Source organism: Thermodesulfobacteriota bacterium, assembly GCA_035559815.1.
Classification (GTDB): domain Bacteria; phylum Desulfobacterota_D; class UBA1144; order Nemesobacterales; family CSP1-2; genus DATMAT01.
In genome coordinates this window covers 1-115,343 of the sequence record DATMAT010000047.1, presented here as the reverse complement: position 1 = coordinate 115,343, position 115,343 = coordinate 1, and the positions used below count along the sequence as shown (strand labels likewise).

Annotated in this window: 110 protein-coding genes (1 of these 110 running past the window's edge); 60 read left to right on the top strand and 50 right to left on the bottom strand. The window is 45.5% G+C overall.

The features are described 5' to 3' along the window. The 4 genes in view from pheT to tilS are tightly spaced (at most 16 nt apart) and all read left to right on the top strand, a layout consistent with a single transcriptional unit that may run on beyond the window. On the top strand, positions 1–1,803 hold the 3' portion of the coding sequence (gene pheT / locus VNN20_12595; protein ID HWP93024.1) for a phenylalanine--tRNA ligase subunit beta. 615 nt of this gene lie to the left of the window's left edge; only the last 1,803 of its 2,418 coding nucleotides appear in the window; its start codon lies off the left edge, out of view; its stop codon occupies positions 1,801–1,803. Positions 1,804–1,819: 16 nt separating this feature from the next. Next, complete coding sequence (locus VNN20_12590) at positions 1,820–2,110, top strand: integration host factor subunit alpha (GenBank protein ID HWP93023.1); 291 nt, start codon at positions 1,820–1,822, stop codon at positions 2,108–2,110. Next, positions 2,107–2,769 carry a DUF502 domain-containing protein gene (locus VNN20_12585; protein HWP93022.1) on the top strand — a complete coding sequence of 221 codons (663 nt, stop codon included), beginning with the start codon at positions 2,107–2,109 and terminating at the stop codon, positions 2,767–2,769. Before VNN20_12590 ends, VNN20_12585 begins: the two co-directional genes overlap by 4 nt. 1 nt (position 2,770) lies before the next feature. Further along, positions 2,771–4,099, top strand: a complete 1,329-nt coding sequence (gene tilS, locus VNN20_12580) for a tRNA lysidine(34) synthetase TilS (protein ID HWP93021.1) — start codon at positions 2,771–2,773, stop codon at positions 4,097–4,099. A gap of 380 nt (positions 4,100–4,479) precedes the next feature. On the opposite strand, the gene VNN20_12575 is transcribed toward tilS, so the two are convergent. After that, positions 4,480–5,166 carry a methyltransferase domain-containing protein gene (locus tag VNN20_12575; protein HWP93020.1) on the bottom strand — a complete coding sequence of 229 codons (687 nt, stop codon included), beginning with the start codon at positions 5,164–5,166 and terminating at the stop codon, positions 4,480–4,482. 552 nt (positions 5,167–5,718) lie between these two features. On the opposite strand from VNN20_12575, the gene VNN20_12570 reads away from it, so the two are divergent. After that, positions 5,719–7,650, top strand: a complete 1,932-nt coding sequence (locus VNN20_12570) for a response regulator (protein HWP93019.1) — start codon at positions 5,719–5,721, stop codon at positions 7,648–7,650. 125 nt (positions 7,651–7,775) lie between these two features. Here the strand turns inward: VNN20_12570 and VNN20_12565 are convergent, their stop codons facing one another. The 5 genes from VNN20_12565 to VNN20_12545 form a co-directional block, all read right to left on the bottom strand. Next, complete coding sequence (locus VNN20_12565) at positions 7,776–8,033, bottom strand: GIY-YIG nuclease family protein (GenBank protein ID HWP93018.1); 258 nt, start codon at positions 8,031–8,033, stop codon at positions 7,776–7,778. Positions 8,034–8,239: 206 nt separating this feature from the next. Then, positions 8,240–9,208 (bottom strand): ROK family protein, encoded by a 969-nt coding sequence (locus VNN20_12560; protein HWP93017.1) that lies wholly within the window; start codon positions 9,206–9,208, stop codon positions 8,240–8,242. Between the two features lie 200 nt (positions 9,209–9,408). Then, positions 9,409–10,398, bottom strand: coding sequence for a glycosyltransferase (locus VNN20_12555; GenBank protein HWP93016.1), 990 nt, complete (start codon positions 10,396–10,398; stop codon positions 9,409–9,411). A gap of 40 nt (positions 10,399–10,438) precedes the next feature. Beyond that, entirely contained in the window at positions 10,439–11,062 is a 624-nt protein-coding gene (locus tag VNN20_12550; GenBank protein HWP93015.1) for a phosphatase PAP2 family protein, read from the bottom strand. Then, positions 11,049–11,798: a glycosyltransferase gene (locus VNN20_12545; GenBank protein HWP93014.1), complete on the bottom strand. Its 750-nt coding sequence runs from the start codon at positions 11,796–11,798 to the stop codon at positions 11,049–11,051. The genes VNN20_12550 and VNN20_12545 overlap by 14 nt, the downstream gene beginning before the upstream one ends. Before the next feature lie 1,211 nt (positions 11,799–13,009). On the opposite strand from VNN20_12545, the gene VNN20_12540 reads away from it, so the two are divergent. Continuing rightward, on the top strand, positions 13,010–13,612 hold the full coding sequence (locus tag VNN20_12540) for a LuxR C-terminal-related transcriptional regulator (protein ID HWP93013.1): 603 nt from the start codon (positions 13,010–13,012) through the stop codon (positions 13,610–13,612). A gap of 109 nt (positions 13,613–13,721) precedes the next feature. Here the strand turns inward: VNN20_12540 and VNN20_12535 are convergent, their stop codons facing one another. Then, positions 13,722–14,267: a hypothetical protein gene (locus VNN20_12535; protein HWP93012.1), complete on the bottom strand. Its 546-nt coding sequence runs from the start codon at positions 14,265–14,267 to the stop codon at positions 13,722–13,724. A 283-nt stretch (positions 14,268–14,550) separates the two neighbouring features. Here VNN20_12535 and VNN20_12530 point away from each other — a divergent pair, with 283 nt between their 5' ends. Further along, positions 14,551–14,769, top strand: coding sequence for a hypothetical protein (locus VNN20_12530; GenBank protein ID HWP93011.1), 219 nt, complete (start codon positions 14,551–14,553; stop codon positions 14,767–14,769). An 83-nt stretch (positions 14,770–14,852) separates the two neighbouring features. Here VNN20_12530 and VNN20_12525 read toward each other — a convergent pair whose 3' ends face one another. Genes VNN20_12525 through VNN20_12490 form a run of 8 tightly spaced genes read right to left on the bottom strand, consistent with a single transcriptional unit; the run spans position 14,853 to position 19,975 of the window. Then, positions 14,853–15,113 (bottom strand): hypothetical protein, encoded by a 261-nt coding sequence (locus VNN20_12525; protein HWP93010.1) that lies wholly within the window; start codon positions 15,111–15,113, stop codon positions 14,853–14,855. Then, on the bottom strand, positions 15,114–15,941 hold the full coding sequence (locus VNN20_12520; GenBank protein HWP93009.1) for a cation diffusion facilitator family transporter: 828 nt from the start codon (positions 15,939–15,941) through the stop codon (positions 15,114–15,116). It abuts the gene before it with no gap. A 49-nt stretch (positions 15,942–15,990) separates the two neighbouring features. Then, the gene (locus VNN20_12515) at positions 15,991–16,296 is read right to left on the bottom strand and encodes a hypothetical protein (GenBank protein ID HWP93008.1); all 306 of its coding nucleotides are present in this window, start codon (positions 16,294–16,296) and stop codon (positions 15,991–15,993) included. Between the two features lie 29 nt (positions 16,297–16,325). After that, a complete protein-coding gene (locus VNN20_12510) occupies positions 16,326–18,449 on the bottom strand; it encodes a heavy metal translocating P-type ATPase (GenBank protein ID HWP93007.1) in 2,124 nt (707 codons plus the stop codon). Between the two features lie 10 nt (positions 18,450–18,459). Next, the gene (locus VNN20_12505; protein HWP93006.1) at positions 18,460–18,672 is read right to left on the bottom strand and encodes a hypothetical protein; all 213 of its coding nucleotides are present in this window, start codon (positions 18,670–18,672) and stop codon (positions 18,460–18,462) included. A gap of 15 nt (positions 18,673–18,687) precedes the next feature. Beyond that, a complete protein-coding gene (locus VNN20_12500; GenBank protein ID HWP93005.1) occupies positions 18,688–19,011 on the bottom strand; it encodes a hypothetical protein in 324 nt (107 codons plus the stop codon). 20 nt (positions 19,012–19,031) lie between these two features. Continuing rightward, entirely contained in the window at positions 19,032–19,409 is a 378-nt protein-coding gene (locus VNN20_12495; protein ID HWP93004.1) for a hypothetical protein, read from the bottom strand. Next, positions 19,406–19,975, bottom strand: coding sequence for a hypothetical protein (locus tag VNN20_12490; protein ID HWP93003.1), 570 nt, complete (start codon positions 19,973–19,975; stop codon positions 19,406–19,408). The genes VNN20_12495 and VNN20_12490 overlap by 4 nt, the downstream gene beginning before the upstream one ends. 325 nt (positions 19,976–20,300) lie before the next feature. Here VNN20_12490 and VNN20_12485 point away from each other — a divergent pair, with 325 nt between their 5' ends. After that, complete coding sequence (locus tag VNN20_12485) at positions 20,301–20,564, top strand: DUF883 domain-containing protein (GenBank protein HWP93002.1); 264 nt, start codon at positions 20,301–20,303, stop codon at positions 20,562–20,564. A gap of 26 nt (positions 20,565–20,590) precedes the next feature. Next, positions 20,591–21,037 (top strand): hypothetical protein, encoded by a 447-nt coding sequence (locus VNN20_12480; GenBank protein HWP93001.1) that lies wholly within the window; start codon positions 20,591–20,593, stop codon positions 21,035–21,037. A gap of 21 nt (positions 21,038–21,058) precedes the next feature. Here VNN20_12480 and VNN20_12475 read toward each other — a convergent pair whose 3' ends face one another. Then, the gene (locus tag VNN20_12475; GenBank protein ID HWP93000.1) at positions 21,059–21,244 is read right to left on the bottom strand and encodes a hypothetical protein; all 186 of its coding nucleotides are present in this window, start codon (positions 21,242–21,244) and stop codon (positions 21,059–21,061) included. 97 nt (positions 21,245–21,341) lie between these two features. Here VNN20_12475 and VNN20_12470 point away from each other — a divergent pair, with 97 nt between their 5' ends. Both VNN20_12470 and VNN20_12465 read left to right on the top strand, forming a co-directional pair. Beyond that, entirely contained in the window at positions 21,342–21,950 is a 609-nt protein-coding gene (locus VNN20_12470; protein ID HWP92999.1) for a sigma-70 family RNA polymerase sigma factor, read from the top strand. Then, positions 21,951–22,619 (top strand): DUF2275 domain-containing protein, encoded by a 669-nt coding sequence (locus tag VNN20_12465; GenBank protein ID HWP92998.1) that lies wholly within the window; start codon positions 21,951–21,953, stop codon positions 22,617–22,619. A gap of 52 nt (positions 22,620–22,671) precedes the next feature. Here the strand turns inward: VNN20_12465 and VNN20_12460 are convergent, their stop codons facing one another. Further along, positions 22,672–23,349: a nucleotidyl transferase AbiEii/AbiGii toxin family protein gene (locus tag VNN20_12460; protein ID HWP92997.1), complete on the bottom strand. Its 678-nt coding sequence runs from the start codon at positions 23,347–23,349 to the stop codon at positions 22,672–22,674. Beyond that, positions 23,336–23,551 (bottom strand): hypothetical protein, encoded by a 216-nt coding sequence (locus VNN20_12455; protein HWP92996.1) that lies wholly within the window; start codon positions 23,549–23,551, stop codon positions 23,336–23,338. Before VNN20_12455 ends, VNN20_12460 begins: the two co-directional genes overlap by 14 nt. A 365-nt stretch (positions 23,552–23,916) precedes the next feature. Here VNN20_12455 and VNN20_12450 point away from each other — a divergent pair, with 365 nt between their 5' ends. From VNN20_12450 to VNN20_12410, 9 genes are all read left to right on the top strand, one after another. Beyond that, the gene (locus VNN20_12450) at positions 23,917–24,135 is read left to right on the top strand and encodes a hypothetical protein (protein HWP92995.1); all 219 of its coding nucleotides are present in this window, start codon (positions 23,917–23,919) and stop codon (positions 24,133–24,135) included. A gap of 85 nt (positions 24,136–24,220) precedes the next feature. Further along, positions 24,221–24,445, top strand: coding sequence for a hypothetical protein (locus tag VNN20_12445; GenBank protein HWP92994.1), 225 nt, complete (start codon positions 24,221–24,223; stop codon positions 24,443–24,445). Positions 24,446–24,545: 100 nt separating this feature from the next. Further along, positions 24,546–25,211 (top strand): hypothetical protein, encoded by a 666-nt coding sequence (locus tag VNN20_12440; protein ID HWP92993.1) that lies wholly within the window; start codon positions 24,546–24,548, stop codon positions 25,209–25,211. A gap of 156 nt (positions 25,212–25,367) precedes the next feature. Beyond that, positions 25,368–26,129 (top strand): hypothetical protein, encoded by a 762-nt coding sequence (locus VNN20_12435; GenBank protein ID HWP92992.1) that lies wholly within the window; start codon positions 25,368–25,370, stop codon positions 26,127–26,129. 376 nt (positions 26,130–26,505) lie between these two features. Next, positions 26,506–29,277 (top strand): SBBP repeat-containing protein, encoded by a 2,772-nt coding sequence (locus VNN20_12430; GenBank protein HWP92991.1) that lies wholly within the window; start codon positions 26,506–26,508, stop codon positions 29,275–29,277. 494 nt (positions 29,278–29,771) lie between these two features. Beyond that, positions 29,772–31,118 carry a hypothetical protein gene (locus VNN20_12425; protein ID HWP92990.1) on the top strand — a complete coding sequence of 449 codons (1,347 nt, stop codon included), beginning with the start codon at positions 29,772–29,774 and terminating at the stop codon, positions 31,116–31,118. Between the two features lie 85 nt (positions 31,119–31,203). Beyond that, complete coding sequence (locus VNN20_12420; protein HWP92989.1) at positions 31,204–32,448, top strand: hypothetical protein; 1,245 nt, start codon at positions 31,204–31,206, stop codon at positions 32,446–32,448. A gap of 307 nt (positions 32,449–32,755) precedes the next feature. Continuing rightward, on the top strand, positions 32,756–33,874 hold the full coding sequence (locus VNN20_12415) for a beta-propeller fold lactonase family protein (GenBank protein HWP92988.1): 1,119 nt from the start codon (positions 32,756–32,758) through the stop codon (positions 33,872–33,874). A gap of 26 nt (positions 33,875–33,900) precedes the next feature. Continuing rightward, positions 33,901–36,702, top strand: a complete 2,802-nt coding sequence (locus tag VNN20_12410) for a CHAT domain-containing tetratricopeptide repeat protein (GenBank protein HWP92987.1) — start codon at positions 33,901–33,903, stop codon at positions 36,700–36,702. 82 nt (positions 36,703–36,784) lie between these two features. Here VNN20_12410 and VNN20_12405 read toward each other — a convergent pair whose 3' ends face one another. Further along, positions 36,785–37,945: an SAM-dependent methyltransferase gene (locus tag VNN20_12405; GenBank protein ID HWP92986.1), complete on the bottom strand. Its 1,161-nt coding sequence runs from the start codon at positions 37,943–37,945 to the stop codon at positions 36,785–36,787. Positions 37,946–38,052: 107 nt separating this feature from the next. Here VNN20_12405 and VNN20_12400 point away from each other — a divergent pair, with 107 nt between their 5' ends. Both VNN20_12400 and VNN20_12395 read left to right on the top strand, forming a co-directional pair. Beyond that, entirely contained in the window at positions 38,053–39,018 is a 966-nt protein-coding gene (locus VNN20_12400; protein HWP92985.1) for an MBL fold metallo-hydrolase, read from the top strand. Positions 39,019–39,402: 384 nt separating this feature from the next. Beyond that, on the top strand, positions 39,403–39,822 hold the full coding sequence (locus tag VNN20_12395) for a secondary thiamine-phosphate synthase enzyme YjbQ (GenBank protein HWP92984.1): 420 nt from the start codon (positions 39,403–39,405) through the stop codon (positions 39,820–39,822). Here the strand turns inward: VNN20_12395 and VNN20_12390 are convergent. From VNN20_12390 to VNN20_12365, 6 genes are all read right to left on the bottom strand, one after another. Beyond that, entirely contained in the window at positions 39,804–40,886 is a 1,083-nt protein-coding gene (locus VNN20_12390) for an HD domain-containing phosphohydrolase (GenBank protein ID HWP92983.1), read from the bottom strand. The two genes, VNN20_12395 and VNN20_12390, sit on opposite strands and share 19 nt — an antisense overlap. Continuing rightward, the gene (locus VNN20_12385) at positions 40,868–44,272 is read right to left on the bottom strand and encodes a GAF domain-containing protein (protein HWP92982.1); all 3,405 of its coding nucleotides are present in this window, start codon (positions 44,270–44,272) and stop codon (positions 40,868–40,870) included. Before VNN20_12385 ends, VNN20_12390 begins: the two co-directional genes overlap by 19 nt. Positions 44,273–45,146: 874 nt before the next feature. Next, entirely contained in the window at positions 45,147–45,806 is a 660-nt protein-coding gene (gene npdG, locus VNN20_12380; protein ID HWP92981.1) for an NADPH-dependent F420 reductase, read from the bottom strand. 188 nt (positions 45,807–45,994) lie between these two features. Then, the gene (locus VNN20_12375; GenBank protein ID HWP92980.1) at positions 45,995–46,375 is read right to left on the bottom strand and encodes a hypothetical protein; all 381 of its coding nucleotides are present in this window, start codon (positions 46,373–46,375) and stop codon (positions 45,995–45,997) included. Positions 46,376–46,476: 101 nt separating this feature from the next. After that, on the bottom strand, positions 46,477–47,394 hold the full coding sequence (locus VNN20_12370) for an ATP-binding cassette domain-containing protein (protein HWP92979.1): 918 nt from the start codon (positions 47,392–47,394) through the stop codon (positions 46,477–46,479). A gap of 133 nt (positions 47,395–47,527) precedes the next feature. Continuing rightward, positions 47,528–48,397: a hypothetical protein gene (locus VNN20_12365; protein ID HWP92978.1), complete on the bottom strand. Its 870-nt coding sequence runs from the start codon at positions 48,395–48,397 to the stop codon at positions 47,528–47,530. A 137-nt stretch (positions 48,398–48,534) separates the two neighbouring features. Here VNN20_12365 and thiE point away from each other — a divergent pair, with 137 nt between their 5' ends. Continuing rightward, a complete protein-coding gene (gene thiE / locus VNN20_12360) occupies positions 48,535–49,170 on the top strand; it encodes a thiamine phosphate synthase (protein HWP92977.1) in 636 nt (211 codons plus the stop codon). A gap of 772 nt (positions 49,171–49,942) precedes the next feature. Here the strand turns inward: thiE and VNN20_12355 are convergent. After that, positions 49,943–51,061: an amidohydrolase family protein gene (locus VNN20_12355; protein ID HWP92976.1), complete on the bottom strand. Its 1,119-nt coding sequence runs from the start codon at positions 51,059–51,061 to the stop codon at positions 49,943–49,945. 99 nt (positions 51,062–51,160) lie between these two features. Between VNN20_12355 and leuB the strand changes: the two genes are divergently transcribed. The 4 genes from leuB to VNN20_12335 all read left to right on the top strand — a co-directional run bounded on the left by leuB (position 51,161) and on the right by VNN20_12335 (position 55,003). Then, positions 51,161–52,240: a 3-isopropylmalate dehydrogenase gene (leuB, locus tag VNN20_12350; GenBank protein HWP92975.1), complete on the top strand. Its 1,080-nt coding sequence runs from the start codon at positions 51,161–51,163 to the stop codon at positions 52,238–52,240. A 324-nt stretch (positions 52,241–52,564) separates the two neighbouring features. Beyond that, the gene (locus VNN20_12345) at positions 52,565–53,083 is read left to right on the top strand and encodes a nucleoside deaminase (protein ID HWP92974.1); all 519 of its coding nucleotides are present in this window, start codon (positions 52,565–52,567) and stop codon (positions 53,081–53,083) included. Positions 53,084–53,677: 594 nt separating this feature from the next. Further along, positions 53,678–54,136, top strand: a complete 459-nt coding sequence (locus VNN20_12340) for a hypothetical protein (protein ID HWP92973.1) — start codon at positions 53,678–53,680, stop codon at positions 54,134–54,136. 630 nt (positions 54,137–54,766) lie between these two features. Beyond that, positions 54,767–55,003 carry a DUF433 domain-containing protein gene (locus VNN20_12335; protein ID HWP92972.1) on the top strand — a complete coding sequence of 79 codons (237 nt, stop codon included), beginning with the start codon at positions 54,767–54,769 and terminating at the stop codon, positions 55,001–55,003. A 37-nt stretch (positions 55,004–55,040) separates the two neighbouring features. On the opposite strand, the gene VNN20_12330 is transcribed toward VNN20_12335, so the two are convergent. The 5 genes from VNN20_12330 to VNN20_12310 all read right to left on the bottom strand — a co-directional run bounded on the left by VNN20_12330 (position 55,041) and on the right by VNN20_12310 (position 60,519). After that, the gene (locus VNN20_12330) at positions 55,041–56,309 is read right to left on the bottom strand and encodes an aminotransferase class V-fold PLP-dependent enzyme (protein ID HWP92971.1); all 1,269 of its coding nucleotides are present in this window, start codon (positions 56,307–56,309) and stop codon (positions 55,041–55,043) included. Positions 56,310–56,848: 539 nt separating this feature from the next. Then, the gene (locus tag VNN20_12325; GenBank protein HWP92970.1) at positions 56,849–58,321 is read right to left on the bottom strand and encodes a DegQ family serine endoprotease; all 1,473 of its coding nucleotides are present in this window, start codon (positions 58,319–58,321) and stop codon (positions 56,849–56,851) included. A 377-nt stretch (positions 58,322–58,698) separates the two neighbouring features. After that, entirely contained in the window at positions 58,699–59,328 is a 630-nt protein-coding gene (locus VNN20_12320) for a hypothetical protein (GenBank protein HWP92969.1), read from the bottom strand. Positions 59,329–59,460: 132 nt separating this feature from the next. After that, positions 59,461–59,862, bottom strand: coding sequence for a hypothetical protein (locus VNN20_12315; GenBank protein HWP92968.1), 402 nt, complete (start codon positions 59,860–59,862; stop codon positions 59,461–59,463). 195 nt (positions 59,863–60,057) lie between these two features. Beyond that, complete coding sequence (locus VNN20_12310) at positions 60,058–60,519, bottom strand: GNAT family N-acetyltransferase (GenBank protein ID HWP92967.1); 462 nt, start codon at positions 60,517–60,519, stop codon at positions 60,058–60,060. Between the two features lie 231 nt (positions 60,520–60,750). On the opposite strand from VNN20_12310, the gene VNN20_12305 reads away from it, so the two are divergent. After that, positions 60,751–61,836 (top strand): M20/M25/M40 family metallo-hydrolase, encoded by a 1,086-nt coding sequence (locus VNN20_12305; GenBank protein ID HWP92966.1) that lies wholly within the window; start codon positions 60,751–60,753, stop codon positions 61,834–61,836. A gap of 365 nt (positions 61,837–62,201) precedes the next feature. Here VNN20_12305 and hisG read toward each other — a convergent pair whose 3' ends face one another. From hisG to prmC, 3 genes are read right to left on the bottom strand one after another with little or no spacing between them, the layout of a single operon-like run. Next, positions 62,202–62,825, bottom strand: coding sequence for an ATP phosphoribosyltransferase (hisG, locus tag VNN20_12300; GenBank protein HWP92965.1), 624 nt, complete (start codon positions 62,823–62,825; stop codon positions 62,202–62,204). Next, a complete protein-coding gene (gene murA, locus VNN20_12295; protein ID HWP92964.1) occupies positions 62,822–64,078 on the bottom strand; it encodes a UDP-N-acetylglucosamine 1-carboxyvinyltransferase in 1,257 nt (418 codons plus the stop codon). The genes hisG and murA overlap by 4 nt, the downstream gene beginning before the upstream one ends. Continuing rightward, the gene (gene prmC, locus VNN20_12290; protein HWP92963.1) at positions 64,066–64,908 is read right to left on the bottom strand and encodes a peptide chain release factor N(5)-glutamine methyltransferase; all 843 of its coding nucleotides are present in this window, start codon (positions 64,906–64,908) and stop codon (positions 64,066–64,068) included. Before prmC ends, murA begins: the two co-directional genes overlap by 13 nt. Before the next feature lie 249 nt (positions 64,909–65,157). Here prmC and VNN20_12285 point away from each other — a divergent pair, with 249 nt between their 5' ends. The 7 genes from VNN20_12285 (at position 65,158) to VNN20_12255 (ending at position 68,976) form a co-directional block, all read left to right on the top strand. Then, complete coding sequence (locus VNN20_12285; protein ID HWP92962.1) at positions 65,158–65,388, top strand: Maf family protein; 231 nt, start codon at positions 65,158–65,160, stop codon at positions 65,386–65,388. Continuing rightward, positions 65,357–65,791, top strand: coding sequence for a Maf family protein (locus VNN20_12280; protein HWP92961.1), 435 nt, complete (start codon positions 65,357–65,359; stop codon positions 65,789–65,791). The genes VNN20_12285 and VNN20_12280 overlap by 32 nt, the downstream gene beginning before the upstream one ends. Then, positions 65,748–66,455, top strand: a complete 708-nt coding sequence (locus tag VNN20_12275) for a YggS family pyridoxal phosphate-dependent enzyme (protein HWP92960.1) — start codon at positions 65,748–65,750, stop codon at positions 66,453–66,455. The genes VNN20_12280 and VNN20_12275 overlap by 44 nt, the downstream gene beginning before the upstream one ends. A gap of 215 nt (positions 66,456–66,670) precedes the next feature. Then, entirely contained in the window at positions 66,671–67,489 is an 819-nt protein-coding gene (gene proC, locus VNN20_12270) for a pyrroline-5-carboxylate reductase (GenBank protein ID HWP92959.1), read from the top strand. Further along, positions 67,489–67,797: a YggT family protein gene (locus VNN20_12265; GenBank protein HWP92958.1), complete on the top strand. Its 309-nt coding sequence runs from the start codon at positions 67,489–67,491 to the stop codon at positions 67,795–67,797. The genes proC and VNN20_12265 overlap by 1 nt, the downstream gene beginning before the upstream one ends. A 54-nt stretch (positions 67,798–67,851) precedes the next feature. Beyond that, the gene (locus VNN20_12260; GenBank protein ID HWP92957.1) at positions 67,852–68,145 is read left to right on the top strand and encodes a DUF167 domain-containing protein; all 294 of its coding nucleotides are present in this window, start codon (positions 67,852–67,854) and stop codon (positions 68,143–68,145) included. Between the two features lie 57 nt (positions 68,146–68,202). Next, complete coding sequence (locus VNN20_12255; GenBank protein HWP92956.1) at positions 68,203–68,976, top strand: alpha/beta hydrolase; 774 nt, start codon at positions 68,203–68,205, stop codon at positions 68,974–68,976. Here the strand turns inward: VNN20_12255 and thrC are convergent, their stop codons facing one another. After that, positions 68,977–70,317, bottom strand: coding sequence for a threonine synthase (gene thrC, locus VNN20_12250; GenBank protein ID HWP92955.1), 1,341 nt, complete (start codon positions 70,315–70,317; stop codon positions 68,977–68,979). Between the two features lie 361 nt (positions 70,318–70,678). Here thrC and VNN20_12245 point away from each other — a divergent pair, with 361 nt between their 5' ends. The 4 genes from VNN20_12245 (at position 70,679) to tmk (ending at position 73,792) form a co-directional block, all read left to right on the top strand. Beyond that, positions 70,679–71,260, top strand: a complete 582-nt coding sequence (locus VNN20_12245; protein ID HWP92954.1) for a TetR/AcrR family transcriptional regulator — start codon at positions 70,679–70,681, stop codon at positions 71,258–71,260. Between the two features lie 62 nt (positions 71,261–71,322). Continuing rightward, positions 71,323–72,045 carry a carboxymuconolactone decarboxylase family protein gene (locus tag VNN20_12240; protein ID HWP92953.1) on the top strand — a complete coding sequence of 241 codons (723 nt, stop codon included), beginning with the start codon at positions 71,323–71,325 and terminating at the stop codon, positions 72,043–72,045. A gap of 276 nt (positions 72,046–72,321) precedes the next feature. Next, positions 72,322–73,050, top strand: a complete 729-nt coding sequence (locus tag VNN20_12235; protein ID HWP92952.1) for a pseudouridine synthase — start codon at positions 72,322–72,324, stop codon at positions 73,048–73,050. 109 nt (positions 73,051–73,159) lie between these two features. Continuing rightward, on the top strand, positions 73,160–73,792 hold the full coding sequence (gene tmk, locus VNN20_12230) for a dTMP kinase (protein HWP92951.1): 633 nt from the start codon (positions 73,160–73,162) through the stop codon (positions 73,790–73,792). 30 nt (positions 73,793–73,822) lie between these two features. On the opposite strand, the gene VNN20_12225 is transcribed toward tmk, so the two are convergent. Then, the gene (locus VNN20_12225) at positions 73,823–75,217 is read right to left on the bottom strand and encodes a sigma-54 dependent transcriptional regulator (GenBank protein ID HWP92950.1); all 1,395 of its coding nucleotides are present in this window, start codon (positions 75,215–75,217) and stop codon (positions 73,823–73,825) included. Between the two features lie 184 nt (positions 75,218–75,401). Between VNN20_12225 and VNN20_12220 the strand changes: the two genes are divergently transcribed. From VNN20_12220 to VNN20_12210, 3 genes are read left to right on the top strand one after another with little or no spacing between them, the layout of a single operon-like run. After that, positions 75,402–76,409, top strand: a complete 1,008-nt coding sequence (locus VNN20_12220) for an inorganic phosphate transporter (protein ID HWP92949.1) — start codon at positions 75,402–75,404, stop codon at positions 76,407–76,409. Positions 76,410–76,431: 22 nt separating this feature from the next. Beyond that, positions 76,432–77,589, top strand: coding sequence for a sulfate adenylyltransferase (sat, locus tag VNN20_12215; protein HWP92948.1), 1,158 nt, complete (start codon positions 76,432–76,434; stop codon positions 77,587–77,589). A 43-nt stretch (positions 77,590–77,632) separates the two neighbouring features. Then, positions 77,633–78,382 carry a phosphoadenylyl-sulfate reductase gene (locus tag VNN20_12210; protein HWP92947.1) on the top strand — a complete coding sequence of 250 codons (750 nt, stop codon included), beginning with the start codon at positions 77,633–77,635 and terminating at the stop codon, positions 78,380–78,382. 165 nt (positions 78,383–78,547) lie between these two features. Here the strand turns inward: VNN20_12210 and VNN20_12205 are convergent, their stop codons facing one another. After that, positions 78,548–79,885 (bottom strand): cytochrome P450, encoded by a 1,338-nt coding sequence (locus tag VNN20_12205; protein ID HWP92946.1) that lies wholly within the window; start codon positions 79,883–79,885, stop codon positions 78,548–78,550. A gap of 203 nt (positions 79,886–80,088) precedes the next feature. On the opposite strand from VNN20_12205, the gene VNN20_12200 reads away from it, so the two are divergent. Together VNN20_12200 and VNN20_12195 are read left to right on the top strand one after the other, a co-directional pair. Next, on the top strand, positions 80,089–80,976 hold the full coding sequence (locus VNN20_12200; GenBank protein HWP92945.1) for a carbon-nitrogen hydrolase family protein: 888 nt from the start codon (positions 80,089–80,091) through the stop codon (positions 80,974–80,976). Further along, positions 80,973–81,668 (top strand): GNAT family N-acetyltransferase, encoded by a 696-nt coding sequence (locus VNN20_12195; GenBank protein HWP92944.1) that lies wholly within the window; start codon positions 80,973–80,975, stop codon positions 81,666–81,668. Before VNN20_12200 ends, VNN20_12195 begins: the two co-directional genes overlap by 4 nt. Before the next feature lie 25 nt (positions 81,669–81,693). Here VNN20_12195 and VNN20_12190 read toward each other — a convergent pair whose 3' ends face one another. After that, on the bottom strand, positions 81,694–82,596 hold the full coding sequence (locus VNN20_12190; GenBank protein ID HWP92943.1) for a hypothetical protein: 903 nt from the start codon (positions 82,594–82,596) through the stop codon (positions 81,694–81,696). Between the two features lie 235 nt (positions 82,597–82,831). Here VNN20_12190 and VNN20_12185 point away from each other — a divergent pair, with 235 nt between their 5' ends. The 4 genes from VNN20_12185 to VNN20_12170 all read left to right on the top strand — a co-directional run bounded on the left by VNN20_12185 (position 82,832) and on the right by VNN20_12170 (position 87,104). After that, positions 82,832–83,305, top strand: a complete 474-nt coding sequence (locus VNN20_12185) for a CoA-binding protein (GenBank protein ID HWP92942.1) — start codon at positions 82,832–82,834, stop codon at positions 83,303–83,305. An 89-nt stretch (positions 83,306–83,394) separates the two neighbouring features. Continuing rightward, the gene (locus VNN20_12180; GenBank protein HWP92941.1) at positions 83,395–84,696 is read left to right on the top strand and encodes an O-acetylhomoserine aminocarboxypropyltransferase/cysteine synthase family protein; all 1,302 of its coding nucleotides are present in this window, start codon (positions 83,395–83,397) and stop codon (positions 84,694–84,696) included. Between the two features lie 173 nt (positions 84,697–84,869). After that, the gene (locus VNN20_12175; protein ID HWP92940.1) at positions 84,870–86,039 is read left to right on the top strand and encodes a homoserine O-acetyltransferase; all 1,170 of its coding nucleotides are present in this window, start codon (positions 84,870–84,872) and stop codon (positions 86,037–86,039) included. A 123-nt stretch (positions 86,040–86,162) separates the two neighbouring features. Then, positions 86,163–87,104, top strand: a complete 942-nt coding sequence (locus VNN20_12170; protein HWP92939.1) for a patatin-like phospholipase family protein — start codon at positions 86,163–86,165, stop codon at positions 87,102–87,104. Between the two features lie 67 nt (positions 87,105–87,171). Here VNN20_12170 and VNN20_12165 read toward each other — a convergent pair whose 3' ends face one another. The 3 genes from VNN20_12165 to VNN20_12155 form a co-directional block, all read right to left on the bottom strand. Beyond that, positions 87,172–87,546 (bottom strand): hypothetical protein, encoded by a 375-nt coding sequence (locus VNN20_12165; GenBank protein ID HWP92938.1) that lies wholly within the window; start codon positions 87,544–87,546, stop codon positions 87,172–87,174. Positions 87,547–87,616: 70 nt separating this feature from the next. After that, positions 87,617–87,970, bottom strand: coding sequence for a hypothetical protein (locus tag VNN20_12160; GenBank protein ID HWP92937.1), 354 nt, complete (start codon positions 87,968–87,970; stop codon positions 87,617–87,619). Then, positions 87,955–88,590: a hypothetical protein gene (locus VNN20_12155; protein HWP92936.1), complete on the bottom strand. Its 636-nt coding sequence runs from the start codon at positions 88,588–88,590 to the stop codon at positions 87,955–87,957. The genes VNN20_12160 and VNN20_12155 overlap by 16 nt, the downstream gene beginning before the upstream one ends. 213 nt (positions 88,591–88,803) lie before the next feature. On the opposite strand from VNN20_12155, the gene VNN20_12150 reads away from it, so the two are divergent. The 3 genes from VNN20_12150 to VNN20_12140 all read left to right on the top strand — a co-directional run bounded on the left by VNN20_12150 (position 88,804) and on the right by VNN20_12140 (position 92,933). Then, positions 88,804–89,886: an IS630 family transposase gene (locus VNN20_12150; protein HWP92935.1), complete on the top strand. Its 1,083-nt coding sequence runs from the start codon at positions 88,804–88,806 to the stop codon at positions 89,884–89,886. After that, a complete protein-coding gene (locus VNN20_12145) occupies positions 89,883–91,166 on the top strand; it encodes a restriction endonuclease subunit S (protein HWP92934.1) in 1,284 nt (427 codons plus the stop codon). The genes VNN20_12150 and VNN20_12145 overlap by 4 nt, the downstream gene beginning before the upstream one ends. 219 nt (positions 91,167–91,385) lie before the next feature. Further along, complete coding sequence (locus VNN20_12140; GenBank protein HWP92933.1) at positions 91,386–92,933, top strand: N-6 DNA methylase; 1,548 nt, start codon at positions 91,386–91,388, stop codon at positions 92,931–92,933. A gap of 91 nt (positions 92,934–93,024) precedes the next feature. On the opposite strand, the gene ruvB is transcribed toward VNN20_12140, so the two are convergent. After that, positions 93,025–94,041 (bottom strand): Holliday junction branch migration DNA helicase RuvB, encoded by a 1,017-nt coding sequence (gene ruvB, locus VNN20_12135; GenBank protein HWP92932.1) that lies wholly within the window; start codon positions 94,039–94,041, stop codon positions 93,025–93,027. A gap of 158 nt (positions 94,042–94,199) precedes the next feature. Between ruvB and VNN20_12130 the strand changes: the two genes are divergently transcribed. Then, a complete protein-coding gene (locus VNN20_12130) occupies positions 94,200–95,417 on the top strand; it encodes an acyl-CoA dehydrogenase family protein (GenBank protein HWP92931.1) in 1,218 nt (405 codons plus the stop codon). A 139-nt stretch (positions 95,418–95,556) separates the two neighbouring features. Here the strand turns inward: VNN20_12130 and ruvA are convergent, their stop codons facing one another. From ruvA to VNN20_12110, 4 genes are all read right to left on the bottom strand, one after another. Next, positions 95,557–96,144, bottom strand: a complete 588-nt coding sequence (gene ruvA / locus VNN20_12125; GenBank protein ID HWP92930.1) for a Holliday junction branch migration protein RuvA — start codon at positions 96,142–96,144, stop codon at positions 95,557–95,559. Further along, positions 96,122–96,676: a crossover junction endodeoxyribonuclease RuvC gene (gene ruvC, locus VNN20_12120; GenBank protein ID HWP92929.1), complete on the bottom strand. Its 555-nt coding sequence runs from the start codon at positions 96,674–96,676 to the stop codon at positions 96,122–96,124. The genes ruvA and ruvC overlap by 23 nt, the downstream gene beginning before the upstream one ends. Further along, positions 96,673–97,416, bottom strand: a complete 744-nt coding sequence (locus tag VNN20_12115; protein ID HWP92928.1) for a YebC/PmpR family DNA-binding transcriptional regulator — start codon at positions 97,414–97,416, stop codon at positions 96,673–96,675. The genes ruvC and VNN20_12115 overlap by 4 nt, the downstream gene beginning before the upstream one ends. A gap of 87 nt (positions 97,417–97,503) precedes the next feature. Next, a complete protein-coding gene (locus VNN20_12110) occupies positions 97,504–98,508 on the bottom strand; it encodes a hypothetical protein (GenBank protein ID HWP92927.1) in 1,005 nt (334 codons plus the stop codon). 292 nt (positions 98,509–98,800) lie between these two features. Between VNN20_12110 and rho the strand changes: the two genes are divergently transcribed. After that, complete coding sequence (gene rho, locus VNN20_12105) at positions 98,801–100,117, top strand: transcription termination factor Rho (protein HWP92926.1); 1,317 nt, start codon at positions 98,801–98,803, stop codon at positions 100,115–100,117. Between the two features lie 765 nt (positions 100,118–100,882). Here the strand turns inward: rho and nadB are convergent. Then, complete coding sequence (gene nadB, locus VNN20_12100; protein HWP92925.1) at positions 100,883–102,487, bottom strand: L-aspartate oxidase; 1,605 nt, start codon at positions 102,485–102,487, stop codon at positions 100,883–100,885. A gap of 418 nt (positions 102,488–102,905) precedes the next feature. Here nadB and VNN20_12095 point away from each other — a divergent pair, with 418 nt between their 5' ends. From VNN20_12095 to VNN20_12085, 3 genes are all read left to right on the top strand, one after another. Continuing rightward, positions 102,906–105,065, top strand: coding sequence for a PAS domain S-box protein (locus VNN20_12095; GenBank protein ID HWP92924.1), 2,160 nt, complete (start codon positions 102,906–102,908; stop codon positions 105,063–105,065). Further along, the gene (locus VNN20_12090) at positions 105,062–106,540 is read left to right on the top strand and encodes a response regulator (GenBank protein ID HWP92923.1); all 1,479 of its coding nucleotides are present in this window, start codon (positions 105,062–105,064) and stop codon (positions 106,538–106,540) included. Before VNN20_12095 ends, VNN20_12090 begins: the two co-directional genes overlap by 4 nt. Positions 106,541–106,850: 310 nt before the next feature. Next, positions 106,851–107,462, top strand: a complete 612-nt coding sequence (locus VNN20_12085) for a response regulator transcription factor (GenBank protein ID HWP92922.1) — start codon at positions 106,851–106,853, stop codon at positions 107,460–107,462. A gap of 18 nt (positions 107,463–107,480) precedes the next feature. Here VNN20_12085 and glnD read toward each other — a convergent pair whose 3' ends face one another. From glnD to VNN20_12070, 3 genes are all read right to left on the bottom strand, one after another. Further along, positions 107,481–110,108, bottom strand: coding sequence for a [protein-PII] uridylyltransferase (glnD, locus tag VNN20_12080; protein HWP92921.1), 2,628 nt, complete (start codon positions 110,106–110,108; stop codon positions 107,481–107,483). A 51-nt stretch (positions 110,109–110,159) separates the two neighbouring features. Next, complete coding sequence (locus VNN20_12075) at positions 110,160–110,807, bottom strand: O-methyltransferase (protein HWP92920.1); 648 nt, start codon at positions 110,805–110,807, stop codon at positions 110,160–110,162. 132 nt (positions 110,808–110,939) lie between these two features. Next, the gene (locus VNN20_12070) at positions 110,940–111,497 is read right to left on the bottom strand and encodes a cob(I)yrinic acid a,c-diamide adenosyltransferase (GenBank protein HWP92919.1); all 558 of its coding nucleotides are present in this window, start codon (positions 111,495–111,497) and stop codon (positions 110,940–110,942) included. A gap of 100 nt (positions 111,498–111,597) precedes the next feature. Here VNN20_12070 and mutS point away from each other — a divergent pair, with 100 nt between their 5' ends. The 4 genes from mutS to VNN20_12050 all read left to right on the top strand — a co-directional run. Continuing rightward, the gene (mutS, locus tag VNN20_12065) at positions 111,598–114,201 is read left to right on the top strand and encodes a DNA mismatch repair protein MutS (protein HWP92918.1); all 2,604 of its coding nucleotides are present in this window, start codon (positions 111,598–111,600) and stop codon (positions 114,199–114,201) included. Positions 114,202–114,235: 34 nt separating this feature from the next. Then, the gene (locus VNN20_12060) at positions 114,236–114,652 is read left to right on the top strand and encodes a YraN family protein (protein ID HWP92917.1); all 417 of its coding nucleotides are present in this window, start codon (positions 114,236–114,238) and stop codon (positions 114,650–114,652) included. Between the two features lie 169 nt (positions 114,653–114,821). Then, positions 114,822–115,109, top strand: a complete 288-nt coding sequence (gene groES, locus VNN20_12055; GenBank protein ID HWP92916.1) for a co-chaperone GroES — start codon at positions 114,822–114,824, stop codon at positions 115,107–115,109. 27 nt (positions 115,110–115,136) lie between these two features. Further along, positions 115,137–115,343, top strand: a 207-nt coding sequence (locus VNN20_12050; GenBank protein HWP92915.1) for a TCP-1/cpn60 chaperonin family protein, incomplete at its 3' end; no start/stop codon positions are given.

Below are 115,343 nucleotides of genomic sequence, written 5' to 3'. Positions count from 1 at the left end.
ATCGTAAGATTAGCCCAGGTGGAAGTGTATGACCGAGAAGGCTGCCCCAGATATTCCTGCCGAATAGTCAAGGACGTTAAAATTGGCCCTGCCCCCGACTGGCTAAAAAAGCGCCTGGAGGCATCGGGCATCAGGTCCATCAACAACGTAGTGGATATTACCAATTACGTACTACTCGAATTGGGACAGCCCCTTCATGCTTTTGACTATGACTTAATCGAGGGAAGGAAAATCGTGGTGAGACCGGCCAAAGATGGAGAGGTTATACAAACCCTCGACGGCGTGGAGAGACATCTGACCAGCGAAGATTTACTCATATGTGATGCGCAGAAACCGGTGGCAATCGCCGGGGTGATGGGTGGAGGTAATACCGAGGTTTCAGAGAGCACTAGGAGCATCCTCCTTGAGAGTGCTTTTTTTAATCCGGTCAGGGTTAGAAGAACCTCCAAGAGGACCGGCCTCCGTTCGGAGTCCTCATACCGGTTTGAAAGGGGAGTCGACCCTAACGGAGTCGTAAAGGCCCTGGACAGGGCTACCGAGCTTATAAGAGGGCTGGCTGGTGGGGAGGTGTCAAAAGGAAGAATAGATATCTATCCGAACCCGATCGAGCCCAGAGAAGTAAAACTCTCTTTAAAAAGGGTTGACTCTATTCTAGGTACTCACATCGAAGCGGACAAAATTAAGAAGATAACCGAAGGGCTGGGGATCGAGACGCTTGCCGTTAAAGACAGCGATATGTTTCTCCGGATCCCAACCTTCAGGACAGACCTTACCCGGGAGATAGACCTCATAGAAGAACTGGCCAGGCATTACGGATATAATCGTATTCCGGCAACCCTTCCGGTCATTCCTATGATGACGGCCGGTTTACAAAGACAAAAATTTCTTGAGAACAGAGTAAAGGAGATTCTCATATCCTCCGGTTTTCTCGAGGTAATTAACTACAGCTTTGAAGACCCGTCTTTACTCGGTTTATTCAACGGAACAGCACCGCTACGTATACTCAACCCGCTCAGCAACGAAGGCTCGGTCATGAGGACAAATCTATTGACCGGAATAATAAAAAACGTGATTCTTAACCTGAACCGCCAGGCCCAGGACATCAGGTTATTCGAAACAGGGAAGGTGTACATCCCACGAGAATACGGGCTTCCAAAAGAAATCACCACGATAGCCGCGGCGGCGACCGGAAGACGACAGCCGGAGCTATGGGACAAGGAAGAATTTGATTTCTTCGATTTAAAGGGGATATTGGAAAGGATATTCGAGGCTTTCTCTATTTCAGACAAGATAAGGTTGATGGATTCAGCCTCCTCAACCGGAATAAATTTCCTACATCCGGGCAAATCGGCAAGGATTTTGGTCGAAGACGAAGAGGCGGGATACCTGGGAGAGATTCATCCCGACTACCGAGAAAAACTGGAAATCTCCAAAAGGATTTATCTCTTCGAGCTCGACCTGGAAAAACTGTATGCGGCAAGCGACGATGCCAAAAAGCAATTTACCCATTTACCCAAATTCCCTTCCGTTAGAAGGGATATCGCTTTGGTCGTGGATGAAGATATACCGGTCGGGAGGATTTTGGTTGAACTTCGGAAAGTAGAATCCGATTTGATCGAGGAGGTAAACGTTTTCGACGTGTTCAAGGGCGGTACCGTAGATAAGGGGAAAAAGAGCGTGGCCATATCTATGATTCTCCGCTCGGCTGACCGGACCTTAACCGACGAGGAAGTTGAAGACGTCCAAATAAAAGGTTTGAATAGGCTTCAATCGGTATTTGGAGCTCAATTACGTAAGAGCTAAAAAAGGGGGGAAAGAGATGACAAAAAAAGAGCTTGCGGATGTAATCCATACCAGGATCGGGCTATCAAAGAGAGAATCCGCAGAGATCGTAGAATTCTTCTTTGAGATTGCCAAGGAAAAACTCACCAACGGGGAGGGTATAAAGATACCCCGCTTCGGCACTTTCCGTGTTCAAAGAAGGAAGTCGAGGAAGGGAAGAAACCCGGCTACCGGAATGACCATAGAAATATCAGAGAGAAAAGCGGTAGTATTCAAACCGAGCAGATTCCTCCGCGATGCCATTAATAAAGAACCGCTTCATGAATGAAAGGATTTACTGGTTCACTTAGGCGCAGTTTACTCGCCGGACTTCTCGTCACCGTTCCCTTCGGGCTCACGCTATACATATTGTTTATATTGGGTAAATGGATAATCGAATTGGTAAGTGCGGCCCCGGCTAAGGTTTTGATCGGCCCTCTTTCCGAGCTTCCTCCACCCTTATTTCAAGCCGTCACTTTCGCCATAGGAATTATCGGAACAATACTCATAGTTCTCGTAGTAGGCGCAGTAACCAGAAATTTTGTGGGGCGAAAGCTACTCGATATTGGAGAAGGACTTATCTCCAAAATTCCTTTTGCTAGGACCATATACAAAGCCACAAAGCAGATAATCGAGGCGGTTTTCGGCGACGGGCTAAAGGGGATTAAGCGCGTGGTAATGTTCGAATATCCAAGAAAAGGGATATTCTCGATAGGATTTGTTACCGGCGTTTCAAAGTACACGGAGTCCGGGAAAAGGCTATTAGGTATATTTCTTCCTACCGCCTTCAACCCGACAGGGGGTTTTTACCTACTAATTCCTGAGGATGAGGTTAAAGAGCTTCCCATAAGCGTTGAAGACGCGTTCAGAATAATAGTATCGGGAGGACTCTCCTCTGAGCAGCTTGAGGATTTTAGGACAAGTAAGGAAAACGATAAAAAAATTTAACATGCTCACTCCCGGTGATACGGTCGTAGTGGGGGTCTCGGGCGGAGCAGATTCATTGGCTCTGCTATACGCACTCAGGGAGCTTAAAGAATACAGATTAAAGCTGATTGTTTCCCACCTGAACCATGGCATTAGACCTAAAGAAGGCAAAAGGGATGCACTATTCGTAGAGGGAATAGCAAAGAAGCTCGACCTCCCCTTCGAAACTCGGGAAGTAAGCACCCCTGAATTCAAGAAAAGGTCGAAGCTCTCCCTGGAAGAGGCCGCCAGGACATTGAGATATGAATTCTTAAGAGAGGTCTTGGCAAAGCACGACGCCCAAAAAATAGCCACAGCCCACACGCTTGATGACCAAGCTGAAACCGTACTCATGCGCTTTATCAAGGGGAGCGGCCCCTTAGGGCTTTCGGGCATACCGCCGGTGTCTCAAGGCCAGATAATCAGGCCGTTAATCGAAGTACCCCGGTCGGAAGTGGAAAGATACCTGCAGGGGAAAAAGGTGAAGTGGGTCGATGATTCCTCAAATAGGGAGAAAATCTTCCTCAGAAACAGGATAAGACATGATTTGATCCCGGTACTCCAGAAATACAATCCCCGGATAAAAGAGACACTGGCCAAGACGGCTAATATCTTCAGGACCGAGGAGGACTTCATAAGAAGTAGGGCGGGAAACTGGCTTGAGTATGTGTTCCAGCACCGGGATGAAGACGAGCTTCTTGGGACACTCTCCCGCTACAAGGCCATTCCCGAAGCGCTAAGGCCGACCTTTCTGAGGATAGCGATAGAGCAAATAAAAGGTAGCTTAAGACAGGTCTCTTTTACACACGTAGCCTCGGCTGACGAACTCCTCTTCTCCGAATCGTCGTCGGGTGAAATTGTACTCCCCGGTGGAATCGTGGTGGCAAAAGGATATGACTCATTCTTAATTACCCGAAAATCCAGGCTCGAACCCGAATTCTCATACCGGATAGCTTCCCCGGGAAAGTGGAGCTTCCCTAATGCCGAGCTTGAAATCGACATCGTGGAAGCAGAATCTTGGGGTGAAGACCCGTATATTCAGTTCTTCGACAGAGACTCGGTTGAATTTCCTATAGAGATAAGAAACTTCCATCCGGGGGACAGGTTTGTCCCACTGGGCATGAAAACAAGAAAAAAGATAAAGGACCTTTTTATCGACGAAAAGATACCCAGGTTCCTGAGAAGCAGGATTCCCATATTTCTCAGCAAGGGACAAATTATGTGGGTCGGGGGGTTGAGGATGGACGAGAGATTCAAGGTGAGGAAGAAGAAGGCGGTAAGAATCAGCCTGATCAAGCCAAGATGGAAATAAGGTGGCGGGGAGGCGGGCGAAGAATTAAAAGTTGAATTTAGTCTCTAACACTTACAATAACAGTTCTTAGAGTGAAAACACATAATTGTTCATCACCAACATGACAAATTTCACCGTTAGCCCTTTGAGCATCGCTAACTATCGAAGGGTGAACTCCACTTGCTTCAAATCATCCTTCGATTGACCCTTCGATAAACTCAGGGCAGTATTCAGGATGAGCGGATTATCATCCGCTGGTAAAAAGGAATAAAAAAACCCATTCATCCTGAGCGGAGTAGAAGGATGAACACCTTAAAAACAAATACTACAATTGATCTTCAAAACATTCCTCGGGGCAGGACGAGCAATTAGCTAAACACACGACTCTTAACCATTAACCCTCAACCCACCAAGGGTGGCAGGACTTCCAGTCGTGGATTTCCTTCCTTTATAAATTCGACCATTACCAGCTCCGCTTTCTCCCGAGGACCGGGATAAACAAACTGTATCCGGCCGGGCTCCAGTCTTCTTCTTTTGGCCTCTGTGACCAGCTCGGCAAACCGCGCCGCTGGGTAGATGCACGCCCCGCACCGGAGCGACTTGAGCAGGTATCTCATCACCTCGAGGACATCACCCATATTGCAAAGAACCTCATGCCGGGCGACAGTCCTATGCGAGCCAGCCTTTATAAAGCCGGTTCTCGTTTCAATATAGGGGGGGTTGGTTATAACGTAATCAAAGCAATTTGGTGGGAAAAGAGAGCCGATGCTTCTTATATCGCCCTCTACGATTTCTATTTTTTCTTCAAAGCCGTTTAACCGTATGTTCCTCCTCGAAACCTCTACCAGCTCTTTTTGTATTTCGACGCCGACGATTCTATTGCCTAATCCCCTTTTGGCCAGTATCAGGGTTATGATTCCACAACCGGTTCCCAGGTCTATTATTTCATCGTTTTTCCTTATTCCGGCAAAATCCGCGAGGAGTAGAGAATCCTGCGAATACCGGTAGTAGCCCTTCTTCTGTATGACCTTAAGGCCGTATGGGCCGTCCAACGTTTCGTCTTCTCTTAGTTCTGCTTCTAGCTCCATATAGCCCTGTATATGGTTCTCTGCTTAATTGTCCATTATTTTACATACTTTCCGGTTAATATAACAAATGGGGATGACGCCTCTCCAGCTCGTATGTGCATTTCGATTTCGATTCCGATTCAGACCCTTATTAAAATAAGTTGAAATAAAATTGAGAGTATAATAAAATAGGAATAATAAAAGAACGTTATGGCAAGAGATTATTGCTTTTTTGAGCGTGTAATTAGATTAACCACGAGGATGGTCTTTTGAAAATGAGCTCATTTCGGGCGGAGGCGTTCCAAACACATAAAACCCTTGTTCCTGAGTTTATTCAGGCCTGGTCAAATTACCTTTCCTTATGTTCCCTCCCTAAAGCTCAATATCAATGATTAAAAAATTAACAGCAGTATAAAGCCGCGAAAAAAGATGGAGGCTCTATAAAAGCAAGTTGCGGCAAATGTACTACCGAGGGACTGGTCAAGCGGAGTGATTAGGAGCCAAACGCCGACGAATTAATGGCTCTTAAGCCTATTATGTTGCTGTCGGCAGAGACGCACTTAAGGAGATGCCATGGCCGACCGGGGTGGGTTGTCAATTGATGAAGACCTCCGGATTCTCATATTCAAGGGCAGCGCAACAGATGTTGAACTTATTGGACGGGAGCTGCAAAAATTAAGCGTAAGGTTCTCCACAAAGATAGCGGATACTAAAGAAGCCTTCCTCAAGAACCTAGAAGAATTCAAACCCGGTCTCATCCTCTCGGATTATTCGCCTCCGTATGTAGAGGGTATGTCAGTATTATCAATAGCTAAAGTAAATTGCCCAGATACGCCATTTATTTTCGTTGCCGAGTCGCTGGCGGAGGAGACGGCTATCGACACCTTAAGAAACGGCGCCACCGATTATGTGCCCAAGGATAAACTGTCCCGGCTGGCCCCGGCGGTGGCCCGGGCATTAGGCGAGGCCAAGGAGAAAAAAAGGAGCAAGGAACTCCAGGAAAGACTCGATTCTGAGCGAGAAAGGCTTTCGGTTATTTTGAGGGGTATCAGCGACGGAGTCGTTCTGATAGATAGTAATAAACGGATAGTGCTGACAAACCCTGCCGGAGAGGAATACCTGAAGCTATTGGCCAACGTGGGGTTAGGAGATGTCATCCTAGACCTGGCCGGACAACCTATCGAGAGTATCCTGGAATCGCCTTCTGACGGCCAGTCATATCACGAATTAATATTGGAGAAGCCAAACCAGCGGGTATTCGAAATATCGGCCCGAAGCATAAAATCAGAATTCGGAGCTGACGGTGCAGTAATACTGATTAGGGATGTTACCGTGGAAAGGATAAAGAGACAGCGCATAGAGAGGAAGGAGCGTCTGTCGGCAGTAGCACAGCTCGCCGCCGGTATCGCCCATAATTTTAACAACACCTTAACTGTCATAATCGGCTTCTCCGAGCTTTTGCAAAGGGACCCTTCCCTCAACGATAAGGCCCGGAGCCACCTGGAGTACATCATACAGCAGGGGCATCGTGCCAGCCAATTCGTCCGTCAAATCCTGGACTTCACCCGTCAATCCGTGTCCGAATGGCAGCCTCTTGACCTTTCACTTCTTCTGAGAGAGGTCTCAAAACAATGGACCCGGACCCTGCCCGGACACATAAGGGTCATATACGATTCCTCTCCCGGTAAATATTGGGTCTTAGGCGATGCCTCTAAGATGCACCAGGTTTTGAATAACCTGGTGCAGAACGCCGTCGATGCTATGCCTCTGGGGGGTGAGCTACGAGTCGAGCTTGGCCGTTTGTTCCTTAGGCCGGAAATGACCAAGCCGTTTCCGGAGATGCAACCGGGCCAGTGGGTCGTTCTTTCGCTATCAGACACCGGCACGGGCATTGCGCCTGAGCATATAACCCGTATTTTCGAGCCTTTTTTCTCCACCAAGGAAGTAGGCAAGGGAGCCGGACTGGGCCTGGCGCAGGTTCACGGAATAATCCGGCAGCACGAGGGGGTTATCGATGTTATCAGCAGTGTGGGAAAAGGAACGACATTCCGCATATACCTTCCGGCTATGGAGGCAAAAGATATAGATCAATTAAAATCGCCGGTGTATGGCGCAGATAAGCTAATCAGGGGTGATGGAGAGAAAATACTACTGGTGGAGGATGAAAAAATGGTCCTGGAGACCACCAAAACCATGCTCGAAGACCTAGGGTATCAGGTTTTAACAGCTATAGACGGGCGCCGGGCATTAAAACTCTATGAGCTAGCCAGGGACGAAATCGCTTTGGTCATCACCGATATGATCATGCCGGAAATGGACGGCGCCGCATTGTTTATCGCACTTAAGGAGATAAACCCGAACATCCGGGTGCTGGTATCGACCGGTTATCCCCAGGGGGAAAAGACCAGTGCGCTTTTAGCCATGGGGGTTTTAGACTGTGTAGAAAAGCCTACCGATTTCGTAGAGCTATCCCGGGTGATCGGCCGAGCTCTTGGGAAGATATAACACGTTAAGGTTTGTTTAATTAGTTTGATCAAGCTGTCTTGCAATAAATATCCTAGATGATTTAAAGTAATTCAACGAGAAATTAAGCGTTTAGTTTATACTTTGCGAACGATAACTAAATCGTTTCACAAATCGAAATCCCCTCTAATAAGGGCTTCTTTCTTAGCTCGGGAACAACCTTTAATCTGTCTTTCGGCCCGGATCGCTTGTTCATAGGTCGGAAAGCATTCTGCAAAGACTAATTCGACCGGAAGGCGTTTTGAGGTATACTCGCCAAATGTGCCGTCCTTATGTTGAGCAATTCCTTGCTCAAGGTTCTGTGACTTGCCCGTGTAATAACTTCCGTCAGAACATCTGAGTATGCGAACCCAAGCCTTTTCCATTTCTTTCCCTTCATACCGAGCGGAGTCGAGGTATGAGTGATTTTCTCCATGCTCACGCTTCACCGTTCGTCAAGACCACCACAGGGCAGGTTTCCCACACAAGGGTCAAGGGATAATTGTTTTTATGCCGTCGTTGTTGAGCCGCCCTCTTTTAGCGACAACCATTTTCTTATTTTGGACAAGCTTGCTCTAAACTAAAACCTGATTTATACAGAAATCAAATGCTTTAAAGCTAAGTACGCTGCGCCAATTATGCCAGCGTCATCCCCGAGAGCTGTCCGTTTGACCTCCACTCGCCTCATTGGCGCACGGAGCCCCCTTTTCCTGGCCTCGGTCATAGACCTATCTATGAACAACTCCCAGGCATTAGAAAGCCCGCCCCCTATAACTACCATCTCCACATTGAGGAGATTTACCACGTTTGCAATCCCGATTCCCAACGCTTTCCCCACCTCATCCCATATCCACAGGGCAAACTTATCGCCTTCTACGGCCGCCTCCATCACGATTTCAGGAAGCTTCTCCCCGGATACCCCTCTAGATTTTTTTCTTAAGATAGTCTTGAGCTTATTATCGCTCAAGCCCTCTTTTACCATGCGTCTTATTGCGCTAGCTGAAGCATAGCTCTCCAGGCATCCAAAATTTCCGCAGTTACATCTTGCACCATTAGGGAAAATAGTGATATGCCCGATTTCCCCGGCCATCCCGTCTGCTCCCGACCATAGCTCCCCCTTAAGTATTATGCCCCCGCCTACCCCGGTTCCCAGTGTGATGATTACGAGAGAATCTACGCTACTGCCTGCACCTACCCACCATTCGCCGACCGCAGCGCAGTTAGCATCGTTCTCTATGAACACCGGGATGCCGCTGCCCATCTTTTCAATGAGTACATCTCTAATCGGATAATCGTCCACGTTGGAGATGTTGGGAGCCTGGGTCAAGATACCCCTTTCTGAATCGATTATTCCCGGAATGCCGATCCCTACCCCGGCTACATTTTCACCGGTTATATTCTCTCCTATTAGCTTAGCCAGATTTGTCATAACATAATCAATCCCCTTACCCGCCCCGGAGGGGATGCTTCGGCGTTCCATAATATCCCCGTTCTCATCTACCAGAGCGCTCCTCATGTTCGTACCGCCGATGTCTATGCCTACCGCAATCTTACCCGCCATAGTCAGCTAATTATAAACAAAAAGGAACTACTAGAAAAAATATTCTTAGTGGAATCTTATCTTAATATCATTTACATTCGTGGTAGTGAATGCACCGTGTACTTAGTCCCAGTTTATACCGGCGTTTTTATCTGCCTAAAACTTTGTTTTACAAGTATGGATTTTTGATTTCTGATTATTTTGGAAAGCGGTGGCAAACTCTATTCATTCAAGTGCCTTAGAAACTGCTCGGCTATAGAATTCCAGCTTTGAGACTGGGCGTATTTCAGAGCGTTCGATGAAAGGTATTCAAGATTGTCGAAAGCTTTGGCTATATTCTCCTCCAGATTATCTCCCAAGATACCGGTAACTCCATCCTGTATAATGTCCTTAGGGCTCGGAACATCGTAAGCCACTACCGGCAGCCCGCAAGCCATTGCTTCCAAGATAACCAAACCAAAGGTATCAAATTTGCTGGGAAAAACAAAAAGGTCTGCCTCATTGTACCAGAGCTTTAACCTGTCGTGCGGGACATGGCCGGTGAAGAAGACGTCCGGATATTTTAACTTCAGGGTTTTCAGGTACGGCCCATCTCCTACCAGTATTTTGCGGTAACCGGGTATCTTGCAAAAATCATCCAAATTCTTATCCTTGCTTACTCGACCGACACAAATAATAGTTTTTTGAAATGCCCCTTTTTTTCTATCGACATCGCAGTTGAATAATTCGGTATTAACTCCCCTCGCCCAAACGGTGCTGTTCCTTAGCCCCAGTTTTTTTGCCAGGCTCTTCGTGGTGACCAATACCTTGCGACTGTATTTATGAAACCATCTTATGTAAAGCTTCGTCACAAACCGGGGTATTCTGTAGTATATCCATCCATACTCATCAAGGCGGGTATGATAGGAAGTGTTGTAGCTTATCCCTTTATTGAGACAGTATTGTCTCACGGCCAAACCCAAGCTTCCTTCCGTGGCAATATGAATCTTGTCCGGATTAAACTTCTCGAAATATTCCCGGGCCAGGTTGGATGAATTTTTGACAAAGGGAATGTCATAATAAATCGTGAAAAGTTTTTGAGCGCCTTCTATGTATGGATGAAGCACCAGAACTTGATGATCCTTTTTTATGATGTTAATTATGTTATTCCAGGTGAATACTACACCGTTAACCTGAGGAAACCATGCATCGGTGACCAGGAGTAATCTCATTATTTTATTTCCATTATGAGGGCGATTTATCCATTAATGCCTATTTAACCATGTAGAAGGTCAAGGCAAATATGACATCGCCTAAGATAGCGCCAGCCACGGTCTGAGACAGGGTATGCGAGCGAAGTCGTAGGCGAGACCAGGCTACAATCGGAATGATAATAGATAGGACCATGGCTTCTTGACCAAATAACATGCAGGTAAGTGCAGTAAGACCCCCCGCAGCAGCACAATGCCCGCTAATCTTCCAGTAAAGGGTGACAAGATACATCAAAGCGCCCAGCACCAATCCGGCAGTAGCTATCATCAAAAACACATTCGACGCCCCAGCGATAATTAAAACAGCCCATACCAAGACTATGTTGAATAGAAGAAAGAGTAGGGGTCTTTTCCGTTCCTCTCGAACATCCAGATGGAAGCTCTTGACTTTGCCGGCACGCAGTAGCCATGACACGTAAAGAAGAGGCAGTATTACCGAGAGCAGCAGAATAAATGCCGCCCAGGCCCATGCCGTGCTCTTTGCTACAGTCTGGGTAGCTATGACGACTCCGGCTATGGCTAGGATGGGAGGACTGGTTAAAGCGGATACCAATCTCGCCAGTCCTTCCACCCATCCGAAACCCGGGAATAAAGTATAGGGGTTAAGCTCCTTATCTAACTCCATCTTTTGATTGGTTGCCCCAGGTATTTTGTTTAGGGTATTGCGACCAGTATCCCCAGTCATGCGTTCTCCATTTTCCCGGCATGAGGTCCGTATACAGCAAAGCGCATCTGGTCAAAGAATGTAAAGTTTTGCGGATAAGGCCTTGCTTCAGACGACGATGATCCCGAGCATAGACAACGAGATCCTTGGCGAAAGCGATACGTAGGCCGCTCCACTTGGCCCTCCAGGCCAGTTCGGAGTCCTCATTGCAGTTAAGCCTCAGGTCAAACCCGTCCAATGCAGATAGGGCCTGACGTCTTATCAGCATGTTCGAGCCGGAAGCGGCAGGAATACCCATTGAATGAAGCAAACGCTGGCCTGCCGTGAACCACTCATAGTAAAGAGTGAATTTGCCGGTGGAAAGCTTCGGTCCATATACCAGGTCAAAATCATCATATCTTGCTAGACGGTCGAAATATTCAGCAGCGAAAACAACGTCGGCGTCGGTGAAGAGGAGCCAGGGAGTTTTTGCAACTTCGGCACCAAGCTGTCTAGCCTCGGTAACCGACCCCGGATGTTTCATCACCGATGTTTTTTCTGGCCTATGTGAGGTTATCAAATCCGGTGTGGAATCCTCGCTCGCATCTATAACTATCAGCATTATGGAATGGGGAATCGAATTGAGAAAGGCTAGAATATTATGTGACTCGTTTCGCGTCGGTAAGACTATGGTGATGTCATCCAGTTTTATCGGCATTTATCTTATATTTTAAAAAGGAATAATTAATCCTTATTTAAGCATTGGTTAAAGCAGGGTTAAATTAGATAACCTCTAACTCATTTTACACCTGTAAATTTCCAAGAAATCAAACTAAGAGATTGCTTCACTGAAAAAAGAAAGCGGCTTGCAATTCCGAACGAATGTGAGGAATCTTGTTCGGTTTTGGGGATTCTCCCCTTCTTGTCATTCCCATGAAGCTTGTCCTCGCGTATGGGGGGAGTGGGAATCCAGTCTTTAATTATGGATCCCCGACTGATCCCCCGGTTAAACCGGGAGAAGGGTGAGCACCTTTAGCCCCCATACTTCGATTAAACTCAGTATGAGCGGATGCATGCATCCGCTGGGAATAAAAAGTAAAAAAACCGTTCACACTGAGCGGAGTCGAAGTGTGAACACTTCAAGAAAGCCATCCTTCGATAAACAGATTTAACTTGTAGTGTCATTGTACATCGGGTCGAATACGGACTGTCGAACATATAAAAGTGAAGGGAGTGCTTGTGGATGACTCCCTTCACTGAACCTGTTGGAGGGAAGGAAAGGTACTTGGAGGTACCAGTATAGACCATCATATCAACCAATTATTAATGCCTTATTAAAGGAGAGTAAAAATAGCGTTAAGGCAAATTGACCTTACGTTTACTCCCCACAGCTAGACTCAAAAAATGGGAGTGATAGCCATGTCCGGCTATCACTCACCATGCGCCCACTAAAGGAGAGAAATAGGTAGAATGGAAAATAACAAAATAATTATAAGGGAGAAGCATTAATATCCGATTAAATCTTGATTCAGGCCGGGTTAAGACAAAATATCCTTGATAAACTCGAGGGCAAGTAAGTTTTCACCAAATAAGACTACAAGTTTGTATGTCTTTTTACAAAATTGTTTGTTTTTTGACAAGAATATACCTTCCGATCCGTAATCATTCCTCTGCTCTGCCAGTCCTGCCTTGATAAAATAAGGGCTTTTCTTTTAATTAACTACTATGGCACTAGCATTGCTATCTATCTCCCAAAAATCAAAGGGAATAGGGCATTCCAGTTTGTGTGCGGCATTATTCTCGTGGATAAAGCCCGGTGTGTTTTTTAACAGGAAATTCTTCTCCCGTTTATCCGAAATTAACATTGGGCAGGGATCCTGTATAGTTGTTCAATCAATATAGACTGGTACAAAGAAAGTGGGCTATGTCATGAGTTCCGGCAAAATTCCACGAATGGTGCTGGCCTCAGGTTCAAGGCTATTAACACAAGGAATGCGCAAAATCATCGAGAGCGGAACCAGTCTGGAAGTGGCAGCCGAGGTTTTCAACTCCCGGGAAGTTAAAAGAAGTCTAGACACAATGAGGCCTGAGTTTCTTTTTCTCGACAACAGGACGCCTAATTTGGACATTAATAAGCTACTAGATTTTATGAGCAAAAAAGGTCTCGAGACCAAGGTTATTCTATTTGGCGATGAACATTCGCCGGCATCTAGCCTCTCTAATGTGATATGCATAAACAAGGAAACGGATTCCTCGGAGCTAATAAGGATAATAAATAGCACCGACAAAATTGCGCTAACCAAGACAGCTATCGACCACAACGGAGAAAAACACAATATCACCAGGATGGAAAGGAGAGTGGCAGAGTTGATCGAGGAAGGTTTAACCAATAGAGAAATATCTTATAGACTCTCGATAAGAGAAAAAACGGTAAAAGCCCACATCACCAGCATATTCAAGAAATTAGGTTTTCGTAGTCGATACCAGCTTATGGTGATGAACGGAAGGCAATTGAGACGCATTGCCCGGTGAAAGCCAACACCGGCTGGGTAATTTGATTGCATGGAACATCCCGGGATTGCCCCGATACCGGTGGCATCATTCACGATGAGGTGGCGTTATAATCCGCTAGATAAAGCTATCAAACTAACGCCTCCCATTCTTTCCAGGCCTCTTCCACATTGTGGAAATGGTTAAGGTCACTCCCGTAGGTCTCGGGATTATCCTGCCAACCCCGGAATCTTTCGTACACCATTTTCAGTTTTTTCTTGACTAAATTAGGGTTGATATCCCAATCCGGATTCACCCCAAAGGGATAGAACATCCTATAGAAGATGACTGGTCTGGGCTCCGCCGTGTAGCCAGAGAGTAAACCAGTCCGGACAAGCCCATAGCCCATACCGAAGGCTAAGGCCAGGTCTTCTTCGAGGCCGAGCCTCTCCCCAGCCTTCGAGGCCAGCACGGTTAGAACATCCATGGCTTCGGGCGTTGCATACTCACACTGTGGAAGATTCTTCTGCATGTTAATAATGTCAGAGATAAACCCTTCATGGTAATTCCGCTCGTTAAACCATTTGCAATCTCTCAGGTCATCGAAGTCAAAATCCCCTATGTCCCCGCACATCTCCAAGTAAAACCTTAGATTTTCCCACTCCCTCCCGGCCAGTTGAACGGCTTTATCTATCATAATTACCTCCCACTTTCCAACCACTAAATCGCGTAGCTGGTTTTTTATCTGAACTATAAGAATAGTAAAGCCAGAATGTTAATTTGTGGTGAAAGTGATGTTAGGGTTTAGCTAATTTTTGAGAGATACAAAAAGGTTAACAAAAAATAATACTTCAGCTTCATATTTAGCTGAAACTCTCGGCAATTCTTTCAGTTTTAATAATTTCTTAACACCTTCTTAACATCTCTAATATACAATATTAATTATGAGCAATAACAAACCACAATTAGGAGAAAAATGGATGAATGGAAACGGTATGAAAAGTATCACCGATTTAGAAGAAAGGATTGTTGACTCAAAGAAGAGATATTCCAAATTCCTTGAAGAGAGGGAGAGAAGAAGAAAAAGGGAACACGACGTGCACTTTTCGAAGAAGGATCAACAAATCCTGATAAAATCGTTTGTCATAGCCGGGGTCATAGAGAACGGCTTGAGAAAAATTTTTGTAAACATACTTTGAACTTAGCTTTAGCACCTTGAGAAATTACTAAAATTAAGGGTGACCATCTCGGTCGCCCCTAACTTTAGGGAAGCTAGATAAAATCATACTTGAGTTTCTAGCCCGATTATCCCTCTTTCCAGTTTTACAAGCCTTTCCATGAACATTTCCAGTTCTTTTTCCGCGCTCTCCTCTTCATAGCAAATCGATAATATGGCCGGATAAAGCGGCTGGGGTAAATAGGCAATTATGTTAAAAACCCTCATCCTTTGCCCCTCCATCTCCGTGTTCTGCTCCTCTATGGCAAATCCGATTATATGACTCAAAGATAGGTATCTTCCGCTTCTAGTCCTGACAAATATCATTTAATCCTCCTCATAAACCTCGACATATACATCATAGATGCCGAATTTCTCCTTTAAAACTGTCTTGAACGACCTTATTTTCTCCCGGTCATAAAACCTCCCGTCTGTCCTTATCTTGACCGCCATTATGGTTTTCTCCGGGACGAGCGCCCAAAGGTGTAACTCCTTTACCTTTTTGGCATGGTCAAAGTTTTCATATATAAACCTCTCCACCTTTTCCACATCCACGCCGGTGGGAATGCCCTCCATCAATATATGAATGCTGTCCTTCAGCAAATAATAGGTAGGGTATGCTACCAGAAGCCCTATTACAATGCTGGCTACGGCATCTGCCACGTATAAACCGGTGAACTTGATTACGAGACAAGATGCGATTACTCCGACCGAGCCCAGTGCATCGTTCAGGATGAATAAGAAAGCTCCCCTTACGCTGATATCCTTCGAATGTTCGTAGAGCTTGAATACCCCGTACCCGTTTACCAAGAGTCCAACTAATGCAATAATAAGAACCTTATCGAAATCTAAAACCTCTGGATGGGTGATTCTACGATACGCATCGGTCAGGACATAAAACAACATGAACCCGACCAGGATTCCGTTGAATAGGCCGGAAATAACCTTAGCCCGCTCATAACCGAACGTTTTGTTCTTATCTGGAGGCCTCTGGCTTAGTCTTTTAGCGTATATGGCGATCAACTGGCCTACCAGGTTGATGGCCATAAAGGCGGCATCGGTAACCAGGGCCAGGCTGTTGTAGTAAAGCCCGCCTATCAGCTCTATAAAGAAATAGAAAAGGGTGATTATAAAAACAAGGCCTGAACTGCTCAACTCTTATGTTATGTATAAGCTTTAATTATTCACAAGTTTATACGGAATGTTACTTGGTAGACTTTTTCTTCTGCTTAGTTTCCTCTGTTAATGCTTTTTTTGCACCCTCGACTGCCCCGAGCGCGGTGTATTGGGCCACCTTTAGAGCCTTTTCTACGACATCTGAAGCGGCCTTTATGATCTCCGAAGAGGTATCGCTTATTCTCTTTGCCGCCTCCATGGGTAGCTTGGAAAAATCTCCTTTCCGAGCCATCCCCAATTTCGCTCGGAGCTCCTCGAGGTCTTTCTTTATTTCATCAAGATGCTCCTGTACTTTATTTTCTCCAGCCGAATCCTTCTTAGATTTTCTAGGCATTATAATTACCTCCCCGATTCTTTGGTCTACTATATTTCTTTTATATGCTCCCCGGTGTTATTCCAAAGCGGTTTTATCGCGTTCACCCCCATCAAAACGGTTACCCCGTTATTGATTACCGTCGACACAACCGGGGAAAATACGCCCCCGACCGCTCCGATCATACCGATAGTGTTTGCCACCTTATTAATTCCGTAGTTCTGTTTTATATTCCGAAGGGCGATGTCCGATATCTTTATAGCCTCTATCAGGTAGCGCAAATCGTTGTTTATGACCACATCCGCCACCTCTATGGCTATATCTGCCCCGCTGTTTATGGAGATTCCAATATCCGATACCGATAAGGCAGGAGAATCGTTAACCCCGTCTCCCAGGAATCCCACGGTTCTTCCTTCCTTCTTGAGAGTCTTAATTATCTTGGCTTTTTCGTCTGGAAAGGCCCGGGCATGATATTTTTGGATCCCCAATTTCCTGGCCACTATTTCAGCGGCGCCTTCGTTATCTCCGGTGCACAAAATAACCTCCCTTCCCAGCTTATGGAGTGTTTCGACCACCTTTTTAGATTCGGGGCGGAGCGGATCGGCAAATCCAATCAGGGCAATAATCCTTCCATCCTCTACCAGGTAGAGCACGGACTCACCCCTTTCGTGAAGCTTGTTGACGTCCGAGGCAATTTCTCTCTGAATCTTCATTTTCTCTTTTTCCATGAACTTGGTGCTGCCGATGAGGAAGTTATTTCCATTAAGATGGGCCTCAACGCCAAGCCCCCGGTGATACTTGGATTCCCTCCTGGGAAGAAGCTCAAGACCGCGCTCAATAGCCCTCTGAACTATAGATTTAGCAACAGGGTGGGTGAGTCTTTGCTCGAGGGATGCTGCATACCTCAAAGCCTCTTCTTCGGAAACAGAGTAGGGTATTATTTCGGTTATCTCCGGCAGCCCGACGGTGAGCGTGCCGGTTTTGTCGAACACGATGGTGTCGACGTTATGGAGGATTTCCAGGTGTCTTCCGCTTTTAAATAGTATTCCTCTTTTTGCGGCCAGGGCCATGTGGGACATTATCGCCGCCGGGGTCGATACATGGATTCCGGTGTGGTAATCGAAGGTCAGGGTAGATACGGTTCTATTCAGGTTCCTGGTTAATGCATAAAGGCCCCCCGAGGTTATGAGTGTGGGGATTACGAACTTATTGGCCAGCTCCTCCGCGGTTTTTTGAGTCTCTATAGGTTCGTTGATGCTTTCCTGTATTATGCTCACGATCCTGGCGATAGCCGTTTCGTCGCCCAATTTATCGGCGATGATGTATAGCTTCCCGTCCTCTATGAAAGTCCCGGCGTATACCCTATCCCCCTTTGTCTTTAGTGCCGGGTTAGACTCTCCGGTCAAGGATGCCTGGTTTACCAGCGCCTCTCCATCATACACTTCCCCGTCTATAGAGATTTTTTCCCCGGTGTAGGCCACCACCCTATCGCCCCTCTTTATCTCATCTATGGGCACTTCCACTGCATTGCCATCTTCCCTAACCAGCCAGGCCTTTTCATCCTCGTAGCTTAACAGCTTCTCGATCTCTTTACGTGCCGCCCCCTGGGTCTTTTCTTCTATCAGGTCGCCCAGGGATAGAAGCCATACCATCAGCATCGAGGGTAACGAGCTGCCCCTCAAAGTAGCCAGGGCCAGTGCGGAGGAATCGAGGAGGTGAACGTCTATTTTCTTATTCTTGATCGAATTAATCGCCTTCTTGAAAACCGGCATGGCCAACAGCAACGTCAAGCCGGTAAGAAAAAAAGACGGAAGCGGAATGCGTAAAAGAAAAGGCAGGAGACCCAGTGTGCTGGAGACGAACCAGCCTTTGGTGCTTCCTTCTTCCTTCACCCTTTTTCCGTTCCCGTTCTCCACCAGGGACAATACCTGCATGATGAGATCGGGTGATGCATTGTTAAGCTCCTCGAAGAACTCTTCGAGGCTAAACTTTTTACTGTCAAACTCCAGGGTCAGACTGCCCGTTTTCTTGTTGACCTTAACCCTCTCCACGCCCTCTCTCCGGAGGAAAAAGGCTCTTACCGTGTCCTCGGAGACATCTACGTATTTTAAAAAAAGGCTTTTGACCTGAAGCCTTCCTGGTAATAAGCTCTTTATGCTGTAAGGAATTGGCATTTGGCCCTGCTTATTTTTTACCTTTTTTCTCTTCTTCGGTCTCTACCAGAGCCAGTTTTCTGCTTTCTATAGCCTTCACCGCCGCCTCTATCTCCTTCTGCATGCTTTCCAGTTTTCTCTCTTCCTCGACCTTGTGCACGATATAAAAGCCGACCAGTCCTACGCCAAAGCCCAAAACAAAGGAAAAAGGATTAGAGCAAAATATTCTTCCTAACATGTTCATGGCAATTTCCCCCTTTTATAATGCAGCCTTGATTTTTTGAAGCACTTCCTGTTGTCTTTGGAGAATCTCCAGCTTCTTTTCCACGTCGAGCTTGTACAGGTGTTTTGCCTCTGCGGTGACATCCTGCCAAAACTCCTGGCCCTCGGCTATGGAAGTACCTAGCCAGTCCTTGAAGGATATTACCTCCTTGGTAACCCCTACCAAAATAGGCTTATTCTGCTTGAGAAGCTTGCTCAACAACATAACCCCGGCTACCGCTCCGATTCCGGCAAGGAAATACCTTGAGGCTATGCATTCCCCCACCGCCTCGCTTATTGCCTCGAGTCCCAAAATCTTCATGCCAGCACCTCCTTGTTTTATTAACGAAACTTTGCCTTTATATATTTATTCACGATCATAGAACTTATACCGAATTGTAAGAACCCAACCTTGGTCCCGAGTACACCCATGAGCCATAAAGCCTTTGTTATAGGGTTGGTTAAAAGCGGAGCTACATAAGAAGAAATATCATCCTTTGATAATTTAGGTTCGGGCTCCTTAGATATCATATTTCCTATTATGTACCCAAAAGGAGAATCGGGTGCGTATTTAACCAAAACAGTTAAGCTATTACCGTTAGACTCCAGGTCCTTCAACCCGGAAATATTCCGCATATTTTTTATGAAAGAATTTTTCTCATGTAAATCCGAGAATTTTAGCCTTGTCCTCCCCTCTATGTGTGATACCAGGTACATCATGCCCGCTCCTCCAGCGTGTCAATCAGTAAAAATACATGGAAGAGCTCCTCGGCGATGTTTTTATATATCTCGCCGACCTTCATCAGGCTCAGGACCTCTTTTAAGTTATCCCAATCCTGCATCAAAAACGTCAGGAGTACCCTTTTATGCTGCTCTTCCAGTAATTCAATGGTTCTCAAATCCGATTCCAGCCTATCCATGCCGGTCGATTTTTCGTTGTAATAAATGAGAGATTTGATGTTGTCGAGCAATATATCCACCATGCTGGGAATGTCGAGCTCCCGATAGCAGGGTCTATAGCTCTTTATTTCTTCGAGAAGCTGGACGGTGGCTTGTAGCTTGGCAGTGATTTTTTTGAGCGATTTTAGGACAGCCAGATTTCTTGAATCTCCGCTCTCTTTAGAGCGCTGTATGGCTTTATCCAATTTTTGATTCAAGCTGTATATGTTGCTCCTCATGTATAAAATTTCTTCTTCTGCTCTTTTGTTCACATAACTTTTCGAAGCCAGAATCAAGCTTTCCATATCTCTTTCTATGGAGGATATGTCTAGTGAAAGGTCTTCCATGTCCCAATCTCCTTGTTTATTTTCTATATGGCGGCGGCCCTTGGAAGGATTTTCTATGGTAAATGTCTATTGTTAAGAAATTATTAAGATAATGTTAAGGGCATATTTACGAGAAATTCTAAACTGAATTAAATCTCACAAAGAGCAGTATTCACATAGTTACTCGGACAGGAAGATGTCTTAACTTGACTGCATTTCATTGTTTATGGGATAATATTTGTAAGTAAGCTAAATAAAGTGGGCCAATGCCTTACTAATTAGAAAGTGATTCTAATTAGTAATAATTCTTTCATTTATTTATAACGATTGAGAGGGGGTGAAAACAATGAGGGAAGAACTCGACCTAAGGGAAGACTTGAATATGTTGAGACAGGACGTCTCCAAGCTAGGCTCAGACCTAACGGAACTGGCTCATAAGCTATTGGATGTGGGAAGGTCCGAAACAATAGACGCCAAGGAAAAGTTCTTAGAGCAGGGAAGAAAAACCAGGGAGGCCGTGGAAAAAAAGATAGAAGAAAGACCAATCATAGTAATACTAGCCGCTTTCATACTGGGGTTTGTCCTGGGCAAGCTTTTAGAGCGTAAATAGTCTCGATTGATTTGTTTAAGTTATTTATGAGTTCACTCAAAGGGGTACTCTACGTGAGGCTTGTTAGTTTGGGAACAGCTATCGTGATTATAGTTCTGGTCTTTGCCCTGACACTGGTTGGACTAGGATTTCTCATTTGGTCTCTTTATCTTTATCTGGCCACCATCCTGAGCCCGCCATCTGCCGCCTTGGTCAGCGGACTGCTAATTATAGTCGTCTCGCTGTGCCTGGTGTTGTGCGTAAAAATTATGATGACACGCACGATAAGTCGGAAAAGTGCCAGTGCTGACCTACTATCATCCTGGTTGCATAATTATCCCATGGAAACCCTGTTAGCTACAATCGCCGCCGGGCTTTTGGTCGGTGTTTCCTCCGACGTGCGCCGGTCGATAGCAGAGAGCGCCCTATGGCTTCTAAAACAAAACACCTCCTTAAAAGACTCGACGGATAAAGCAAAGGAAACTCCCTTTTAGTATGATTTGTCGAGCTTCTTATTATTCGCTAAACCTCTCCGAAGGCTTTAGATAACTCAACTTGAGCGGCGATTCAGGATAAAAAGCCTTAGCTCGATCGCCCAGGTTTTTCGCTTGAATTAAAACCTTAAACCTATCCCCCATCAGTCCGGGGAGAAATAGGTTCTTTATAGCTATTCTGGTTTTCTCAAGGTTGAAAAAGCTCAAACAGACTAGAAATGCTAACCTTGAGCTAGTCTTTAATTCTTTAAACCAAGAATCTTAAAAATCGGGAACAAATCATGTAAATTGACTGTCTAAGTACATGAGGGAAAGTGACCAGATAACTACAGACGAAGATCTGAGACTAGTATCTCTATGTCAAAAAGGCGATTTGGGCGCTTTTGAGGAATTGGTGCGGAAGCATGAAAGGAAAATGCTGAATATCGCCTTCAGGATGATTGGGAGCTATGAAGAAGCCTGTGACATTGTTCAAGATGCCTTTATTTCTGCTTATAAAAATATAAGGAGCTTTAAGGGAATGTCTAAATTTTCTACGTGGCTTTCCACCATAGTGATTAATCTTTCAAAAAAACGCCTAGAACAGCTAAGGACTCAGCGTCGTCGGGAACCCGTGTCAATTGATGAGCCTATTAATGCAGAAGCTAACCGGACGAGAGTCGAATCTCCGTCGGATAATTTTGCTGCCGATGAGGTTCTCCAGAAAAAGGAAATTCAGGAAAAGGTACAATTATGTTTAGACCGTCTTGATAACGAATTTAGAGAAGTAGTTATTCTGAGAGACGTGCAGGGATTCTCATATGAAGATATATGCAGTACTCTTAAAATCGCAGAAGGCACGGTTAAATCCAGGCTTTTCCGGGGAAGAGTGCTTTTGAAGAACTGTTTAAAGAGATTCGTGGGAGTTTTATAGATGAAAGATCGTCTTAGCAAGGAAGAAAAGCTTGCAGCTTACATAGAAGGCACTCTTTCTAAAGAAGAAAGGTTGTATATTGAAGAACAACTAAAAGAATCTGAGGAAATGAGGGAATCTCTTTCCGACCTAAGAAAAACCATCCATCTTTTAAATAGCCTCGAGGAAGTAGAAACGCCTAACTGGTTTACAGAGAAGATAATTTCAAAGGTAAGAGAGGAGGCAGAACAAAAAAAGGGAATACTTGAACGATTATTCTTCCCACTTCATATAAAACTACCAATTGAGGTTTTAGCCACAGTTTTTTTAGTAGTTGTCTCTATTTTTATATACAAAGCCTATCAGCCAGAACCCGATAGAATCCGCTCTACTCAGCCCGGTGAACAGCCTCAGATTGAGCAGGTTTGGGGGGATATTAGAATAAGCATTAATACCAAGGATATTGATAGTGCCAATGCTGAGGTTCAGACGGCTATAACAGATATTGGAGGGGTAGTGTTAAGAAAGCAATCTTTTGAGAACAAAAATGTCCTTTTTGTGCTGCTTGATTTAAAAAAACTAAACGAGTTACGTGAAAGATTAAAGCCAATTGGAGAAGTTGAGGAAGAAGGAGATTTAAGCACAGTTAAAGGACACATAAAAGTGAAAATACAGATTGTGAAAGAATAGTCTTTAGATTTGTAATTATTTTCCTGTAATAACCATATAATAATATGCTTCCTTACGATTTTAACTCTTTTATTTTATCCATTACTTCTTTTGAAAGGTTTAAAAACATACCTTTTAGTTCTTCAACTTTTACCTCAATTAGCATCTCAACTGGCCATCTATTTATATCATCTGGGAAATCTCTCGTCTTTTCTAATGCGATGGCAAGCCAATATAAATCAAACCCAGGATCTTTCTTAGGAGCTAATCTAGTCAGTGCCCAAAAGTCCTCTCTTTTCAATATAAAGAACAAGTCTACTGCATCTCTCGGCTCTACCCTACCGAAAAAAGCAAGGAATTTGTCTACTATCAGGTCTTTATAATCGTTCACCCTGACCCCAAGATTTGAATCTACTGGGTTTTCGAACCTAAATGGCGAATCGTAGGCTAGTTGCACTTTAATTATTGTCTCTATTTTACCAACCTCAAATTCTGCAAATGTCTCAAATCTGCGAACTAGATTCACAGAAAATTTCTTTTTCAATTCCTCCTCAACAACTCGAGAAAATGGTAGGATGAGCCCTTTTTCTGCGGTAAAAAGATCTAGGTCAAATGATTTCCTATGCCCTATATAGAACTCAGACAAAGCGGTGCCGCCGGTGAGATAAAAATGTTGAGAATCCGTGATATTAGAAAAAAAAAGTAAAACCTCTTTTTGGAGATCGCTTATAATTCCTTTACCTTCTAGCATTAAGATAATCGTTCCATAACCTTTTTATGTGCAAGGGCAAATCTAGTTCGGGAAGTAATCTCTCTATTTCCTCCCAGTCAAGCGAGGCGACATCCTCTGCTCTTCCATAAGTCAGGACCTGCTTGATATACCACTTCCTTTGGAATGGATCATTCGAATCAATCTCATTTTTTGACCAGACAATATATTTTTTGGGACGCATTTTTACCTTGATTTATTATAAGGTATTATGCATCTTCCGCAATTAGCTGTAGTAATCTACTGTAGATATCTACCAGCCCAATGGATTACTAACTGCTCGGGGTGACGTTTATTATATGCGAGCTAGTTAAGTACGATGTCGTTTCCATTCCAACAAGTCCGTGTCGAATCTCTACACCTTCATGACAGTGTTGACACTTCGCATTTCGCTCTTTCCCAACAAAAGTTAACTCCTTAGCATTACTAAGGTGTTAACTTTCTTGTTTTGTTCAGTAATTCTGCGCCACTTTGCCTTAAAAAATTCGGGAACATTTCTGGAGCTAGCCATGTCTAATACACTAAAACGATTTAAAAGGAGGCAATAAAATGACAATAACAATTGCTCCTTTCAAAGTTAACCCAAGCTGTAACTACTTAGCTTCTCGGGTCAGACACGAAGAAGAAGCACACCTTGAAAATAATCATCCACCTATTACCTATTGGGGAATCTATCTTGACGATAAGTACATATCCTACACCTCAAGCAAAGACCTGGCTGAGAAAACAAAGATATGGATGGAGAAATGGTTGGGTGACATATATTAAAGTCGTTGGCCATTAGTCTCTAGCCGTTCGACTAATCTAAAAACGCATGACTAACGAATATGGACTTCAACTATGGAGGATAAAAATGAAGGCTTTTGAATTTGTAGCATTCGATTCCTCAGGCAAGAAGAAATTGGGGGCGGTAAGGGCTAGTAGCCTATCGGGAGCCAAGAGGAAAATACAACGGAAAGGATTTTATTTAGCTTCTATAAAAATCCAGGATCCTTCGGTCTCTCCTGAGCAAAACTCTTTCTCATTTTTTAAAGATTTAAAAAAATTCTTATTTTCTAAAGAGAAAATCAATCTTTGATGAAAAAGAGGTGATGTTCTTTGATTGTATTGAGCCATCTTCAGTAACGCACAAGGCAACTTAATCCAGGCTAAAAATACAAGAAAAGGAGGAAATTAAGATGTTAGGAATATCAAATTTAATGTCATGGCTAAAGCTAAGTGAGAAAAAGGTAAGGAAGCTTGCAGCAATTGCTATCGCTCTAGCGCTGGTGGTCTTTGCCCTTCCTACAGCCACTCAAGCCGGAGCAGATGTTTACCATTACAGCTTTAAGGGTCAGACCGCTGTAGCCTATTTCTATAGTGGGGACGAGTGTAGCTTTACCGCTGCTTATGTCTTCATGAGCGACGGTCGGATCAAAGCTAAAGGTAAGCCAGAAGTACAATCTGCGGCTTATATTACTGTAGTACAGTATGACTACTGTGCGGGAACATATCTATACGCCGACGGCTATTCTGAGTTGGCAGGAAAGGATTTTCAGATCAATAAAAAGCTTATCTCAGCAACGGTGGATACGACGATTGAGGTCTATGATTACTACACCGGAAATTCTTTCCCAGTAAACGTCAGCATCAACTGGACAGGTTCTGGTGATATCTACTCCGGTAAATACCATAGTCACTTCCAAGGCTTCGGCTATAGTAGCAACTACCGCTCAAATGGCAGCTCCCGTTACGCTGAGGCATCGGGCACAGTGTCTGACGGTACAACTAATTTCACGCCAGAACCTTCCTCTTACGCCTATATGGATTCTGCTAGCTATGGCTCCGTGGACATATACAAATAACTGAGAAAGTATGTTTGGGAGCATAGAGTCAGTAAAGATACAGTGCTCCCATCTAGGTTTTGGGCGGGGCTTCCATGCGCCGTCCTTCTGAGCTAAAACCCCTTGCAAAGTTGGTGGCTTTGTAAGAGGAAAATAAATACCACTAGGAGGAATGTCATGATAAGTAGTATGAATTATCGACAAAACATAATTGCAGTATTGGTTGGAGTTGCTTTAGGAGTCATGATGCTGGCAACAACGGCGTGTGACAATGCTAGTGGCAAACAAAGCGTGGAAGTCTTTCCCCCTAACTCCAACCCATTCGGAAAGAAGTATAGTGAGTGGAGCACTGAATGGTGGCAGTACGTACTTTCCATACCTCCATCTGAAAACCCACTCCTCGATGAAACTGGTGAGAAATGCGTCGTGGGACAGCACGGTCCGGTGTGGTTCCTTGCAGGTACATTTTTCGGAGGTGAGACCATGCGCGCATGTTCTATACCAGAAGGAACGGCTCTTTTTTTTCCGGTCATAAACAGCGCCTTTATTGACACACCCAATGTGTGCGGGCAGGGTCCGGAAAGAACTCCATTAGATGAGATGCGTGCTCTCACCGCTGAATTTATAGACGGTGCGACCAACTTGCTAGTTGAAGTCGACGGTAACCCTATACCGAGTTTAGGGAAAAGATTTCGTATTAAGTCCGAGGTCTTCAATGTTGCACTTCCAGAGGACAATCTGTTTGACCCGTTTTGTGAAGACTTTGGAGGAGTTCCAGCCGGTATATACTCTCCTTCAGTAGATGATGGATTTTACGTTATGCTCAAGCCTCTGGATGCAGGAGAACATACTCTTCGCATTCATGCAGAAAACCCAGACCAGGATTTCTTTTTAGACGTTACATATAATCTCACTGTAGTACCGGTGGAACTAGAATGAAGGGATGTTGGCAGAATGAAAACCTTTGATGGGTCAAACTTTGAGAGCAAGGTTTTAGCGCTACAAAGAATATCACTATTACACCTGAGTATTAATGATTTCGGACCAGGGGAATCCCAAAAGTCCCCTGGTTCTCAAACCCGTTCAACTCAAATAGTTAATAGGTTTCGTAATCTTGATTGCACTCTTTTCAGATTACATTTGCCCCGCAGTCCAAAACTGAAGTGATATCGTTTGATTGTATGGAAGATTTTTTAAGAATCTCGAGGCCAAATTGACTCAAACTAAAAGACAAGGTAGATCAAAGCCATGGTCAAAAATAAAAATTAACAAAAAAGTGGACTAACAGACAGTATAACGAAAGGAGGAAAGAGCAATGAACAAGGTCAGAGATAAAATAAGGGAAATCAAGTTCAAAAAAATTATACCGGGATGCATTCTCAGCCTTATTATGATGGTAGCCATTTGTAGTTTGGACACTACAGAGATAATCAGCCGTATTTGGCTTGCCAACAACTACTGGCAACAGCATATTCAACCCGTCACTCTGAGTAATAGCAGAGCGGCTGAGAATCAATCTGCTGACTCCGAATTCAGGCAGAAAATAAACAAGCTAAACATTCCTTTCATTGCCAATCAGGGTCAGACTGATGAAAGGATAAAATTCTATACTACTACATTCTGGGGAACAGTATTTGTCACAAATGACGGACAGATTATTCATTCCCTCCTAAAAGTTAAGGGAAAGAAATCCGCAAAGGGATTGTCTCTAAAAGAAGAGTTTATAGGCGGAATGGTTCATGAGGTAAAAGGAGAGAAGCAAGCGGTAACAAGGGTTAATTACTTTAAGGGGAGAGACAAATCAAAATGGGAAAACAATATTCCGGCATTCGACCTTATCAGTCTTGGAGAGGTGTATAATGGAGTGGAGATAAAGCTAAAGGCTTATGGGAATAATGTTGAGAAGCTCTTTTTTGTCGAGTCAGGAGCGGATCCAGAGATGATAAAAGTAAAGCTCAGCGGCGGGAAATTAAATGTGAACAACAACGGGGAGCTTGAGGTAGAGACCGATCTTGGGACAGTTAAATTCACGAAGCCTGTGGCATATCAGGAAGATGATTCGACTGGACACACCACGAACAGCAAAAAGAAGGAATTTGTTGAAGTTGCCTATGTTGTTAATGGAGATGAGTACGGTTTTAGTTTAGGAAAATATGACAGGGGAAAAGTGCTAGTGATAGACCCAATCCTTGCCGCCACATTCCTAGGAGGAGAGGCTGGTGATTTTGGTAACGCCATTGCCCTTGACGGTGAGGGTAATGTATACATAGCGGGTTCGACGGCAGGAGAGTTCTCGGGTGTAGATGAGGGATCCGCCGATAGCATAGTTGAATCCACCGAAGGCTTTGTAGCGAAGCTGGATTCAGATCTTAGTACAATCCTGGCAGCGACATTTTTGGGAGGAAGTAGTTTTGATAGCGCTTCTGCCATGGTGCTCGACGACGAAGGTAATGTATATGTGGCTGGTGATACATTCTCATCAGATTTTCCGGGCATAAATGAAGAATCTGCCGATAGCGAATTTGGCGGATCACTTGAAGCCTTTGTAGTCAAGCTGGATTCAGACCTAAGTACAATTCTTTCAGCTACATTCCTAGGAGGGAGTGATTTTGAAGAATTGGAGAATGCCCTCACCATTGATGACATGAATAATGTATATGTGGCCGGTCGTACGGGATCACCAGATTTTCCAGGTGTAAGTGAAGGGTCATCTGACAATACATTTGAATTTGCTGAAGACTTTATAGTGAAGCTGAATTCGGACCTGGGCACAATCATTGCAGCCACTTTCCTGGGTGGGAGTTCCGACGAAGTCATCTTTGCCGTCGCCCTCGACGATACCGGTAATATATATGTGGCCGGTCAGACAGACTCTTCGGATTTCCCAGGTATCAACGCTGGATCTGCCGATAGCATATTTGAATCCCGTGAAGCCTTTATATCGAAACTAGATCCAGACCTAAGCGAAATCATTTCAGCTACATTTCTTGGCGGAAGTAATGGTATCGAGGGTGCTTCTGCCATCAGCCCTGACGGAATGGGTAACGTGTATGTAGCCGGTTTTACAAACTCTTCGGACTTCCCAGGTATAGATGACGAGTCTGCCGATGATGAATTTGGGGGAGCGACGGAAGCCTTTGTAGCAAAACTAGATTCTGACCTAAGTGAAATCCTTTCAGCTACATTCCTGGGAGGGAGTGGAGGAAACGGTGGCGAAACCGATGACGTCGCTAATGCGCTCGTCCTTGATGGGATGAGTAATATATACGTGGCTGGTCAAACAGAATCATCAGATTTTCCAGGTGTTAACACTGGGTCTGCAGATAGCGCATTTACAGGAGATAGAGAGGCCTTTGTAGCCAAGCTGGATTCGGACCTCGGTATGGTTCTTGCAGCCACCTTTCTGGGAGGGACAGACGAGGATTTAGAGTCGGTCACTTCTATTGCGCTTGACGACACCGGTAACGTATACGTCGCAGGCAATACAAACTCATCAGACTTTCCGGGCATAGATGAGGAATCTGCCGATAGTATCCGTGAAGACTCGGAAGCTTTTGTAGCAAAGCTTGACCCCAATCTTTCTCAAGGAGTGGCTAACGCGGACTTATCTGTTACCAAATCTGACTCTCCCGATCCAGTGACACAGGGAAATGATTTGATCTATACGATCACTGTCACCAATAACGGGCCGGATACAGCTACAGACGTAATTCTCATCGATACCCTGCCCTCGGGTGTAACTGTGGTCTCGGCTTCAGCAGGCTGCACGGAAGATAACAGTACTATCACCTGCCGCTTGACTCCTCAGATGGCTAAAGATGATAGTGCTACGGTGACAATTGTTGTAACCCCCATAGATGCAGGGGAGATAACTAATACAGCAAGCGTGACTGGTAATGAATCTGACCCCGATATCACCAATAACATGGCCACAACTACGACAACTGTCGAAGGAGAAGGTGGTGATAATGGCAATGGATGTGCAATCGGAGGACCTTACCAAGCTGGAACAGCCATGGCCAATGTTCTTATTGCCCTAATTCCTACGTTTGTAATCGGCATCAGGATGCTAAGAAGAAGAAAGTAAAGTAGAGGATTTATGATTTGGCACCAGGGGTCTTTTATAAGCTCCTGGTTGCCATACCTTGATTGAGTCAGTTAATTAATTGGAATTTTTGAAATTTTTGCTTATACCTTTTTATAGAAGATAACGTTTTACTGGCAGTTTGGATCATCGACTATAAAAGGACGAAGTTAATGGAACAGTCCCGTTTTGTGAGTGTAGCTGGTTTTCAAAATTTAGGCAGTCTTTAAAATTTTCTATTGAATTTGTTCTTTGATTTGCCCTATAATCGTCATAGACGGTCAAAAAAAGAAGGAGGGTAAGCTGGGGAAGACCACTTCATCGAGAGCCTGGATCTATTATCCGCATACTCATTAAGAAATCTTCTAATTCTCTCCCTGCCAATGTCTTTCCAATAATAAAGGCCAAATATAGAGAAAAAAAGGGAAGCTGGGTCTTACGTAAAAATTCCTTCTGCTTTCTATGCGTAGGTTACCGCAGAAAAAAGGAGGATTCAGATGAAATATCCTTTGGCTAAAATTAAAGCCAGGTTTCACAAAACTAAGTTAGCCCTTTTATGTTTTATAGTCACCTCTTGTGCCGCGGGAGGGCTCCTGGCATTGCTTTTATCCGGGGGGTCCGGTGGGTTGCCCATCGTCCCAGCACTCATTCTACCGGGCGGTAGACAATTGGTAGTAACATCCAGTCACCCACTAGTGAGGTTCTTTTCTGAGCCCCAGGTAGCCGCGGCAACACCGGATAATTCTAAGGTTTACGTTACTAATCTAAGGAGAGACACAGTATCTGTGATAGACGTCTTAACAGATAGGGTTATCACTGAGTTACCGGTGGGGAGAGCACCTTCGGCTATCGCTATAACACCAGATGGCTCTAAAGCCTATATAAGTAATGTTGGGGCCCTTCCGTCCGAGCCAGGAAAAACTGTGTCGGTGATAGATATAAAAACAGACACAGTTATTGCTACTGTCACTGTTGGGCTTCTTCCAGCAACTGTGGCAATAACCCCAGACAGCTCTAAGGTTTATGTGGCCAACACAAGCAGTTTTTCGGTGTCAGTGATAGATGTGGCACTTGATGAAGTTATTGCTACGATAACCGTTGGATTTGACCCTGTTGATATAGCAATAACGCCAGATGGCTCTAAGGCTTATGTGACTAATCTATTAAGTAATTCAGTCTCGGTGATAGATGTATCAAAGGACGCCGTTATCGAAACAATCGCTGTTGGCAACATACCAATAGCTATAGGAATAACGCCTGATAGTTCTAAGGTATACATAGGTAATTGCAGTTGCGGTGTAGCTGTGCTGGACAAACCCGACACTCTATCAGTAATAAACGTATCAACGGATGAAGTTATCGCCACAATTCCTGTTGGATTTGGACCTCTTGGTCTGGCAATAACACCAGACGGTTCTAAGGTTTATGTTCCTAATTCTAATAGCAGTACTATATCAGTAATAAACATCGTAACGGACAAAGTTATTGCTACAGTCCCTATCGGGGCCGGGCCTGTGGCCGTGGCAATAACTCCGGATGACTCTAAGGTTTACGTAGGTAATCTGGACAGCATTAACGAGGTTTTCGGTGGTTTGGGTGCTCTTAGTGACCCAAGCAAGACAGTATCAGTAATAGATGCAGCGGCAAACAAAGTTATTGCAACAATCACTGTTGGAAATAGACCCTTTGGAATCGCAGTAAGACATGATGGAACCAAGGCCTATGTGGCTAATTATTTGAGCGGAACGGTATCAGTAATAGATGTATCAACAGACTCGGTTATCGCTACGATACCCATTAAAGTCGAAAGTGAAGTTTTAAGCAGCGAGTTGGGGATTGATTAAAGTTTTGTTGAAAGATATTTAGCAATTTGAGTTGGAACATGCCAACGGAAAGGCCAAAACGTTATAAAGCAAGGGGGGAGGAGTTATGAAAAAATCAAATTTGTTAAACATAAGGTATAAGAGAGCTTTCATTATAGTTTCTGTCTTATTGCTTCTTCTCTTTGGGTTAGGTTGTAGTGGAGGTGGTGGAAACAAAGAGGCATCACCCCCCACAACAACACCTACACCACCTGCTACTTCTAGCGATCGTAAAATATTTGTTGCCCATGTTTTCGGAAACAAAATCACTGTTTTTGATGCTGATGATAGCGGGAATGTCGCTCCGATAAGAAGCATTGGGTCAAATACAGAGCTGTTTACCCCATCAGGAATCTTTGTAGATACAGAAAATAATGAGATATTCGTAACTAACTTTGAAAATGACACAATCACCGTATATAGGAGAACAGATACGGGGGATGTTTCTCCTTTAAGATTCATAGGAGGGCCAAATACTGGGCTTTTTGGACCAGTGAGAATATTTGTCGACACAAAAAATGATGAGATATTTGTAGTCAATTTGGTCATTGTACCGGGTGAGGACCTGATCGAAGTCCTTAGTTCAATAACAGTATACGGAATGACAGATGAAGGTAATGTCTCTCCTAGAAGAATCATAGCAGGTCCAAACACTGGGTACGTTATACCGGTTGGAATATTTGTAGACTTAATAAATGAAGAAATACTGGTAGCTAACCAAGCGATTAATAATGGAATCCTGGTATACCCGAGAACTGCTAATGGGGATGTTCCCCCTTTAATGATTTTAAATATATCAGACCTAACTGATGAAGGGATTCCTTTTCTCCCGACATCAATTTATTTAGATACAGTGAATAATGAGATATTTGTAGCTAACGGAGATGATATTAACATCCCAGGAGAAATCACAGTATATGAAAGAACAGATTCAGGAGACGTTCCACCTTTAAGGATTATATCAGGAGAAAATACAGGACTTTTCCGTCCTCTTGGAATCTTCACGGATGCACAACATGATGAGATATTTGTAACTAACCCTTTCGATGACACAGTCACAATATACGGAAGAACGGACAACGGAAATATTACTCCCAAAAGAACCATAGAAGGACCGAATACCGAGCTTTTTGCTCCGATAGGAATATTTGTAGATATAGAGAACGATGAAATATTCGTAGCTAACGGTGCTGCTAGAATCACGGTTTATAGAAGAACAGATGAAGGAAATGTTAACCCCCTAAGAACTATAGAAGGACCGAATACCGAACTGGCTATACCATGGGGGATATTTGTAGCTGAATCACCATAAAGGATATATATTCACAACAATGACATATATACGTCCTCGGATTAAAGCTAGGTCTTTTAGAATTAAGCTAGTCCTTTTATGCTTTATTATTACCCTTTGTACAGTAGTTTCTTTATTTAAGTTATTCGGCAGTTCAAATTTATCTCACGTTGTACCTATAGCTTCTACTTTGCTCGGTGCTTCTTGTGCAGCAGTTTCATTGCTGGGGCTATCAAGTGTGGCAAATTTACTGCCCCTTATCCCACCACTCCCCCTCCCGACCCCGTCACCTACTCCTTCTTCCTTAGCATTGTTACGTGAGGCCGTTATGCTTCCTTTCGATTCCGACTTGAAAGCTATCGCCGTATCTCCAGATGGCTCCAAGCTCTATGCGGCTGATGGTCTTAACAACGCAGTATCAGTAATTGATTTATCGATTAATGAGGTTGTTGCTATTGTTGGCGTTGGGTCTAACCCCTCCAATATAGCTATAGCCCCGGATAGTTCAAGAGTGTATGTGGCTAATCTAGGCACTCCCGATTCCCCTGACAACACAGTATCAGTAATCTCATTAATAGAGGATAAAAACGAGGATGGAGAACTCTTTTTTAACATTACCGAAGTAAAGGTAGGCGTTGGGCCTAGTGGCCTAGCCATAACCCCAGACGGTTCCAAGGTTTATGTAACTAATTCTGGAAGTGATACTATATCCGTAATAGATACATCAGCTAATGAGGTTAAAACTATTCCCGTGGGATTAGGGCCCGGCGGTATAGCAATAACCTCCAATGATTGTGAGTCCTCTAAGGTATATGTAGCTAATTCCGCTGATGGCACAGTTTCGGTAATAGACGTACAAAATGACACTGTAATCGGTGATCCGATAATCGTAGGAATCGAACCAAGGGGCATAGCCATAACCCTGGATTGCTCTAAGGTTTATGTGGCTAATTCTGCTAGCAACACGGTGTCAGCAATAACAACATCGACTAATGAAGTTAAGACCATTCCTGTAGGGTCTAACCCGGGAGTTGTGGTTGTCAGCCCGTCGGGCTCTCGGGTTTATATAGCCAATTCTGGTAGCAATACTGTATCGGTAATAAATATAGAGGACGATACGGTTATTGGTGAGCCGATAGAGGTAGGACCCAATCCAACTGGTATAGCTATAACCGGGAAAGGCTCTAAACTCTATGTAGCTAATTCCGGTACCGACGACGAACCCGGCAACATCGTATCGGTAATAGAGGTAAAAACCGGGGATGGAGAATTATCTTTTAATGTTAGTGAGATTCAGGTAACTGAAAGCGAGAAGGCCAGTCCCGTCGCTATAACCATTAAACCAGACAGTTCTAGAGTGTACGTTGCTAATGTGGAAAACATCTCGGAGATAGATGTATCAACTGATAAGGTTATTGATACAATTGCTGTCAGCGCTAGCAATTAATTAAACTTGAGAAATAAGGATTTCATATGCTTGGTCGGAGAATGTTTAAATATTTTCTGATCATACTCTCCATTACCTTACTTCTAGGTGCTTGTGTATCAGTAAAACAGCCAGATCTTAAAATTCAGGAGGAAAATATAGTCCGGTTAGTGAAGGAAGGAGCAAAGCTATATGATAATGGAAGGTATGAGGAAGCTTTATCGAAGCTCTCTCAGGCAGAGAAACAGGCTAGGTTACCAGAAGACAAAATAGAGATTGCAGACTTATTATCCAAAGCCGCTTTTGCTCTTCTTGAGAAGAAACTGTTTAAAATGGCGCTTTCATACTACGAGCGCTCCCTAGATATAAACAGAACTTTGGATCATAAACCCGGACTAATTAATAACTATAGCTACATAGGAAAGACATACACCGATATTGGAAAATACGAAGAGGGGATTCGGTCTCTTGAAGAAGCCCTTAAGATACAGAAAGAATTAGGCGATAAAGCCGGAATAGCCCATAACTTGAATAATGTCGCTAATCTCTTTAGCTATCTGGGCAACTACCAGGATTCGATAAAACTTTTAAACCAAGCCCTTGGGATAAGCGAGGAGATCAAAGACTCAACCCAAACAGCAAAGACTTTAATAAATCTAGGCACTATTCATCTTCGCTTAAGAAATTATCAGCAGTCTATCGAATACTTAAATCGCGCCTTCGAGATTGCCGATGATGCAAATGAGGAAAACCTAAAGGCCTATGCTCTTAATATAATGGGAGTAGTTTATAGAGAGCAGGACAACTATGAAAAGGCTTTAGGTTATTATCAGAGGGCATTAAGGATAAATAAGAAGTTGGGTTCTAAGACCGAGATCGCTACCAATCTAGGCACCATAGGAGAGCTGTATAAAGAGCTTGGTCATTATGACCAAGCCCTTCAGTACCTTGAACAGTCCCTTAATATGGCTAAAGAACTAAAGAACCAATTAATAGCCGCCATAATCATGAGTTACATAGGAGAGGTCAGATTTAAACAGGGTAATTATGAGAAAGCTCTAAGCCTTTATGATCAATCCTTAAAAATGTTTGAGGAGCTTGGGGCCAAGGATAGAATAGCCAGGAGCTTTAATCATATCGGTTACGTAGAAGGAGAAACTGAAGACTACGATGTTGCAATTAAAAACTTTGACAAGGCCATAGGAATATATAAAGACCTCGGAGATAGAGAGTGGATTCGTATTGCTCTCTTCGGGAAAGGGGTTTATCTAGAGGAAAAGGGCGATCTTGTCTCAGCCGAAAAAAACTATAAAGAAGCCGTGGATGTTTTTGAGTCTATAAGAGAGGATGTTGTGGGAGGAGAGGAAGGCCAGCAAATATTCAGCAACGTGAACGTAAAGATTTATGAAAAGCTTGTATCCTTACTTATAAGACAGGGAAAAACAGAGGAGGCTCTTGAATACATTCAAAGAAGCAGGTCAAAATCCCTGCGTGATAATCTCCTAAAAAGCGGTATAAGCTCTTTTGAAGATAAAATTAGAGGGCAATTAGTAAAATACGACGAGCTTTCAAGAAGAGAAGCCTCTATAAATTATGAGCTTGTCAGGGAGAAATCAAGATTATCACCAAATCAGGAGAAAATAGAAAACCTGTCACGGACACTGGCAAAGACGAGGGAAGAGTTTAATCAGGTAGCATTTCGGCTAAAAGAAGAGTACCCAAGGATATACAGTTTACTCAGAGTATCTCCTCAGAATTTGTCCGATTTAAGAGAACGGGTGAAACTTCCATCAAACCTTTCCATCCTCCAATATTTCATTGCAGAAAATGAAACTTATATATTTACAGTCAGCAATTCGGGTCTAACAGTTAAAAGTTCCTCTATAAAAAAAGAAGATTTGAATAGAATGGTGTCTGATTTTAGAAGATTGACTTTCGAGAGTAGTTCTTTCGGAGCAGATAAGTTAAAGCTCAGCATTGATACTATTGCTAAGAATAAAAAACTCTTGGACGAACTTTCAATAATCTTATACAACTACCTTATAAAGCCGGTCAAAGGTGACATAGAAGATGCTGAGGTAGTTGGGATTATTCCTTTCGGCATACTCAACTATCTTCCCTTTCAGGCTTTGGCTGAGAAGGGAGCAGGTGATGGATTAGAGTTTTTTCTAGAACAGAAGAACCTGGCTTACCTGATAAACCTTGATCAACTTGACTATGCATCGGCGAATGGAAAGGCAAAGAGTTTTGAAAGTATAGTCGCTTTTGGTAATCCTGACCTTGGGGAACCGGAACTTGTCCTTCCACATTCCAAGAAAGAGGTGCTGGCTATAAAAGATATATTTCCCAATGCCCTGGTATTTTTAGAAGACAAAGCCACAAAAGAGAATTTCAAAAATAATTGGGGAAAATACCGAATAGTGCATTTATCTGCTCATGGGATTCTTAACGAAGAAGGACAGTTTATTCTACTGGCCCCGGTCGGCTCAGGTACGCTCTCAATAACTGATATAATGGAGCTACCGCCGGCAGAAAAAATAAATTTTGTTACACTCTCGGCGTGCAGCACTGCTATAGACCCTTTTCAAAAAAACCCAACTGGTACACAACTAGCCACCTTAGCGTTTGCTTTTGCGTGGGTAGAAGTGCCGTCTACTATTGCAACCCTTTGGGACATAAGCGACCAGGGTACTGCTGATCTGATGAAGGCTTTTTATAAAAACCTTAAGGATGGAAAAACTCTATATACGGCCTTTCGTGAAGCACAAGTTTACCTGATCAAGAGAAATGACAAATACTCTCACCCTTATTACTGGGCCCCATTTATCTTATTCGGCAATTGGAATTAGTCTTAAAACCTTAGTTTCAGCGTCTTTCCAGCTGTCCAAAATCTCCAAATAAATGCGGTACTTGGCATAGGAAGTAAACTATTCATACACTATTAAACCTGTCGAGTGGTTTTTGGAAACTTATCCTGAATGAAGATTCAGGATAGAAGTTTTTTACTGTTTCTTTGAGATTTTTCTCCTGAATTAAAACCTTAAACCTATCCCCCATCAGTCCGGGGAGAAATAGGTTCTTTATAGCCATCCTGCTTTTTTCGGAAGAAATATCCGATGAAGAATATGTTTCTAAGACGTCCAATATCCCCCAGTCCACCAGGAACTGCCCCTGAGTGGTGTACTTAACGGTATTTAATCCGACGCGGTTCCCAACTCGGACCAGGTTGCTGAAATCCACGTCGGCGGTGATGTCCTGCTCGCCTATATTAATGTAGGGGTTTTCATTCAATCTGTGTTGATGAAAACACCTGAACGTCCCTTTCATTCTTACAAAGCTGTAAAGCTCCGGCGCCATGAAGCCATAATCGATCGTGAGAGCAAACCCCCGAGACAGAGCAGAAGCTACATCAGACAACCATTCTCCGGCTCTTAGGCTTACTTCGACTTCCTGACCGTCTTCAAACTGTAAATCGTAATTCTGGAAATATGTACTCAGGTCAGTGCTGCTCGGCTCTTCTAAGCTTTCCACGAAATCCTCGCCGGCCAAACCAACAAATATTTCGAGCAACTTTCCATCTTTAAATTTACAGCGGTGAAAAGGAAAGGAATCAACAAGTTCGTTCGAGATGAAAACACCGTTCATGCTTTCTTTCTCGAGAGAAGCGAGGAAATCAACCCATCTAATTTTATGCGAATGTGCTTTTAAAACTACTTTCCCCTCGTCCCGGAGGTGTGGGCTCTGCTCGATAATAATAAAGTTAAGACGGTCGTAGAATTCAGAATAGTTCCGTTTCAAGGAATCAAGAATATCTAAAGCTAGAAAGCCCTTACCCGCTCCCATTTCTACCACGGTGAAATCGGGAGCATCAACGACCTCGCTCGCTCGATATATAAACCGGCCCAGGATTTCTCCGAACGCCGGATGAACACAAGGGCTGGTATAATAATCACCTGCCTTCCCCAGCTTCGCTTTTCCAGAGGAGTAATAACCATGCTCAGGATGATAAAGAGCAAGCTCCATGAACTTAGCAAAAGTAATAGGGCCAGATTGGCGAATTAGAGCCCCTATTATCTCACTTATTTGATTCATTCTTGAAGTTTCTTTAATTTAATCCGGCGTAGTCTGACCCTTTAAGGATAACACGGAATTTCATTTGCAAATTCCCCTTCTCAAAGTACACTACAATTTAAAAAATAATGATCGAATACGACGGGGGAGTTCATCTTAGAGGAACAGACATATGGTTTGATTCGACTAAAAAAGCCCATTTCTCTTTTCTATCCAATGCTAATGTTCCCGGTTTTATACCTCATGAAAAGATCATCGCCACCTCCGAGACAATAAGGCTATCCGGGGAAAAGGTTAAAAATTCCATCGTGCTTCCCTGCCCCTTCAATCACCCTTTCATCCTGGGCAAGGTTAAGGTTGAACTCATACCGGCAGGATATATACTCGGTTCATCCCAGGTGGTTGTCGACAAGGACGGGAAGAGAATCATTTATGCGGGCGACTTTAAGCTCAGGCGGAGCATAACGGCACAGCCGATAGAGATAAAACGTTGCGATATATTAATTATGAAATGCATATACGGTCTTCCCAAATATATGTTCCCTTCGACCGAAAACGTGATGGAGTCAGTAGCGGATTTCATTGATAACTCTATTTCCACCGGTCTTACTCCCATACTCCTCGTCGATGTTATAGGCAAGGCGCAAGACCTTACCAAACTTTTGGGAGATATGGGATACAAAGTCAGTCTCCACCGGTCTATTTACAAAGCCGTTAAAATCTACGAGGAATTCGGCATTAGCTTTTCCAATTACGAAAGCTTTAGACCCAAAGATATCGAGGGTAAGGTCGTCCTAGTACCCTCCTACCTGAGAGGCTCGGAAGTCATCGAAGGGATAAGAAGAAAAAGAACCGGCGTTGTTATGGGTTGGGCTTTGGATACGGAGTTTGCTAAATCCGCTTACAGAGCGGACGAGGCTTTTCCTCTAAGTAACCATGCCGGTTATGACGAGCTTATCCAATTCGTAGAAATGACCAGGCCTAAAGAGTTATATTTGATTCAGGGACTCTGCACGGAGTTTGCAAGCGCGCTTAAAAAAAGAGGATATAATGCCAAGCCCTTGCAAAAGCCTTCGCAGCTCAAACTTCTGTAAGGAATGCAGGTATTCAAACACTAAGGCACAAAGACACAAAGAAAGAATGTGGGTTTCAACAAGAATACGGAAGTCTGTCAACTTGATTTCGATTAACTGGTAGGGATTATTCGAGTCCGCCGTTCATGGTTCGACAAGCTCACCACGAACGGCTTATACCGCTCGTCCTGAGGTTGGTCCAGAGTAGTTTAGATAGGAGATACAGGAGAGTGAAAAAAGCAGAAGGGATTTGTTTGTTCAAAGCTGTGGTTTTTCTTGAAATACCCCTTGACTTTTTACATAACAGCTTGTCGAAGGGCGCATTTATTTGCCAAGTCACATCAAATTTAGCGTGACTAAGCACTAGTGTCTTTGTGGTTATCATAATTAAAAGGAGAAAACAAGATGCCCGTAAAAACCATAAGCCTGAAGCTGGAAACGAAAGGGGAAACGGACCTCATTGATATAACGCAGAGTGTAGGAAAAGCAGTGAGAGATTCGGGAGTTTCTTCCGGAATAATTACGGTATTCGTCCCCGGTTCTACCGCCGGGGTCACTACCATCGAGTATGAAAGTGGAGCCATAAGCGATTTCAGAAAAGCAATCGAAAGACTGGTGCCAAAAGGGATTCATTACGACCATGATGCCAGATGGGGAGATGGAAACGGATATTCCCATATCCGGGCAGCATTTCTTGGCCCTTCCGTAACCGTTCCATTCTCATCATCCCGGCTTCTCCTGGGCACCTGGCAGCAGATTGTAGTCGTCGATTTTGACAATAGGCCGAGGAAGAGGGAGATAATTCTTCAGATTGTGGGAGAGTGAATCAAGCCCTGCAGTTTTTCCTGATGGACAACGTGCTCTTCATCCACGACAACTTCTAAGAATGCCTCTACCACCCGAGGGTCAAACTGAATCCCGCTCTTTTTCTTTATCTCCGCAATAGCCTCTTCCTCCGTCCAGGCCTTCTTATACGGTCGTTCCTGGGTAAGGGCGTCAAATGCGTCAGCAACGGCTACAATGCGTCCGGCCAACGGTATTTCCTCTTCCCGGAGCCCCAGGTAACCACTACCGTCCCAATGTTCATGATGGGTAAGCGCAATTTCTTCGGCCATCTGAAGGAGAGCCGACCTGCTTCCGGAAAGAATCTTGCTCCCGATGGTTATATGGCTCTTTATCACCTTAAACTCTTCCGCAGTGAGCCTGTCCGGCTTGAACAAGATATTGTCGGGAATACCGATTTTCCCTATGTCGTGCAATGTGGCGGCCAAACCGAGTAGGTTGGCCTGAGCTTCGGGAAGTCCCATTGCCCGGGCAATGAGAGATGAGAGTCTGCCCACTCTTTGTGTGTGCTCTCCGGTGTTATCATCTCGATATTCACCAGCTAGTGCCAACCGTTCGAGGATTTCAACCTGTGCCGCCTCCAGCTCCATGGTGCGCTTACGAACCTTTTCCTCAAGAATCTGGTTTTGGTTCTGAAGCTGTAGGTGGAGAAAGCGCGTCTCCAGGAGGTTTTTTATACGAAGGAGTGCTTCAACACTGTCGAATGGTTTGGTAAGAAAGTCCTTAGCCCCCATCGAGAGTGCTTTTTGCTTGGTCTTAGCCGTAGCATCGGCTGTCAGTACCAGTATTGGGAAGTAAACATCTTCCGAAATGCGCCCCTTCAACTGCTTCATTATCTCAAACCCGTCCAGATAGGGCATCATCAGGTCTAAAATCATCAAGTCGGGCTGAAACTCATTGTAAAGAGGAAGAGCTAGACGAGAGTCGTTAACGCTCTTGATGTTAACATACCCGGCTTCCTGTAATATTAGACCGAGCATGAAAGTGTTTTCTTCCAGGTCATCTACGATCATGATTTTTGCTTTTTTCAATGTTTCTTCCCACATAATACACCTTCCTCGCCGAAAACTTCGTCTAAAACATTAAAGAATGTCTTCAAATCAAGAGGCTTGGTCAGATAAGCCCGGGCTCCAGCATTCAATAGTTTCTTAACTCGGTCTGGTATAGCATCGGCGCTGATTATCACTACCGGAATCCGGTCCGTCTTTGGGTCTTCTTTTATACGGCGCAGTATTTCTTCGCCGGGTATATCCGGTAGGTTGAGGTCTAAGAGTACCAGGTCGGGATGGTGCTCACGTATTAAATCCAGGCCTAAACTTCCTTGCATAGCCGTGAGAAGCCTAACTCCGGGCCGATGAACCAACGCATGCCCGATGAGGTTGAGGTTTAAAAGATTGTCCTCTATGTAGAGCACAGTATGAGTTCGTCCGTTCCCTCCTGCGTCATGCGGCGACGGTACATTTTCATATAAGTTCTCCGGTGCATTATCCAAGGCTTCCACCACGGACAGCTCCGCCCAGAATGTACTTCCCTGACCTACGGTGCTTTCCATTCCTATAGTCCCGCCCATTGCTTCCATTAGTTGCTTGGAAAGTGCCAGGCCTAGCCCTGCACCATCAGAGTCGGATTGCTCCGCCCCTAGGCGGTCAAAAGGACTAAAAAGCCGATTTATCTTTTCCGTGGGGATTCCAAAGCCGGTATCGCTTATATTGATTCGTAGTCTTCTCTCCGCGACCTTTTCAAAGGAGTAGGTTACTATTCCATATTGGCGATTGTATTTAATCGCATTCGAGAAGAGGTTCAAGAGAACCTGTTTGAAACGTTGTTTATCGGCCATAACGGACCAACCATTATCCTGTCCGTAGACTGATTGAAGTCTTATTCCCCTTTGTGTAGCAATAGGCTGAATTAGGCTCAATGTCTCCTGGATAACCTCTTCCACACTGACCGGTTCCAGTGATAGTTTGAGACGACCGGACTCGATGCGGCTGATGTCTAGCAGTTCATCAATGAGATGGAGCAGATGCCTTCCCGCTTGCAGTACGTGCTTTACGCTTTCCCTTTGTTTATGAGCGAGAGATGAATCCATCTCCAAAAGCTGTGCGAATCCCATAATCGAATTCATTGGAGTACGCAATTCATGGCTCACCCGTGAGAGGAATTCGCTTTTTGCCCTATTGGCTTCCTCTGCCTCTTCCTTTGCCTGCCGCAGCTCTTGGTTCGCTTTATTGAGTTGTGAAGTACGCTCTATGACCCGTTGTTCCAATTCCTCGTTGATTCTGCGGATTTCTTCCTCCGCTTGCTTGCGGTCGGTAATGTCCTCCATTACCCCCATACCGCCAATAACATTCGCATCAACGTCAAGCAATGGAGATAGACGAATCGATAACCATAGCTTTGCTGTGCTGGTGGTAGCTTCATATAAACCCTCATAATAGTTAGGCTTTCCTTCAATTACTTTTAACAGTGCGGATAGGTAGCTTCGATCTTTAAGATTGTGCATATCAAACCCCATGATTTTGTCGTATGACGATTTTAAGATTCGAACTAGGCGTTCGTTGCACTGCGATATTACCAGTTCCTTGTCGAATATAAATACTCCAACGGGCGATTGATCGAAAAGGGTGCGATATCGCTCCTCTGATTGGCGCAGCGCCTCCGCTTGTCTGGCATTATTGATTGCTACCTCGATTTGCCGTGCAACGATGTCAAGCAGTTTTAATTCTTCCTCATTAAAAGCATCTTCCCGTAAAGAGTTTATGCTTATAGTTCCTAAGACCTTTTCTTGGAGGCGGATGGGTACAATTACATAACTCTTTATTCCGATGCTCCGTCCGGCAGGGCCAAGAAACTGGTCATGCTCCACGTCCGGGCAGTATCTAGGCTTCCCCTCCATTATTGTCTTCCAGGTAACACCCTTGGGATATGGTATTCTTTCCGCTCGGTTTAGGTATTGATCAGGAAACCCTCTCTGTGCTCTCAGTACTGCTTCTTCTCCCTCGACCAGATAAATCCCAACGTGCTCAGACCCATTTACATTTTGCTTCACCGCTTCTACAGCATTTTCCAGGACCTCTTGGAGATTAATTGACCGATGAACGCTCTGGGTGATGGTGCTGATTATGGTTTCGTAACGATTCTTTTTGGTTAATTGAGCAACGTTTTCCTTTAGGGTTTCCTCCGATTGCCTTAAAGCTTCGGCCTGTCCTGCATTATTAATGGCTGTTTCAATCTGATGGGCGACTATTTCGAGTAACCTTAATTCATCTTCATCAAAAGCATTCTTGGCCAAGGAATTTATATTAATGACTCCAACAGTCGCACCCTTGGAGTGTATAGGCATGGAAGCATAGCTTTTTGTCCCAAGTTTTCTTCCAGCCGGGCCCATGATTGTATCTTGGTCTGTATCACTGCAATATACCGGCTTTCTTTCTATTATCGTCTTCCACGTAAATCCTTTGGGATAGGGAATTCTTCCTACTTGCTCAATAAACCAATCAGGATAGCCCTTGTAAGCTTTTAAGACAGCGTCTTCTCCTTCGACTATATAAATTGAAACGTTGTCTGTCCCATTTATGTTCTCGCTCATTGCTTCAACCGCGTTTTCCAGCACATCCTGAAGATCAATTGAACGATGAACGCTCTGAGTAACTTTGCTAATAATGCCCTCGTAGCGATTCTTTTTTTCTAGCTTGGCCAGATTCTCTTTTAAAGCCTCCTCTGCCCTCTTGCGATCGGTAATGTCATGCATAATGCCCATTAGTCTAACCACGTTACCATTGCTATCTTTAATTGGTATAAAAGATGATTGAAAAACGCGATTATTTATTGCAGTGAATTCAAACTCGGAAGACTCACCGTTCAGGGCAGCTTGTAACAAACGTTCAATCCTATCTCGATCTTCTTCGGAGACTACTTCTAAATACGGAACCCGGACAATCTCGCACTCATCCTTGAGTCCCATCATATGCAAGCCAGCTTTGTTCATGGACATCAATTGCCCTTCCAAGTTGATCTGATGAATGCAATAGGGGGAATTTTCGATGAGTAAACGATAATTGGTCTCACTTTCTCGTAATGCTTCTTCAACACACTTACGCTCAGTAATCTCCGCCTGCAACTGCTCATTCGCTTTCATCAAATCTTTTGTGCGTTTCTCGACTTTAATCTCCAGTTCATCTTTGGCCTTTTTCAGGTCTGCTTTTGCGATTTCCAGCTCTTTGCTTCTGGAGGAAAGCTCTCGATTTCTCTCCAGGAGTTCCTGAGAAGTTAATTCCAACGACCTCTCGAGCATCAGGCGATCGGAGTCAAATTGCCAATAGGTATCATTGACTGCATCGAGAAAAGACCTCCATTCTTCCGAAGTGGAATAAGGATCTCCATTGAAATGCTGCTTAAGCTGATGTTTAAGCAAATTATTCATTCTTTCCATAAGGTAATTCTCCAAGCGCGTTCCTATAGAACGTAACTTTGAAACGTCTTGCCCCTCAACCTGACTTTACAATGCCATGAAATGATAGGGGATTAACCTATATATCTCTCAATATGCAAAAAATATGCCTTGACTGTTGTTCTTACTTAACTTATTAAAGTCACTGATTTTATTGTGAAGAACTAATTCCCCAGCCTAGCAATATAACAAATTTTGTTAATAGATAGCCGTAATTGTAAAAACGGACACGAGTTAGACGTTAGACGGTAGCTCCAAAGCTACCAATTTTGTCATAATGTCTAGACAGAATGGAATAAATAACCGGATTCCACGGTTAATTAGAGATAAATACTGCATAATTGGCAAGTAAAAATGGTTAAGTGTCACTGCTGTCCAAAATAATCAGGAATCAAAAATCCCTACCTGTAAAATAAGGCTCTTAGAGAGGTAAAAAGAGTGGTCAAGTCAGGTCACCCTACTTTTATGTTTCCTATGTAAGTGCTGTCTAAATCATATGGTTTGAAATAGCCTATGAAAGGACTAATAACATAAACATTTTTTCAACGGATTGCTTCGTCGCTTTGCTCCTCGCAATGACCTGCAAAAGCATCCGTATTCTCAACCTCGCTCTCCGCCAGTATCCATCCTCCCCGTCATTGCGAAGCGAAGCAATCTCTTATCTTGGACAGGTTTGGTTAAGTGTAATAAGTGTAAGCAGGGTTGATCTCAACACACAGTACGCCAGCATACTCTAAGGCTAATTTAACAATTAATGGCAGCTCTGTTATTAGACAGCAATAGGGCTTTAGGGCTAGCTAAGAATCGGCTCAAAGTCATAGCCTGTAATGCACTCGCTTAAATACTAACCGTACACCTAAACAAACTTCACCGAAAAATGCTGGGGTTTATAGCGCATGTTCAGATTAACTATAAGCGGTGTGATGGCTTCAATCATCATAGAAACCTCTAATGGCCCGGCATCAAGCACCCTAAGGTTGGGCATCTCTTCGGTAAGCCTTTTGACTACGGCCTTTGCCTCATCGTCATCTCCACATATCACGACGTCATAATCCAGGTCTTCGTCTATTTTGCTGAGCTCTTTTGCCGGAAGGTTGTGATAGGCTGAAACAAGCTTTACGCTCTCCGGCAACGCCTCTTTTATTTCTAATGCGCAAGACCCCTGGGGTGGCGGCGAATACATGAAAACCTTGCCCTTCTTAACCATAGAAACCACCGGGGTAACCACAATTTGATTGGTAAAACTATCTCTAATTTGAGCCACCGTTGATGCCGCGTACTCTGGCGGAATGCTTATTATAATCACCTCCGCAGCACGGGCGGCGTCGGCATTGGGCATACCTTGAATCTTTGGACTAATGCCCAGTTTAGAGAGTGTCTCTATGTACTCTGCGGCGATTCCCTTTGCCTTTTCATCGCTTCTTGAACCTATAAAGATTTCGTGACCTACCTTGGACCAGCGAAGGACCAATCCCTCGGCAATATCTCCAGTACCTCCTAAAAGAGCGATCTTCATTTTTCCTCTCCTCTATCAGAATTTGCATTTATTTTAACCAAAGATTGGGTGGAGTAAAGCAATACGGGAATAGTTGATAACGAACTAAAACTTTTTTTTAGAAAACAGAATAATCCTTTAGGAGAAAGATCTTCTTTTATCGAGAATAATTCTACTAGAAGGTTTATGCGGGCTAGCCCAAAATGGCCTCAGAACTTCTTCTTAAAGTACCAAAAGAACGAAACGCTATCTTTAGAAAGGAACCCGGGATTATCCCCGTTATCTTGTGCATCGGGTATGGCGATAAAAGGAAAAATACCACCCCAAAATACCGTAGACTCTCTTGATTTATCCCCGGGCTTGAAACCGGCCCAGTCTTCGTTTTCATACCCATCGGATAAAGTGCCCCTGCCCGAATCTTGACTCAATTCCAAATAATAAAGGTCAAGATTGGAATTGCTGAATGCATCTTCATTCAAATTTGAGGTCGAATCCCCATCTCTGCGATTAATGTTTAAATCCTCACAGAGCGCCAAAGGAGCACCAGATATCAAGAAAGCTATTAGCAGAACTATGAGCCGCTTCACCATCCCCACCTCATAATTTTTACATACGCACAAACAACGTATACGTCCTACGGATAACTCAATATAATCAATGCTATCAAAATATCAATAGAAATATGGAAAAATTAATCCCTTAATTCTTTACCGGTTAATCGTAGAAAAACATCCTCCAAGTTTGCGCGGCGGTGTAAAATTTCAGAATCCTTCAAGGGGAGAAGCCTTTTTCCTATTTCATCGCCGTCTTTCGAGAATATGTAGATAGTATCACCGGCTTGTTCAATACTGTACTCCAACCCCTCCAATTTTCTTAGAAGTCCGTTGTCTTCCGCATGCCTTATCTCGAAAACGTGCTCTCCTGCATATCTTTTTATAAGCTGATCAGGCGAGCCTTCGGCCAGTATTTTCCCGGAATCCATGACCGCAACCCTGTCGCAGAGCTTTTCCGCTTCCTCCATATAATGGGTGGTTAGAATCATGGTGACCCCTTTTCCCTTTAGTTCCCGAAGCCTCTGCCATATGAGATGCCTGGCCTGGGGGTCGAGTCCAGTGGTGGGCTCGTCAAGTATGAGCAGTCTCGGGTTATTGATGAGCGCCCTGGCAATGACCAGACGTCTCTGCATGCCGCCTGAAAGCTTGGTTACTTCTTCCTTTCGCCTCTCGTCTATGCTTAAAAATCGAAGGAGTTCCTTTCCTCGTTCCTCCGCCTCGCTCCTGGGAATATCGTAGTACCGGGAATAGACGATGAGGTTCTCGATAACGTTCAAATCCGGGTCTAAATTATTCTCCTGTGGCGCCAGGCCTATCAAAGCCTTGATTTCTCTGGCGTGATCCCTAACATCCAAACCAAAAACGTTAAGAACCCCGGAGGTGGGTAGAGTTCGACAGTAAATCATCCTGATAGCCGTTGTTTTTCCGGCGCCATTCGGACCTAAAAACCCGTAGCATTCGCCGGCCAAAACCTCAAAAGAGATTCCGTCCACGGCCCAAATAGGGCCGTAGTTTTTGGATAATCCCCTGGCCAGTACTATAGCCTCGGAAGCCATTCTGATTAATGATACCTAAGAAAAGATAAGAGATGGGGCAAGGGCCATGAAATTTTCCTGCCCCTTGCCCATCACCGAGTTTGCTTAAGATGAAATTTGGGCGATTAGGATATAGCCACTTTGACGGCAAAATCTAGCTACCGAATCTTACTACTAAATCAAGAAGAAAACCCACATTCGCAAAATCTGTTATTTCGTCGCTGCCAAATGGAATTTGAACGCCCGCTCCTAGACTCAATATCTGACCGCCGAACCTGACTCCCGGAGTAAGGTAAGCGCCGGTGATATTGCTGTCAAAAGACGTGGATGATGCCATGAACAACTCCAGTAAGAATGAAGTGGAAAATGGCAGAGGAAGATTAGGCGTCACACTCGCCGTAGCTCCGTATTCCAGTATGAATTCTGTGTCATCGCCCTCGAAATCATCGGCATTGGTAATAATGTCACCACTTATGTTAGCCTGGAAGCCAAAAATACCCCTACCATATCCAAACACCGCATAGGGTTTGAAAGTCCAAGCATCCTCGAGAAAATATGGAAATTGTAAGAAATAAGCGAGAGCGGCAGCCGCGCCCAAATCCCCGCTAGTAGTAGGCGTAATAAGCTCAAAACCCCCTGTTAAAACTGCGGAATCGGTGTTTAGTATAGCTACTTTTCCACCGAGACCTATGTTTCCAAAATCATAATCGTCCTCATCAGTAGGACCAAAGTTAGTTACGCCAGCAAAGGGAAACTTGGCGTATATACCGAATAAGTTTTGATATATATTCACATCCGCCCTAAACTCATTCATAAAAAGCCACCCGGAGTCATCCAAATCTACCGCCATACCATTAGCTCTAACGCCGGTGATAGAGTAGGGATGTTCCAGGAAGAATGAATAAGGCATCGTTGGCCCGGCGGCGTTAACCCCTTTTGCTTGAACGAAGAGTACAGAGGATAAAACGAATAAAGCTAATACCAAGGTTTTCAAATAGACAATAAACCTTTTATCTTTTTCCATGCCAAACCTCCTTAAATTGTTGAATTTTAACGTATTACCACATACCAAAATCTGATTCTATACAATATCGATTAATATTTCAAGCAGTTTATAAAAAATTTGTAGAAATCCATTGATTTTGTTATGTTTAATTACAAATGAGGTATGCTCTAAGAGGTCTCTACATAATAACCGATAAAAATCTCATACCCAGGGGTATGTTTTTAGAAACGGTGGAGAAGGCCCTGAGAGGGGGAGCAAGAATAGTACAACTTAGGGAGAAGAATTCCAGCCATGATGAAATTATAAGGCTGGGGAAAGGGCTTCTTCAGATTACAAGAAAGTACGATGTCCCTCTGATCATTAACGATTCTCCCTTCCTTACTAAAGAAATAGGCGCTGACGGTGTCCATCTGGGTAGGGATGACCCAGGCATACAGGAGGCCAGGAAGATCCTCGGCAGTGAGGCCATTATCGGTGCTTCCTGTTACGGTGAGATTGAGAGGGGCATCCAGGCGGAGAAAGAAGGCGCCGACTATGTCGCCTTTGGCACGCCTTTTTTCACCCCGACCAAACCGGAGAGAAAGGGTACTCCTTTTGAAGTACTCAGGGATGCAAGAGAAAAAATAACAAAGATTCCCATTTTTGCCATCGGCGGGATTAACTGGGAAAACGCCCCATCCGTGCTTGAGACCGGTGTTGACGGAATTGCGGTCATCACTGGCGTCTTTGGCTCACCCGACCCGGAGAGAGCAGCCAGACACCTGTCCAGTCTATTTGAAGCCATAAAGTAGGGGCGACATTTGGATCCCGGAACCTCCCTCTTGATCGCTACCCCCGATCCCGCCGGGTCGCCCCTACAACAATCGCATTTACTTCGAACTCCCGTCGCAAAAGTGGAAAGTGAAATCTAGCTCTTATTTCTTTGATTTTTATTGGAACACCTATGACCAGTTTTCCGAACGGCAGAAGGATTTATGAAGATTAGTCGCTCGTAGTTCAACCCTGAATAAACAGCGAGTTTATCAGGAAGGCCCTTAGCACATGTTCGAGAACTTTGCGTTATAAACACCGTATACACTGAGATTCTCAGAGACTGCATTATGTTCTTAAACTCGGTCAAAAATCAATCAAATGTCAAACCTGTCCAAAATAAGAGATTGATTCGCTGGGAACAGTTTATTATTTCATTAATCATTATCAGCGGATGTACATCCGCTCATTCCTTCCCCGATTTAATCGGGGATCGACTCAGGACAGGCTCTTAGTCTCATCGAAGGATGGGGTTTCTTGAGGAGTTCGCCCTTTATCGGCTTATCCGAGCATGTCTAAGCAGGGGGAAACAGAAGGGGTTGTTCATTTTCATTTACTCTCATCAAGGGCAAAGGAATTTACGCCAAAAATTCTCCTCTCCCCTTGCCGGAGAGGATTAAAGGTTGTCAGGACGGGAACCTGTTTTTAAAAAGCTGTTTTTATCTATCCAAAGTCCTTGTTTTACGAGTGTGAACAGTTGGTTTCTAATTATTTTGGACAGCAATGATCAAATGTTTAATATAAATATGCTCATCACGTAAAACCCATTTTATCCCTCCATCCCCCATAGTAAAATAGGGCTTTCTCTCTTCCTAATATCTGCGAGGCATAGGTTAGTCCAATTTCCGGGTCAAAGGGCATCATGTCTGAGCCAAAGACCATAGTGACACCTAACTGATCGAGCATCTTAATAGGATTCATCCTCTTCGCCCTTTCCTCCCCAAGCGCCTTTATGTAAGTCTCCATGAAAATCACGTTGAAATTAGGCTGGACACAAAGTGTGACATTCAAATCTTTGGCTCTTTTTGCCTGCTCTAAATCTATCATCTCCGCGTGCTCGATCCTGTGCCCCTTAAGTTTTATATCCGCTCTCTCGAAAGCGTCCAGGCAAACGTCGATTGCAGCATCTCCAATAGCATGAAGTGCAATTCTTAAATCTCTGCCCTCTAGCTCCTTTATTATGGATCCCAACTGCTCTTCCGTTTTTAGAAGAATCCCGTTTGAAGGCTTATCAATATACGGTTCCCTCAAGTAAGCGGTCCCGGCCCCGATCGAGCCGTCGACAAATGCTTTAACCCAGCCGAGCTTCAAACACTCGTCTTCAGCAAACTTATCGAAAAGGCTAAGTACATCTTCATAGTGATCGTAGTAGGGCATCAAGTTTACTTTGAGTTTTAGATTCCCCTCTTCCCTCAGTTTAAAATAGGTCTCGGCGATGTTAGCATCGACAAAGTCATGAACCTCTATAACACCTTTGGATATGGCTTCATGCTGAGCCCTTAATAGGGATGCCCCTATATCCCTTGGCTTTAAAATCGACGCAATGTTCCATAACACTTCCTCATAAACATAGCCCCTTTCCTGGTCAAATTTCCCCGAGGGCTCTATATCCAACTCATCCATGACTCTTTTATTTATCACCCCGACATGCGCATCTACTCTTATGAGAAGAATGGGAAAGGGGAATCTGTCTATGTCCGCCCTGGTTATCGATTCTCCAAGAGCCTCCTCGCTCCACCCCCAGGCAACTAGCGGCCTTACCGAAGAGCTTTCAATCATTTCCACGACATCCTTTTTATTCGCCGCTTTATCCAAGGGGATTCCTTTAAGCGCAAAAAACTCCAGATGGGTATGGGCATCTATAAACCTCATGACATAGATTATAGCTTATAAGAAAATCCGTTAGCGAAACCCTCGATAATTATTCATTCAGGTAAAATATCAGGCAAAAAATTCAAGGAGAAAAACAAAGTGCCTAAAATCCTGGTCCTTCCCGGAGACGGGATAGGTGTCGAAGTAACCAATGTCAGCCTGGATGTCCTCAACACCTTAGGGAAAAAATACAAAATTGAGTTTGTATTCGAGAGCGAGCTATTTGGCGGGGCCTCCATCGATGCACACGGTGTCCCGGTAACGAAAGAGGTACTCGAAAAAGCAAAAGCAGCAGATGCCGTACTTATGGGCGCTGTCGGCGGACCCCAGTGGGATAACCTTGAATACGGAATTAGACCGGAAAGAGGGCTTCTGGCCATAAGGAAAGAGCTAGACGCCTTTGCCAACCTGAGGCCGGCCGTAGTTTATTCGGCGCTTGCCGATGCATCATCACTCAAAAGGGAGATCGTCGACGGTGTGGACATCATGGTGGTGAGGGAGCTTACCGGAGGAATATACTTCGGTACTCCCCGCGGTGTCACGAAATTAGAAGACGGCCAGGAACAGGGTGTAAACACCCTTGTCTATACCACATCCGAGATCGAGAGGGTAGCCCGGGTAGCTTTTGATATAGCCAGGAAGAGGAGAAAGAGGCTGACTTCGATAGATAAAGCAAACGTGCTTGACTGTATGGAACTCTGGAGAAGAACCGTAGCCAGGGTGGGGAAAGAAGAATTTCCGGATGTCGAGCTTGAGCATCTATACGTGGATAACGCCGCCATGCAGCTCATTCGTAGGCCCAAGAGCTTTGACGTGATATTGGCTGACAATATGTTTGGAGACATATTGAGCGATGAAGCCGCACAACTAACCGGTTCACTGGGAATGTTACCTTCTGCCAGCATCGGACATAGAGGTGCAATTTACGAACCGGTTCACGGCAGCGCCCCGGATATTGCCGGGAAAGACATCGCCAATCCCATAGCTTCCGTTCTTACCTCGGCAATGATGCTCAAGTACACGCTTAATCTTGACCGAGCGGCAGAGGAGGTAGAAAATGCCGTCAAAAGGGTACTGGAAAAGGGCTACCGGACATCGGATATATACGAGGAAGGAACAAAAAAAGTAGGCTGTAAGGAGATGGGGACTTTGATAGTGGAGGAGATTGGGAAACTTTAGAGATTTAGTATTTATCGGATTGGATTCTTAGTATTTGAATTTTTATTTTGCCTTGTTTATCTTGGTATAACTGTCCTTCGACAGGCCTGTCCTGAAGTCGAAGGGCTCAGGGCGAACGGTATATAAATTAAGCCGTTCGTGGTGAGCCTGTCGAACCATGAACGGCGAGATTATACTGAGCAATAATGAATCAAAACTAAATTGGCCTAGGAGTAGTTATGCAGCCTTTTGCATAGATAAACTTGTATATATTTGGGAATTTTAGTTCGTATAATTAAGAGTTATGTGTGATTAGTATATCTGGTGACCGGTATATCGACGACAATGACTACGAACGATCAACACAGTGTGCGGATGAAAGAGCTCGTGCAATTTACTGCTTCATCATTGGAGACCGATTTTCCCTCACCGTTCGGGTGCGCAATTTACGATGAACGAAATGGCGTTCTTCTAGCACAAGCCTATGACACGGTGATGGAAATGTGCGACCCGACGAACCATGCGGAAATAAACGCCATCCGTGAGTCCACTCGAAAACTAAAACTGCTATCTCTTCGCGGCTGCACACTATATAGTACATGCGAGCCATGCCCGATGTGTATGTCGGCGTGTATTTGGGCTGAAGTTGACACGGTAGTATATGGAGCATCAACAATGGAGGATGCAAATCGGTACTGGCCGCAAGCGTCCGACATGTCGCCGCAAGAACTTCTATCTCGCATGCGCATCGAACCGAGGTGTAAACTAATACCCCATGTCGAGCGCTCCCTTTGCCAAGAACTGTTCATGCGATGCGATGAAGTGCGAAGGCAACGTGGCCTGAAGTTGCCCCCACACCGTTGAGTTAGAGGAGGTGTGGATAACCCAAAAACAAAAAAGCAAAAGCCTGACCCCGAGCCCACTAACCCTATAACCTCCGTTCTTACCTCAGTAATGATGCTCAAGTACCGCTCAATCTCCACCAGACAGTAGACGAAGTCAAGAATGTCGTCAAAAGGGTACTGGAAAAAGGCCACCGGACATCTGATATATACGTGGAAGGTACGAAGAAAGTAGGCTGCCGGGAGACGGGAGCATTGATTGTGGAGGAGGTAAGAAAGCAGTTCAGGTTTTCCATACCTTCCTATTGACTTGTAATTACATTCATATCTATGTATCAGTTAGAATGATAATTTGCGGTTTAACACCCTATATTTGGGAATTATGTTGCATTTTTTTGTAATCTAATTATTAGATAGGTGCCAGGTTCAAAATGGAGGTGAGAAGCTAGTGAGTACAAAAGATCCCTATGCAAGATGGAGTCTCCTACTTTCCAGCATAGCAATTCTTGTTTCTATCTTGAGCGCGTTTTTCGCTTGGCAACAGACTCGTTTGAGCGCTCGTGCTCTCAAGACTCATATCGATCCCCAGATTTCCTGCATACTACAGGGGGGACCTATGCGGGGCTTTTTCAATTTCATTCTAAAGAACGATGGCGATATTTCCGCGCATAATGTATCTGTCGATCATATTGAACTCCGATACGAAAAGCTAGAGAAGCGTGTTAGATTTTCCGGAGGTGACCTTAGCGATTTTAATCCCATAGGTAAGAGATGGATGTATGAACTTGAACTCTTACCCAATGACACGATGTCTGATGTGGTGGGAGAATTTATAGCACCAGTTGCAAATGATCCAAATCAGGTTGGCATCCTATATTTCGACGTATCGTATTATCGCGATACCGACGGCAGAAACTACCGAAAACGTTGTACTTATTATTATGATGATGGAAACATACTTACTGAGCCCCAGTTAAGACAAAAGGAATACTACCGCATACTAGCTGCTGAAGTTTCTCGACATCTCAGAGAAACTAAATCCTTGAACGATTGGTATTGGTATCAGCGACAATAACCCGGGAATAAAGAAAGTGAGAGGGTCAGACTTACATTATTGGCCCAACAGGGAATTGAAAAATATCGACTTTGCTCCCATTTAGAGACCAGGTTTAAGGAACTGAAAAAGTGAAGCTCATATGCAACTTTGCAGACATTAAAAATAAGTTTGATATTACTTCTAAAATGTGCTGGGGGGACTTCCGCTCTCCACTTACACCTTGTTATATACGGTAACCCGAAGATTAGTGTTACTGCCAAGCCCAGGTTATTCCCGTGGAAACTGGAATCTAACTCTTATATAGTAATATGGATACCCGATTAATACATTCGGGTATGACAGGATAGAAAGTGAGCAACTGTCAACCTGTAGAGACACATTGTGATTCGTTTTTACAATAGAACGCTGTTTTTCATTATTATCAATCACATTCAAGACCAGCAACCCGTATATCGGACTTTATTTCAAATCAAATGAAATGAACTGCTCGAACCTTGAATTTGATTCAAGGAAAGCGTTTGTGTTATATTGATCAGCAAGAGCGAATATAAAAATATCTTTGCATATTTCTCCGTATTAGGGTGATTATAAGAGAAAAACTTCGTATAATTATTAAGCGTTGTCACAATCACATACAAGGAAGAAGAAATGAGGGAAGAACTCATTCAGTCAGATCCATCAATCATGATGGGTAAACCGGTCATTGCTGGCACCCGCATTACCGTAGAACTCATTCTCGAGAAGTTGGCAGCCGGGGAGACAATTGAACAACTTCTAGAGGCACATCCCCGTTTGACCCGTGAAGCTATCCAGGCCGCGTTGGCCTTTGCCGCACATGCTTTACGTGCCGATGTCGTCTATCCCATAAAGCAGACCGGCACATGAATTTCTTAGCGGATGAGAGTGTTGATCAGTTTCGTTCTCACAACTCTCTTATCGCCGCCAGGGTTCTTTCGACTTCCGAAGGATTATTCAATAAGCCCGGGGCTAATCTAACATATCTTTCCTTGTATGTGCGGGGTGTGGTGGTGGCGATAATATGTCTATCTTCCAGCCGTCTCACCACCTCATACGGAGTGAACCCATTTACTTCAAAACAAACGATGCCTGCGGATAATTCTTCGGACATGGGAGTGTGTAAATTAACATTTCTGATGCTTCTCAACCCCTCTTTTAGCTGAGTGTTGAGTTGATGGATGCGTTTCTCAACCCGCTCTTTCCCGATTCTACTATGAAAATCAAAGGCCTCGTTGAGAGCCCAACGATGCTCGAATGAATGAAAGCCTCCCGGGGTCATTGTTTGACCGGGCGTGTCATTTCCGGAAAACGTGGGGATCGTAGCAACCACATTATTCCACGCGTCTTTTCTTCCCCATAATATCCCGGTCCCTCTCGGCCCAAAGAGCCATTTATGCGTGCCGGCGGCGAAAAAGTCGCAACCAAGCTCCTCTATATTTATGTCTTCGACTCCTAATCCGTGAACCCCGTCGATACAAAGAAGGATTCTATCATCATCCAATCTAGACCTATTGATGTCTGATATCATCTCTCCAATCTCTCTCACCGGTATCTTGAGCCCGGTGCTGGAATGAACCCAGGTGAGGGCAACAACCCTGGTCCGGGGGTTGATGGAACGGTAGATATTGTCCACTATCTCGTCTTTAGATGTGTTAAAGCTCCCGTTATGCAATCGTATTTTCCGAAATGACGCGCCGGTCCTGAGCGCCCTCAAACGAAGAGACTCAAGTGTAGAATAGTACTCGTGCTCGGTCGTCAGGATCTCCTGGTCCGCTCTGACCTTTATCCCCGTGTATAAAAGGCCAAGCCCCATGGTGGTGCTGTCTGTCAGCGCAATCTGAGAATAATCGGTGTCAAGATAAGAAGCCGCAGAGAGCCTTACCCTTTCTTCGGCTACCCCGGCATTCTGGCGATAATATCGAACCGGGTTTTCGTCCAAATCCCGCCGGTACCTTTCAATCGCTTCCCTTACCGGTTTTGGATGGGAAGCTAAGAGAAAACAAGACATGTGCACATAGTCCCAATCAAGGTCAAACTGCCTCCTGACTTGCTCCCAGTCATCTTCGTAAACGGCCGGGCCAAGGGGTCTCTTTGCGCAGGAAAAATGGGCCAGCAAAACTGCTCCACCGGCTATTCCGATTGAATTAATAAACTTTCTACGGCTTATAATCATGTAATTCTCCCCCAAAGAAGATTTGCCTTGTTTCTAATAGTAATAGTTTAAAAAATATTTGAAATTGTTCGAAAGGTTAGTGGTCAGGCTTGATTGCATTTCTGACTTATCCATGTTTTGTAAGAACGCATATATGCGTTCCCTACAACTACAATAATCGGCAAATTACATGTGGCATACTAAGCATAACTGCCAAGCCTGAGTCATTCCCGTGGAAACGGGAATCCAGTTTTAAAAAAAATGGATCCCCGATCGATCCTCCTGTTTAACCGGAAGACGGGGATGACATGCGAAGTGGATACCCGACTGATCCCCCGGTTTAACCGGGGACGGGTATAGCAATATAAGATAGAGAGTTGGCAACTAGCAACAAGTAAAGACGCATTTACTTGGGCAAACCATCAGCCTTAATGATAAGTTATATTGTAAGGAACGCAGATCTGCGTTCCTTACATTTCTTACTTAAACCGGGGAGTTAAAAGATATCGGCTTCGTTCACGTAATGAATCAGGTTACAAGGAACTAAAAAAATCAACTCCTCATTCTACCTTCATTGCCAAATACAACGTATTGTCCCCCCTTTTTACCAGAAAAAGAGCGGGTTGTCCCTTCTGTAACTCATCCATTACATTTTTATAATCATTCAAGCCCTGAATTGTCTGTCTATTTATCTCCAAAACTATATCGCCAGCCCTGAAGCCCGATTCAAATGCTATGCTCCCCGGCGAAACGCTGGTGACGATAACACCCTTCTGCTCGCCTAGATTAAAACGCCTGGCAATAAGGGGATTAATTTCCTCGACCGACAACCCCAGTTTTTCCTCCGCTCCCCCTTCTTCAGTTTGTTCACGCTGAGCACCGATGTTCTCGGGAAGCTCTCCGATCGTCACTGTAATCTCCTTTTCCTCTCCGTCTCTTATCAACTTTATTTTCTCTTCCGTACCCGGCGCAGTGAGCGCTATCCTGCCGGTAAGCTCGGAAATGCTCTCCACCTTATTCCCGTTTATCTCGGTTATAACGTCCCCTCTTTGTATCCCGGCCTTTTCTGCAGGACTGTTCGGAGTTACATCGGAGACCAGCGCCCCCTTAACCCCTTTTAGTTTCATGCTTTCGGCAATCTCGGGCGTCACTTGCTGGACCAATACACCCAGCCATCCGCGCACCACTTTACCCTTGTCCTTTATCTGCTCGACGATTTGACGGGCCATGTTGATGGGTATGGCAAACCCTATCCCCTGGCCTCCCGCCGCTACCGCCGTGTTTACGCCGACCACCTGCCCCTCCAGGTTGAAAAGGGGCCCGCCGCTATTCCCGGGATTGATTGGGGCGTCTGTTTGAATGAAATCATCATAGTTGCCGAAGCCGAGCACCCTTCCCTTCGCGCTGACTATACCCGCCGTAACTGTGTGGCCCAGTCCAAACGGGTTCCCTATGGCTATGACCCAATCGCCGATCGCCAGCTTATCCGAATTCCCGAATGTGACCGCCGGAAGCTTCCCCTTGGGCTCAATCTTAAGAAGGGCCATGTCGGTCTTTGGGTCCTTTCCTATTACTTTGGCTTGATATTTATCGCCGCCCTCGAGGACTACCTGTATATCTTCCGCCTTATCGACAACGTGATTATTGGTCACTACGTATCCGTCCTCGCTTATTATAAAACCCGACCCCAGTCCTCGTTGTCTGAACTCCTGCTGGGGAAGCTCTCCTCCAAAGAATTTCTCAAAGAATTCTCCAAAAGGATCATTTTCCCCAAAAGGAGACCTGAACGAAAAACCCCTTCGTTGAACCACATTCGTCGTGCTGATATTAACGACCGAAGGCTTGAGCCTATCAACCAGCGCCGCAAACGAGGGAAGCCCTTCTACTTTGCTCTCCTTCGGTATCTCCTTTGTTGCTTCCGCACTTTCTTTCCTTTGCTTGGTTATGGGTTTTTCCTGAATTCTCTCGCACGCTGTCAATGCTAAAGAGAGAAGTAAGACAACGATAATAACCGAAGATAAAAGGCGTTTCATGACTACCTCCTTGAACTCTTCCATACTTAGTAGAACAAGGTCGAAACCTCGACCAAACCACGTCAAGTTTTAAGTTAAACCCTTTTCCTTTTCTTTCAAGTCCTTAATTATTTTAGGCTTAAGCCCTTAGCCTAGCAATAGAAAGACCTTTTGTACTTCCTATTTTAAGCGAACACCCAACACAAGAAGATAGCCACTTCAGTTTTAGGCCCATTTCCTATATATGGTTTATTTTACACTACTGCTCAGAACCTCTCCCCCCACGCCATGTTTACCGTATTCCATGAGTGATCCTAACACTAACACATTAATAGAGGGAGTCCCCTGTATGGTCCTGGAGGTAAAAGTTAGGGGACTCCCTGGAGGTACGTAGAGCTCTAAATCTCATTTATTATCGAGTCCCTATAGGTTTCATAAGCCCCAATCCAGTCGATAGTAGGAAACCCCAAGGCTAATAGCAATCCATGCCAAAGGGGCTCTAATTGCTCCCGGCAATCCCTGACGTCCTGAATGTAACTATCCGGATTGTCCTGCCATGACCTAAACTTACAGTATACGAGCCCCAGCTTTCTCTTCACTATCGGTGAACTAAAATCCCAGTTGTAAAACCCGCCCACCGGGAAAAACAGCTTGAAGAAGAACAACTGCTTTATAATCTCCTTATGTCCTTCCCGGCCGTTAAGAGCAAGGGAGCCCGTCCTCACCCAGCTATATCCGCTACCGAAGGTCTGGGCAAGGCCATCCTCAAGCCCCAATCTCTCTCCGGCCTTCGACGCTAGCACGGTGAAAACAAAAGCCGCTTCCTGGGTGAAGTAGCCATGCCTGGGTAATTTCTTCTCCATCTCCATCAAATTCCGGAAAAGTGGCAAATCCTGGTGCAGCGGAGTGGAAGCGCCCTCCATGTATTTTTTTGAATCGAATTCGCCGATATCGCCGCATTCTTGGAGAGAAGTCCTGATGTTTTCCCATTCTCTTTGCTCAATTTTAAGTATTTTTAGTATTTCCATCTGATTTTCCTCCTTTTACTAATTGACCAAACCTGAGCCTTAGTATTAAGCCTCAAACATAGTAAATAGACTTCAGATTTGCGTGCATATCATGAAAACAGACTAGGTTGGAACCTATATGCCCGCGTGGGCCTATAAAGTGAAAGGGGGAGACCTCAAAGGGAATGAAGCATAGAATGAAAGAAGAGAGGGATTTACCGAGTCAAAAAACGTAAATTTATTTGGATTATTGAAATAGGTTTTTCCTATACCGGCAGTGGTCGTCGTGGAGCGTTCGTGAAAAACCTTGGTGCTAACCGAGGCACGGCTGTAATTCTCGTATACCGGGTATTGTTCTTCTGTAGAATCATCTAAAATTTGGTAAGCATCTATCGCAAGGTTTAGAGGGGCTTCCTGGAAATTCCAGGACGAAAGGGTCAAGTCTAAGGCTCCAAGACCCATTACCGCGGTCAGGATGCAAATACCCTTTCTGACCGCTTTAAATCTCCCTAACCCGAAAATCCTTTGCTTTACGCTCTTTGCTTTAACATCCATCCCATCTAATCAATAAACGGCAAGCCTGAATTGCTAAGTGTTAAAGTTAAATTTATTGATAAAAGTAAAGTATATTACTTAAATGTCAAGGGATATTTTTTGCATAATCACATTTGTAGTGAGACAGGGAATACAACTACCCGTATATACGACGATTAGGATTGAAAAGCGTCAGAATTTTAGTTTTTTTAGGTACTAGCGAGAATACCTATTATACAGCACCAGAAATACCGCATCCCCCTGTTCCTTGCTCCTGTAAAAATCCTGGACGTACCCGTTTACTTCAAAGCCGTGTTTCAGGTAAAGAATGATGGCATTCGTGTTTCCGGCCTCGACATCGATAAAAACCTTTTTGGATTTTATCTCTCTCGACCTCCTGATCATTCGTTTCAAAAGCTGAGAACCGTATCCCCGGTGCCTATGGTTCTCGTCTATGTATAAACTGTCGATGTAGAGGGAGTTATTCCACCTCTGCCATTCCGCCGAGATGAAACCGACAACCTCTCCGCCTTCCTCGGCGACGTAAATGAAGTGATCCTCCTCGTCGATCTGCTTCTCTATCTCGTCTTCGATTATTTCTATGCTTTCAGCCGATTCCTGTTTCTCTATCCTAGCGCATGTTTTGACATCCCTTTTATTGGCCTCTCTTACTATCATTAACCGTGCCTCTATAATCAACAAACAAAGCTAATTTAACATCCTGAGTTGGATTATCAACCTTTTTTCCGGGGGGTGGATTAGGCTGTAGTGTAGGGGCACGCTGCAGCGTGCCCCTACACTCACATAATATGCAGGCTTTTTTCAACACCGTCCCGAGTTTCAAAGCATTGACAGTAGGTTCCATTTTTAGTACCTTTCTAAAACTCTAAACAAGGGCGGGGTGTTGAAGTGGAGAAGAAGGTAGGCGAGGAGCTTTACCGGCTTGTGGCAATCAGGAGTGAAAGCGGCCAGGAGCAAGAAATCCTCACTTACTTGGAGCACCGCCTTAAAGCGATTGGATTCACCCCTTTTCGGCAGAAGGTCCTAGACAACAGATATAACCTAATCTGGACCGCCGGTCCGTACCCCAAGGTACTCTTTTCAGCCCACGTTGACACCGTTCCGGCATTCGGGCACCTCGAGCTCTACTCCCCAAAAATACAGGACGGGCGGCTTTACGGACGGGGAAGCGTGGACACCAAGGCCGGTATAGCCGCACTTATCTTGGCTTTGGAAACTGCCCATGAAAGCGGTATTAAGGTGAACGACTGTGCCTTTGCCCTCACCGTAGACGAGGAACAGGAGGGTCTGGGGTCAAAGCTGCTCCCGGAAGTAATTAAGGCCGAAGGGGCCATAGTTTTCGAGCCCACCGAGCTTATCATCTGCCCGATAGAAGCTGGCTCGATCGAGGTGAGGATAGAGCTAACCGGAACCCCGGCGCACGGGGGCGACTTTGAGTCGGGGGATAACCCGATCATGAATGCCATTTCCCTGGTCGATTCCTTCAAAGGGCTCAGCTTCGTCAAAGATTACCATCCGTTAATAGGCGAAGGCGGCTTTAACATCATGGAAATCAGGGGAGGGGGAAATGCTCTCATTGTCCCTCACAAATGCGAGCTTTTTGTTGATTTCAGGGTTCTCCCCGGACGGGATGTGGAAGATGCCAAGAGGGAACTTATACAACTATTGGATGAAAACAGAGCGAGCTGGCAACTGGTGGACATAGACCCACCATTTGAATTGGAAAAAGACGAGCCGATAGTTCGGGTCGTGGAGCAGTCTTATAAAAAGGCGCTGGGTAAAAGCCCGGAATTTGGCGCTATCAAGAGTTGGACCGATGCCGGGAATCTTGTTTCCGGCGGCATTCCCAGCGTCGTTTTCGGGCCAGGAAAACTCGCCGTTGCACATACCCCTTATGAGCATGTAGATTTAAACGAGGTGGTGGCCATGACAAAAGTTTTATTTGAAATTATCAGGCTGGTATCGAATAGATGATTTATTTGTATTTTGTAGTTATCAAACTTGTCTATAATAGAGATTGCTTCGCTACGCTCGCAATGACATGCAAAGAAGGCAGTATTTAGCGAGAAACTGCACCCACTTCGGTCATTGCCAGGGAGTGAAAAGACCGAAGCAATCTCGTTTGTAGAAGCTGTGTTATCAAGACTTTCATACGTAAAAGATCAGGACAGAATTTCCCTAACAAACATAAATAAGGCGACCCGATTTTAAAAAGGCATTTTTAACGTTTAAAGGCCTTGTTTGGTGAGGGTTATCTATTAGTTTCTAATTATTTTGGACAGCAGGATATATATATCAAAATTGAAAACCTCTAAGGGTAGTCTCGACCGGTTTAAACCTTAAACCTCTCTAACCTCTTTCAGCTTTCTTATAAACTCTTTTATCTCGCTTGCTTTCACCTTCATGCTCACCCGATTCACAACCAGTCGGGCTGTAATATCGGCGATTGTCTCTATCACCACCAGCTTGTTTTTCTTGAGCGTCTCACCGGTCGCAGTTAAGTCCACTATAACATCCGAAAGCCCAACCAGGGGAGCGAGCTCCACTGACCCATACAGCTTCACTACCTCGGCGCTAATCCCCTTTCTGGCAAAGTGCTCGTGCGCGATTCTTGGGTATTTGGTCGCTACCCGGAGTATCCTGGTCGAGTAAAAATCAAACCCCTTTCTTGCGGCGACGACTAATTTACATTTACCAATATGGAGGTTCAAAGGCTCGTATAAATCATGTTTCTCCTCGATAAGTGTATCCTTACCCACGATCCCGCAATCGGCAGCCCCGTATTCAACGTATGCGGGCACGTCGGTGGGACGTATGATGAGAGCCTTGATTCCGTCCTCCGGATACTCGAAGATGAGTCTCCTCGAATCGTTCAATATTTCGCCGACGGAAAAGCCCGCTTTTTTCAGAAGCAAGGAAGCTTCGTTTAGAAGCCTCCCCCGCGCTATTGCCACAGTTATCACTCTTCTTCCCTCCAAATACTTGCACCGGCCATCTCCAGTTTTTTATCGAGTTTATCATATCCCCTATCCAGGTGATAAACCCTGGATATCTGTGTTTTCCCCTGGGCCGCCAGTCCGGCCAAGACCAATGAAGCGCTCGCCCGGAGGTCGCTGGCCATTATCGGGGCTCCGCTGAGATAGGGAACCCCTCTTACCACCGCGCTGTTGCCCACCAGTTTTATATCCGCTCCCATTCTCCTTAGCTCTCCGGCGTGCATGAACCTCTGCTGGAATATGTTTTCAGATATAACACTCAGACCCTCCGCTATACTCATAAGGGTCATCATCTGTGCCTGCATATCCGTAGGAAATCCGGGGTAGGGAAGTGTGGTTATATCGACGCTCCTTATTCTATCACTGCCCCTGACCCTTATGCCTCCGTTCACTCTCGAAACCTCCGCCCCTACTTCGAGCAATTTCCCGATTACAGCGCCGACATTTTCAAACCGGCAATTTTTTATCAACAGGTCGCCCTGAGTGATGGCCGAGGCTACCATGAACGTCCCAGTTTCGATTCTGTCGGGCATGACCTCGTGTCCCTCCACCGGACGAAGCCTCTCCACCCCTCGAATGGTGATGATATCCGTACCGGCCCCCTGGATTTGTGCACCCATCTTGTTGAGCACGTTGGCAAGTTCGGTAACCTCAGGCTCACAGGCGGCGTTGAGCAACACCGTTTCACCCTCAGCCAGCACCGCAGCAAGCATTATGTTCTCTGTGCCGGTAACTGTGGAGATGTCGAAGGGAACGATGTTCCCACGGAGTTTACCGACGCTGGTTTCTACATATCCCTCGTCAATTTGAATATTTGCTCCAAGTATGCCCAGGCCCTTCAAGTGCTGGTCGATAGGCCTCTCTCCGATTGCGCATCCCCCGGGAAGGGATACCCTGGAGCGGCCAAACCGGGCCGTAAGAGGGCCCAGAACAAGCACGGAAGCGCGCATCGTTTTTACCAGTTCATAAGGGGCGACCAGATTATCGAGACGGGTTGTATCGATGGAAAGTACACCGTTTTCATATTCCACCTCTGCCCCTAAGATTTTGAGAAGCTTGGACATCGTCCTGACGTCGGCCAGGTCCGGTACGTTCGTAAAGGTATTCCTACCTTCCGTAAGAATGCATGCGGCCATTAGCGGAAGTACGGCGTTCTTTGCGCCGCTCACGGTTACTTCCCCTACAAGCCTCCTTCCGCCCTCGACTATTATCTTATCCATTTTCCTTTTATAACCCTCTCTATGCCTGACAGGTCTTTTGTCAAAGAAATGTCCTTGAATCCAGCCTCAGCGAACATCTCTATTACTCTATCAGATTGGTTTACCCCAACCTCGATGATACACCAGCCATCCTTCTTCAATGCTCTTTTTGACTGAAGGATGATTTCCTTTATGTACTCTATCCCCTCCTCACCGCCGAGAAGAGAGAGCTTAGGCTCATAATCCCTCACGTCCCGGTCAAGGCTATCGTAATCAGTTCTCTTAACATAGGGCGGATTGGAGACAACCAAATCAAAGGACTCGTCCTTAAAGCAGCCTAAAAGGTGAGCACAAATAAACGAAATCCATTCAGAAACGCCATGCCTTTTTGCGTTTTTCCTGGCGATCAAAATTGCTTCATAAGAAATATCGGTAGCAAATATACTGGCGTCCTGGCGCTCGGACCCTAGGGTTACCGCAATACAGCCGCTTCCGGTACCTACATCGATTATCGAAGGGGAAGTAAAATTCTCTAGAATTTTTAACGCCTCTTCCACCAGAACCTCCGTTTCCGGCCTAGGAATTAACACATCGGGTGTCACCAAAAAAGACCTTGAATAAAATTCCTTTTCACCCAGTATATAGGCCATCGGTTCCCTTTTTATCCTTCTTTCCAGCAATCGGTTGAATTCCTCGACCTCTTCCGGCCCGAATTCTCTTTCCGGATGGGAATAGATGTCTTTTACTTCAATGCTCAAAGCCTTAGCCAGAAGTAAAAACGCCTCCAGTTCCGGATTCTCTATACCCGATTGTCTAATTACCTCTTTTCCCTGATTATATAACTCCCTCAAAGACACACCCTTTCTATATTTCATAAACTTAATTTGAAGTAGGAATGATTTTATTCAGTCTCCCGGCGGTTTTCAAGTTTCCGTATGAGCATGAATAGCTAGGGGCGGCCCGGCGGGGCGCCCCTACTACATAATCGTTGTGAAGAAGCCAAACAGGAGCTTGTCATTCCCGCGGAAGCGGGAATCCAGAACTAGATAGGGCCCGCAATACAGCATAATTCATGACTATGCTATATTTATAGGCCAACAATGTATAAGAAGATAATCCTCGCATCATCATCTCCCAGAAGAAAGGAACTCCTCGCGAAACTGGGAATAGAATTTGAGGTTATTCCCCCCTTCGTGGACGAAGTTCCGCTCAAGGACGAATCACCGGCCGATTTTGCGCTCAGAGTTTCAACGGAAAAAACCTCTGTCCGTGGCCCAGGGTCTAGAGAGCAATTGCGTAGTGATTGGCGCAGATACAATTGTAGTTGTTGATGAAGAAATACTGGGCAAGCCCAGGAATAAAGAAGAGGCTAAATATATGCTTGAGAGGATTTCGGGGAGGGAGCACCAGGTCATTACCGCCTTCTCCATCGTAAAGCCAAAAAGGGAGATTCTGCACAGGGAGACTGCAGAGAGCAGGGTCAGGATTAAAACCCTTGCACCATGGGAAATAGAAGGTTACATTAAAACCGGCGAACCGATGGATAAAGCGGGAGCCTATGGCGCTCAGGGTGTGGGAGCGTTCATGATAGAGGAAATAAAAGGCTCTTACACCAATGTCGTAGGGCTTCCTCTTTCCCAGCTAGTCGACGCACTCACAAAACTGGGAATTCTAAAGTTGTTTGAAGAAGATGGAAATAGCCGAAAATCTGAAAATCATACGAGAGAGAATTGAAAGGGCCGCTAAAAGGGCTGGAAGGAACCCGGAGGAGATAAGGCTTCTCGCCGTCACCAAGGAGGTTGACCCGGAGAGGATAATAGAGGCCACTAGATGCGGAGTTGATATATTTGGAGAAAACTACGCACAGGAGCTTAGGGATAAGCACGATATAGTCGAAAAAGCCCTCGAAAAAAAAATCAAATGGCACTTCATAGGCCGTCTCCAGAAGAATAAAGTTAAATACATTTTGGGTAGAGTGGAGCTTATTCATTCTCTGGATAGCCTTTCGGTTGCTGAAGAGATAAACAAGAGGGCCGAAAAATTGGGAATAAAAGTACCGGTTCTCCTCGAAGTAAACATCGGAGGAGAAGAGGCAAAGGGTGGAATCAGGCCGGAGCAGGTGGAGAGCTTTCTGTTAGAGCTGAGGAGGTTTTCTCATATCACCGTGGAAGGACTCATGACCATGCCTCCCTATTTTGACAAACCGGAGATGGCAAGGCCCTATTTTATACAGCTTAGAAAACTTAGAGAGAGGCTTATCTCCGGATTCCCAAGCCTCAAAGAACTTTCCATGGGGATGAGCGGGGATTTTGAGGTGGCCGTCGAAGAAGGGGCCACAATCGTCAGGATTGGAACGGCAATTTTTGGGCCGAGGAAAGAAACATTGGCCGCGAATTAACACGAGCAGTATTTAATCCGCAGTGTGGATGAAATGGAAATAAATAGACACGAATGAAAAAAAGCAGGATACACGATGAAAGATGCAGGATTCAAGATAAAGGACAGGTCTATCGTGCATCATGCATCGTTCGACTGAGCTCACGACGAAGTCTTGTATCACTTTATTCGTGGCAATCCGTGTTTATTAGTGTCTGAATTATTCGGAGAAAATATATGCAGATGAAGATCGGTTTCATAGGCGCGGGTAATATGGCTGAGGCTCTGGTGAAAGGACTTTTGTCGTCGGATGTGTTCAAGAATGACCAAATCATCATGAGTGATGTAGTAACTGAAAGACTAAACTTCATATCGTCTCAATACCACGTTAGAACCACATCGAATAATAATGAAGTTGCTAAATCATCGGACCTCGTAGTACTCGCCGTGAAGCCGAATCTGATCGGTGTAGTCCTCGACGAGATAAAAACACTTCTAACTTCCAGAAAGATTCTCATCTCCATTGCTGCCGGCATTACCACTTCTTTTATCTCTCGGTTTATAAAAAAGAAAACAAAGATAGCTCGAGTGATGCCCAACACGCCAGCCTTGGTGCTCGCCGGGGCTTCGGTAGTCTATTGTAATTCTCTAATAACCAGAGAGGAAAGGGAGAAGATTAAGCACATCTTCCAATCCATAGGGGTCGTCCACATTATAGAGAATGAGGAACTATTAGACGCAGTTACCGGTCTTAGCGGCAGCGGCCCGGCCTATGTGGCTATGTTCATAGAGGCGCTTTCCGACGGCGGCGTCAAAATGGGGCTTTCCAGAGATATGGCCCTTAACCTGGCTGCCCAGACTGTCTACGGAACCGCCAAAATGGTGCTCGAAAGCGGCATTCATCCCGCCGAGCTTAAGGACAAGGTTTCATCCCCCGGAGGGACGACCATAGAAGGGATAAAAGAACTAGAAGTACATGGATTAAGAGGTAGCGTAATCTCCGCTGTCGAGTCCGCTACCCGACGCTCAAAAGAACTATCCAAGGGAGGAAAATAATGTTCATTCTTGGGAATTTCGTTATGGCCATAGCACTAGCACTGCATTACATACTGTACATCTACATGTGGATTATAATCATAAGGGTAGTTATTTCCTGGGTAAACCCGGACCCTTATAACCCCATAGTGAGTTTTCTTTATAAAGCCACGGAACCAGTGCTTAGACATGCAAGGAGGGTCATACCGCCACTAGGTGGAATAGACCTCTCTCCTATTTTGGTTTTCGTAGCAATATATTTTCTGGATACGTTTCTGGTGGGAAGCCTATCGGAGTTGGGAGCCAGGATAAAATCGGGAAACTTTTAGTAATGTAAAGCCGCATGGCCATACGTCTTTACATTACTAAAGCAAGGGATATTAATGGCAGGTTCAAAAGAAGGACCCACTATCATCATCGAAGTCCAGGTTCAACCGAAGTCATCTCGTGACGAGATAACCGCTTATCAGAGCGGAAGAATAAAAATAAGGGTTACTGCCCCTCCTGAAGGAGGAAAAGCAAACGAGAGACTTAAAGAAATCATTGCTGAGGAATTCGGTGTTTCAAAATCAGGGGTGGAGATAGTGAAGGGACAGAAGTCGAGATTAAAGATTATTAAAATATCGGGAATCAGCCAGGGAGAATATGATTCGTTTGTGAAAAGATTGACAGATTAATTTGTCCGCAGAGACGCATGGCCATGCGTCTCTACATTAATAATTCATGGAACAACAATGCCATCAATCACAGTTCGAGGATTAAACACTCATTACATTTCAGGAGACGATTTCACGAAATCCCGCCCTACCGTTTTAATGATTCACGGGGCCGGGCAGAGCACTGCCACGTGGGAATATCAGGTTGATATCCTTAGAAGCCATCCCCGGTTTAATATTCTCATAATAGACCTTCCCGGACACGGCAAATCCGAGGGTAACGGCTACAGAAGCATCACCGAATACACGGACTTTGTGAAAGACTTCACCGATACCTTGAGCTTGGAGAAACTCATCCTGGTAGGCCATTCCATGGGTGGAGGCATAGCACAGGTTTTTGCGGTTGACTATCCGGAGAGCGTCTTAGCATGTGTTCTCGTGGCTACAGGGGCAAGGCTTCGAGTGGCCAAAGAGACCCTATCGGCCGTAAAGAACAATTACGACTTATTTTGCGAGGTCGCACCCACGCGTGCCTTTGCCGTTTCCTCTTCCGAAGAACTAAAGACAAGGTTTAGAGAGGGTCTTCACCGTACCAACCAAGAAGTCTCCTACTGGGACCTGATGGCCTGTGACGAATTCGACATCATTAACGAGCTTGGAGAAATTAAAGTCCCTACGCTCATAATTTCTGGAGAAGAGGACATACTAACTCCTGTAAAATATGGAGAATATCTGAGCCAGAATATTTCTAATTCAAAGCTTCACGTGATAAACGGCGTGGGGCACTTTATGATGCAGGAAAAACCGGACGATTTTAATCGGGTCTTACTCGAATTCCTTAATTCGCTTTAACTAAGCGACTTCTCTAATATTCTCGAATATAGCCTCTTTCACCGCACTCAGGTCAGGAGGGAGTTCAACCGGAATATTGGCATATTTCGATGAGACGTCGTCGAGAGTACCTTGATGGTATCCGATTTTAAATTCGACAAATTTGAGTCCATGCGCGGTAGAAATTATAACAACTCGGTCCGTAGGATTAAAAACTCTTCTCTCCAGAAGCTTCAAGAAAACCGCAATCGCCACCCCGGTATGGGGACAGTTGAAGGTTCCGGTCCTGTCCACGAGCGCGGCGGCGTTGGAGAGCTCCTCCTCGCTCGCCTGCTCCACTATACCGTCAAACATCTTCAGTATCTTTATGGCCTTGTTTACGCTCACCGGGTTTCCTATTTGTATGGCACTGGCCAGTGTTTTCTCCGCTTTTACCGGGTGAAACTCCTGAAAGCCCCTCAGATAGCTGAGATAAAGCGGATTTGCCCTCTGGGCTTGAGCGCACACTATTCGGGGAAGTCTGTCAATCAACCCAAGCTCGTACATTATTAGAAAGCCCTTCCCCAGTGCCGACACGTTCCCCAGATTGCCCCCGGGGATGATCACCCAGTCAGGCACTTCCCAGTCAAACTGCTGGCATAGCTCTATGCTTACCGTTTTCTGGCCCTCGATACGTAGAGAATTCATCGAATTTGCCAGATATATATCGTGCTCTGTACAAATTCTTTGCACCATTTCCATGCAGCCGTCGAAATCGGTATCGAGCGATAGCACCAGGGCGCCGTTGGAGATAGGCTGAACCAGTTGAGCGACCGATACCTTGTTTCTGGGAAGAAAAACGATAGCCCTTATACCGGCAGCGGCGCAGTAGGCAGCAAGTGCAGCCGACGTGTCTCCGGTAGAGGCGCAGGCAACTGCCGGAATGTCTACACCATCCGCAATCATCTGCTTTACGACCGACACCAGCACGGTCATGCCCAAATCCTTGAAGGACCCGGTGTGGCTGTTCCCGCACATCTTAATCCAAAGGTCTTCAATACCGACCTGCTTTCCGAATCTCTCTGCCCAGAAGAGATTGGTTGCCCCCTCGTACATCGACACGACGTTCTCATCCTCTACATACGGGCACACCCATTCCTTCTTCCCCCAGACCGAGCTTCCGTAAGGCCAGATTTGGCGCCGGTAGCGGTTGTCAAAAAGCTCTTTCCATTCCTCGGCCGTTTTCTCCCGGAGAGGCCCTAGGTCGTGCATTACCTCGAGCAGGTTTCCACATTTCCTACAGCGATAGATTATCTCGTTTAACTGATAAGTTTCCCCGCACTCCTCATTTATACACTGAAACCAAGATTTATATTCACTCATGTCCTCAAAACACAATACATCTTAGCATTTTGACTGTCAACGCTGAATACGGTTTGACCCAAAGATATATTTAGACTAATTGATCTGTATGTAAGCTCCAGGGATTCGATTTTATCCGCCATTTGCGAAAACCAGTAATGTAGTCCAGTAGAGACTGACGATGGCCTGTCTCCACAACATCCGTACGTGCTCGATTAAATCATTCGGCTACCATTATTAATCAGCATAGAGTATTGATCATTCTCTTAAATCCTCCAACTTATATGGGTCAAAAACATAGAATGCTCCCCCTTGACAACTTTTAGCGAATTTAGCTATAATTAGGACTAACTAGTCAGTACTAATTGGGAGATTGGTACAAGTGAAAAAAAGCAAGGAGAAAATAATAAAAGTCGCCTCGGATTTGTTCCATAAGAAGGGATACCAGCGGACCTCCGTGGATGAGATACTGGAACGGAGTGGAGTAAAAAAAAGTAACTTCTATTATCACTTTAAAAGTAAAGAGGAACTGGCTCTCAAGGTCCTGGATCTTAGAATAGAAGAGTTTGAATCGAACGTAATCTACACGACTCTCCGAGATGCTTCTCTTTCTCCCAAGAAAAGGCTTCATAAATTCTACGAGCGGGTGAAGGCTTTTCATCAAAGTCTTAAGTGTAGGGCCGGGTGTCCGTTTGGGAACCTGGCTATAGAGATGAGCGATGTAAACGAAAAATTCAGAAAAAGGCTGGGCCTCTTCTTCGAGAGGTGGGAGAGAACGATAGAAAATTGTATAAGAGAGGGGGTTGAGAATGGTGATTTTAGGAGTGACCTAAACCCTGCCCTTGCCGCAGGATTGATTCTCTCCCAACTGGAAGGGGCAATTATGATGGTTAAAACCTATAAGACACTCGACCCCCTGGCCAAAGGAGCCCAGTCTGTACTGAAGTTATTAGAAGCGGCATAGAATAATAAGCAATATATGTCCATGACGTGTATAAAAAAATACCACATAGGAGGTTTTAAAAGATGACGGAATATCTATTCAAGAAAGACATATCCCAGGACATAGGCCTTCTCAAAAAGATCAATCCGGAGCTCAATCAGGCATGGATGGATTTTCATAACAGCGTTTTTGCGGACGGTGCGTTAAGCAAAAAAGAGAAGGAGACCATAGCCGTTGCCTGCGCCCATATCACTAGATGCCCATATTGCATAAGGGGCCGGGTAATGACATCCAAGAAGAACGGGGCAACCGACGAAGAGATTGTAGAAGCAATTTACGTGGCGATGCGTTTTGCCATGGGCGCCCCCTACGCCTTCTCCAGCATAGCCTTCGAAGCGGTGGACGCGATTGAAGACGGCATTCCTCTTACCGAGGGACATTTCTTCAAAAAGGACATCACCCATGAGATCAATCACTTCAAGGACTCCAGTGGAGAAAATTTGTCAAAGCCGTTCTTGGAATTCCACAAGAAGGTTTTCGCCGACGGGGCGCTCAGCAAGGAGATGAAAAGAGGCCTCATCGGGCTTGCCTGTGCCCATCTGACCAGATGCCCATACTGCATAAGGGGTTGCGTGAAAGATGCCCTCAGCTTCGGTGTATCGAAAGCGAAGATGGCCGAGGCTATAAACGTGGCCATGGTCATGGGGGCCGGGGCATGTTACGCCCATACCGGAATTGCCATGGATACATTAGCCACTATTAATGCTAGAGAAGCGGAAAGGGTTAAGACCGCGGCCGGTAAGTAGGAAATCAAAAATTTCCTCTAACTTGTCTGGCAGTTTTATCACCGAATTTATTTTTGAGGGAACGATCCGTCCTGAGCACTTCGACTCCTCAGTGTAAACTCCGTCGAAGTACCTGCGTTCCCTACATTAACCTTTGGATCGTTCCTAAAAACCATACTTTTAGCCGTTATCTCATAAGCTTTACTCCGGCAAATTGCCGCTTTTTAGAGACGCATTGCAACGCCTCTCTACTCTTATTAACATGATTACCGTCTTAGTCTTAGCATAGGTCAAAATATGATGGTCAGGCTAAATCGATATCTTTCTATGTGTGGCATTTCCTCGAGAAGGAAGGCGGATGAACTCATAAGGAAAGGAATGGTAAAAATAAATGGTCTCGTAGTAAATCAACTTGGGCAAGAGGTCGATACGGAAAGAGACGAAATTGAAGTCCTTGGTAAGGTGGTAATACCAGAGAAAAAAAGGTATGTGATTCTTAATAAGCCCCGTCTTTATCTAACCGCACTGGGAAAGGACGAGGGCGGGAAGAAAACCATCGAAGAACTAATCAAGGATATCCCGGAAAGGGTTTATCCCGTGGGAAGGCTGGACTACGATACCGAAGGGCTTTTGATTCTCACAAACGACGGAGAGCTGGCCAACAGAATACTTCATCCCCGATACAAACTGCCTAAAATTTATATCGCCCTAGTCAGAGGGACGGTCAGTAGGGATACACTCGAAAAAATGATTAGCGGAACCCGTCTCCAAGACGGCAGTGCAATTCCGGACTCCGTGAGAATAATAAAACAGGAGAATGAGAACAGCGTCCTGGAGATAACATTCCACGAGGGAAGGAAGCATCTAGTCAAGAGATTTCTTTCAAATTTTGGCCACCCGATCCTGAGGTTAAAGAGGATTGCAGAGGGGCCGATAAAGCTGGGCAAACTCCCTATGGGCCGGTGGAGATATATTAAAGAGAGAGAATTAATCGCTCTCCGAAAATCAATGGGTATGAATCTATGATTTTAATTAGTATCAACTTACCTTTACTACTCGTTAACTCTTATGGTAGGATTTCAGCAGCGGGGCAATAAAGTTTTAACCTTCGAATCATTTTAAGGAGTAGGGAGCAGTGTTCATCACATTTGAGGGTGTAGAGGGAAGCGGGAAAACCACCCAAGCCGAACTTCTTCGAGATTTTCTCCTAGAAAAAGGGTATAGGGTAACGCTCACCCGAGAGCCGGGCTGGGGCGCATTGGGAAGACTTATTCGCCGGATGCTGCTTGAGGAAAAAGACCTGGATTTAGACCCGATGGCCGAGTTATGTCTTTTCTGTGCTGACCGGGCACAGCACGTAAGGGATTTGATAAAACCAAAACTCAAAGAGGGCGAGATCGTAATTTGCGACCGATTTGCAGACTCGACGGTGGTGTATCAAGGTTACGGAAGAAGGCTGGACCTAGACCTGGTCAAGAGGCTGGCAAAGGCTTCCGCACTCGATCTACAGCCGCGTCTTACTTTACTTTTTAATCTTCCGGTGAGACTTGGTCTATCCCGACTGGAGAAGAGAGAAGGAAAAACCAAAATGGACCTGGAACCGCTCGAATTCCACGAGCGAATAAGGCAGGGCTACATGTACATAGCCCAAAAGGAGCCGGATAGGGTAAAGGTAGTGAACGCCGCAAGGGACATTAACGAGATTCAGGAAGAAATAAAGGGCATCGTGGTCGAGTACTTACCCAAACGCAACTCCGTCATCGCCTGAGCCTTCTATAAAAACAGGTCCTTTGAAGAGCTAAGTTAGGCTTTTGGGAAAGGTCAAACCATACTCTTCTAGCTTTCTTCGAAGTGTGAGTCGGTTTATGCCGAGGAGCCTGGCCGCTTTAGACCGGTTCCATCCACTCGCGTTAAGCGCCTCTTCCAGGAGAATCCGTTCGGCTTCCTTGAGTATATGGCTATACACGTTTCCATTCGTCCTTCTTGAGTTAAGAAGGTTTCTCACCGAGTTTCGAAGCGGGTCCGTGAATGAAATGTCTTTTGGCCCGGAAAAGGAAGGCGGGGCATTATGCAGGTCCAGGTCGTACGAGGTAAGGTAAGGGGTCTTGGCGAAAGCAATCGCCTTTCGCACCGTGTTTTCGAGCTCCCTCACGTTACCGGGCCAGTCGTATTCGATGAGCTTATTAAGGAATTCCTTTGTCGCTCCCTTTATGTCTTTTCCGACTTGAGTGCTGTATCGTCGGGTAAAACACTCCATCAAAAGTGGGATATCCTCCTTTCTCTCGCTGAGTGCGGGTAGGTGTATCCTCACCACGTTGATGCGGAAGTAAAGATCATCCCTGAATTTTCCCTCGCGAACTAGCTCCTCCAGGTCCTTGTTGGTTGCGGCTATTACCCGTATGTTTACTTTAACCTCTTTGTTGTCCCCAAGCCGGGTGAAAGTCCCATTTTGAAGAACACGGAGTACCTTTGCCTGGAGGGGAAGGGACATATCTCCGATTTCATCGAGGAATATTATGCCCCCGTCCGCTTCTTCAAACTTTCCCATCCGGGAAACGTTTGCCCCGGTGAATGCCCCCCTCTCATGTCCAAACAGCTCTGCTTCCAGTAGGGTCTCCGGTATTGCCGCACAGTTAATTACCACAAAAGGCTTCTCCCATCTGGTGCTGACCTTCCAGATTGATTCCGCCACCAGGTCCTTACCCGTTCCGCTCTCTCCGGTTATGAGCACCGGCACATCGACTCTCCCGATCTGGCCTATCACCTTGCATACCTCCTGGAGCATCGGCGAGTTTCCAACTATTGCGCAAGTTACACCGCTTCCCTCTATTTCCCCGGGAAATTGAATCAGCTTACCCTTTATTTCGGATTTCAGGCCCAAGGCACGGTCGAGTGAGTCCAGAACCTTTGATTGCTCAAGGGGTCTGATAATACAGTCAAAAGCCCCGAAGGTCATGGACTCGATTAGGTATCTGGAGCTCTTTTGAGAGGTGAGTATTATCACAAATGATTCGTTCTTTAGCTTGTTGAGCCCGCTGATGCTTAAGCTATCCACGTCTAAGAATACGACATCCCCGACGGGGACATTATCCAAATCCCCATGCGGGATAAGTTCGGCTTTGCCCGAAAGTATGCGTTCGAGTTCCCTCACCAGTCTCGAATCTTTGGTTAAAAGTATAACCTTTCCCTTCATCTCTATAATCTCCAAATTGTCACAGAAATATACAGTTTGTTTAGTATATAATCAAGAAAATGCCTAGTCCATAGTTGTAACTGTCCAAAAGAAAACGATTTTTACACCTGGCATTTCCCTTGCCAAAGTATTTAGGCTAATTTGGAGGCCGGTGAGTTGTCATGCGTTCAAGGAGACCTAGTACGTGGAGATTATTGTCCCCATTGCCATTGTTCTTTCTACCTTCTTAGCCCTGAACATAGGGGCAAATAATTCTGCAGCATCCATGGCGACGGCTTATGGAGCCGGGGCGCGTTCAAAAAGAGAGGCTGTGGTATTAATAGCTATCTTTGCCCTTCTCGGTGCTTTTCTAGCCGGAGCACCGGTGGTAAAGACACTTGGAAATGGCCTCGTTCCCCAATCGGTACTTTCCTCCCACCTTGGGCTTGTGCTAATAATCCTGCTAATCGCGATATTCTTTATTTCCTGGGCGAATATTGTGAGGGTGCCAGTGGCCACGACCCACGCAATAGTATGCGCCGTAGCCGGCGTAGGTTTATATGCAAGTTCATTAAATGGCAGGAAGTTTTTCGAGATCGTCACCTGGTGGGTGGTTACCCCGTTTGCAGCCTGGTTTTTGAATTATCTTATAGGCAGGTACTTATATTTTAAGACGCTAAGGCTTCTTACCAATCGTTTCTCCGAGGAGAGTATAAGGAGGATATTAACCCTGCTACTTACCTTATCCGGGTGTTATGTTGCTTTTTCTGCCGGTGCCAATAATGCAGCCAATTCCGTCGGCCCGCTTGTGGGCATGGGGCTTTTAAGCCCATCTGTCGGCGCGGTGCTGGCTGGCCTGGGCATGGGAGTGGGGGCTATACTTCTGGGGGGGAGGGTTCTTGAAACCGTAGGCAAAGAGATTACCGAGATATGTGTGTTGAGGGCAATATCAGTCGAGTTTACCGCTGCTACCCTTATACTGATCGCTTCCATCTTCGGAATACCGGTCTCATTAGCAGAAATCGTAACCTCAGGTATAATAGGTTTTTCATGCGCAAATCAAGGCTTCTCGATAACGGCCCAAAATAAGCATGTGCTCAGGATTGCGTTTTTTTGGTTTGTAGTACCATTTTTCGCCGTGGCCATAAGTTATGGGCTATCCTCGCTTTATTTTAACTACAACGTATCAGCAATGATTGGCAAAAACTTTTAGTCAATAAGGAGAATCGGTCGACATGGTAGGAACTATATCCCCACATGGGGGGAAACTGGTGGATAGGATACTAAAAGGGGAAGAAAGGGAAGAATGGATAAAAAAATCTAAGAGCTTTAAAAAGATCATTGTCTCTCCACGGGTGGTCTCAGACCTGGAACTCATCTCAAACGGAGCGATGAGCCCGAATGAAGGGTTCATGGGAAAGGATGATTACGAAAGCGTAGTGGATAATATGAGGCTGAAAAACGGGCTTGCCTGGAGCATACCCATTACGCTCCCGGTAACCTCTGAGCAGTCGAAAGAACTCCGGGAAGGAGAAGACGTATCGCTTTATGATGAGTCCGAAAACCTTTTAGCCGTCTTGCATCTTCAGGAAATGTATTCTTATGACAAGAAAAATGAGGCGGAGAAGGTCTATAGGACTACGGACGAGGCGCATCCCGGTGTCAACGTGATTTATAGACAGGGAGATGTGCTCCTTGGCGGAAAGATTAGCCTCATAAATAGGCCGCCGGACGTTGAATTCCCGAAGTACAGATTTGACCCGGCTCAAACCAGGATGCTTTTCAGAGAGAGGGGATGGAGAAGGGTGGTTGCTTTTCAGACAAGAAACCCTATTCACAGGGCGCATGAATATCTACAAAAGTGTGCCCTGGAGATGGTTGACGGCCTCTTAATTCATCCCATAGTGGGCGAGACCAAAAGCGATGATATTCCCGCTGATGTTAGAATGAAGTGTTATCAAGTGCTCATAGAGAACTATTATCCCAAAGACAGGGTAATCCTTTCGGTCCTTCCGGCAGCAATGAGATATGCGGGACCGAGAGAGGCCATTTTTCACGCTGTGGTGAGGAAGAACTATGGGTGTACACACTTTATCGTAGGAAGAGACCATGCTGGCGTCGGCAATTATTACGGCACATACGACGCACACAAGATATTCGACGAATTCAAGCCCGAGGAGATAGGAATAACCCCATTATTTTTTGACCATTCTTTTTATTGCCGAAAATGTAATGGTATGGCTACGACTAAAACGTGCCCCCATCCTTCGGAGTTTCACGCCCATTTAAGTGGAACCAAGGTTAGAGAACTGCTTAGAAACAAACAGGACCTTCCCATCGAATTTACCAGACCGGAGGTTGGAAGGATTTTGATGGAAGCATATAGTGAATGATTAAATTTCTTGAGAGTGAACTAGAACCATTGGAGGAGGTAAAATGAGATTCAACCAGATACAGGTAGATAAGTTAAATAAGGAATTTGAAAGCAAAAGTCCGCAAGAGGTGATCGCGTGGACGCTCTCTAATCTACACCCGAAGGTCGCATTCGCTTCCAGTTTCGGGGCGGAAGACGTGGTGTTAATCGATATGCTGGCAAAAATAAATCCGGAAGCCAGAATATTCACCCTGGATACCGGACGGCTTAACCAGGAAACATACGATGTAATAGATGAGGTTAGAAGAAAATACAAGATCAAAGTGGAGATTATGTTTCCCAACCGAGACGAAGTGGAACAGATGGTAAGAATCCACGGAATGAACCTCTTCTACCGGGGGAAAGAGAACAGAATGCTTTGCTGCGGCATAAGAAAAGTGCATCCGTTAAAAAGGATGCTGTCAACCCTGGAGGGCTGGCTAACCGGCATCAGGGCCGATCAAACCCAGAACCGGGCAGGGGCTAGGAAGTTTGAGATTGACGAGCAGTTTGGAGGCATTTTGAAGGTGAATCCGATAATCGAATGGAGCTGGGAGCGGGTTTGGGATTATATCCGGTCAAATGATATTCCCTACAATAAACTCCACGACAAGGGTTATCCCAGCATCGGCTGCGAGCCGTGCACCCGCGCGGTCAAACCGGGCGAAGACCTGAGAGCAGGCCGCTGGTGGTGGGAAAGAGACTCGGATAAGGAATGCGGCTTGCACGCAGACCATGGTGAAGTCAACAACAGATTACAACAATCCGGATAGACCGTTATTATGATTCTCCTCCTAAGTTGTCGGTGTAGGAACGCGAGCAAGCGTTCCTACACCTCTAGTATACTAAGCCCATGGCCAAACCTAATTAAAGTTCTTTTTGCCCCTTCCACAACACTATCTAAGGACAATAACTCTAGATGCGACTGGGTTGTCTTCTCATCTTCTCTCCAATATCATCCGCATACCGTATCTAGGCCTTAGGGTGATGAGGGGTTTTAGCTCTACGGGGTGCCCGGGCACAAGACGCATTCTCCATTTGCGAGCTACCGTGGCCAGTACGAGCATCCCTTCCATCCAAGCAAAAGGCTCGCCAATACACCGTCTAGGCCCTCCTCCAAAGGGAAAGTAGGCGAATTGCGGGCGTGAAGCCTGGAGTTCCGGAGTAAAACGTCTCGGGTCGAATCGAAGCGGGTCCGGGTAGAAGCGCCAGTCCCGGTGCATGACGTATTGGCTCATGAAGATAAAACTGTCTTTGGGCACCTTATATCCATCTACTTCATAATCATCAATCGCTCGACGGGCTACCGCCCATACCGGCGGAAAAAGGCGCATGGCTTCGGCAAACACCATTCGGGTGTAAGAAAGTCGATTCATATCTTCCACTACCGGTAAACGACCTCCCAAAACTTTATCTAACTCATGGTGAAGGCGGTTTTCTACCTCCGGATGTTGGGAGAGCAAATACCATGTCCAGGTAAGGGCATTTGCGGTAGTTTCGTGTCCCGCCAGAAAAAGGGTCATAGCTTCGTCTCTAACCTGCAAATCTGTCATCCCCTTTCCATTGCTTTCCTCGCCCTGGGTCATGAGCAACATGGAAAGAAGATCGCCCCGGTCTTCTCCTTTTACCCTCCTTTCTTCGATCATCCTGTAGATAATGGAATCAAGCCTTTCCCGCGCTCTTTCAAAACGGCGCGTGCTGGGAAGGGGTAGCCTGTCCAGAATTTCAGAAAACGGAAGCAAGGTACGGGGGAACATTTCGATAATAACAGTTATGGTCTTACCGATATCCTCGGCTTCCGATTCTACATCGGCGTCAAAAAGCGTCTTCGCCACTATCGCCAGCGTGAGCCGCATCATCTCGTTATCAACGTCAACAGTCATTCCTTCTTGCCAACGTCTTTCCATGCGCGAGGCATATTCAACCATGACTTTGCCATAAGAAGAAACCCTATGGTGATGGAATGCGGGTTGAATAATACGGCGCTGGCGAAGATGAAACTCTCCTTCACTGGTTAGAAGCCCATTTCCGAGTACTAGCTTAGCTCTCTCCAGCGCCCGGCTTTTCAGAAAATTGCGGTGATGGGTCACCAGGACATCCTTGATTAGGTCCGGATGATTAAATAAAAATGCGTTCCGGGGGCCGATCCGGAAATGAGAAATATCTCCATATTCCTCGGCCATCCTGTTCAGGAAACCGAGCATATCACCGTAAAAACTAAGGAGTGAGCCGACCAGCGGCTTGCCTTTAGGGCCGGGGGGCAAGGGGTTAGTCATGATATTCCTCTTGTGCACTTATGCATACAGAAGAGAATGATGTGAAATCTTATCATTCATGTCAACTATATTTTGGTTTCAGGGGTTTACGGTGATAGAATTTGATATTAGTCGCCTATGTCTCGATTGGATTAATATTCTTTAACTTCGTTCAGGCCGTAAGGCACAAATGAAAATACACAAACTGGTAAAAAGGAGGGAATATGGAACGGATTCGAGTCGCCTCGCTTCAGTATTACATCCGCCCGGTACAAACCTTCGACCAGTTCCGTGACCAGGTAGAGGCACTGGTCGAAACCGCCGGGGATTATGACTGCCATCTGATGGTCTTCCCGGAGTACTTCACCGTACAGTTGCTGACACTGGGGAATGTGAAGAGGCCGATGAATGAACAGATTCGCGACTTGGCCAGCCAGGTTCCACGTTTTATCGACCTTATGAGTGCGTTAGCGCGTAAGAACAACATCTACATCGTGGCCGGAACGATCCCGGTGATGGATGATGGAATAGAATTTGTTTACAACGATTCCTTTTTCTTCAGCCCTTCGGGAGGATTCGGTGTCCAGGGCAAATTGCACCTGACCCGGTTCGAGTCCGAGGAATGGAAGGTGTCTCCCCGGTCAAACCTTAAGGTTTTTGATACCGAGTTCGGCAGGCTGGCCATTGCTATCTGCTACGACGTCGAGTTTCCGGAGATCGTCCGGGCTATGGCCCATGAGGGGGCAAACATACTGGTCGTGCCGTGTTGCACCGATGACCGCCAGGGGTTTTTAAGGGTGCGTTATTGCTCGCATGCCCGTGCCATCGAGAATCAGATGTACGTGATACAGTCCTGCACGGTAGGCTCGCTGCCTATGGTTCCCGCTGTCCATATGAATTACGGCCAGGCATCCATTTTGACCCCGAGTGATTTTCCCTTCTCCCGAGACGGCATTCTAGCCGAGGGAAACCCCAACTTGGAGATGATGGTAATCGGAGAGCTTAACCTGAAGACTATACAGGAAAGCCGGTCTTCCGGCACCGTTCTTCCTCTCCTCGACAGTCGTCGTACTACCGAGATCATCTCGAAACCGGAGGTTATTTTCCTATGACCGGGGATAGTACAGGAATCATAGTCAGGAATACCAGGCCTGAAGACTTCCAGGAAATCTTGGAACTGTCGCTAAAGGTCTATCCTGATTTTCCTCCCTGGGCGGAATGGCATTTGAAATCTCACCTGAGGGTATTTCCCCAGGGACAACTAGTGGCGGTTGAATCGAAATCCGGGAAAATAGTGGGAATGGCCGCCAGCCTGATCATACTCTGGGATGATTATGACATAAAGGGTAGCTGGCGTGAATTCACCGATAACGGGATGTTTACCAACCACGACCCCAAGGGGCGGACGCTCTACGGGGCTGAAGTCATGGTGCATCCGTCCATGCAGAGGAGAGGCATTGGAAAAAAGATTTACCAGGCGCGTAGAGACCTGACCCAGAGGCTGGGGCTCCTGCGGATCCGTGCCGGCGGACGTGTGAACGGCTACTTTAAATACGCTGAGGAGATGAGCGCGGAGGAATATGTTAAAAGGGTGATTGATGGAAAATTGAAAGACCCTACCCTTTCTTTTCAGCTTAAAGAAGGATTTAGCGTTTTGGCGGTGGTGCCTGATTATTTACCTCATGATAAAGAGAGCCTAGGTTATGCGGCCATTATAGAATGGATAAATCCACAGGTGGCAAAGCCAGAGGATTACTCCGGCTCTCTGTCCTTAACTTTTAATAAGCCGGCATCCTCGCAGTAAATTTTTCGGTTTGATGAATATTATTTCAAGGCAGGGGTATGTCTTGCAACTTAAATGGGACTATCTTTATGGAGTCCGGTGTAGCCAGGTATATGACCAGTTTTGTATCCGGTGGGGGTATCGTTTTTTTGAACGTGTAAGTGCGTAGCTCTCCCATGCTTGAACGATGCCATACTTCCACTGGATTACCCATGTTATCTATGAATGCCAGGTCGATAACCCGATTTTCCGGGTCTTTGACATAAAATTGGAGGGTATTTTTTTCGTCGGATAGGCTTTCTTCAAAAAGGTCATCGAACATCTCGGAAAAGGCTCCGCCGTATCTTTCCGCTGCTTTTTTAAGCTCCTCCTTGTTCCCTTCTTCGAATTCTTTTTTCTTGAGTATATAGCTCTCCTTGGTCAGATAGGTTACTTGAACATTCCATTTGTCCAGCGTGCTTGATGCTATGGGTTCACTCGGATGGGATATGAAATCCTCGATGATGACCATGCCCTCGTTTTCGAGTGTCGGTTGAAAAATCTCCAATTCTCCTTCCAGGGATTTGATGACCTTGGCGTTACGGGATGGATTCTTCAATTTTATTCTTTCTTCAAGCGTGTCTTTCTTTTCGGAGCTGGAATCAAAAAACGAAGAGGCTTTATTGGTATCCTTGAGGAGGTTTTGGCCGGTATCGTCCACCGCCAGATATAGCCGTGTGGCGCGGATGCCCAGGGAATCCGAAACCGCACCACCCTCGATCTTGAGGTTTACTTCGCACCCGGAGAAAAATTCACCGGTTGTACGGGTATCGGTGACCTCGCCGACTGCTATTTCCACTTCCTGTGCTTCCCCTTTTGCCGGCAAGAGTAAAGACGCACCAGATAATATACAGGGGAAAAAAGCGAGTCCGAATAATAAACTCTTAGCGGTATGAATCTTAGTTTGCATTTAGCCGAAACCGATAGAATTGTAGAATATTAGAGATGTGATTTCAAGGTGGTTTTTAGGTGCTACGGTGAAGTTATTTGTCGGTTTTGAAACAGTGTGGATTTATAACAATACACCATGTGGCATAGCTAATCGCCCATCCGAATAATTTGTAGTGTTTAACCAATCTAAGGTAGATTATATGATAATTCCTTCAAGTTATTAAAGTTTTCAGAGGCTATCTATAGGAGATATCATGAGTGATGACATCGAAACCCTGAGGCGGATCTTGAAAGAGAATCACACTATCGCCATGGTTGGGCTCTCGGCAAACTGGTATCGTCCGAGCTACTTCGCGGCAAAATACCTCCAGGACCACGGCTATAGGGTGATTCCGGTGACTCCGGCCCATAAGGAAATTCTGGGGGAAAAATGCTACCCTACTCTACTGGATATCCCGGAAAAAGTCGATGTGGTGGATATTTTTAGGAAACCCGAGGATGTCCCGCCGATAGTGGAAGATGCGATTAAGATCGGAGCCAAGGTTGTGTGGATGCAGCTTGGAATAATCAACGATGAGGCGGCCAGACGGGCGCGCGAGGCTGGACTTGAAGTGGTAATGAATCGCTGCATGAAGATCGAGCACGCTCGTCTCTTTGGGGGGCTTAATTTTATTGGAGTGCATACCGGGGTTATCTCTTCCAAGAGACCAAAATGGCTACCGTATTAACCGATTGCGGATTTCGGATCTCAGATTTCGGATTTGACTGCTCCGCAATCCGCATTCAGCAATCCGAAATCGAGTGGGGAGGTCGATAAATGGCTGATAGGAAATTTGGTTTTGAAACGCTATGCCTTCATGCGGGACAGCTTCCCGACCCAACTACTGGGGCCCGCGCTGTTCCCATATACCAGACCACCGCTTATGTTTTCGATAGCACCGACCATGCAGCCAGTCTTTTCAACCTGCAGACCTTCGGAAATATCTACACCAGGATAATGAACCCCACTAACGCTGTATTTGAAGAGCGAATGGCCGCACTGGAAGGCGGCCGAGGGGCCTTAGCGGTTGCTTCAGGCATGGCTGCCCAGATGGTAGCCCTTCTTACCATCATGGAGAGCGGAGACGAATTGGTATCTTCGAGCACCCTTTACGGAGGCACCTACTCCCAGTTCGATGTTAGTTTTAGAAAGCTGGGGATAGAAACCAGGTTTGTGAATCCTGATGACCCCGAAAATTTCAGAAAAGCGATAACCAAAAGGACAAAGGCCATTTTTGCGGAAACGATAAGTAACCCGTTGGGTAACGTCCTAGATATAGAAGCCGTGTCCGCTATAGCCCATGAGGCCGGAATCCCGCTAATCGTCGACAACACTTTTGCCACTCCATACCTGTGCAAGCCCATCGAGTACGGGGCGGATATAATCGTTCACTCCGCTACTAAATTCATCTGCGGTCATGGGACATCCATCGGCGGGGTAATTGTAGAGTCGGGAAAGTTCCCCTGGGATAACGGAAATTTCCCTGGCATGATAGAGCCCTCAAAAGGCTACCACGGTGTCAGGTTCTATGAGACATTTGGCGACTTCGGTTATACAATGAAGGCGCGATGCGAAACGCTTAGAACCTTGGGTCCTGCGCTTAGTCCTTTTAATGCTTTTCTCTTTATCCAGGGGCTTGAAACCCTTCACCTGAGGATGGAAAGGCATTGTTCGAATGCTCTGGCTATCGCTGAATTCTTGAAGGAGCACCCGGCGGTAACATGGGTCAATTATCCCGGGCTTCCGGACAGTCCTTATTTTGGGCTGGTAAAGAAATATCTTCCTAAAGGCGCCGGTTCAATTTTTACGTTCGGGATTAAAGGCGGGATAGAGGCTGGAGTAAAATTCATCGAGAGTCTTCAGCTCTTGAGTCATCTGGCCAACGTGGGCGATGCAAAGACACTGGTTATTCATCCAGCGTCCACAACCCATCGTCAGCTTAACGAAGAGGAGCAGAAAAGCGCTGGCGTGACACCGGATATGATTCGCATTTCTGTGGGACTGGAAACTCTCGGTGATATCCTCTGGGATATCGACCAGGCACTGGAAAGTTCACAGAAGGTAAAATTAAATTTCTAACCACTAAGACACCAAGAAGGAATATGAGTTTAAAACGGAATTCAGAAGTCAGGAGTCAGAATACAGTAGACAAAAATATTTTATTCTGAATTCTGGCTACCGGCTTCTATACACTATTTTCACTTCGTGCCTTAGGCTCTTCGTGGTTTAATTATTTATATAAAGGTAACAACATGTCTGCCCATGAATTCGGAGAATCACCCGTAGTTATCGTAGACAAAGGGTCGGTAGGGGTTGTCGAGACCAAATATCACAGCTTCGCGTTTCCGCCGAATAAATTAACCCTGGATAACGGAGAAAAGTTAGGGCCAATAACTGTTGCCTATGAAACATATGGGGACCTGAACGAAGCCAGAGACAACGTAATACTCATAGAACATGCGCTGACTGCCAGTGCGCACGCTGCCGGGAAGCATAATACAGACGACAGATATCCGGGCTGGTGGGACGTCATGATTGGCCCGGGAAAGGCGTTTGATACGGAAAAATATTTTGTAGTATGTTCCAACATACTGGGCAGTTGTTATGGAACAACCGGGCCTGCATCGATCAATCCGGAAACGGAGAGACCATACGCATTTACATTTCCTCTTATTGGAATAAGGGATATGGTGCGTGTGCAGAGGGAATTGATGAACCATTTGGGTGTGAACCGTATTCGGGGTATCGCCGGAGGTTCTATGGGCGGGATGCAGGCGATCGAGTGGGCCCTCCTTTATCCGGATATGGTGGATTCGATTATTCTAATTGCCTCCGCCCCGAAATCCACTCCACAGTCTATAGCTATCCATAAAGTAGGGATCCAGGCTATAATGGACGACCCGAACTGGAATGGTGGCAATTATTACGGCAAAGAGCCGCCAAATAAGGGGCTGGCAATAGCCCGGATGATAGGCCACATAACTTACCTAAGCGACGAGTGGCTCTGGCAAAAATTCGGACGAAAACACACAGACCCACTTAAAATGAAACGTAGCCTAGACAGTAGGTTTGAGATTGAAAGTTACCTCGAGCATCAGGGCTCAAAGTTCGTCCAGAGATTCGATGCAAACAGCTATATCTATCTCCTCCGTTCTATCGACCTCTATGATGCCGGAGAGGGTTATGATAGCCTCCATGATTCTTTCAAGAGGATAAAATGTCAAAAGGTTTTCGTGGCTTCCTTTTCTTCCGACTGGCTTTATCCCTCTTATCAGTCGAGAGAAATCGTAGAGGCGCTCAAGACAAACGGAATAGGAGTTAGCTATCATGAAATCAATTCTCCCTACGGCCATGATTCCTTCCTCCTAGAGTATGAAAAACTCACCAGCCTTATTATTGATTTTTTAGATTCTCTCGAGTAGAAGATTATCAAAACTCTTCGGCCGTAAATGGGCGATGCAAGAGTCAAATGAAAATCCTGGATACAGCATACATCAATTTTATCATTTATTTATTCGTGTAAATTCGAGTCTATCCGTGGCTAAATGCTTAAGATGAAGATAGGCGTTGCGCTTGGCGGCGGCGGGGCAAAAGGGTTCGCACACCTTGGCGTGCTGAAGGTCTTAGCCCAGGCCGGAATCGAATGTGAAGTTGTCTCCGGGACCAGCATCGGAGCGCTGGTGGGTGCTACGTACGCTGCAGCTAGCCTTGAGGATTTCGAGAAATCTTGCAAGAAAATTAAACTTACCGATATCCCCATGCTTCTTACACCCACCTGGCCGAAGCAGGGACTTTTTAGCGGCAAAAAGGTGCTTGACCTTTTGAGCGAGCTTATAAAGGCGGAAAATATCGAAGACCTGGAAAAGCCCTTTGCCGCAGTTTGTGTGGATTTGAATGACGGCGAAATAGTCACATTTACCAGCGGTAATCTGACCCAGGCACTAAAGGCGAGCATGGCTATACCTGGTGTTTTTACTCCGGTCGTTATCGAAGACAAGTTGCTGGTAGATGGAGGAGTGCTTGAGCCGGTGCCGGTGCGGGCGGCACGCTCACTTGGTGCTGAATTTGTAATTGCGGTAGACCTTCTGGCTCATTCCCATCGGCACAAAAAGAATAACAAAGTCAGGAGCGGTAAAAAGGACGAAATCGAAATCCAGGGACCGATTTCAGTACCTGACTACATCAGTAAAATTTGGGAGAAAACATATTTGGGAAAGCAATTTAATCTTAAGGGCAAAGATAAATCGCATGAACCGGGCATTCTCGATATTATCCAGATAACTTCTCTAGTAGCACAGAGAGGAATGACTAAGTATCGTCTCAAAGAACATCCTCCAGATTTTATCATCAGGCCGGAGGTGGCGGATGTGGGGATGTTCGATTTTCATCGCGGAGATTGGATAATAAAAATTGGAGAAGAATCGGCCAAAGCAGTTCTTCCTAAGTTAAAAGAAGAGATAACTAAACACAAAAGCAAGTGTTTATGAGAGATACACGATGCAAGATGCGCGATTCCCGATTCTTTTAATTCTATCCTCCATCCCGTATCGTGCATCATGCGTCATCTCTTGTATCAATTCGTGTCTGAGTAGGTGTAGTTTCTCTTTTGCTTCCCAAATACCATTCCCTAAAGAGAAGAATCCAGGTCGGGATAAACTCAATCCATACAATGCCGTATATGGAAACCTCCAATAGACCCCGGGGTTCGAAGTAATACCGAAGGTAATAAAGGGGAAGCAGCACGGTGAGCAGGAGAAGCGATAGCCTGGGGCGAATAGCCAGAAAGGGTATCATCCAGGTGTAGTACCAGGGAAACTGGGTTGGACTCAGGAGAAAAACACCGGCAATAATCAAAAGGCATTTTTCAAATACATCAGATGGTCTTTTTGTCTTAGTAAAGCTTATGTAAACGGTCCATAGTACCGCCAATACAAAAACCACTATGCGTGCCGTCTTCTGACCATGTCCCGGGTGAATATCAAGCAGGTGCAATATGAATTCAGAGGATTAACTTAAAAAGCGAGCTGTTATTCTCCCATCTCTCTGCATAAGCGTTAAACCCGGAGCTTTCATCGAGCCCGGCAAGGTAGGCGGGTAAAAATAGTATAGCGGTGAGGCTGCAGAATAATCCCAAGGGCAAGATTAAACGCCTGAGGTTTGAAATCAGAGGGTGAAGAATCAAGGGCAAGAGCGCCACTGGCCAAATTTTTACCGCTGCAGCCAAGGCTAATGAGAAAATTGATGGTAGATATCTTGCCTGAACCGATAGCACGACCGCGCCCAGGGCTAAGGGGAAAGCCAGCAAATCGAAATGGCCGGAGTTGAATATCTCCTTAACTAGAAAGGGGGCCACCAATAAACTGCAACGCTGAGAAGGGGCAGATTAAAGATTCGCAATAGGTATATCAGCAAGGCCAGGGTCACAAAATCAAAAAAGAGAAGTATAACCCTCCAAGAGAAAATGCTCCAGGGGTTTAGCCAATGTGCCAACCCAAAGAACAACTGCGAGATCGGTGGATATATAGAGCGTAGACTGGGATGGTTAATGTTTAGTATTACATTCCCGGATTCGTCAGCGAGTTTGTGCAATTTCGACGGAACTGTGGAACGATTTTCATTCTGAATCACCTGTTCGGATGAATAGGCATACGGGTTAATACCATTTGCCAGGACAGCGCCATCCCATAGGTAACGGAAATAGTCGTCCTCTAAAATCGGAGTGGAAAGTAACATGGAGACTCTCATTCCGACTCCCACTACAATAATCCAGACGAGCAGTTTTCCGGTCGGATTAGTCTTGGAGATAAGAGAGCAAATTAATAGGTACAAAATCCCGGAGATAATCAAAATAGCGACCAGGATTAAAACGGGTTGCTCAACGAGAGGGATTTTTTTGTCAAAGAACTTGGAAATAAGAGTGAGAGCAATAAATACCGGCCAGCGAGATACCGATTGCCCACCATAAAAGTTCATTCCTCTCGATGTTATTTGCTATCTTCAAATTTTTATTATTAGACAGTTAAGGGAAGCCCGGATGTATGATAACATAGGAAGTGATTTAATGTATTTTGGCTCGATTAGCTGACTTTGCAATATAGGTCCTAGTGTCATGTATCTTAAATAACTTTACTATATCTTAGGACTTTGGTATCATGGGCATATCCCTAACTTTATGGAGGAGAACCCATGAAAACCGGACGTCCGAAGAAACCATTGGTCCTCCGGGATGAGGATCGTTCGCAGTTGAAAGCCATTGCATCTTCACGCAGCATGCCCCATTCTCTTGTCGTTCGAGCGCGACTGGTGTTAATGGCCGCAGATGGAGTTTCCAACACGGTCATCGCCCAGAAGCTAGGCCTGAGCAGACTCTCCGTCGGCTTATGGCGCCAACGCTACATCGCCCACGGAATCCAAGGCTTGAATGATGAGCTCCGACCGGGGCGACCGCGCACCATTTCCGACGAGAAGGTGGCTTCCGTGGTGTATAAGACATTGCATACAAAACCCAAGAACAGTACCCATTGGTCGGTTCGCTCCATGGCCCGACAAATGGGTGTCTCCGCCCCTACGGTCAATCGGGTCTGGCGTGCGTTCGGGCTTCAACCCCACCGGCGGCGTCATTTTCAGCTTTCCACAGATCCTTTCTTCGTCGAGAAAGTACGGGATATCGTCGGGCTTTACCTGAACCCTCCAGATCACGCAATGGTTCTGTGTGTGGACGAAAAAAGCCAAATTCAGGCCTTAGATCGAACCCAGCCCATGCTCCCCATGGGATTAGGTTATGTCGAAGGGGTGACCCATACTTACAAGCGTCATGGCACTGCTACCCTTTTTGCAGCGTTGGATATTGCCAGCGGTAAGGTCATTACCACCTCCAAGCGCCGTCATCGTCATCAGGAATACCTAGCTTTCCTCAAACACGTGGACCAGAACGTCCCCCAAAACCTGGATATCCATCTGGTCGTGGACAACTATGCTACGCATAAACACGCGAAGGTCAAGCGGTGGCTGGCCCTCCATCCACGTTACCACGTGCACTACACCCCAACCTATGCTTCATGGCTAAATCAAGTCGAAATCTGGTTCAATCTCATCACCCAAAAGGCCATTCGCCGGGGGACATTCAAGAGTGTCAAAGATCTTATTACAAAAATCGACGATTATGTCAAGCAATACAACAAACGTCCTCATCCGTTTTCCTGGACCGCAACCGCTGATTCTATCCTCTCTAAGATTGAGAGACTTTGTCAATATATTTCCGAGACATGACACTAGACATAATGGAGACTAAATCAAAAGGGATTTACACAATAAAAGCAGATGGCCCCTGGGAGAAATTGGGCAATCTGGCCGAGCCGATAAAGAACGGAACCTCGGCAAGACAGAATTTTGAGCGAAGAGGGTTTCAAGTCACCAGAATAGAAACGATATCTAAAGGTATTGTCGACCCAGAGAGAGTCGGTTGGGTAGATTTGCCGACTGAGGATTTCAAGAATTATAAGTTATATGATGGAGACATTCTGTTTAGCCACATAAACAGTCTAGAGAAACTGGGCAATTGCGTAATATACGAAGGTGTCCCGGAGAATCTTTATCACGGAGTGAATACTCTTCTTATAAGGGTAAATCAGCGCGTCTTAGACCCAGGATATCTCCTTTATTGGTTAAGGTCAGATTACTGTAAGGGTTATTACCTAGAAAATGCCAGGCGGGCAATTGGACAGGCGAGCCTGAATCAAAGGGACATCGGGGAAATCCCTGTTTTTCTTCCTCCTCTTTTAGTACAGAAGCAAATCTCTTCTAAGATTAAGGAACTAATGCAAGACGTGGAAAGGGCTAGAGCCGCTTGCGAAAGACAATTGGAAGCGGCGGGGGCTCTAAAAGCAGCCCATTTAAGGCAAGTTTTTGACAGCGAAAAGGTGAAGAAGTGGGGAAAAAAAAGGTTGAGTGAAGTATGCGCTTACCAGTCGGGAATCTGGGGTGAAGAACCGGATGGCTCGTCTCAGTCTCAATTTATTTTGCGTTCAAATAATATAAGGGATGGGAAAATTGTTTTTGATGACGTAGCCGTTAGAGAAGTGGAGCGGAAATATTTAGCTAGTAATGCTTTGATTTCTGGTGACATTTTAGTAGCCACATCTAGCGGCAGCAGGGATTTAGTCGGCAAAAGTGCAATCTTCATACCGGCGGATGAAAAGACTTACCTATTTTCCAACTTTACTATGAGGTTAAGGGCTATTCCTGATTTAGTGGACTATTTTTATCTATACTTCTATCTACAATCTCCTCAAGCAAAAAGGTTATTAGGAATAATGCAGGATACGACAACAGGATTAAGAAACCTAAATCGTAAAGAGTTCCTGAGGCAATTAATTCCTTTGCCGTCTTTGAAAGAGCAGCAGAAGATTGCTGCTGAGCTTGGCGAAAGATTGGTACAGGTTGAAAAGCTTTATAAGGCAACGCAAAGGCAACTCGAAGCCATCAATGCCCTGCCGCAGGCAATTTTGAGAAGGGCGTTTGAGGAAGAAATATGCCGGAAATGTTCATAAAAATGTTGGGGATTGACAAAAATTTCATTATGAAAATCGATGGGCATAGGTTTTTTTTGATAATCATGAATGGTTATGATGTAGGGGCGACCCGCCGGGTCGCCCCTACAAGGTGAACAAATCTCCTTTTACCCGTACATTTGGAACTAGATGGTAAAGAGGCAGAATATATAAAAGAAAAAACACGATGTGATGCCGTGATTTTGGAAAGAGCATTAAATGGTAAAGCACAATAACTCTCGTAAAATCACCTCTCCTCAGAGCTTAAACTCATATATTAAAAGCATCTGCGATATTATGCGTCGTTCGGGTAGAGCTAGCGCCATACAATACGTGCCCGAGCTTACCTGGATTATTTTCCTTCGCATTCTTGATGAGAAAGAGGAGAGGGAAAAGGAGAAGGCTAGTAAACTAGGGGTTGAGTTCCGCCATGCCTTAGAATATCCCTACCGCTGGCAGGATTGGGCGGCACTAACTGATTGCCTAACGCGGATTTCGGATTTCGGATTGAAAAATAAGGAATTACGTGAGGGGGCAAGAGGGTCATTAAAATCCTTCGTCAATGACGAGCTGATAACTTATCTGAAAAATCTGAGGGATAAACCTGGCGCGAGCCATCGCCAGAAGATTATCAGCGAAATCTTTTCATCTATCCAGAAAACGGGAATCGACACGGAGAGCGACCTACTTGAGGTCGTAAACAAAATCAACGAGTTATCATTAGACTGGGTTGATGAGACGCACATGTTTACGGTTTCTCAAGTGTATGAAGGTCTCCTCCAGAGGATGGGAGAAAAGAATAGCGATGGAGGTCAGTTCTTCACCCCTAGAGAAATTGTCCGGGTGATGGTAAAAGCTATAAGTCCGAGGATTGGAGACACCGTTTATGACCCTTGCTGCGGAACGGGGGGCTTTCTGGTAGAGGCTTATGAGTATATGAGAGAAAAAGCAAAAAGATTAGACGAACTTGGAGTTCTCAAGAATGGAACCTTCTACGGAAGGGAGAAGGAAAGCCTGGTCTATCCGATTGCTCTGGCAAACCTTCTTCTACATGGGATTGATGAACCACATATCTGGCATGGAAATACTCTTACCGGTCTCGAATTCCATGGAGGTCTTTTTCGAGAATCACCTGAACAATTTGATATCGTTCTCACTAATCCTCCCTTCGGCGGAAAAGAGGGGAAGGAGGCGCAAAGCTGCTTCCCATTCAAAACCTCTTCCACACAATTACTCTTTCTCCAGCACGTCATGGACAGCTTAAAACCGGGGGGAAGATGTGGGATTGTCTTGGATGAGGGAGTCTTATTTCGCACGAATGAATCGGCATTTGTGGAGACAAAGCGGAGGCTACTTGATGAGTGCAATCTCTGGTGTGTTGTCAGCCTCCCGGCAAGGGTTTTCGTGAATGCCGGAGCCGGAAGCAAAACCAATCTCCTCTTCTTCACGAAGGGAGAACCCACTAAAAACGTTTGGTACTACGATTTATCCGACCTAAACGTAACCAAAAGAAGGCCGCTATCCGCAGCGCATTTTGATGATTTTTTTAGACTCCTACCTCAAAGGGCTGTCAGTGAGCACTCCTGGTCAATATCTATCGAGGAAATCAAAGACAAAAACTACAACCTCAAGGCAATTAATCCCAATCGAAAAGGTTTAGAAGATAAACGAACTACGGATGAGCTAATCTATATAATCGAGGCACAATCGGAGCAAATAGAGAAAGCATTACAGGCACTCAAAAGCAAATTACATAGTACGGAATAATTTCGCTTTAAATGTAGCCTCTTCGCTAAATTCCTAATGTAAAATTTGCCGATTGGCTATAGTGATCTTTTTTACTAGTTTTTCCTAATCCTCAAAAAAGCCCCCGCTGCATGTGCGGAGGTTGTAGGTTTAGGTGGGAATAAGCGAGCGGGGTAGCCGCTCTTCCTCTTGGGGTTTTGGCCAGTAGCCCCTGGCGTATTAAGAAGGGTTCATAGACATACTCGATTGTATCTTTATCCTCGCTAACCGCAGCAGCTATAGTTTCTATGCCGACCGGCCCCCCCCTGAATTTCTCTATGATTGTTGTTAGAATAGACCTATCCAGATTGTCAAGCCCGAGAGAATCCACCTCGAGCATCTCCAGCGCATCCCGGGCAACATCAAGGTTGATAACGCCGTCGGCCTTGACCTCGGCAAAATCCCTCACTCTTCTTAGCAGTCTGTTTGCAATCCGGGGTGTCCCTCGTGCCCGATGGGCAATTTCATTTGTCCCTTCATCGGTGATTTTAACGCCGAGAATTCGGGCAGACCTTTTTATTATTCCTTCAAGTTCTTCAGCCGTATAGTAGTCTAGCCTCAGGTCGACCCCGAATCGGGAACGAAGCGGAGATGTGATGAGGCCGGTTCTGGTTGTCGCCCCGATCAAAGTGAACTTATGCACGCTTATCTTCATCGACTTAGCCGTTGGCCCCTCCCCGATCATGAGGTCGATTTTATAGTCCTCCATAGCCGAGTAGAGATACTCCTCGACGATCCGGTTAAGTCGGTGGATTTCATCTATGAAGAGAACATCGCCTTCGTTCAAGTGGGTTAGAATCGATGCCAGGTCGGCTATCCTTTCCACTACCGGGCCGGAGGTGGCGTGAATTTTAACTCCGAGTTCGGTGGCGACGATATGGGCAAGGGTAGTTTTTCCGAGACCCGGGGGGCCGTAAAGAAGGACGTGGTCTAAAGCTTCCTTTCTCCTTCTGGCCGCTTCAATGAATATCTCAATCTTCTCTTTTGCCTTTGCTTGACCCAGATACTCCTTGAGGTACTTTGGTCTCAGGTTGGACTCGAAAAGGGTATCTTCTTCCTGGAGCTTTGGAGTAACTACTCTTTCGTCCATTTCTCTATGTGAATAACATATTACTCTTAAAACGGGCAAAAATAAACAATCGATTCTAAATTGATTATAGTTTAGTCATGGTGAAGCCGTCAGGTTTTCAATCATCCAGGAACGGGTATATTGTGAAGGGTACGAGTCCTATTTAAGGAAGAGGTAAAATGAGAAGGTTGCCACCGAGAATGCAGGATGTGCTCTATCATGACCTTATCCTTCCGGAGGAAACCCTTGAGCTAAGAAGAAGGATAAGAGAGTTTTCCATCGAGGAAATTGCCCCTGCGGCTCAAGGGATCAGCCAACGAGAAGAGAGTAGAGAAGCTTTTCCTTTCGATTTATTCAGGAAAATGGCCGAGGCAGACCTTTTTAAGATTCCATTCTCCGGGGAATACGGTGGAATGGGGTTGAAATATCCGGCATGTGCTACAGTGACGATCATCGAAGAGCTTGCCTACATGAGCAATAGCCTGGCAGCCATTTACGATGCCCACTCCATACTGGCAGGCAATGTACTATCGAGATATGGGTCAGATTCGATAAAAGAGAAATATTTGGAGCCGCTTATTTCCGGAAGGGTTATCGGCTCCTTTGCCACTTCCGAGCCCGAGACTAGCTCTGATCTTTCCCCCAGCGCCCTAAAAACAACTGCGGTGAAAAGGGGGAATAAGTACATCGTGAACGGGCACAAGCGTTTCATAACCAACGCCTGCGTGGCTGGTTTTGTGTCGGCCCTGGTAAATATAGGAGGCCGCTTAAGCATGCTGGTGATTGACCTCGATTCAAAAGGGTGCAGGGTGGGTGAACCCGACCGGAAAATGGGCAATAAAGCCTGGCTTACATCCGACATTTACTTTGAAGAGGTGGAGGTTCCGGAAGGAAACTTAATCGGCAAAGAGGGTGAAGGGCTTCGCATCGCTCTTGGGACGCTGACTTATGGAAGGGTGGGGATCGGCGCAAGCGGCGTAGGGATGGCCCAGGCGGCCTTTGATGAATCCGTCGAATACATGAAAAAAAGAAAGGTCTTTGGGAAAAAGCTTTCCCAGTATCAATACTGGCAGTTTCTCCTGGCGGAGCGAGCGATACAGATAGAGAATGCCAGGAATCTATATTCCAAGGCGGCCTTAAGGCTGGATATGGGAGTGGAATTCCCGGAGCCCGAGGCGGCGGGGGCAAAGTATTACGGCACCAAATGTGCTGTAGATATGGCCCGGGATGCCGTGCAGATATTTGGCGGTTACGGTTACATGAGGGAGTTAAAGCATGACCAATCCACCTACAAGGTCGAAGAAATTTATAGAGACAGCAAGGTGGGAGAGATAATCGAGGGCACGAACGAAATACAAAAGCTGATTATATCTAGGGCAATATTCGGCAGAGACTAAAGCCGATTAAAAATAAATCTCCAAAATACTATTCTGCACCAAAGAATAGATTGGTATTCTTACTCGCCTTCTTTCTGTAGAAAGCCTATTCTCCGGCAAGGGCTCAAGTTGTTGCATCCTTGACACGAATTCAATTTACTCACACCTTCCTCATAATCTTGAGCGATTCCCTTAATGCTATTTCTATATCTTTTTCCTGAGAGGCCACTTCTTCTAACTTCGAGATATGTTCATCGATCTCATTTTTTTTGTAGCCCAAATTTAGCAGGGCGGAGATCACGTCCTCCAAAACTTCCACCTGTTTTTCCACCTCTATCACCGGTCGAATTTTTGTGACTTTATCCTTAAGCTCGGTGACCAGTCTGGATGCTAGCTTAGGCCCGATTCCGGGGATTTTTTTCTTAGCGAGGTCTCCCGAGGATATGGATTCAATCAGTTCCGTTGGAGATACGCTTGAGAGAATATTTGTGGCCATTCTCGGTCCGACACCGGAGATGCCGAGAAGCGATGTAAATAATTTCCTCTCATCCTCGGTGAGGAAACCGTAGAGCTCTATGCCATCGTCCTTAACGTGTGTATGAATTTTAAGCTCGGTCTCGCCGCCGAGCTCGGGAAGGCGGTAATAGGTAGAGAGCGGGACAGAAACGCCGTATCCTACTCCATGAACATCGACGACTATCTTACCCAGTGTTTTTTCGGCAATCTTACCTCTCAGAAGGGAAATCATCCTCCGTCCAGCGATACCTCCTTCTTCTGGATTTAATTGCTCCTCTTCCTAGCCGCTCGACCGTTTGAGAGAGATGAATATGGCATAAGGCGATGGCAACAGCGTCGGAAACATCGGCTTTCTTCCATTCCGGAATGCCTAGTATTCGGGAAATTATCTCTTGAACTCTTAGCTTGCTAGCCCTACCCTTTCCGGTCAGCGCAAGCTTTACCTCTGTGGGTGCATATTCGTGCACCGGAATTCCAGAAACCGCTGCGGCGAGAAGTGCCACACCCCTCGCTTGTCCGAGTTTTAGGGCACTCTTAGCATTCTTGGCAAAAAATACATTCTCGATAGACATAACGTCTGGAGAGCAACGGGTTATTACTTCTATAAGGCCCTCGTAGATGCTTTTTAATCTGGTTGGAAGTGGAGAAGAGGAAGGACTTGGGGTTATTCCGCCACTTTCGATGTGGATAAGCTTCCCATTCAGAATTTCTAAGACCCCAAAGCCACAAACCCTAGAACCGGGGTCAACTCCTAGAACCCTCATCCAAAAGCCTGCATAAGTTCTTCCGATATATCAAAGTTTGAATATACATTTTGAACGTCGTCGCTGTCCTCGAGCGCTTCCATAAGACGAAGCATCTGCTCTGCTTCTTTTCCCTCGATCCTGACACTGTTTTGGGGGATCATGGTGATTTCCGCCGAAGTATATTTGAGCCCGGCTTCATCGATTGCAGATTTCACCGCCTCGAAGACATCGGTAGAGGTTATAACAACGAGCTCACCCTCCTCCGTTTTTACATCATCCGCCCCGGCTTCCAGAGCAACTTCAAAGAGTTTATCCTCATCTGTGGTACCCTTATCAAAGGCGATCCTCCCCTTTTTCTCGAATGTCCAGGCAACACATCCGCTTTCGCCCAGGTTGCCGCCATACTTTGTGAATATCCTCCGTATCTCGGATACCGTGCGGTTCTTGTTGTCGGTAAGCACTTCTACTAAAACAGCGCTTCCGCCCGGGCCGTACCCCTCGTAAACTATCTCGTGGAGCTCCTCTCCCCCAATCTCACCGGTGCCCCGCTTTATTGCTCTATCAATTGTATCCTTGGGCATGTTTTGATTCTTGGCAGCGGCAATGGCCATGCGCAGTCGTGGATTTGTGCTGGGGTCGCCTCCTAGTCTTGCAGCGACGGTAAGCTCTCTTATCAGCTTTGTGAATATCTTACCGCGTTTAGCATCGACAGCGGCTTTTCTGTGTTTAATATTGGCCCATTTGGAATGACCTGACATATTTACTTCACCTCGTTTTATCAAATCTCAGAATTCAACTTAATTTTAAAGGATTAGTCTATGAGTAGCAAGACCAGAGCTTGGCTTTTATCGACTTATTTTTTCGACAGATACGCTCAGTGGTTGGGCCCCGGGGATGGAGGTTACCAGTGTTGCCAAGGGTTCACCGGAGTTAACTTCTTGGACGGTTAAGGTCCGGGTAAGTGGAGTAATCTCCTGTCCGGAAAGCGGTGCGAAGGTAAATCTGACCCGAGCCTCTCCCGGCAAACCGAATACCTCCGCCTTTATCCGGGATTCCCTCCCGATATCGGTCTCCGGGACTAAAATGTTGTAACCCCAAGCCTGTAGGTCGGCATTAAGAAATCTTTCCTTGGATTCTTTGAGACTAACTCGAATTGTCCCGTCCCGGCTAAATACGCCGGATGGCAGATTATCAAATCTTACGGCAATCTCATTATCTTTCACGGCTATAACCTCACCGCTTATAAACCGACCACCCTTGTAGTCTAAGACCTCTATTCCAAAGGCGCTTGGCTGGGATATGGTCATCGGGGTGAGAAAGGTGGCTTTAAGCTGTCCGAAACCGATGGTGAGTTCATTAAGTGACTTGATTTTGTCGGACCAGGAGGGAACTTCCTTCTCGGTGACGGCGACCTTGATGGTTCCTTTCTCCCCCGTTGCTATAAGGCTCCGGGCATTAAACTCGGATTCATGGACAATTATTCTTTCCCACCCGTCGCTGCTTTTAGCAACTTCTACACCCTGCCTACCTCCTGGCAAACCGTCCCTGAGTAAGGTCCTGACGCTCCTTATCCTGCCGCAGTATTCTGGATTAACAAAGATTTCGCCAACTATCGAGCTGAACTCGACCTCCGAATACAGAGGAGGGCCGTAAGGAGTTTTTCCTTCTTCAAGAGCAATATTTCTAGTTTCTTCATTTAGATAACTTGGTTGTTTCTGGCCCTTAGAAAATGTGGAATGAATTCTTGTCGAGAGACCGTGGGTAGGGGATGGGCTAGAAGCCAGCAAGAGTAAAAAGTGAATAAGGAGGATATATATCAAGAAAGACCTGGACTTAACGTCTTTTTTCATTCGATTTAGCCCTATAAGGATTATGAATTTGTGTTGGCCCTACAGTTCCCATTATAACATACTGCAAAATGAGCGGAATGATGACTCACCTGGGCTTAGTTCCCATGTACTATCGTTCGTTCTATATGACATATACCAAAACTCCACTTGACAAATTTAGAATTTAGTGTGCATAATATTAGCAATCGTACGTTAAAGCTTCAAAGCTACTCTCAAACGAACCGAACATTTCCTCTAATTTGAATTGTGAAAATAATCTTTAAATCCTTCAAAAATCAGGGGTCTGAAATTCATGGCAAGAGCATCTAAAGTACATCAAAATACCGATGACAAAGTGACGGCAGAGCCGGAGTCTCAATTTCTCAACTTGAATGAGTTGAGAGAAAGAAAGGCTACCGAGCTCATGAAGATGGCTAGGGACCTCCAGATCGAAGACACCTCTAGAATGTCGAAACAGGACCTCATCTACGCAGTTCTAAAGGCTCAAAGTGAGAAAGAGGGTGTGATTTATGCCGAGGGTGTCCTCGAAATTCTTTCGGAGGGATACGGGTTTTTAAGGTCTCCGAAATATAGCTATCTTCCCGGGCCCGACGATATCTATGTTTCCAAATCGCAGATACGTTCCTTCAACCTAAAGACGGGGGACATTGTAGGCGGTCAGGTTCGCTTGCCGAGAGAGGGAGAGAAAAATCTGGCTCTACTCAAGATAGAACATGTTAACTACGATACGCCGGAATCCTGCCGGGAAAGGGTGCCTTTCGAAAGTCTGGTCCCACTCCATCCCGAGGAGAAAATCAACCTGGAATACGACCCCAACGAGTTCTGCACTAGGGTGTTAGACCTTTTCATTCCGGTAGGAAAGGGACAAAGGGCGCTTATCGTAGCACCTCCGAGAACCGGAAAGACTATTCTTCTCCAGCGTATTGCCAACGCCATAACCAAAAACCACCCGGAGATAGTGCTGATAGTGCTGCTAATCGATGAACGCCCGGAGGAAGTAACGGACATGGAGAGGTCGGTCAAAGGGGAGGTGGTAAGCTCCACCTTCGATGAACCACCCCAGCGTCACATTCAGGTAGCAGACATGGTTCTGGAGAAAGCAAAAAGGCTTGTGGAACACGGAAAGGACGTGGTCATCCTCCTGGATAGTCTTACCCGGCTAGCGCGAGCAAGCAATACGGTAACCCCGGCCAGCGGAAGGGTTCTTTCAGGAGGTATGGAAGCAAATGCTCTACAAAGACCCAAGAGATTCTTCGGTGCAGCAAGAAACACAGAAGAGGGAGGAAGTCTCACTATAGTGGCCACTGCCTTGATCGATACAGGCAGCAGGATGGACGAGGTCATCTTTGAGGAGTTTAAGGGGACGGGAAATATGGAGGCTTATCTTGATAGAAGGCTGGCAGACAAGAGAATATTCCCGGCGATAGACCTCCAGCGTTCGGGGACAAGAAAGGAAGAACTCCTGCTTTCTGAGGATGTTCTAAATAGGGTATGGCTGCTTCGCAAGATTCTAAGCCCGATGAGCACCGTGGAATCGATGGAGTTTCTCCTAGATAAGATGAGAGGGACAAAATCAAACAAGGATTTTTTAAACCTGATGAATCAATAATCTGAGTAAACGATTACCCCCATGAATGTTTTCCACATGAATTTCATCAAGATAAATACTTAACCCAACGGGTGTTAGATTCGTTCATTACCGAAAATATGCTGATTTGAATCCGTCGTAAGATGTGATCGGTCAGGCCAAACAAGCGCTTTTTGATGGGTTGCCTTTCCGTAGAACTTATGCTAGATTAAAAAGCCTGCTGGCCGACTAAGGTTAACAGCAGGCTTTTTCTCGTCAATATAGGGGGGAGCAAAAGGAAACTACTTTTTCTTCTTGGAAGTAGATTTCTTGGCTCCTCCTTTCTTAGCCGTGCTCTTTTTGGCCGGCTTCTTGGCTGCTGCCTTCTTCTTTGTAGCCATTTACTATATCACCTCCTTTTCCCATAAGATGTAAAAACAAAAAACCCTCGCCTTCGTCGCCGAAAACGAGGGAAAATCTTTTATTAAATGATAGTTAATAATCATTATCAATGTTTTTCTACAACTTTAATTTGTTTTAAAAATTTTGTCAAGTGTTTTTTTAATATTTTTATGCATATGTTGTGTGTGGTAATTTGTTATACACAAAATACTGTAAGACAAAATGGATTTGCTGCAATGGGTTTTTGACTGTTGTTATGCCGACATGGCTGACTCGAAATTTCTTGCCTTAATTTTGCGAAAAAGACTTAGGGTACACCGTTTCTGTTTAGTCGCTTTTCCGGTTTCAGGTAGGACGTAGTGTAAAATCCTCAATCGATATTGATAATGGACTTCACAGTTCTCATTAAACGGCGATTATTACCGGTTCATGGCCCTTTTTCCAAATAATGTGCGCCTTCCATCGGGGGTCTTCCGCGGGAAAATCTTGCCTTATGTGTGCTCCTCTCGATTCCTTCCGGATTAGTGCGGATTTGGTTATTAGCAGAGAGACATCAATCATATTTTGTATCTTCAATTTATAGTGCCCGGAAAGCTCATTTATCGATTCTGAAATTCTTTCCAGTTCGTCGCCTGCTTTTTCAAGCCCGTCGGCGCTACGAACTATTTCTACGTGCTCGGTCATTAATCGGGAGATATTGTTCTTTTTCACCAAAAAGGCTTCTCTTTGGGAAGGGGGTGATGGTAGTATCAAATCGGAGTTTATGAGGCCAAGCTTGTAGGATTTTAGATTTCCCTCGTTATCTTCAATTGCACCGTCTATCGCTCTTTTGGCAAATACGATGCACTCGAGCAGGGAGTTGCTAGCCAGCCTGTTGGCGCCGTGCACTCCGGAACAGGCCACTTCGCCACAGGCAAAAAGCCCTTTCACGTTGGTCTCAGCCATGAGACCGGTTTTGACCCCGCCTACTGTATAGTGGGCCGCCGGAGACACCGGCACTAAATCCTTTGTTATATCAATGCCTGATTTTAGGCATACGTCATATATGTTTGAAAAGCGTTTTTTTACGAAACCGGGGTCCAGGTGTCTTAGGTCTAGAAAAACACAATTTTTCCCCGATTTCCTCATCTCTTCAAAAATAGACCTGGACACCACGTCTCTTGGGGCGAGTTCGGCTAGCTCGTGGTAATCGGGCATAAATCTATGGCCGGAGTGATCGAGAAGGCAAGCCCCTTCACCCCTTACTGCCTCACTTATGAGAAACCCTTCTTTGCCCTCGACGTGTAAGGCAGTTGGGTGAAATTGAATAAATTCCATGTCCATGATCTCTGCCCCCGCCCTGTAGGAAAGGGCAATCCCGTCTCCAATCGCGCTCGGTGGGTTCGTGGTTCTCTCATAAAGCGCAGAGGCTCCACCGGTAGCCAGTATGGTAGATTTAGAAACGAAAATAATGTGTTGGTCGGAGTTATCTTTGAACGCCAAGGCTCCATAGCACCTTTCATTGTCGGAGATAAGCTCCGCTATGGTCATTCTCTCGAACAGAAAAATATTGGGACTAGCTTTGACCGAATGGGTAAGGAACCGCACCATTTCTTTTCCAGTAGAGCTTCCTCCGGCATGAAGGACCCTTCTTTTGGTATGTCCGCCCTCTAATCCCAGCTCCAGGCCTTTATCACTGGTGTCAAATTTCATACCGAGGCTGATTAAGTCCATAACGCGTTCCTTTCCCTCGCGTACCAGTATCTCCACGGCATCTCTGTTGCACAGCCCTCGGCCAGCGGTGATTGTATCTTCCAGATGAAAAAGCGGTGAGTCTTCAGGATCGATGGCGGCGGCGATGCCTCCCTGAGCCCAGTAAGAATTGCTTTCTTCGACCGTAGATTTTGTTATCAGAGCTACTTTGCCAAACTTAGAAGCATAGAGAGCGGCGTAGAGTCCAGCCAGCCCGCTTCCTATGACTAAAAAATCGCAATAATATTGATCGAGTTTTTTTAGTTGCTCCTGGTCCATGAGCCTCAATGTATTTTAATTATTGTCAAAAGAAGTGTAAAGGTAATCAACCCGACTTTTGCCAACGCCATAATCTATTCGGGCTATTAATTATTTATCAACTATCCTAGGAATAAGCGATAATGACTTCGCCCGCCATGCACTCTTATCACAGAATCGAAAAAAACAGGATTGGTATTGACAAAATAACGCTGATATCAGATATTAGGAAATATTGAAGAACAGCCGAGACTAGACTTGCTTAACCGAAAAAACTTAAAGTGCCGTTATAAAATTGAGAGCGTGACTCTTTAGGCTTTTTTGCCATGGACATACGTTAAAAACCGGGCGAACTGAATATGTATTCAAGCCTAAAGTTATTTGAGTTCAGATGAATGCTAAGGAAAAAAATAAACGGGGTCAAGTTAAGCAGGATACATTGCCTATACCCAGTGATGAATTAGGGATAGGACTTGAGAAAGGAAACAAAGAAACTCTAAAAGCTGACCAATTCCAGAAAAAGGAGACGGCTAAACCCAAGCGTGTAAATCCGGCGATAAGACAGCGCAAAGAGCTTTATTCTAACCTTATCGAGGCCCTTCCGGAAGTAATTTTTGTACTATCACTTGATGGTAGGATTTTGTCACTCAACAAAGCTTTCGAAAGGATTACCGGTTGGTCTAGGAATGAGTGGGTCGGTAAAGCATTCTCCCCCCTGATTCATCCTCGGGACGTCAAATTGGCCATGAAGAAGTTTCAACAAACTTTACGTAAAAAAACACCGCCTGCTTTTCACCTGCGGGTTCAGTCCAAGTCCGGAGGGTATCTGATTGCCGAGTTCCTGTGCACCCCTCAAATCCAGGGGGGAGAAGTAATTGCCATCATTGGCACTGCACACGACATCACTAAACGAATGCGAGCGGAGGATTTACTTCGAAAAGCTAAGACTGAACTGGAAATTCGGCTAAGGGAGCGTACTCAAGAGCTGAATACAATTAATAAAAAGCTAGAAAGGGAGATCGCCGAGCGGAAGCGGGCGGAGGTAGCACTCAAAGAAAAACTATCCAGGTTGTCTACAAAAAGCAAATACGAGACAATCATCAGCGCGGTTACACGAAGCGTCCACCAATCAATAAGTCTTGAAAAGGTCCTGGAAAACGCTGTCACCACTATGAACGAGAACATAGATAAATCAAAAAACGTCTGTATTTACCTGGTTGAGGGTAAAGAAGCAGTCATGAAAGCTCATAGAGGTCTGCCCGACTGGTTTATCCAGCGTGCTGGAAGAATCCCCTATCCGAAAGGGTTCACCTGGAAAACAATAATAGAGGGAAAGCCGGTATATTGTGCGGACATAGACCGAGATGATTTAATTGGACCAGCAGGAAGGGACCTGGGGACAAAAAGCTATTTATCCATACCCATTCAGTTTGAGGGCATGACAGTTGGTGCATTGAATATTCATTCTATGAAGGGCAACGCATTTGACGAAGAGGATATAAATCTCCTTCAAATAGTAGCACAGCAAATCGGGGTGGCCATCAACAATGCAAAGCAAGCGGGAGCACTTAGAGAAAGCGAAGAGAGATATCGGGCATTGTATGAAAACAATCCGTCTATGTGCTTCACCCTGGATGTCCAGGGCAGAGTTCTTTCGGTAAATCGCTATGGTTTGGAGCAGCTTGGATATGCTAGAAAGGATCTGGTCGGACAATCGGTGCTTAATATATTCCACGAGGATGACCATAAAGCGGTGTTAGAGCAAATGGATTATTGTCTGAAGAATAGGGGAGCAGTCAGCTACTGGGAGTTTCGCAAGGTTCGCAAGCAAGGCGATGTAATGTGGGTAAGGGAAGCAGCCCGGTCCATGCAGAATGTCGACGGGAATACGGTAATACTACTGGTCTGCGAGGACATCACAGAGCGCAAGCGAGCTGTAGAGCAAATTAAGGCATCGCTCAGGGAGAAGGACGTGCTTTTGAAAGAAATTCATCATCGAGTAAAAAACAATTTACAGATCATATACTGCCTTCTAGACCTTCAGTCTCAGCACGTTAAGGATAAAAAGACCCTACAAATGTTCAATGATACTTGTAGTCGGGTTAGGTCAATGGCGCTAATCCACGAAAAGTTATATCAGTCCAAGGACCTGGGAAAAATTGATTTCGGTGAATATATACTAAGCCTGGCCGATTATCTCATTCAATCATATGGGGTCAACGCAGACCCGGTATCTTTGAGGGCAGACGTCGAGGAGGTTTATTTAGACGTAGATACGGCCATAAGCTGTGGTATGATAGTTAACGAACTGGTTTCAAATTCCCTCAAGCATGCCTTTACCGATAAGACTGAGGGTAAAAAGGAAATCAACATAAGTCTCTACTCTAGGAATAATAAATTAACCCTTCGCGTGAGTGACAACGGTGTTGGTTTTCCCAGTGGTTTTAATTTCAAGAAAACAGAATCTCTGGGTTTGCAGCTAGTAAACGCTTTAACCAGCCAGTTAGACGGCACTATAAGTTTCAATCGAAGACCGAGAACAGAATTTAGAATCACTTTTCACAGACAGAAGCATGAACAAAGAGGAGATTTAAGATGAGTAATACAAGAGTCTTAGTAGTAGAAGACGAAAGCATCGTGGCTAAGAGCATACAAAGCAGGTTAAAAAGCCTGGGTTATACGGTCCCGGCCGTAGTATCTAGCGGTGAGGAAGCCGTTCACAAAGCGGAAGAGACTAGGCCCGATTTAGTACTGATGGATATTGTGTTAAAGGGAAGAATGGACGGAATAAAAGCGGCAAGGGAGATCTATAATCGTTTAAACATTCCCATCGTATATCTTACGGCTTATTCTGATGACAACACCATAGATAGGGCCAAGTTAACAGAGCCTTTTGGATATGTGCTTAAGCCTTTCGGGATAAGAGAGATACGCTCGGCCATCGAGATAGCGCTACACAAGCACAGGGTAGAAAACAACTTAAGGCAAAAGGAGTCTTTGCTTTCTACGACATTAGAAAAGGTAAGCGATGGGGTGTTGGTTATGGATGATAAAGGTTTGATAAGATACCTTAATCCGAGAGCGGAATCTCTCCTAGGTCGAAGAAGAGAGGATGCTGTTGGTAAATCCTTTGCACCCATATTTAAGTGTGCATATGAAAAAACAAACAAACGGCTTAAGAATCTGATAGAAAATATATTGGCTGGAGATGAACGCTTCGGTACTCAGAATTCCATCGTGCTCGAGACCAGGGAAGAGTCAAAAATTTCCATCGATCTGCATATAGTGCCCCTGAGGGGTGAAACGGGAAAGAATACTGGGGTAGCTTTTTTATTCCACGGCATTAAGGAAATGGAATACAGTAGAGAAAAAAGTGAAAGACCCCGTCTTGCCACTTTCGGGTATAAAAAGGAGGGGGATACTCTAACTTTAATCAGTTTATTGGTGGCCACCACATCTGACCTGATCAGAGAGGGGATCCGTGAAATGCTAGAGCCTGAACAAAATATGAGGATCTTGGCCGAAGCTTCTAATCAAGGAGAGATTATTCCCATGTTAATCCAGAAGAAGCCAGATGTTTTGATAGTCGATACCGCCATTCCTGGGTTAGACATTCATGGAATACTGGGGTCAATTACTGAAAATAGTATCGGTACAAGAGTGTTACTTTTGCTCCGCACTTTAGATGAAAGGTTCATCTTGGACTCCATCTCTATGGGCGTTAAAGGCTGTTTATCGAATTCGTCAGACCGTACCCAATTCCTTCAAGCTATCACCGAGGTGAATAGAAATAGGATCTGGGTGGAAGTAGAGGTTATGACAAAAATATTATCTAGGCTCATACAGACAAAGAAAGGAAAGTCAAAATTAATAAGCCCCTACCTGACAAAAAGGGAAGAGGACCTGGCTAGGCTGGTGGCGATGGGATATAGCAATAAAAGAATCTCTAACCTGCTCATGATAAGCGAGAAAACAGTCAAATCGCATTTGAGAAATATATTCAAGAAACTCGGTGTCGATAGCCGATTCCAGCTAGCGCTGAAATACCCTGAATCAACGCCAAAACGCACCTGATACATTCCGTTCCTATTAAGACCGAGCTGTATTTTAAGGCTAAAGATGTAATAAAGGGCTTAACCCAATTGGGGTAGGGAATATTAAGCCGAAAATACTCCTTTAGACCTATATGAATTTATTACACAACCGTATAAGTTAATGGCCGGCATATCTCTTTTATCCATTCTTTTTGCATGTGTGAAAAAAAATATAGGGGAGATAAGCGGTAATTTCGTAGCCATTATGAATAAACGTCCGGGAATCGATAGAACTTTTGATATTTAACTGAAACACTCGTAAGAGACTTCATCGGATGTGAGTTATCAGAATGGGTCTGGAGTCCGAGGAACCAATAACAAAAATTCAATTGGTGTTAGCTTCCGGCTCTCGTTTTTTTTTGGAAGGGATGACCTTAATCCTGAAGATGCAGAAAAACGTGAAAATAGTGGCTCAGGCCTCGGATAGTACAGAAATCGCAAAATATGTCACTTTATTCAAGCCGGATTTTCTTTTTCTGGACAATCGGACACTCAAATTAAACTTTGCCAACTTGTCGAGCTTAATTGACGGAGAGAGCCCCAACACCAAGGTCATCTTATTTGGTCACCGGGATAGAAACGATAGGTTCCCCAATATCATATATCTAACCAAGGAAACCGACGCTCTAGGGCTCCTGGAGATTCTCGAGGCGGTAAAGGATAATAACCCGAACAAAGTGATGCCGGGTGAAGAAAGCCAAAAAAACAAGTTTACCAGGACAGAGTTAAGGGTGGTAAACCTGGTAAAAAGCGGCCTCACCAACAAGGAAATAGCCAAGAGGCTTTCCATCGGAGAGGGGACGGTAAAAGCTCACTTGAGAAAGATATTCATGAAGCTTAATCTTCAGAACAGGTACCAGCTTATTGTTTACGCCAGAAAAATTAGGGATAAAAACTACTAAAAACCAAGCTCCCTGTTATTATTCGTCGACATCTATTGCCTTTAATAAAGTGCTCCTGACCGCAGCCAGTTTATCCGGGTCGAGCAACTTCCCACCATCTACTTCTTTTACATAAAAAACGTCAGCCACCTGGTCTACTTTGGTGGAAATCTTTGCGTAATCGATGGAAAGGCCGAGTTTGGTCAGAGTCTTGGTGATGTCGTAAAGAAGTCCGATTCTATCGTGCGTGTAGATATCTATGACCGTTGACCTGTCCGACGACTCGTTGTCGATATCGATTCTGGTCGGGTTTTTGGGAATCGATTTTTGGTAAATGGGCTTGTGTCGCTTTCTCCTGGACACCAGTTCTTCGACATCCACTTCTCCCGCTAAGACCCGATTTAGGGAATGCCATAGCCGTTTCCAAATTTCTTTATCTTTGGCGGTGGATTTGCTTAACCTGTTTACATAGAAGGTGTCTAATATCCTCCCATCGCCTCGGGTAATAATTCTAGCGCCGAGGATATTAATACCGCATGCCGCAATTACCCCGCAGAGCTTGGAGAAAATGCCTACCTCATCAAACCCCCAGAAAGTGAACTCGTCGTACTCTTCGTTAGGATGGAAAACTACATCCATTCCTATACCTTTACCGAATCTCTCCATTAATTTCATATGGTAGGCAATCTTCTGGGGAGAGAATACCAAGAAATAGGAATAGGGCATGTTGTCGAGATGCTCTCTAATTCTATCTTCCGGAAACTTGCTCTTGAGCATTTGCACAACTTCCTGGGTGAGCCTCTTAGCCCTATCTTCCGGCTTTTCTCTCTTGAATTCTCCCTTATCCAGAATGCTTTTGGTCCTCAGATAAAGCTCGTTGAGAAGCATCCCCTTCCAGTTAGTCCATACATCCGGCCCCACGGACTTGATGTCGGCGAAGGAAAGAAGATACAGCAAAGAAAGGGTTTCGATTGTCTTCACCGACTTGGCAAATCTTATGATCAAGCTGTCGTCGTGCATATCCCGCCTCTGTGAAAAATGGGGCATGACCAGGTGGTGTTTTACCATGAATTCGAGTTGCTCGATTTCCTCCTCGGTGAGCCCCATTCTCTCGGCGATCCTGGGGATCATCTCTGCGCCTCTCTGGGAGTGGTTTCTGCCCTCTCCTTTTCCCATATCGTGAAAAAGACAGGCCAGATAGAGAATGTGACGGTTGGTGATTTCCTGAGCGGTTTTGGTGAGAAGAGGAAGTTCCTTCTCATATTTGCCCCGTATCAGATTTTCGATTTCTTTCACCATGAAGATGGAATGGGCATCCACGGTATAGACGTGATAGGCATCGTGCTGCACCATACAGACGATCTTTCCAAATTCCGGAATAAAGTGTCCTAATAGACGAAGCCTATTCATCTCGAAGAGCGCGCTGGCGACCTCTTTCCCCTCCTTCAAAAGTCTCAGAAAGGAGGCATTAATCTCTCGGTTTCTTCTAACGCTTTCGTCAATTATCTTCCCGTCGTCTCGAATAAGGTCGAGCAAATACTTACTCATTTTGACTTCGTACTTATCGGCGTACTCAAATGCCCTGATCAGGTTTTCCGGATGCTCCCTAAAGATGCTCCGGCTGGCTACGGAGAGCATACCACCCTGGATAATGAAGCCGTTGTTCAAATAAATCGTTTTCGGGGGGCGGAAGCTGGTCTTCGGTTTGATGGTGCATCTCTCGATGAGTTTCCGGGAGTGCTCGCTTACAAGATTCCCCCGTAGGTAATATATTCTCATGAACCGCTCCACGGCGGGCAACTCGCCGACATCCTTATAGCCCATGAAGATGGCAATTTTTTCCTGATAATCGAAACTCAGTCGGTCCTCTCTCCTTCCGGACAGGTAGTGGAGCTCTGACCTTATCTTAAGAAGAAAATCCAGTTCCTTCTCGAATGCCCTGAGCTCTCTCTCCAGCAGGACACCCTTTAACAATAGCTCTTGAAAACTCTTTACCTTGAACTTGGCCTGGGCTACCCATAATGCGCAGTGTATTTCTCTTAACCCGCCTTGCCCCTCCTTTACATGGGGCTCGAGTAAGTAAACTGACCTCCCAAATTTTTCGTTTCTTTTTTCATTCTCCTCTATCTTTCTTTGGATATACTTTGTCGATATGTTCGGAAGCAGCTCTCCGAATAACTTTTTGTTGAATCGATCATAAAGCGCTTTGTCCCCAAAAACATACCTTCCATCGAGGAGAGAGGTGAGAATGGTTGTATCTTCCCCCTGAGACAGCTCCAGGCACTCATCGATTGTCCTGACCGAGTGTCCGATGTCCAGGTTTAAATCCCAGAGTAGGTAAAGCAAGTTTTCGGCGATTTCCTTCGCCCAAGACCGGCTATGCTCTTCGTAGAGAAATAGCAGGTCTATATCCGAATAAGGACATAACTCTTCTCTCCCGTAACCACCCAGGGCTGCTATGGATACATTTTTTAAGTTAGGAGAACCCGGGCGGGTTAATGATTGTTTAATCAAACCATCTATTACCTGCGACCTTCTTTTAGCGAGCAAACGGCCGGAAACGGCCTTATTATCGTGAAGCGCCCGGAGCTCCTTCTGGTTTTCTTCGAGGTAGAACTTTAGTCTCTCTTTAAGTTGACCTCTCTCGATTGTGGCTAATTTTTGCATATCTTCTCCACATGCTCATACGGCACGACCTGACTCAACCGTCTTCTCCCCTTATAACTTTACACTCAATGAGATACCATCCCTAAGTGGTATTATCGTGGTGAAAAATCCATCATGGGCCAAAAGTTTCTGAGTAAATTCCTTTACCCCCTTTGTGCCAGGAGATGAATCATCGGTTAAAACCTTACCATGCCATAGTACGTTATCCGTTATGAAAAGCCCTCCCGGCTTTAATTTTTTGTAAGCCTGGTCGACTACCAATGGATAGTGCTCTTTGTCGATATCGTTGAAAACGATGTCAAACTTCTCTTCAAACCGTCGAAGAATCCGTAAAGAGTCTCCGACATGGAGCCTAATTTTCCCCTCGACTCCCCCGCGTCTGAAGAACTCATATGCCATCTCGGCGTTCTTTTGAGAGAGGTCGGTGAAAACGACAAACCCTTCATTTTCGAGCGCTTTGGCAAACCAGTAGGAGGAGTAACCGAATCCCGAACCCATTTCGAAGACCTTTTTCGCCCCGGTCATCACCGCTAACTGGTATAGTAATCTCCCCACGAGCGGTCCCACTATCGGAAAATCCCTTTCCCTACCCAGCTCCTCCATTTCCGCGAGGACTTCATCCTCAACCGGCATGAGACCCCGCAAGTATTCTTCTATATTCGGGTTTACTATACAAATCTCACTAATTGTTTCTTTCATAATGAGTTCTGGCACCAGATGACATGAGTTTTACACAAATAATATAATCCCCTTGTAGGGGCACGCTAGAGCGTGCCCCTACTTTCATTTCCATTCGCGGTAATCCGTGAAAATTCGTGGCTGATTTAATCTTCATTTGCCAAACCGGACGTATGTTTCCTCAAAATTCCCGCGCTTATTCTCTATTCTGGCCATGACAAATAGGAGGTCGGAGAGACGGTTCATATACACTAGCACATCTTCGTTTACCTGTTCCTCTTCCATGAGTTTGACCACTCTTCTCTCCGCTCTTCTTGAGACCGTCCTGGCCAGGTGTAGATAAGGACCTCCTCCTCTGCCGCTTGGAAGTATGAACTCTTTGAGCGGGTCTAGCTCCTCTAAAAACATGTCTATGATTTTTTCGAGCTCTTCTATCCTTTCCTTTTTTATCCTGGGAACTTGGATTTCCGGCGGGCTGGCCAAATCAGCCCCGATTATGAATAGGTCGTTTTGGATTTCGTTTATCACCTTCCTGACCTCACCGTCCAGGGTCTCTGTCTGAGCAATCCCCAGGACGGCATTAAGCTCATCTACATCCCCATAAGCTTCAACCCGGGGCGATGCCTTACTGATTCTCGTTCCACCGATAAGCGATGTTAACCCTTTGTCACCGGTCTTTGTATAAACCTTGGTTATACGCTTCTTGGCCATATGAAATTCTAACCGAATGGAATAGATGGCTCAAATGGTTTGCTGATTTATTTTGGCCAATTGAGACCAGTCACCTTAATTGATATAATCTCTTCTAGCCATGTCCACCGATACCCCGATGATCAAGCAGTATTTGAGGATAAAAAGGGAGCATCCGGATGCCTTACTCTTTTTCCGCCTGGGCGATTTCTACGAGATGTTCTTCGAGGATGCTAATGTGGCGTCGAAAATCCTGGGGATTGCCCTCACCTCCAGGAATAAATCCGAGAAAAACTCGGTTCCGCTATGCGGTGTCCCTTACCACAGCGTGGAGCCTTATATCGCCAAGCTTCTTGAACACGGACATAAGGTGGCAATATGCGAGCAGGTAGAGGACCCCAGGCTGGCCAAGGGAATCGTAGACAGGAGGGTCACCAGGATACTCACACCGGGCGTCATACTCGACTCAGAAAAACTTGACTCCAAATCAAGTAACTTCCTAGCTGCAGTCTATAATGACGGTAAATCCTACGGACTCTCTTATGCCGATATATCCACCGGCGAGTTCAAATCGACTTCCTTCTCTACACTAGATGAGCTAAAGCTGGAGCTGGCTAATCTAGAGCCAAAAGAGGTTTTACTCCCCGAAGCTCTTCATCAGCGCGAAGAACTCGTTTCTTTTCTCGAGCAAGCATGGAATCCTCTTCTTACCTCACTCGACCACTGGGTGTGGGACCTGGAGGGGGCAAGAGAAGGCCTGAAGGATATATTAGCTACACATACATTGGAACCTTTCGGGCTGGAAGGGCATCCGGAGTCTATTATTGCTAGTGGGGCAATAGTTCATTACTTGAAGGAAACCCAGAAGGGCGACCTGCCCCCATTGGATGCCCCTTTATACTACGAGACCACCGACTATCTTTTAATAGACGAATCTACCAGGAGGAACCTGGAGCTAATAAAAACAATCCGTGGTGAGTCGAGAAGGGGTTCTCTCCTTTCTATCCTCGATGAAACACTAACCGGAATGGGAGGGAGGCTTCTTAAACAATGGATTAACTATCCACTCGTTGATACAAATAGGATTAATGAGAGGCTGGATGCGGTAGAAGAACTCAAAGAGGAGTCGGGCCTGAGAAAGAAGCTAAGGGAAGCCCTCCGGGAAATAAATGATATAGAGAGGATAATCGGGAGAATATCCACTACCTCAGCAAAACCGAGGGACCTGGGGGCGCTCAGGGATTCGTCCTATTTCATCTCTGACCTCAAGCTAATTTTAAAGAATTCTCGGTCAAAACGCCTCGAGGAGGTCGGCCAGAAGCTCGATGACCTTGCTGACATAAAGGCCTTACTGGAGAAGGCATTGGTGGATGAACCCCCCTTTTCTTCTCGCGACGGTGGGATATTCAGAGACGGCTTTAGTGAGGAGCTCGACCAACTGAGGCTCATAAAACGTGATGGGAGGAAATGGATAGCCGGACTCGAAGCAAAGGAAAGAGAGTCCACTCGGATTAACTCGCTTAAGGTCGGGTACAACCGGGTATTCGGCTACTACATCGAGGTCACTAAGCCCAACCTTCATCTGGTTCCCGAAACCTATATCCGAAAGCAAACCCTGGTCAACGCAGAAAGGTTCATCACCCCGGAGCTTAAGGAATACGAGGAGAAGATTTTAGGGGCGGAGGACAGGATTTTAGAGATTGAAGCCGCGCTATTTGAGGATATAAGAAAAAGGGTAGCAAAAGAATCGGAAAGGGTCAGATTAACTGCTTCGTTGATCGCCGAGCTGGATGTGCTCTCCTCTTTATCTGAGGTTGCGGATAGGTACAACTACACCAAACCCCGGGTCAGCGATTCTGGTATGATAGAGCTTAAAGAAAGTAGGCATCCGGTCGTGGAGAGGATGGATTTGGGAGAAAGATTCGTACCTAACGACGTAAGGCTCGACCTAGAGGAAGACCAGTTCCTCATAATTACCGGCCCGAACATGGCCGGAAAATCAACCCTGATAAGGCAGGTTGCCCTGACAGTGCTCATGGCTCAAATGGGGAGCTTCGTCCCTGCTCTGGAGGCTAGCGTCGGAATCGTCGATAAAATATTTACTCGGGTGGGGGCTTCCGATAATCTGGCCAGGGGGCAGTCTACGTTCATGGTGGAGATGGTAGAGACGGCTTACATAATCAGACACGCTACATCCAGAAGCCTGGTCGTCCTTGATGAGATAGGAAGGGGGACGAGCACGTTTGACGGCATGAGTATAGCCTGGGCCGTGGCCGAGTTTTTGTGCGATTTGGGATGCCGAACCCTTTTTGCCACCCACTACCATGAGTTGGCCCAACTGGCCATATCTAAAAGTAAGGTGAAAAACTATAACGTTTTTGTGAAAGAGGACCGGGATAAAATCGTGTTTCTGAGGAAGCTGATTCCGGGTGCAGCCAGCCATAGCTATGGGATCCAGGTGGCAAAACTAGCCGGCATACCGGATAGAGTTCTCAAGTTAGCCAGGAGGGTTCTCTCAAACCTGGAGAAATCCCAGTCTAATCTGGGAGGTTCGATCCTGGGCGGACAACTGGCCCTCTTCGAGGACAAGGAGAAAACAAAAGACGAAGGCATAGAGCATGAAATTCTGGAAGAAATTAAAGAACTTAATCCTTTATCCATGACTCCGATTGAAGCAATCTCAAAACTTCTGGAGATTAAGGAGAAGCTGGAAAAAGGCTCATGACCGCTTGGTTTCTATCGAGGAGGTAGACAAGAGCTTGAAATACCTGAGGTCTTTCTTAGGTACAATTCTCAATATCAAGAAAGAACCGGCAATGGCCGGTAAAAGGGGTCTCGGAGAAAAGGGAGAAAGGATTGCCTGTGATGCGCTTGAAAACGAAGGATACCGTATTATCGAGAAAAACTTTAGATGTAGACAAGGAGAGATAGATATAGTGGCCGAGGAACGAGGCACGGTTTGTTTTGTGGAGGTTAAGGCCCGCTATACTGAAAATTTTGGGCTGCCCGAAGAGGCGGTGACAAAGTGGAAGCAGAAGAAGCTTTTAACCCTGGCTTTTATTTATCTGGAAAAGAGAAAAATAACCCCGGAGAACATGCGGTTTGATATAGTCTCGGTCGACCTTAAAACAAAAGCGGCCAGGATAATAAGAAACGCCTTTGAGGCTGATCTTTAGTTATTGGCAAGCCCCAGAGAACGGTAAAGATTTAGATTCAAATGTCCTAAGCCATAGGTTCTTATCATTTTCGTCACTCTTGACACATCAAAATCAATGCGTATTTTATACGTGGCACTCTACATCCATGAGTGCTAACCCATCATTCTAATCCAGGAGGTATAAACCGATGAAAGTAAGACCGCTACACGACAAGATTGTAGTAAAAAGAATTGACGCTCCCGAGACAACCAAGGGCGGAATAGTAATTCCCGATACCGCCAAGGAAAAACCCCAGGAAGGGGAGGTTGTGGCCGTAGGAAATGGCAGGATATTAGACGGAGGGAAGGTTGTGCCTTTGGAGGTAAAAAAGGGAGATAGAATACTATTCGGCAAATACGGAGGCACGGAGATTAAACTGGAAGGCGAAGATTATATAATCCTCGATGAAAATGAGGTTTTAGCGGTAATAGAGTAAATAAAATTCCCATAAGGAGGGGCAAAAATGGCAGCTAAGCAGATTTCTTTTAGCTTTACAGCAAGGGATTCAGTCTTAAAAGGTGTGGATAAACTGGCCAATGCGGTGAAGGCGACGCTGGGGCCGAGGGGTAGGAACGTACTTATAGAGAAGACCTTCGGCGCACCGGTGGTTACCAAGGACGGGGTCACCGTGGCCAAGGAGATAGAGCTTGAGGACAAGTTCGAGAACATG

Coding starts and splice junctions, on each gene's coding strand:
- glnD (HWP92921.1), bottom strand. CDS start 110,108: ATGCAAAAATTAGCCACAATCGAGAGAGGTCAACTTAAAGAGAGACTA.
- VNN20_12190 (HWP92943.1), bottom strand. CDS start 82,596: ATGCAAACTAAGATTCATACCGCTAAGAGTTTATTATTCGGACTCGCT.
- VNN20_12140 (HWP92933.1), top strand. CDS start 91,386: ATGGTAAAGCACAATAACTCTCGTAAAATCACCTCTCCTCAGAGCTTA.
- VNN20_12465 (HWP92998.1), top strand. CDS start 21,951: ATGAAAGATCGTCTTAGCAAGGAAGAAAAGCTTGCAGCTTACATAGAA.
- VNN20_12585 (HWP93022.1), top strand. CDS start 2,107: ATGAAAGGATTTACTGGTTCACTTAGGCGCAGTTTACTCGCCGGACTT.
- VNN20_12485 (HWP93002.1), top strand. CDS start 20,301: ATGAGGGAAGAACTCGACCTAAGGGAAGACTTGAATATGTTGAGACAG.
- VNN20_12555 (HWP93016.1), bottom strand. CDS start 10,398: ATGAGATTACTCCTGGTCACCGATGCATGGTTTCCTCAGGTTAACGGT.
- VNN20_12325 (HWP92970.1), bottom strand. CDS start 58,321: ATGAAACGCCTTTTATCTTCGGTTATTATCGTTGTCTTACTTCTCTCT.
- VNN20_12500 (HWP93005.1), bottom strand. CDS start 19,011: ATGAAGATTTTGGGACTCGAGGCAATAAGCGAGGCGGTGGGGGAATGC.
- VNN20_12235 (HWP92952.1), top strand. CDS start 72,322: ATGATGGTCAGGCTAAATCGATATCTTTCTATGTGTGGCATTTCCTCG.
- VNN20_12495 (HWP93004.1), bottom strand. CDS start 19,409: ATGATGTACCTGGTATCACACATAGAGGGGAGGACAAGGCTAAAATTC.
- VNN20_12070 (HWP92919.1), bottom strand. CDS start 111,497: ATGGCCAAGAAGCGTATAACCAAGGTTTATACAAAGACCGGTGACAAA.
- thrC (HWP92955.1), bottom strand. CDS start 70,317: ATGAGTGAATATAAATCTTGGTTTCAGTGTATAAATGAGGAGTGCGGG.
- VNN20_12365 (HWP92978.1), bottom strand. CDS start 48,397: ATGGAAAAAGATAAAAGGTTTATTGTCTATTTGAAAACCTTGGTATTA.
- VNN20_12330 (HWP92971.1), bottom strand. CDS start 56,309: ATGATTATAAGCCGTAGAAAGTTTATTAATTCAATCGGAATAGCCGGT.
- ruvC (HWP92929.1), bottom strand. CDS start 96,676: ATGAGGGTTCTAGGAGTTGACCCCGGTTCTAGGGTTTGTGGCTTTGGG.
- VNN20_12560 (HWP93017.1), bottom strand. CDS start 9,208: ATGGCGGGTAAGATTGCGGTAGGCATAGACATCGGCGGTACGAACATG.
- VNN20_12470 (HWP92999.1), top strand. CDS start 21,342: ATGAGGGAAAGTGACCAGATAACTACAGACGAAGATCTGAGACTAGTA.
- groES (HWP92916.1), top strand. CDS start 114,822: ATGAAAGTAAGACCGCTACACGACAAGATTGTAGTAAAAAGAATTGAC.
- VNN20_12375 (HWP92980.1), bottom strand. CDS start 46,375: ATGGTGAAGCGGCTCATAGTTCTGCTAATAGCTTTCTTGATATCTGGT.
- VNN20_12535 (HWP93012.1), bottom strand. CDS start 14,267: ATGATAGATAAAGCCGTTCAACTGGCCGGGAGGGAGTGGGAAAATCTA.
- VNN20_12155 (HWP92936.1), bottom strand. CDS start 88,590: ATGAACTTTTATGGTGGGCAATCGGTATCTCGCTGGCCGGTATTTATT.
- VNN20_12205 (HWP92946.1), bottom strand. CDS start 79,885: ATGACTAACCCCTTGCCCCCCGGCCCTAAAGGCAAGCCGCTGGTCGGC.
- VNN20_12415 (HWP92988.1), top strand. CDS start 32,756: ATGCTTCCTTTCGATTCCGACTTGAAAGCTATCGCCGTATCTCCAGAT.
- VNN20_12315 (HWP92968.1), bottom strand. CDS start 59,862: ATGGATGTTAAAGCAAAGAGCGTAAAGCAAAGGATTTTCGGGTTAGGG.
- VNN20_12450 (HWP92995.1), top strand. CDS start 23,917: ATGACAATAACAATTGCTCCTTTCAAAGTTAACCCAAGCTGTAACTAC.
- VNN20_12310 (HWP92967.1), bottom strand. CDS start 60,519: ATGATAGTAAGAGAGGCCAATAAAAGGGATGTCAAAACATGCGCTAGG.
- VNN20_12195 (HWP92944.1), top strand. CDS start 80,973: ATGACCGGGGATAGTACAGGAATCATAGTCAGGAATACCAGGCCTGAA.
- VNN20_12180 (HWP92941.1), top strand. CDS start 83,395: ATGGCTGATAGGAAATTTGGTTTTGAAACGCTATGCCTTCATGCGGGA.
- VNN20_12145 (HWP92934.1), top strand. CDS start 89,883: ATGACACTAGACATAATGGAGACTAAATCAAAAGGGATTTACACAATA.
- VNN20_12115 (HWP92928.1), bottom strand. CDS start 97,416: ATGTCAGGTCATTCCAAATGGGCCAATATTAAACACAGAAAAGCCGCT.
- VNN20_12390 (HWP92983.1), bottom strand. CDS start 40,886: ATGTGGGAAGAAACATTGAAAAAAGCAAAAATCATGATCGTAGATGAC.
- VNN20_12265 (HWP92958.1), top strand. CDS start 67,489: ATGTTCATTCTTGGGAATTTCGTTATGGCCATAGCACTAGCACTGCAT.
- thiE (HWP92977.1), top strand. CDS start 48,535: ATGAGGTATGCTCTAAGAGGTCTCTACATAATAACCGATAAAAATCTC.
- VNN20_12455 (HWP92996.1), bottom strand. CDS start 23,551: ATGCGTCCCAAAAAATATATTGTCTGGTCAAAAAATGAGATTGATTCG.
- VNN20_12370 (HWP92979.1), bottom strand. CDS start 47,394: ATGGCTTCCGAGGCTATAGTACTGGCCAGGGGATTATCCAAAAACTAC.
- VNN20_12240 (HWP92953.1), top strand. CDS start 71,323: ATGACGGAATATCTATTCAAGAAAGACATATCCCAGGACATAGGCCTT.
- VNN20_12355 (HWP92976.1), bottom strand. CDS start 51,061: ATGAGGTTTATAGATGCCCATACCCATCTGGAGTTTTTTGCGCTTAAA.
- mutS (HWP92918.1), top strand. CDS start 111,598: ATGTCCACCGATACCCCGATGATCAAGCAGTATTTGAGGATAAAAAGG.
- VNN20_12225 (HWP92950.1), bottom strand. CDS start 75,217: ATGAAGGGAAAGGTTATACTTTTAACCAAAGATTCGAGACTGGTGAGG.
- rho (HWP92926.1), top strand. CDS start 98,801: ATGGCAAGAGCATCTAAAGTACATCAAAATACCGATGACAAAGTGACG.
- VNN20_12340 (HWP92973.1), top strand. CDS start 53,678: ATGCGGGGCTTTTTCAATTTCATTCTAAAGAACGATGGCGATATTTCC.
- VNN20_12510 (HWP93007.1), bottom strand. CDS start 18,449: ATGCCAATTCCTTACAGCATAAAGAGCTTATTACCAGGAAGGCTTCAG.
- VNN20_12150 (HWP92935.1), top strand. CDS start 88,804: ATGAAAACCGGACGTCCGAAGAAACCATTGGTCCTCCGGGATGAGGAT.
- VNN20_12175 (HWP92940.1), top strand. CDS start 84,870: ATGTCTGCCCATGAATTCGGAGAATCACCCGTAGTTATCGTAGACAAA.
- tilS (HWP93021.1), top strand. CDS start 2,771: ATGCTCACTCCCGGTGATACGGTCGTAGTGGGGGTCTCGGGCGGAGCA.
- VNN20_12505 (HWP93006.1), bottom strand. CDS start 18,672: ATGAACATGTTAGGAAGAATATTTTGCTCTAATCCTTTTTCCTTTGTT.
- VNN20_12525 (HWP93010.1), bottom strand. CDS start 15,113: ATGATATTTGTCAGGACTAGAAGCGGAAGATACCTATCTTTGAGTCAT.
- murA (HWP92964.1), bottom strand. CDS start 64,078: ATGGATAAGATAATAGTCGAGGGCGGAAGGAGGCTTGTAGGGGAAGTA.
- VNN20_12320 (HWP92969.1), bottom strand. CDS start 59,328: ATGGAAATACTAAAAATACTTAAAATTGAGCAAAGAGAATGGGAAAAC.
- VNN20_12275 (HWP92960.1), top strand. CDS start 65,748: ATGGAAATAGCCGAAAATCTGAAAATCATACGAGAGAGAATTGAAAGG.
- VNN20_12425 (HWP92990.1), top strand. CDS start 29,772: ATGAAATATCCTTTGGCTAAAATTAAAGCCAGGTTTCACAAAACTAAG.
- nadB (HWP92925.1), bottom strand. CDS start 102,487: ATGGACCAGGAGCAACTAAAAAAACTCGATCAATATTATTGCGATTTT.
- proC (HWP92959.1), top strand. CDS start 66,671: ATGCAGATGAAGATCGGTTTCATAGGCGCGGGTAATATGGCTGAGGCT.
- VNN20_12460 (HWP92997.1), bottom strand. CDS start 23,349: ATGCTAGAAGGTAAAGGAATTATAAGCGATCTCCAAAAAGAGGTTTTA.
- sat (HWP92948.1), top strand. CDS start 76,432: ATGGTAGGAACTATATCCCCACATGGGGGGAAACTGGTGGATAGGATA.
- VNN20_12590 (HWP93023.1), top strand. CDS start 1,820: ATGACAAAAAAAGAGCTTGCGGATGTAATCCATACCAGGATCGGGCTA.
- VNN20_12405 (HWP92986.1), bottom strand. CDS start 37,945: ATGAATCAAATAAGTGAGATAATAGGGGCTCTAATTCGCCAATCTGGC.
- npdG (HWP92981.1), bottom strand. CDS start 45,806: ATGAAGATCGCTCTTTTAGGAGGTACTGGAGATATTGCCGAGGGATTG.
- VNN20_12565 (HWP93018.1), bottom strand. CDS start 8,033: ATGGAAAAGGCTTGGGTTCGCATACTCAGATGTTCTGACGGAAGTTAT.
- VNN20_12400 (HWP92985.1), top strand. CDS start 38,053: ATGATCGAATACGACGGGGGAGTTCATCTTAGAGGAACAGACATATGG.
- VNN20_12440 (HWP92993.1), top strand. CDS start 24,546: ATGTTAGGAATATCAAATTTAATGTCATGGCTAAAGCTAAGTGAGAAA.
- VNN20_12210 (HWP92947.1), top strand. CDS start 77,633: ATGAGATTCAACCAGATACAGGTAGATAAGTTAAATAAGGAATTTGAA.
- VNN20_12110 (HWP92927.1), bottom strand. CDS start 98,508: ATGAAAAAAGACGTTAAGTCCAGGTCTTTCTTGATATATATCCTCCTT.
- ruvB (HWP92932.1), bottom strand. CDS start 94,041: ATGGACGAAAGAGTAGTTACTCCAAAGCTCCAGGAAGAAGATACCCTT.
- VNN20_12260 (HWP92957.1), top strand. CDS start 67,852: ATGGCAGGTTCAAAAGAAGGACCCACTATCATCATCGAAGTCCAGGTT.
- VNN20_12385 (HWP92982.1), bottom strand. CDS start 44,272: ATGGAAAGAATGAATAATTTGCTTAAACATCAGCTTAAGCAGCATTTC.
- VNN20_12540 (HWP93013.1), top strand. CDS start 13,010: ATGAGTTCCGGCAAAATTCCACGAATGGTGCTGGCCTCAGGTTCAAGG.
- ruvA (HWP92930.1), bottom strand. CDS start 96,144: ATGATTTCCCTTCTGAGAGGTAAGATTGCCGAAAAAACACTGGGTAAG.
- VNN20_12550 (HWP93015.1), bottom strand. CDS start 11,062: ATGGAGTTAGATAAGGAGCTTAACCCCTATACTTTATTCCCGGGTTTC.
- VNN20_12345 (HWP92974.1), top strand. CDS start 52,565: ATGACTACGAACGATCAACACAGTGTGCGGATGAAAGAGCTCGTGCAA.
- VNN20_12530 (HWP93011.1), top strand. CDS start 14,551: ATGAATGGAAACGGTATGAAAAGTATCACCGATTTAGAAGAAAGGATT.
- VNN20_12090 (HWP92923.1), top strand. CDS start 105,062: ATGAGTAATACAAGAGTCTTAGTAGTAGAAGACGAAAGCATCGTGGCT.
- VNN20_12545 (HWP93014.1), bottom strand. CDS start 11,798: ATGCCGATAAAACTGGATGACATCACCATAGTCTTACCGACGCGAAAC.
- VNN20_12480 (HWP93001.1), top strand. CDS start 20,591: ATGAGTTCACTCAAAGGGGTACTCTACGTGAGGCTTGTTAGTTTGGGA.
- VNN20_12335 (HWP92972.1), top strand. CDS start 54,767: ATGAGGGAAGAACTCATTCAGTCAGATCCATCAATCATGATGGGTAAA.
- VNN20_12185 (HWP92942.1), top strand. CDS start 82,832: ATGAGTGATGACATCGAAACCCTGAGGCGGATCTTGAAAGAGAATCAC.
- VNN20_12130 (HWP92931.1), top strand. CDS start 94,200: ATGAGAAGGTTGCCACCGAGAATGCAGGATGTGCTCTATCATGACCTT.
- VNN20_12075 (HWP92920.1), bottom strand. CDS start 110,807: ATGAAAGAAACAATTAGTGAGATTTGTATAGTAAACCCGAATATAGAA.
- VNN20_12445 (HWP92994.1), top strand. CDS start 24,221: ATGAAGGCTTTTGAATTTGTAGCATTCGATTCCTCAGGCAAGAAGAAA.
- VNN20_12395 (HWP92984.1), top strand. CDS start 39,403: ATGCCCGTAAAAACCATAAGCCTGAAGCTGGAAACGAAAGGGGAAACG.
- VNN20_12410 (HWP92987.1), top strand. CDS start 33,901: ATGCTTGGTCGGAGAATGTTTAAATATTTTCTGATCATACTCTCCATT.
- VNN20_12570 (HWP93019.1), top strand. CDS start 5,719: ATGGCCGACCGGGGTGGGTTGTCAATTGATGAAGACCTCCGGATTCTC.
- VNN20_12170 (HWP92939.1), top strand. CDS start 86,163: ATGCTTAAGATGAAGATAGGCGTTGCGCTTGGCGGCGGCGGGGCAAAA.
- VNN20_12435 (HWP92992.1), top strand. CDS start 25,368: ATGATAAGTAGTATGAATTATCGACAAAACATAATTGCAGTATTGGTT.
- VNN20_12085 (HWP92922.1), top strand. CDS start 106,851: ATGGGTCTGGAGTCCGAGGAACCAATAACAAAAATTCAATTGGTGTTA.
- VNN20_12490 (HWP93003.1), bottom strand. CDS start 19,975: ATGGAAGACCTTTCACTAGACATATCCTCCATAGAAAGAGATATGGAA.
- VNN20_12515 (HWP93008.1), bottom strand. CDS start 16,296: ATGCCTAGAAAATCTAAGAAGGATTCGGCTGGAGAAAATAAAGTACAG.
- VNN20_12420 (HWP92989.1), top strand. CDS start 31,204: ATGAAAAAATCAAATTTGTTAAACATAAGGTATAAGAGAGCTTTCATT.
- VNN20_12575 (HWP93020.1), bottom strand. CDS start 5,166: ATGGAGCTAGAAGCAGAACTAAGAGAAGACGAAACGTTGGACGGCCCA.
- VNN20_12200 (HWP92945.1), top strand. CDS start 80,089: ATGGAACGGATTCGAGTCGCCTCGCTTCAGTATTACATCCGCCCGGTA.
- VNN20_12255 (HWP92956.1), top strand. CDS start 68,203: ATGCCATCAATCACAGTTCGAGGATTAAACACTCATTACATTTCAGGA.
- VNN20_12285 (HWP92962.1), top strand. CDS start 65,158: ATGTATAAGAAGATAATCCTCGCATCATCATCTCCCAGAAGAAAGGAA.
- VNN20_12430 (HWP92991.1), top strand. CDS start 26,506: ATGAACAAGGTCAGAGATAAAATAAGGGAAATCAAGTTCAAAAAAATT.